Origin of the sequence: Streptomyces sp. NPDC001380, assembly GCF_042895785.1 — a bacterium.
Lineage (GTDB): Bacteria > Actinomycetota > Actinomycetes > Streptomycetales > Streptomycetaceae > Peterkaempfera.
In genome coordinates this window covers 110,928-224,726 of sequence record NZ_JBIAWP010000002.1, presented here as the reverse complement: position 1 = coordinate 224,726, position 113,799 = coordinate 110,928, and the positions used below count along the sequence as shown (strand labels likewise).

Annotated in this window: 99 protein-coding genes, 2 pseudogenes and 1 riboswitch (2 of these 102 running past the window's edge); of the genes and pseudogenes, 32 read left to right on the top strand and 69 right to left on the bottom strand. The window is 76.0% G+C overall.

Annotation, left to right across the window (positions count from 1 at the left end):
• The 16 genes from ACFY07_RS03770 to hisI form a co-directional block, all read right to left on the bottom strand.
• On the bottom strand, positions 1-1,174 hold the 5' portion of the coding sequence (locus ACFY07_RS03770; RefSeq protein ID WP_230648157.1) for a glutamate synthase subunit beta. It extends 287 nt beyond the left edge of the window; only the first 1,174 of its 1,461 coding nucleotides appear in the window; its start codon is at positions 1,172-1,174; the stop codon falls past the left edge of the window.
• Positions 1,167-5,825, bottom strand: coding sequence for a glutamate synthase large subunit (gltB, locus tag ACFY07_RS03765; RefSeq protein ID WP_390867209.1), 4,659 nt, complete (start codon positions 5,823-5,825; stop codon positions 1,167-1,169). Before gltB ends, ACFY07_RS03770 begins: the two co-directional genes overlap by 8 nt.
• A 419-nt stretch (positions 5,826-6,244) precedes the next feature.
• Positions 6,245-6,970: a VIT1/CCC1 transporter family protein gene (locus tag ACFY07_RS03760; RefSeq protein ID WP_390867411.1), complete on the bottom strand. Its 726-nt coding sequence runs from the start codon at positions 6,968-6,970 to the stop codon at positions 6,245-6,247.
• Positions 6,971-7,176: 206 nt separating this feature from the next.
• The gene (gene lgt / locus ACFY07_RS03755) at positions 7,177-8,232 is read right to left on the bottom strand and encodes a prolipoprotein diacylglyceryl transferase (RefSeq protein WP_390867208.1); all 1,056 of its coding nucleotides are present in this window, start codon (positions 8,230-8,232) and stop codon (positions 7,177-7,179) included.
• Between the two features lie 119 nt (positions 8,233-8,351).
• The gene (locus ACFY07_RS03750; RefSeq protein WP_390867207.1) at positions 8,352-9,296 is read right to left on the bottom strand and encodes a DsbA family protein; all 945 of its coding nucleotides are present in this window, start codon (positions 9,294-9,296) and stop codon (positions 8,352-8,354) included.
• Positions 9,297-9,368: 72 nt separating this feature from the next.
• Positions 9,369-9,914, bottom strand: a complete 546-nt coding sequence (locus ACFY07_RS03745; RefSeq protein WP_390867206.1) for a MauE/DoxX family redox-associated membrane protein — start codon at positions 9,912-9,914, stop codon at positions 9,369-9,371.
• Between the two features lie 281 nt (positions 9,915-10,195).
• Positions 10,196-11,161, bottom strand: coding sequence for a thioredoxin domain-containing protein (locus ACFY07_RS03740; RefSeq protein WP_390867205.1), 966 nt, complete (start codon positions 11,159-11,161; stop codon positions 10,196-10,198).
• A gap of 294 nt (positions 11,162-11,455) precedes the next feature.
• Positions 11,456-12,286, bottom strand: a complete 831-nt coding sequence (trpA, locus tag ACFY07_RS03735; RefSeq protein ID WP_390867204.1) for a tryptophan synthase subunit alpha — start codon at positions 12,284-12,286, stop codon at positions 11,456-11,458.
• Positions 12,287-12,288: 2 nt separating this feature from the next.
• Positions 12,289-13,575, bottom strand: a complete 1,287-nt coding sequence (gene trpB, locus ACFY07_RS03730; RefSeq protein ID WP_390867203.1) for a tryptophan synthase subunit beta — start codon at positions 13,573-13,575, stop codon at positions 12,289-12,291.
• Between the two features lie 143 nt (positions 13,576-13,718).
• Positions 13,719-13,886, bottom strand: a complete 168-nt coding sequence (gene trpM, locus ACFY07_RS03725) for a tryptophan biosynthesis modulator TrpM (protein ID WP_374228058.1) — start codon at positions 13,884-13,886, stop codon at positions 13,719-13,721.
• 10 nt (positions 13,887-13,896) lie between these two features.
• On the bottom strand, positions 13,897-14,706 hold the full coding sequence (gene trpC, locus ACFY07_RS03720) for an indole-3-glycerol phosphate synthase TrpC (RefSeq protein WP_230648164.1): 810 nt from the start codon (positions 14,704-14,706) through the stop codon (positions 13,897-13,899).
• Between the two features lie 185 nt (positions 14,707-14,891).
• On the bottom strand, positions 14,892-15,350 hold the full coding sequence (locus ACFY07_RS03715; RefSeq protein WP_230648165.1) for a DUF2752 domain-containing protein: 459 nt from the start codon (positions 15,348-15,350) through the stop codon (positions 14,892-14,894).
• A 299-nt stretch (positions 15,351-15,649) separates the two neighbouring features.
• Positions 15,650-15,859 (bottom strand): HGxxPAAW family protein, encoded by a 210-nt coding sequence (locus ACFY07_RS03710; RefSeq protein WP_230648166.1) that lies wholly within the window; start codon positions 15,857-15,859, stop codon positions 15,650-15,652.
• A 188-nt stretch (positions 15,860-16,047) separates the two neighbouring features.
• Entirely contained in the window at positions 16,048-16,686 is a 639-nt protein-coding gene (locus tag ACFY07_RS03705; RefSeq protein WP_390867202.1) for a TIGR02234 family membrane protein, read from the bottom strand.
• Positions 16,687-16,810: 124 nt separating this feature from the next.
• Positions 16,811-18,355, bottom strand: coding sequence for an anthranilate synthase component I (locus tag ACFY07_RS03700; RefSeq protein ID WP_390867201.1), 1,545 nt, complete (start codon positions 18,353-18,355; stop codon positions 16,811-16,813).
• Positions 18,356-18,448: 93 nt separating this feature from the next.
• Positions 18,449-18,895, bottom strand: a complete 447-nt coding sequence (hisI, locus tag ACFY07_RS03695) for a phosphoribosyl-AMP cyclohydrolase (RefSeq protein ID WP_390867200.1) — start codon at positions 18,893-18,895, stop codon at positions 18,449-18,451.
• Positions 18,896-19,067: 172 nt separating this feature from the next.
• Here hisI and ACFY07_RS03690 point away from each other — a divergent pair, with 172 nt between their 5' ends.
• Both ACFY07_RS03690 and ACFY07_RS03685 read left to right on the top strand, forming a co-directional pair.
• Entirely contained in the window at positions 19,068-19,676 is a 609-nt protein-coding gene (locus tag ACFY07_RS03690; RefSeq protein WP_390867199.1) for a hypothetical protein, read from the top strand.
• A 129-nt stretch (positions 19,677-19,805) separates the two neighbouring features.
• Positions 19,806-20,453: a TIGR03085 family metal-binding protein gene (locus tag ACFY07_RS03685; protein WP_390867198.1), complete on the top strand. Its 648-nt coding sequence runs from the start codon at positions 19,806-19,808 to the stop codon at positions 20,451-20,453.
• Between the two features lie 118 nt (positions 20,454-20,571).
• Here the strand turns inward: ACFY07_RS03685 and hisF are convergent, their stop codons facing one another.
• The 8 genes from hisF to hisD form a co-directional block, all read right to left on the bottom strand.
• A complete protein-coding gene (gene hisF, locus ACFY07_RS03680) occupies positions 20,572-21,342 on the bottom strand; it encodes an imidazole glycerol phosphate synthase subunit HisF (protein ID WP_390867197.1) in 771 nt (256 codons plus the stop codon).
• Entirely contained in the window at positions 21,342-21,776 is a 435-nt protein-coding gene (locus tag ACFY07_RS03675; RefSeq protein ID WP_230648172.1) for a RidA family protein, read from the bottom strand. The genes hisF and ACFY07_RS03675 overlap by 1 nt, the downstream gene beginning before the upstream one ends.
• A complete protein-coding gene (gene priA, locus ACFY07_RS03670) occupies positions 21,773-22,501 on the bottom strand; it encodes a bifunctional 1-(5-phosphoribosyl)-5-((5-phosphoribosylamino)methylideneamino)imidazole-4-carboxamide isomerase/phosphoribosylanthranilate isomerase PriA (RefSeq protein WP_230648173.1) in 729 nt (242 codons plus the stop codon). The genes ACFY07_RS03675 and priA overlap by 4 nt, the downstream gene beginning before the upstream one ends.
• Before the next feature lie 62 nt (positions 22,502-22,563).
• Entirely contained in the window at positions 22,564-23,199 is a 636-nt protein-coding gene (gene hisH / locus ACFY07_RS03665; protein WP_230648174.1) for an imidazole glycerol phosphate synthase subunit HisH, read from the bottom strand.
• 137 nt (positions 23,200-23,336) lie between these two features.
• Positions 23,337-23,486: a hypothetical protein gene (locus tag ACFY07_RS03660; RefSeq protein WP_230648175.1), complete on the bottom strand. Its 150-nt coding sequence runs from the start codon at positions 23,484-23,486 to the stop codon at positions 23,337-23,339.
• The gene (hisB, locus tag ACFY07_RS03655) at positions 23,483-24,076 is read right to left on the bottom strand and encodes an imidazoleglycerol-phosphate dehydratase HisB (protein WP_230648176.1); all 594 of its coding nucleotides are present in this window, start codon (positions 24,074-24,076) and stop codon (positions 23,483-23,485) included. The genes ACFY07_RS03660 and hisB overlap by 4 nt, the downstream gene beginning before the upstream one ends.
• The gene (locus ACFY07_RS03650; RefSeq protein ID WP_390867196.1) at positions 24,073-25,263 is read right to left on the bottom strand and encodes a histidinol-phosphate transaminase; all 1,191 of its coding nucleotides are present in this window, start codon (positions 25,261-25,263) and stop codon (positions 24,073-24,075) included. Before ACFY07_RS03650 ends, hisB begins: the two co-directional genes overlap by 4 nt.
• Positions 25,260-26,567, bottom strand: coding sequence for a histidinol dehydrogenase (hisD, locus tag ACFY07_RS03645; protein WP_230648178.1), 1,308 nt, complete (start codon positions 26,565-26,567; stop codon positions 25,260-25,262). Before hisD ends, ACFY07_RS03650 begins: the two co-directional genes overlap by 4 nt.
• A gap of 101 nt (positions 26,568-26,668) precedes the next feature.
• On the opposite strand from hisD, the gene ACFY07_RS03640 reads away from it, so the two are divergent.
• The 3 genes from ACFY07_RS03640 (at position 26,669) to ybaK (ending at position 29,829) form a co-directional block, all read left to right on the top strand.
• Positions 26,669-28,246, top strand: a complete 1,578-nt coding sequence (locus tag ACFY07_RS03640) for an oxidoreductase (protein ID WP_390867195.1) — start codon at positions 26,669-26,671, stop codon at positions 28,244-28,246.
• A gap of 246 nt (positions 28,247-28,492) precedes the next feature.
• Entirely contained in the window at positions 28,493-29,212 is a 720-nt protein-coding gene (locus tag ACFY07_RS03635) for an LON peptidase substrate-binding domain-containing protein (protein WP_390867194.1), read from the top strand.
• 116 nt (positions 29,213-29,328) lie between these two features.
• Complete coding sequence (gene ybaK, locus ACFY07_RS03630; protein WP_390867410.1) at positions 29,329-29,829, top strand: Cys-tRNA(Pro) deacylase; 501 nt, start codon at positions 29,329-29,331, stop codon at positions 29,827-29,829.
• 90 nt (positions 29,830-29,919) lie between these two features.
• Here ybaK and ACFY07_RS03625 read toward each other — a convergent pair whose 3' ends face one another.
• The 5 genes from ACFY07_RS03625 to dnaE all read right to left on the bottom strand — a co-directional run bounded on the left by ACFY07_RS03625 (position 29,920) and on the right by dnaE (position 37,944).
• A complete protein-coding gene (locus ACFY07_RS03625; protein ID WP_390867193.1) occupies positions 29,920-30,747 on the bottom strand; it encodes a hypothetical protein in 828 nt (275 codons plus the stop codon).
• A 94-nt stretch (positions 30,748-30,841) separates the two neighbouring features.
• Positions 30,842-31,663 carry an ABC transporter permease gene (locus ACFY07_RS03620; RefSeq protein WP_390867191.1) on the bottom strand — a complete coding sequence of 274 codons (822 nt, stop codon included), beginning with the start codon at positions 31,661-31,663 and terminating at the stop codon, positions 30,842-30,844.
• Positions 31,660-32,622, bottom strand: coding sequence for an ABC transporter ATP-binding protein (locus ACFY07_RS03615; protein WP_390867409.1), 963 nt, complete (start codon positions 32,620-32,622; stop codon positions 31,660-31,662). Before ACFY07_RS03615 ends, ACFY07_RS03620 begins: the two co-directional genes overlap by 4 nt.
• 186 nt (positions 32,623-32,808) lie before the next feature.
• Positions 32,809-34,026 carry an NYN domain-containing protein gene (locus ACFY07_RS03610; RefSeq protein ID WP_390867408.1) on the bottom strand — a complete coding sequence of 406 codons (1,218 nt, stop codon included), beginning with the start codon at positions 34,024-34,026 and terminating at the stop codon, positions 32,809-32,811.
• Between the two features lie 375 nt (positions 34,027-34,401).
• A complete protein-coding gene (gene dnaE, locus ACFY07_RS03605) occupies positions 34,402-37,944 on the bottom strand; it encodes a DNA polymerase III subunit alpha (RefSeq protein WP_308188827.1) in 3,543 nt (1,180 codons plus the stop codon).
• A 446-nt stretch (positions 37,945-38,390) separates the two neighbouring features.
• Here dnaE and ACFY07_RS03600 point away from each other — a divergent pair, with 446 nt between their 5' ends.
• Positions 38,391-39,749, top strand: coding sequence for a DUF2252 domain-containing protein (locus ACFY07_RS03600; RefSeq protein ID WP_390867190.1), 1,359 nt, complete (start codon positions 38,391-38,393; stop codon positions 39,747-39,749).
• 46 nt (positions 39,750-39,795) lie between these two features.
• Here the strand turns inward: ACFY07_RS03600 and ACFY07_RS03595 are convergent, their stop codons facing one another.
• On the bottom strand, positions 39,796-40,353 hold the full coding sequence (locus tag ACFY07_RS03595) for a hypothetical protein (RefSeq protein ID WP_390867189.1): 558 nt from the start codon (positions 40,351-40,353) through the stop codon (positions 39,796-39,798).
• Positions 40,354-40,516: 163 nt separating this feature from the next.
• On the opposite strand from ACFY07_RS03595, the gene ACFY07_RS03590 reads away from it, so the two are divergent.
• The 4 genes from ACFY07_RS03590 (at position 40,517) to ACFY07_RS03575 (ending at position 45,301) form a co-directional block, all read left to right on the top strand.
• A complete protein-coding gene (locus ACFY07_RS03590; RefSeq protein WP_390867188.1) occupies positions 40,517-42,217 on the top strand; it encodes an alkaline phosphatase D family protein in 1,701 nt (566 codons plus the stop codon).
• Positions 42,218-42,490: 273 nt separating this feature from the next.
• The gene (locus tag ACFY07_RS03585; RefSeq protein WP_390867187.1) at positions 42,491-42,955 is read left to right on the top strand and encodes a hypothetical protein; all 465 of its coding nucleotides are present in this window, start codon (positions 42,491-42,493) and stop codon (positions 42,953-42,955) included.
• A gap of 560 nt (positions 42,956-43,515) precedes the next feature.
• The gene (locus ACFY07_RS03580; RefSeq protein ID WP_390867186.1) at positions 43,516-44,142 is read left to right on the top strand and encodes a response regulator; all 627 of its coding nucleotides are present in this window, start codon (positions 43,516-43,518) and stop codon (positions 44,140-44,142) included.
• 220 nt (positions 44,143-44,362) lie between these two features.
• Entirely contained in the window at positions 44,363-45,301 is a 939-nt protein-coding gene (locus ACFY07_RS03575) for a GNAT family N-acetyltransferase (RefSeq protein WP_390867407.1), read from the top strand.
• 45 nt (positions 45,302-45,346) lie between these two features.
• Here the strand turns inward: ACFY07_RS03575 and ACFY07_RS03570 are convergent.
• Positions 45,347-45,690 (bottom strand): annotated as a pseudogene (locus ACFY07_RS03570) (IS5/IS1182 family transposase); the annotation flags it as partial.
• Between the two features lie 287 nt (positions 45,691-45,977).
• Here ACFY07_RS03570 and ACFY07_RS03565 point away from each other — a divergent pair.
• Positions 45,978-46,853: pseudogene (locus tag ACFY07_RS03565) on the top strand (sulfurtransferase).
• Positions 46,854-46,885: 32 nt separating this feature from the next.
• Here the strand turns inward: ACFY07_RS03565 and ACFY07_RS03560 are convergent.
• Positions 46,886-47,797, bottom strand: a complete 912-nt coding sequence (locus ACFY07_RS03560; protein ID WP_390867185.1) for a YceI family protein — start codon at positions 47,795-47,797, stop codon at positions 46,886-46,888.
• 350 nt (positions 47,798-48,147) lie between these two features.
• Positions 48,148-48,423: a hypothetical protein gene (locus tag ACFY07_RS03555; RefSeq protein WP_390867184.1), complete on the bottom strand. Its 276-nt coding sequence runs from the start codon at positions 48,421-48,423 to the stop codon at positions 48,148-48,150.
• 290 nt (positions 48,424-48,713) lie between these two features.
• On the opposite strand from ACFY07_RS03555, the gene ACFY07_RS03550 reads away from it, so the two are divergent.
• Positions 48,714-48,977, top strand: coding sequence for a ribosomal protein L7/L12 (locus ACFY07_RS03550; RefSeq protein WP_390867183.1), 264 nt, complete (start codon positions 48,714-48,716; stop codon positions 48,975-48,977).
• Between the two features lie 89 nt (positions 48,978-49,066).
• Here the strand turns inward: ACFY07_RS03550 and ACFY07_RS03545 are convergent, their stop codons facing one another.
• Together ACFY07_RS03545 and ACFY07_RS03540 are read right to left on the bottom strand one after the other, a co-directional pair.
• Complete coding sequence (locus tag ACFY07_RS03545; RefSeq protein ID WP_390867182.1) at positions 49,067-49,624, bottom strand: PH domain-containing protein; 558 nt, start codon at positions 49,622-49,624, stop codon at positions 49,067-49,069.
• 242 nt (positions 49,625-49,866) lie between these two features.
• Positions 49,867-50,484 (bottom strand): dienelactone hydrolase family protein, encoded by a 618-nt coding sequence (locus ACFY07_RS03540; RefSeq protein ID WP_390867181.1) that lies wholly within the window; start codon positions 50,482-50,484, stop codon positions 49,867-49,869.
• 157 nt (positions 50,485-50,641) lie between these two features.
• On the opposite strand from ACFY07_RS03540, the gene ACFY07_RS03535 reads away from it, so the two are divergent.
• Positions 50,642-51,889 carry a mechanosensitive ion channel family protein gene (locus ACFY07_RS03535; RefSeq protein WP_390867406.1) on the top strand — a complete coding sequence of 416 codons (1,248 nt, stop codon included), beginning with the start codon at positions 50,642-50,644 and terminating at the stop codon, positions 51,887-51,889.
• A 51-nt stretch (positions 51,890-51,940) separates the two neighbouring features.
• Here ACFY07_RS03535 and ACFY07_RS03530 read toward each other — a convergent pair whose 3' ends face one another.
• Together ACFY07_RS03530 and ACFY07_RS03525 are read right to left on the bottom strand one after the other, a co-directional pair.
• On the bottom strand, positions 51,941-52,807 hold the full coding sequence (locus ACFY07_RS03530; RefSeq protein ID WP_390867405.1) for an ABC transporter permease: 867 nt from the start codon (positions 52,805-52,807) through the stop codon (positions 51,941-51,943).
• Positions 52,808-52,896: 89 nt separating this feature from the next.
• Complete coding sequence (locus tag ACFY07_RS03525) at positions 52,897-55,749, bottom strand: alpha/beta fold hydrolase (protein WP_390867180.1); 2,853 nt, start codon at positions 55,747-55,749, stop codon at positions 52,897-52,899.
• Positions 55,750-55,975: 226 nt separating this feature from the next.
• Between ACFY07_RS03525 and ACFY07_RS03520 the strand changes: the two genes are divergently transcribed.
• On the top strand, positions 55,976-57,301 hold the full coding sequence (locus ACFY07_RS03520) for a mechanosensitive ion channel family protein (protein WP_390867179.1): 1,326 nt from the start codon (positions 55,976-55,978) through the stop codon (positions 57,299-57,301).
• A gap of 53 nt (positions 57,302-57,354) precedes the next feature.
• On the opposite strand, the gene ACFY07_RS03515 is transcribed toward ACFY07_RS03520, so the two are convergent.
• The 4 genes from ACFY07_RS03515 to ACFY07_RS03500 form a co-directional block, all read right to left on the bottom strand.
• A complete protein-coding gene (locus tag ACFY07_RS03515) occupies positions 57,355-57,792 on the bottom strand; it encodes a GNAT family N-acetyltransferase (protein ID WP_390867404.1) in 438 nt (145 codons plus the stop codon).
• Positions 57,793-57,894: 102 nt separating this feature from the next.
• On the bottom strand, positions 57,895-58,833 hold the full coding sequence (locus ACFY07_RS03510; protein ID WP_230648195.1) for an RluA family pseudouridine synthase: 939 nt from the start codon (positions 58,831-58,833) through the stop codon (positions 57,895-57,897).
• 98 nt (positions 58,834-58,931) lie between these two features.
• A complete protein-coding gene (gene lspA, locus ACFY07_RS03505; protein WP_390867403.1) occupies positions 58,932-59,678 on the bottom strand; it encodes a signal peptidase II in 747 nt (248 codons plus the stop codon).
• Between the two features lie 158 nt (positions 59,679-59,836).
• Complete coding sequence (locus ACFY07_RS03500; RefSeq protein WP_390867178.1) at positions 59,837-60,430, bottom strand: TraR/DksA family transcriptional regulator; 594 nt, start codon at positions 60,428-60,430, stop codon at positions 59,837-59,839.
• Positions 60,431-60,957: 527 nt separating this feature from the next.
• Here ACFY07_RS03500 and ileS point away from each other — a divergent pair.
• Positions 60,958-64,101: an isoleucine--tRNA ligase gene (gene ileS, locus ACFY07_RS03495; RefSeq protein WP_390867177.1), complete on the top strand. Its 3,144-nt coding sequence runs from the start codon at positions 60,958-60,960 to the stop codon at positions 64,099-64,101.
• A 289-nt stretch (positions 64,102-64,390) separates the two neighbouring features.
• On the opposite strand, the gene ACFY07_RS03490 is transcribed toward ileS, so the two are convergent.
• The 16 genes from ACFY07_RS03490 to rsmH form a co-directional block, all read right to left on the bottom strand.
• Entirely contained in the window at positions 64,391-65,590 is a 1,200-nt protein-coding gene (locus ACFY07_RS03490) for a DivIVA domain-containing protein (RefSeq protein ID WP_390867176.1), read from the bottom strand.
• A 42-nt stretch (positions 65,591-65,632) separates the two neighbouring features.
• A complete protein-coding gene (locus ACFY07_RS03485) occupies positions 65,633-65,929 on the bottom strand; it encodes a YggT family protein (protein ID WP_230648198.1) in 297 nt (98 codons plus the stop codon).
• A gap of 79 nt (positions 65,930-66,008) precedes the next feature.
• On the bottom strand, positions 66,009-66,605 hold the full coding sequence (locus ACFY07_RS03480; protein WP_390867175.1) for a cell division protein SepF: 597 nt from the start codon (positions 66,603-66,605) through the stop codon (positions 66,009-66,011).
• A 217-nt stretch (positions 66,606-66,822) separates the two neighbouring features.
• Positions 66,823-67,620 carry a YggS family pyridoxal phosphate-dependent enzyme gene (locus tag ACFY07_RS03475; RefSeq protein ID WP_390867174.1) on the bottom strand — a complete coding sequence of 266 codons (798 nt, stop codon included), beginning with the start codon at positions 67,618-67,620 and terminating at the stop codon, positions 66,823-66,825.
• Positions 67,617-68,357 (bottom strand): peptidoglycan editing factor PgeF, encoded by a 741-nt coding sequence (gene pgeF, locus ACFY07_RS03470; RefSeq protein ID WP_390867173.1) that lies wholly within the window; start codon positions 68,355-68,357, stop codon positions 67,617-67,619. Before pgeF ends, ACFY07_RS03475 begins: the two co-directional genes overlap by 4 nt.
• 55 nt (positions 68,358-68,412) lie before the next feature.
• A complete protein-coding gene (gene ftsZ, locus ACFY07_RS03465) occupies positions 68,413-69,612 on the bottom strand; it encodes a cell division protein FtsZ (protein WP_230648201.1) in 1,200 nt (399 codons plus the stop codon).
• A gap of 402 nt (positions 69,613-70,014) precedes the next feature.
• Positions 70,015-70,788 (bottom strand): cell division protein FtsQ/DivIB, encoded by a 774-nt coding sequence (locus ACFY07_RS03460; protein WP_390867172.1) that lies wholly within the window; start codon positions 70,786-70,788, stop codon positions 70,015-70,017.
• Complete coding sequence (gene murG / locus ACFY07_RS03455) at positions 70,781-71,890, bottom strand: undecaprenyldiphospho-muramoylpentapeptide beta-N-acetylglucosaminyltransferase (RefSeq protein WP_230648203.1); 1,110 nt, start codon at positions 71,888-71,890, stop codon at positions 70,781-70,783. Before murG ends, ACFY07_RS03460 begins: the two co-directional genes overlap by 8 nt.
• Positions 71,891-71,896: 6 nt before the next feature.
• Entirely contained in the window at positions 71,897-73,264 is a 1,368-nt protein-coding gene (gene ftsW / locus ACFY07_RS03450; protein WP_390867171.1) for a putative lipid II flippase FtsW, read from the bottom strand.
• A 107-nt stretch (positions 73,265-73,371) separates the two neighbouring features.
• Entirely contained in the window at positions 73,372-74,904 is a 1,533-nt protein-coding gene (murD, locus tag ACFY07_RS03445; RefSeq protein ID WP_390867170.1) for a UDP-N-acetylmuramoyl-L-alanine--D-glutamate ligase, read from the bottom strand.
• On the bottom strand, positions 74,901-75,962 hold the full coding sequence (mraY, locus tag ACFY07_RS03440; RefSeq protein ID WP_390867169.1) for a phospho-N-acetylmuramoyl-pentapeptide-transferase: 1,062 nt from the start codon (positions 75,960-75,962) through the stop codon (positions 74,901-74,903). Before mraY ends, murD begins: the two co-directional genes overlap by 4 nt.
• Positions 75,959-77,386, bottom strand: a complete 1,428-nt coding sequence (murF, locus tag ACFY07_RS03435) for a UDP-N-acetylmuramoyl-tripeptide--D-alanyl-D-alanine ligase (RefSeq protein ID WP_390867168.1) — start codon at positions 77,384-77,386, stop codon at positions 75,959-75,961. Before murF ends, mraY begins: the two co-directional genes overlap by 4 nt.
• Positions 77,387-77,392: 6 nt before the next feature.
• Complete coding sequence (locus ACFY07_RS03430) at positions 77,393-79,102, bottom strand: UDP-N-acetylmuramoyl-L-alanyl-D-glutamate--2,6-diaminopimelate ligase (protein WP_390867167.1); 1,710 nt, start codon at positions 79,100-79,102, stop codon at positions 77,393-77,395.
• A 20-nt stretch (positions 79,103-79,122) separates the two neighbouring features.
• The gene (locus tag ACFY07_RS03425; RefSeq protein WP_390867165.1) at positions 79,123-81,303 is read right to left on the bottom strand and encodes a penicillin-binding transpeptidase domain-containing protein; all 2,181 of its coding nucleotides are present in this window, start codon (positions 81,301-81,303) and stop codon (positions 79,123-79,125) included.
• On the bottom strand, positions 81,300-81,839 hold the full coding sequence (locus tag ACFY07_RS03420; protein WP_390867164.1) for a septum formation initiator family protein: 540 nt from the start codon (positions 81,837-81,839) through the stop codon (positions 81,300-81,302). The genes ACFY07_RS03425 and ACFY07_RS03420 overlap by 4 nt, the downstream gene beginning before the upstream one ends.
• 53 nt (positions 81,840-81,892) lie before the next feature.
• The gene (gene rsmH / locus ACFY07_RS03415) at positions 81,893-82,915 is read right to left on the bottom strand and encodes a 16S rRNA (cytosine(1402)-N(4))-methyltransferase RsmH (protein WP_390867163.1); all 1,023 of its coding nucleotides are present in this window, start codon (positions 82,913-82,915) and stop codon (positions 81,893-81,895) included.
• Between the two features lie 724 nt (positions 82,916-83,639).
• Here rsmH and ACFY07_RS03410 point away from each other — a divergent pair.
• The 4 genes from ACFY07_RS03410 to ACFY07_RS03395 all read left to right on the top strand — a co-directional run bounded on the left by ACFY07_RS03410 (position 83,640) and on the right by ACFY07_RS03395 (position 89,469).
• Positions 83,640-84,134, top strand: a complete 495-nt coding sequence (locus ACFY07_RS03410; protein ID WP_390867162.1) for a CAP domain-containing protein — start codon at positions 83,640-83,642, stop codon at positions 84,132-84,134.
• 433 nt (positions 84,135-84,567) lie between these two features.
• Positions 84,568-85,569, top strand: coding sequence for a MoxR family ATPase (locus ACFY07_RS03405; RefSeq protein WP_230648369.1), 1,002 nt, complete (start codon positions 84,568-84,570; stop codon positions 85,567-85,569).
• Position 85,570: 1 nt separating this feature from the next.
• On the top strand, positions 85,571-87,040 hold the full coding sequence (locus ACFY07_RS03400) for a DUF58 domain-containing protein (protein WP_390867161.1): 1,470 nt from the start codon (positions 85,571-85,573) through the stop codon (positions 87,038-87,040).
• On the top strand, positions 87,037-89,469 hold the full coding sequence (locus ACFY07_RS03395; RefSeq protein ID WP_390867160.1) for a transglutaminaseTgpA domain-containing protein: 2,433 nt from the start codon (positions 87,037-87,039) through the stop codon (positions 89,467-89,469). The genes ACFY07_RS03400 and ACFY07_RS03395 overlap by 4 nt, the downstream gene beginning before the upstream one ends.
• 466 nt (positions 89,470-89,935) lie before the next feature.
• Here ACFY07_RS03395 and ACFY07_RS03390 read toward each other — a convergent pair whose 3' ends face one another.
• The 4 genes from ACFY07_RS03390 to ACFY07_RS03375 all read right to left on the bottom strand — a co-directional run bounded on the left by ACFY07_RS03390 (position 89,936) and on the right by ACFY07_RS03375 (position 92,974).
• Complete coding sequence (locus ACFY07_RS03390) at positions 89,936-90,322, bottom strand: DUF3040 domain-containing protein (protein WP_230648212.1); 387 nt, start codon at positions 90,320-90,322, stop codon at positions 89,936-89,938.
• 594 nt (positions 90,323-90,916) lie between these two features.
• A complete protein-coding gene (locus tag ACFY07_RS03385; RefSeq protein WP_230648213.1) occupies positions 90,917-91,669 on the bottom strand; it encodes a methyltransferase domain-containing protein in 753 nt (250 codons plus the stop codon).
• A 231-nt stretch (positions 91,670-91,900) separates the two neighbouring features.
• Positions 91,901-92,413: an SAV_6107 family HEPN domain-containing protein gene (locus ACFY07_RS03380; protein WP_390867402.1), complete on the bottom strand. Its 513-nt coding sequence runs from the start codon at positions 92,411-92,413 to the stop codon at positions 91,901-91,903.
• A 213-nt stretch (positions 92,414-92,626) separates the two neighbouring features.
• A complete protein-coding gene (locus ACFY07_RS03375; protein ID WP_390867159.1) occupies positions 92,627-92,974 on the bottom strand; it encodes a DUF6504 family protein in 348 nt (115 codons plus the stop codon).
• 311 nt (positions 92,975-93,285) lie between these two features.
• Between ACFY07_RS03375 and ACFY07_RS03370 the strand changes: the two genes are divergently transcribed.
• From ACFY07_RS03370 to ACFY07_RS03350, 5 genes are all read left to right on the top strand, one after another.
• Positions 93,286-94,173 (top strand): ATP-binding cassette domain-containing protein, encoded by an 888-nt coding sequence (locus tag ACFY07_RS03370; RefSeq protein ID WP_390867158.1) that lies wholly within the window; start codon positions 93,286-93,288, stop codon positions 94,171-94,173.
• Entirely contained in the window at positions 94,160-96,430 is a 2,271-nt protein-coding gene (locus ACFY07_RS03365; RefSeq protein ID WP_390867157.1) for a YhgE/Pip family protein, read from the top strand. Before ACFY07_RS03370 ends, ACFY07_RS03365 begins: the two co-directional genes overlap by 14 nt.
• 47 nt (positions 96,431-96,477) lie before the next feature.
• Positions 96,478-97,068, top strand: coding sequence for a TetR/AcrR family transcriptional regulator (locus tag ACFY07_RS03360; RefSeq protein ID WP_390867156.1), 591 nt, complete (start codon positions 96,478-96,480; stop codon positions 97,066-97,068).
• A 480-nt stretch (positions 97,069-97,548) separates the two neighbouring features.
• The gene (locus tag ACFY07_RS03355; protein WP_390867155.1) at positions 97,549-98,175 is read left to right on the top strand and encodes a DUF4126 domain-containing protein; all 627 of its coding nucleotides are present in this window, start codon (positions 97,549-97,551) and stop codon (positions 98,173-98,175) included.
• Positions 98,176-98,186: 11 nt separating this feature from the next.
• Positions 98,187-99,680 carry a phytoene desaturase family protein gene (locus tag ACFY07_RS03350; RefSeq protein WP_390867154.1) on the top strand — a complete coding sequence of 498 codons (1,494 nt, stop codon included), beginning with the start codon at positions 98,187-98,189 and terminating at the stop codon, positions 99,678-99,680.
• A gap of 73 nt (positions 99,681-99,753) precedes the next feature.
• Here ACFY07_RS03350 and ACFY07_RS03345 read toward each other — a convergent pair whose 3' ends face one another.
• Both ACFY07_RS03345 and metF read right to left on the bottom strand, forming a co-directional pair.
• On the bottom strand, positions 99,754-100,677 hold the full coding sequence (locus tag ACFY07_RS03345; protein WP_390867153.1) for a hypothetical protein: 924 nt from the start codon (positions 100,675-100,677) through the stop codon (positions 99,754-99,756).
• A 160-nt stretch (positions 100,678-100,837) separates the two neighbouring features.
• Positions 100,838-101,758, bottom strand: coding sequence for a methylenetetrahydrofolate reductase [NAD(P)H] (metF, locus tag ACFY07_RS03340; RefSeq protein ID WP_230648221.1), 921 nt, complete (start codon positions 101,756-101,758; stop codon positions 100,838-100,840).
• A gap of 138 nt (positions 101,759-101,896) precedes the next feature.
• Here metF and ACFY07_RS03335 point away from each other — a divergent pair, with 138 nt between their 5' ends.
• Positions 101,897-103,024: a polyprenyl synthetase family protein gene (locus ACFY07_RS03335; protein WP_390867152.1), complete on the top strand. Its 1,128-nt coding sequence runs from the start codon at positions 101,897-101,899 to the stop codon at positions 103,022-103,024.
• Positions 103,025-103,276: 252 nt separating this feature from the next.
• Here the strand turns inward: ACFY07_RS03335 and thiE are convergent, their stop codons facing one another.
• From thiE to ACFY07_RS03320, 3 genes are all read right to left on the bottom strand, one after another.
• The gene (gene thiE / locus ACFY07_RS03330; RefSeq protein ID WP_230648223.1) at positions 103,277-103,942 is read right to left on the bottom strand and encodes a thiamine phosphate synthase; all 666 of its coding nucleotides are present in this window, start codon (positions 103,940-103,942) and stop codon (positions 103,277-103,279) included.
• Between the two features lie 4 nt (positions 103,943-103,946).
• Entirely contained in the window at positions 103,947-104,312 is a 366-nt protein-coding gene (locus tag ACFY07_RS03325) for an Rv2175c family DNA-binding protein (RefSeq protein ID WP_230648224.1), read from the bottom strand.
• A gap of 115 nt (positions 104,313-104,427) precedes the next feature.
• Positions 104,428-105,639 carry an NAD(P)/FAD-dependent oxidoreductase gene (locus ACFY07_RS03320; RefSeq protein ID WP_390867150.1) on the bottom strand — a complete coding sequence of 404 codons (1,212 nt, stop codon included), beginning with the start codon at positions 105,637-105,639 and terminating at the stop codon, positions 104,428-104,430.
• Positions 105,640-105,711: 72 nt separating this feature from the next.
• On the opposite strand from ACFY07_RS03320, the gene ACFY07_RS03315 reads away from it, so the two are divergent.
• From ACFY07_RS03315 to ACFY07_RS03290, 6 genes are all read left to right on the top strand, one after another.
• A complete protein-coding gene (locus tag ACFY07_RS03315) occupies positions 105,712-106,155 on the top strand; it encodes an SHOCT domain-containing protein (RefSeq protein WP_390867149.1) in 444 nt (147 codons plus the stop codon).
• Positions 106,156-106,219: 64 nt separating this feature from the next.
• A riboswitch (TPP riboswitch) is annotated at positions 106,220-106,313 on the top strand.
• Positions 106,314-106,320: 7 nt separating this feature from the next.
• Complete coding sequence (gene thiO, locus ACFY07_RS03310; protein WP_390867148.1) at positions 106,321-107,496, top strand: glycine oxidase ThiO; 1,176 nt, start codon at positions 106,321-106,323, stop codon at positions 107,494-107,496.
• Positions 107,493-107,723 carry a sulfur carrier protein ThiS gene (thiS, locus tag ACFY07_RS03305; protein WP_390867147.1) on the top strand — a complete coding sequence of 77 codons (231 nt, stop codon included), beginning with the start codon at positions 107,493-107,495 and terminating at the stop codon, positions 107,721-107,723. Before thiO ends, thiS begins: the two co-directional genes overlap by 4 nt.
• A 3-nt stretch (positions 107,724-107,726) precedes the next feature.
• Entirely contained in the window at positions 107,727-108,524 is a 798-nt protein-coding gene (locus tag ACFY07_RS03300) for a thiazole synthase (RefSeq protein WP_230648229.1), read from the top strand.
• A 137-nt stretch (positions 108,525-108,661) separates the two neighbouring features.
• Positions 108,662-110,692, top strand: coding sequence for a Stk1 family PASTA domain-containing Ser/Thr kinase (pknB, locus tag ACFY07_RS03295; protein ID WP_390867146.1), 2,031 nt, complete (start codon positions 108,662-108,664; stop codon positions 110,690-110,692).
• Between the two features lie 123 nt (positions 110,693-110,815).
• Positions 110,816-111,406 (top strand): GNAT family N-acetyltransferase, encoded by a 591-nt coding sequence (locus ACFY07_RS03290; protein WP_390867145.1) that lies wholly within the window; start codon positions 110,816-110,818, stop codon positions 111,404-111,406.
• Positions 111,407-111,451: 45 nt separating this feature from the next.
• Here the strand turns inward: ACFY07_RS03290 and ACFY07_RS03285 are convergent, their stop codons facing one another.
• Positions 111,452-112,093 (bottom strand): sulfite oxidase-like oxidoreductase, encoded by a 642-nt coding sequence (locus ACFY07_RS03285; RefSeq protein WP_390867144.1) that lies wholly within the window; start codon positions 112,091-112,093, stop codon positions 111,452-111,454.
• Between the two features lie 274 nt (positions 112,094-112,367).
• Between ACFY07_RS03285 and bfr the strand changes: the two genes are divergently transcribed.
• On the top strand, positions 112,368-112,847 hold the full coding sequence (bfr, locus tag ACFY07_RS03280; RefSeq protein WP_230648372.1) for a bacterioferritin: 480 nt from the start codon (positions 112,368-112,370) through the stop codon (positions 112,845-112,847).
• Positions 112,848-112,888: 41 nt separating this feature from the next.
• Here the strand turns inward: bfr and ACFY07_RS03275 are convergent, their stop codons facing one another.
• Both ACFY07_RS03275 and ACFY07_RS03270 read right to left on the bottom strand, forming a co-directional pair.
• The gene (locus ACFY07_RS03275) at positions 112,889-113,140 is read right to left on the bottom strand and encodes a bacterioferritin-associated ferredoxin (protein ID WP_230648233.1); all 252 of its coding nucleotides are present in this window, start codon (positions 113,138-113,140) and stop codon (positions 112,889-112,891) included.
• Positions 113,141-113,308: 168 nt separating this feature from the next.
• Positions 113,309-113,799 carry the final stretch of a class II 3-deoxy-7-phosphoheptulonate synthase gene (locus ACFY07_RS03270; RefSeq protein ID WP_390867143.1) on the bottom strand. The gene runs 844 nt beyond the window's last position, so the window shows 491 of its 1,335 coding nt (coding positions 845-1,335); its start codon lies beyond the right edge, outside the window; the stop codon is at positions 113,309-113,311.

The window sequence follows — 113,799 nt, the reverse complement described above, 5'->3', positions numbered from 1 at the left end:
GGGCGGGGATGCTGCGCTCGGTGCCCTCGACGGGCTGGAAGCGGCCGTCCCTGAACTCGACCTCGACGAGGTGGAGTTCCTGGACGTTCCCGTGCTCGTCCCCGGTGAAGCGGGTGGTGTTGACGGCGTAGACGCGCTCGCCGCCCTCCTCGTGGGCGGAGGTGACCTTGTAGGTCATGGGCATGGTGGGCCAGGGCTGGTGCTCGGGCCGCTGGTCGGCGGGCCGGGGCATGATCTCCAGCTGGGTGACGGAGGCGGCGCCCTGGCGGTGGGCGGTGCCGACGCAGTCGGCGCCGGTGTCGCCGCCGCCGATGACGACGACGTGCTTGCCCGCGGCGGTGATGGGGGGCTCGACGAAGTCGCCCTCCTGCACCTTGTTGGCGAGCGGCAGGTACTCCATGGCCTGGTGGATGCCGTTCAGCTCGCGGCCGGGGACGGGCAGGTCGCGGGCGGTGGTGGCGCCGGCGGCGACGACGACGGCGTCGAAGCGCTCGCGGAGCTGCTGGCCGGTGATGTCCTCGCCGACGTGGACGCCGGTGCGGAAGCGGGTGCCCTCGGCGCGCATCTGCTCGACGCGCCGGTTGACGTGCCGCTTCTCCATCTTGAACTCGGGGATGCCGTAGCGCAGCAGGCCGCCGACGCGGTCGGCGCGCTCGTAGACGACGACGGTGTGGCCGGCGCGGGTGAGCTGCTGGGCGGCGGCGAGGCCGGCCGGGCCGGAGCCGACGACGGCGACGGTCTTGCCGGAGAGGCGGTCGGGGATCTGCGGCGTGACGTCGCCGTTCTCCCAGGCCTTGTCGATGATGGTGACCTCGACGTTCTTGATGGTCACCGGGTTCTGGTTGATGCCGAGGACGCAGGCGGACTCGCAGGGTGCGGGGCAGAGCCGGCCGGTGAACTCGGGGAAGTTGTTGGTGGCGTGGAGGCGCTCGATGGCGCCGGCCCAGTCGTCGCGCCAGGCGAGGTCGTTCCACTCGGGGATGAGGTTCCCCAGCGGGCAGCCGTTGTGGCAGAACGGGATGCCGCAGTCCATGCAGCGGCCGGCCTGCTTGGTGATGATGGGGAGCAGGCTGCGCTCGACGTAGACCTCGTTCCAGTCCCGGATGCGGACGTCGACCGGCCTGCGCTCGGCGTGCTGCTGCGGGGTGGTGAGGAATCCCTTCGGGTCAGCCATGAGCCGCCTCCATCATCTTCGCAGTGGTCTCGGACTCGGAGAGTCCGTCGCGCTCGGCGGCTTCCTTGGCGGCGAGCACTGCCTTGTAGTCCCTGGGCATGATCTTGGAGAACCGGGAGACGCCGGAGCCCCAGTCGGCGAGGAGGGCGGCGGCGACGGTGGAGCCGGTCTCCTCGTAGTGCTGCTGGACGGTCTCGCGCAGCCAGGCGCGGTCGGCCTCGTCGGGGGCCTCGATGCCGACCATGCCGCCGTTGACGTGGGAGGGCCGCAGGTCCAGGACGTAGGCGACGCCGCCGGACATGCCGGCCGCGAAGTTGCGCCCGGTCTCGCCGAGGACGACGACGCGTCCGCCGGTCATGTACTCGCAGCCGTGGTCGCCGACGCCCTCGACGACGAGGGTGGCGCCGGAGTTGCGGACGGCGAAGCGCTCGCCGGCCTTGCCGCGCAGGTGGATGCGGCCGGCGGTGGCCCCGTAGCCGATGGTGTTGCCGGCGATGACGTGGTTCTGGGCGTCGGCGCCGATGGCGGCGGCGTCGCGGGAGGGGCGGACGACGAGGACGCCGCCGGAGAGGCCCTTGCCGACGTAGTCGTTGGCGTCGCCCTCCAGGCGCAGGGTGACGCCCCGGGGGACGAAGGCGCCGAAGGACTGGCCGGCGGAGCCGGTGAAGGTGACGTCGATGGTGCCCTCGGGCAGGCCCTCGCCGCGGTACCGCTTGGTCACCTCGTGGCCGAGCATGGTGCCGACCGTGCGGTTGACGTTGCGGATGGGGAGCTGGACCCGGACGGCCTCGCCGTGCTCCAGCGCCTCGGCGCACAGCGTGATGAGCTGGTTGTCGAGGGCCTTGTCGAGTCCGTGGTCCTGCTCGGTGGTGCGGTGCAGGGCTGCGCCCTCGGGGAGGGCGGGGACGTGGAGGAGGGGGGCGATGTCGAGTCCGGCGGCCTTCCAGTGGTCGACGGCGCGGGTGGCGTCGATGAGCTCGGCGCGGCCGACGGCCTCCTCGACGGTGCGGAAGCCGAGCTCGGCGAGGAGCTCGCGGACCTCCTCGGCGATGTACTCGAAGAAGGTCTCGACGAACTCGGGCCTGCCGGTGAAGCGCTCGCGCAGGACGGGGTTCTGGGTGGCGACGCCGACGGGGCAGGTGTCGAGGTGGCAGACGCGCATCATGATGCAGCCGGAGACGACGAGCGGCGCGGTGGCGAAGCCGAACTCCTCGGCGCCGAGGAGGGCGGCGATCACGACGTCGCGGCCGGTCTTGAGCTGGCCGTCGGTCTGGACGACGATGCGGTCGCGCAGGCCGTTGAGGAGCAGGGTCTGCTGGGTCTCGGCGAGGCCGAGCTCCCAGGGGCCGCCGGCGTGCTTGAGGCTGGTGAGGGGGGAGGCGCCGGTGCCGCCGTCGTGTCCGGAGACGAGGACGACGTCGGCGTGGGCCTTGGAGACGCCCGCCGCGACCGTGCCGACGCCGACCTCGGAGACGAGCTTCACGTGGATGCGCGCGGCCGGGTTGGCGTTCTTGAGGTCGTGGATGAGCTGGGCGAGGTCCTCGATGGAGTAGATGTCGTGGTGGGGCGGCGGGGAGATGAGGCCGACGCCGGGGGTGGAGTGCCGGGTCCTCGCGACCCAGGGGTAGACCTTGTGGCCGGGGAGCTGGCCGCCCTCGCCGGGCTTGGCGCCCTGGGCCATCTTGATCTGGATGTCGTCGGCGTTGACGAGGTACTCGCTGGTGACGCCGAAGCGGCCGGAGGCGACCTGCTTGATCGCGGAGCGGCGCGCGGGGTCGTGGAGGCGCTCGGGGTCCTCGCCGCCCTCGCCGGTGTTGGACTTGCCGCCGAGGCGGTTCATGGCGATCGCGAGGGTCTCGTGGGCCTCGGCGGAGATGGAGCCGTAGGACATGGCGCCGGTGGAGAACCGCTTGACGATCTCGGAGACGGGCTCGACCTCGTCGATCGGGACCGGCGGGCGCTCGCCGTCCTTGAGCCTGAACAGGCCGCGCAGGGTCATGAGCCGCTCGGACTGCTCGTTCACGCGCCCGGTGTACTGCTTGAAGATGTCGTAGCGGCGGGCGCGGGTGGAGTGCTGGAGCCGGAAGACGGTCTCGGGGTCGAAGAGGTGGGGCTCGCCCTCGCGGCGCCACTGGTACTCGCCGCCGATCTCCAGGGCGCGGTGCGCGGAGGAGAGGCCGGAGGCGGGGTAGGCCTTGGCGTGGCGGGCGGCGACCTCGCGGGCGACCTCCTCCAGGCCGATGCCGCCGAGCTTGGTGGTGGTGCCGGCGAAGTAGGCGTCGACCAGCTCCTGGGAGAGGCCGATGGCCTCGAAGACCTGGGCGCCGCGGTAGGAGGCGACGGTGGAGATGCCCATCTTGGACATGACCTTGAGGACGCCCTTGCCGAGGGCCTTGATGAGGTTGCCGATGGCGCGCTCGGGCTCGACGCCCTCGATGAAGACGCCGGAGCGGACCTGGTCCTCGACGGACTCCATGGCGAGGTAGGGGTTGACCGCCGCCGCGCCGTAGCCGATGAGGAGCGCGACGTGGTGGACCTCGCGGACGTCGCCGGCCTCGACCAGCAGGGACACCTGGGTGCGCTGCTTGGTGCGGATGAGGTGGTGGTGGACGGCGGAGGTGAGGAGCAGGGAGGGGATGGGGGCGTGCTCGGCGTCGGAGTGCCGGTCGGAGAGCACGATGATGCGGGCGCCGTCGGCGATGGCGGCGTCGGCCTCGGCGGCGATCCGCTCCAGGCGGTCGGCCAGGGCCGCCCCGCCGCCGGAGACGCGGTAGAGGCCGGAGAGGGTGACGGCCTTGAGGCCGGGCTGGTCGCCGTCGGCGTTGATGTGGACGAGCTTGGCGAGCTCGTCGTTGTCGATCACCGGGAAGGGCACGGCGACGGTGCGGCAGGACGCCGGCTCGGCCTTGAGGAGGTTCCCCTCGGGGCCGAGGTTGGAGGCGAGGGAGGTGACGAGCTCCTCGCGGATGGCGTCCAGCGGCGGGTTGGTGACCTGCGCGAAGAGCTGGGTGAAGTAGTCGAAGAGCAGCCGCGGCTTCTCGGACAGGGCGGCGATGGGCGTGTCGGTGCCCATGGAGCCGATGGGCTCGGCGCCGGTGCGGGCCATGGGGGCCAGCAGGACGCGCAGCTCCTCCTCGGTGTAGCCGAAGGTCTGCTGGCGGCGGGTGACCGAGGCGTGGGTGTGGACGATGTGCTCGCGCTCGGGGAGGCGGCCGAGCTGGATCTGCCCGGCGGCGAGCCACTCGGCGTAGGGGTGCTCGGCGGCGAGGGCGGACTTGATCTCGTCGTCCTCGACGATGCGGTGCTCGGCGGTGTCGAGCAGGAACATCCGGCCGGGCTGGAGGCGGCCCTTGCGCACGACGTTCTCCTGGGGGATGTCCAGGACGCCGACCTCGGAGGAGAGGACGACGAGGCCGTCCTCGGTGACCCAGTAGCGGGCCGGGCGCAGGCCGTTGCGGTCGAGGACGGCGCCGATCTGCGTGCCGTCGGTGAAGGTGACGCAGGCCGGGCCGTCCCAGGGCTCCATGAGGTTGGAGTGGTACTGGTAGAAGGCCCGGCGGGCCGGGTCCATCGTGGCGTGGTTCTCCCACGCCTCCGGGATCATCATCAGCACCGCGTGCGGCAGGGAGCGGCCGCCGAGGTGGAGGAGCTCCAGGACCTCGTCGAAGGAGGCGGAGTCGGAGTGGTCGGGGGTGCAGACCGGGAAGATCCGGTCGAGGTCCCCCGGGATGAGGTCCGTGGCGAGCTGGGACTCGCGGGCGCGCATCCAGTTGCGGTTGCCCTTGACCGTGTTGATCTCGCCGTTGTGGGCGACGAAGCGGTACGGGTGGGCGAGCGGCCAGCTCGGGAAGGTGTTGGTGGAGAACCGGGAGTGGACCAGGCCGAGGGCGGAGGCGTAGGAGCGGTCGGAGAGGTCCGGGAAGAACGGCTCCAGCTGCCCGGTGGTGAGCATGCCCTTGTAGACCAGGGTGCGGGCGGAGAGCGAGGGGAAGTAGACGCCGGCCTCGCGCTCGGCGCGCTTGCGGACGACGAAGGCGACCCGGTCGAGGGCGATGCCGGTGCGGCGGCCCCCGGTGTCGGCGGGGCTCGTGGCGCCGCCCGCGTCCGCGGGGCTCGTACCGCTGCTCGCGTCCGCGAGGCTCGTACCGCTGCTCGCGTCCGCGAGGAAGAGCTGCCGGAAGCGGGGCATGACCGAGCGGGCGGTGGCGCCGAGCAGGTCGGGGGTGACGGGCACATCGCGCCAGCCGAGGACGGTGAGGCCCTCCTCGGCGGCGATGGCCTCGATCCTCTCCACGGCGGCGGCGTCGGCGGCGTCCTCGTCGGGGAGGAAGGCGATGCCGACGGCGTAGGCGCCCGCGGGGGGCAGGGCGAAGGCGGTGTTGGCGCGGAGGAACGCGTCGGGCACCTGGGTGAGGATGCCGGCGCCGTCGCCCGAGTCGGGCTCGGATCCGGTGGCGCCGCGGTGCTCGAGGTTGCGGAGCACGGTGAGCGCCTGCTCGACGATGCGGTGGTCCGCGGTGCCGGTCAGCGTCGCCACGAAGCCCACGCCGCAGGCGTCGTGCTCGTTGCGCGGGTCGTACAGGCCCTGGGCAGCGGGGCGCGCGTCCTTCACGGCCGCGTAGGGCCCGGAGCGCATGGACGCAGACAGCATCGGCTCTCCCGTCGTCGTCTTTTGGCTGTTCGCTTGCGCCAGAGAGACGACGTTGGCCCTCTGCGATTTCGTGCAGGTTACATGATGCCGGGCGTACCGGGAAGTGGAATACCGCGTCCAGGATGTGGACGCACGCCCTGGTCAGGCGCTATTACCCGCCGGTAGGGGCATCCGGTGACGACGAAGGGTCACCCGCACGTCCCCGGAAGTGTGCCCCCTGCGATACAGGGTGAAACCGCAGCGAAACACCTGCGTTGCAGGCGGGCCGCGCGACGCTGCGCCGGGCCCCGCGAGGGGCAGCCCGCCTGGTCCTCCGATGGTAGGGGAGGCGGCACCGAAAACGTCGTGTGTGGAACGTCACTCCGCCCGCCGCATAATCATGCGGCGGGCGGAGGGAGCGGGAGGGGCCGGGCGCGGGGTCAGCCGATGCCGCTGCCGATCAGCCGTCCCAGCAGGTAGGTGAGGCCGGCCGCCGAGCCGCCCAGCAGCAGCTGGCGCAGCCCGCTGTACCACCAGGTCCGCGCGGTCACCCGGGAGACGACGGCGCCGCACAGGAAGAGCCCGAGCATCGCCACGGCCAGGGCGGGCAGCAGGGAGGTCGCGCCCAGCAGGTACGGCAGCACGGGCAGCAGCGCGCCCACCGCGAACGCGCCGAAGGAGGAGACCGCCGCCAGCAGCGGCGACGGCAGGTCGTGCGGGTCGACGCCCAGCTCCTCGCGGGCGTGGATCTCCAGCGCCTGGTCGGGGTCGGCGGACAGCTGGCGGGCCACCTCCGCGGCGAGCCGCGGCTCCACGCCCCGCGACACGTACAGCTGCGCCAGCTCGGCCAGCTCGTCGTGCGGGTTGCGGCGCAGCTCCCGGCGCTCCACCTCCAGCTCCGCCTCGACCAGCTCCCGCTGCGAGGCCACCGAGGTGTACTCTCCGGCGGCCATGGAGAAGGCGCCGGCCGCGAGGCCTGCCAGGCCCGCCAGGATCACGGTGGTGCGGGAGGCGTCACCGCCGACGACGCCGGTCATCAGAGCGACGTTGGAGACCAGGCCGTCCATCGCGCCGAAGACGGCGGGGCGCAGCCAGCCGCCGTTCACGTCGCGGTGGCTGTGGTGGTGGGCCTCGGCCGCCACCGCCTCCGCAGCCGGTCCGCCGATCGTCGATGCCACGTGTGTCTCCGTCCCGTCGCCGGGCCCCCGTCCGGGTCCCCGCCGCCCCCTCGCGGGGCTGTGCCACCCCCTCGCGGGGCTCTGCCGGAGTCGAACGTAATGCGCGGCAGATTTTCTTTCCAGCAAGGAGAGGCTGACCGTACCCGCTGGTCACAGCGGGTACGGTCAGCCTCGGACGGGGCCTGCGGGCGGCGTCAGGTGCGCTTGCCGGCCCCCGGGGCGCGGTCGCGGTCCGCGGCGGCGGCCTCCCCGCCGGCCTTCTCCTCGTCGATGCGGGCGGCCTCGGCCAGCGCGGCGTCGGCGGGGCCCCGGCGGGGGGCGGGGCCGTCCGCGGGGTCCTGGGCGGGCGCGGCGGCGGGCGTCCCGGGCTCGTCGTCCGCGGCCTCGGCGGCCTCGGGGCTCCCGGCGGCCTCAGGGCTCCCGGCGGCCGCGGGGTCCACGACGGTCTCCCGGCCGGGGCGCAGCCGGGCGGAGACCACCATGTACACGACGGCGCCGACGAAGACGACGATGGACGTCCAGTCGTTGAGCCGCAGGCCCAGGATGTGGTGGGCCTCGTCGACGCGCAGGTACTCGATCCAGAAGCGGCCGACGGTGTACGCGGCGACGTACAGGGCGAAGGCGCGGCCGTGGCCGAGGCGGAAGCGGCGGTCGGCCCAGATGACCAGCAGGGCGACGCCGACGCACCACAGCGACTCGTAGAGGAACGTCGGGTGGTAGGTGGCGAGCGCCTTGGTGGCGTCGGGGCGGTGGTCGTAGTCGATCCGCAGGCCCCACGGCAGGGTGGTGGGCCTGCCGAAGAGCTCCTGGTTGAACCAGTTGCCCCAGCGGCCGCAGGCCTGCGCGAGCGCGATGCCCGGGGCGAGGGCGTCCGCCCAGGCCGGCAGCGGGACGCCGGCGCGGCGGCAGCCGATCCAGGCGCCGACGGCGCCCAGGGCGATGGCGCCCCAGATGCCGAGGCCGCCGTTCCAGATCTTCAGCGCGTCGACCGGGTGCTTGCCGGGGGCGAAGTAGAGCTGGTGGTCGGTGACCACGTGGTACAGGCGGCCGCCGACCAGGCCGAAGGGCACCGCCCAGACCGCCACGTCGCCCACCGTGTGGGCGGCCCCGCCGCGGGCGACCCAGCGCCTGCTGCCGAGCCAGACGGCGACGAAGACACCGATGATGATGCAGAACGCGTACGCGCGCAGCGGGAGGGGTCCGAGGTGGATCACGCCCCGCGACGGGCTCGGGATGAATGCAAGGTCCATGGCAAGGAAGACGCTACCCTGCCCGGCGCGGCGCGTCCGTAACGGTTGGGGCGCGACCCGCGGCGGCCGGGGTGGAACCCGCGCCGCCGCCGGGGGCGGGAGGCGGCGCGGGGGCCGGGTCAGCGGGTGGACGCGGGGGCCGTGGACGCGGCGGCGCCGGGCGCGGGCGGGGCCGCGGCGGGGGCCGGGGACGCGGCGGGCCGGTGGTGTCGGCGGGCCTTCCTGCCGTGCGCCTTCGCGGCGGGGGACGCCGCCGGGGAGGCAGCCGGGGAGGCCGGGGTGCCGAGCCGCTTGCCCTTGTTGGCGGCGTCCACCCAGGCCTTCAGGTTGGCCGGGGTGATGTCCTGGCCGCCCTTGCGGGGGAAGACCGACTCGCCGTTGAGCAGCACGGTGGGGGTGGAGGTGAAGCCGGACTTGTCGAAGTCCTGCTGGACGGCCGAGACCCAGCCGCCGTAGGTGTTCCCGTTCACGCAGGCCCGGAAGGCGGGCGTGTCGAGGCCGGGCACCTTGCCGGCCAGGGAGATCAGGGCGCCGCGGTTGCTCCAGGGGTCCTCGGTCTCCGGCGGCTGGTTGGCGTACAGGACGTTGTGGTACGCCCGGAACCTCCCGGCGTCCTGGGCGCAGGCGAGGGCGTTCGCGCCGTTCTTGGAGCCGGTGCCGCTGTCGTGGCGGTCGATGAAGGACACGATGTGGTAGTTCACCACGATCTTCCCCTCGTCCTTGAGCCTGTCCACGGTGGGCCGGAAGGCCTTCTCGAAGAGCTGGCAGGCCGGGCAGCGGGGGTCCTCGTACACGGTGAGGGTCGCGGGGGCGTTGGCGGCGCCGTCGGGCAGGACGAGCTTCCGGTCGCCGGCGGCGCCGGAGGGGGCGGCCACCGGGGTCTCGGGCTGGCTGCGCCGGGACTGGACGGCGACGCCCACGCCGACGGCGACCGCGACCACGGCGACCACCGAGCCCAGCACCACCAGCTTCCGCTTCCGCCGGGCGCGGTCCTCCTGCGCCCGGCGTTCGGCGGCGAGCCTCTCGCGGGCGCTGCGCTTGCCGTCTCGGTTCTTCTCACTCATCTGCATGGGCTGCCTGCCGGTCGCGAAGGGGAGGGGTGGGGGAGGCCGGGCGGGGAGCGGGACCGGCCGGGGTCAGGAGTTCAGCCACGCGTCCGCGGAGAGGCGGCTGCGCGGTTTCCACACGAGCCAGGCGGCCACCAGGAGCAGGCCGGTGTCGCGGAGGGTCTCCTGGAGGTACCGGGTCTGCGAGGCGGCGACCTGGCCGCCGCCGCCGAAGCAGCCGCAGTCGATGGTCAGGCCGCGGGCCCAGACCGAGCCGATGCCGGCGATGAAGACCAGCAGCAGCGCGGCGGAGAGGACGGCCGCGGCCCGGACGCCGAGGCCGGCGAGGAGCAGCAGGGCCAGGGCCAGCTCCAGGAAGGGCAGGCCGTAGCCGACGGGCTTGACCAGGGCCTCCGGGAGCAGGCGGTAGGCGCGGACGGCCTGGGCGGCCTCGGCCGGGTCGGCCACCTTGGCCAGGCCCGCCCACGTCCACACGGCGGCCAGGGCGAGGCGCGCGGCGGTGGACGCCCACGCGGCACCGGGTCCGTCGAGGGCGCGCCGCAGCCGGCCCCCCGCCGGTGCCGGGCGCGTGGCGGCGGAGTCCCGGGCGAGCATGGCGTCCTGCGGTGCGGTCATCGGTGGTCCCCCTCGGAGAGAGCGCGGCCCGGGTCGTCGCGGGCGTGGTGCGGTCGGGTGCGGCTGCTGCGGCTGCGGCGTCCGCTGCGGCGGTGGGGCGGTCGGGCGGTCGGGCGGTGGAGCGGTCGGGCCTTGGGGCGGCCCGGCGGGAGGGTGCCCGTCGTGGAACCTGCCACGTGGGCGCCGGCTCCCCCGGGGCCGCAAATCCCGATGTGCGGGGCCGTGGCGCACCGGCCCGGGGGTGCGCCGCGGGGTGCGCCGCGGGTCGGCGGCGCACGGGGTCAGCGGCGCGCCTGCGCCAGCAGGAAGGCCCGCAGCGCGCCGGGGTCGCCGGCCAGGTCCGGCCGGGCCGCCAGGTCGACCGGCCGCCCGTTCACGACCATGCCGGGCGTGCCGTATCCGGCGCGGCGGCCGTGGCGCTCGTACGCCCGCTGCGCCGCGGCCGCCCAGGGGGCGTACCGCCGGGTGCGCACGGCCCGGTCGAAGGCGGGCCCGCGCAGGCCCGGCACCCGGGAGGCGAGGGCGAGGAGGCGGCCGACGGTGTAGCCGTCCTCCTGCTCGGGGGGCTGCTCCGCGTAGAGCAGGGCGTTGTAGAGCGGGAAGCCGCCGGCCGCCAGGGCGGCGCGGGCGGCGTTGGCCGCCCGGTGGGCGCCGTCGCCGGGGAGCCGCACGTCGAGGGAGGACTCCACGACACGGCGGACGAGGACGGTGCCGGAGGCGGCGAGCCGGGCCAGCACCGCGCCCTGGGCCTCCTCGAAGCGGCGGCAGTCGGGGCAGCGGTAGTCCTCGTACAGGGTGACGGTGACCGGGGCGCCGGCGCGGCCGACGTCGATCGCGGTCCCGTCGCGGTCCAGGCGGGCGGGCAGCGCCCGCAGGACGGCCGCCGCGGGCACGTCCGGCAGACCGGGCCGGACGGCGGGGCGGCCCTCGGCCGCGGCACCGGGCACGGCGCCCGCCAGGCCGGGGGCGGCGGGCCCGGGGGCGGTGAGCGGGGTGCCCGGAAGCGCCGGGGCGGTGAGCGGGGCGCCGGGCGGCCGGCCGGTGAGGGCGGCGCGCAGGGCGTCCTCGGCGCGGCTGGCGCGGACCTCGGAGACGGCGCGGGCCGGCAGCAGCGCCTCCGAGCGGCCCGTCGCCTCGGCGCCGCGGTCGGCCAGGGCCCGGCCGACGGCGGCCTCGCCTCCGACGGCGGCGACCAGGGCGGTGACCGCCACGACGGCTCGCAGGAGTCTGGGCTGGTACCGGGGCACGGACGATCCTCTCGCTGACGTCTCGCCGGCAGGCCCCCGCGGGGGTCGGGGCGGCGGCGCCCGGGGAGGGAGGGCGCCACCGAACCTGCCGCAGGGTCAACGAACGGTCACGCACCGTGGTTGCGCGGCCGCCTCCCGGTCCACCCGTACGGGGGACCGGCAGGCGGGCCCGGACGGCCCCGGCCGCCGGGAGCGCCGGAAACCCCCGGGACATCCCGGGACATCCCGGGACACGCGCACGGCCCGCCGCCCCGTGGGGCGGCGGGCCGTGCGGCGTGCGGCGTGCGTGCGGGCTCAGCGGCGGCGGACCCCGGCGGCCAGGTCGGCGGCGAGGGCGCGGACGGCGGCGAGGCCGGCCTCCTCGTCCTGCCCCGCGTCGAGCAGGCGCTGCACGAAGGCGGAGCCGACGATGACGCCGTCGGCGAAGGCCGCGACCTGCGCGGCCTGCTCGGCGGTGGAGACGCCGAGGCCGACGCAGACCGGCAGGTCGGTGGCGGCCTTGGTCCGCTTGACCAGGTCCTCGGCGAGGTGGCCGACCTGGTTGCGGGTGCCGGTGACGCCCATGACGGCGGCGGCGTAGACGAAGCCGCTGCCGGCGGCGGTGATCTGCGCGAGCCGGTCGTCGCGACTGCTGGGGGCGACGACGAAGACGGTGTCCAGGCCGTGCTCGGCGGCGGCGGCCCGCCACTCCCCCGACTCCTCGACCGGCAGGTCGGGCAGGATGCAGCCCGCTCCCCCGGCGGCGGCCAGGTCGGCGGCGAACCGGGCGGCGCCGTAGTGGTCCACCGGGTTCCAGTACGTCATGACCAGGACGGGGGCGTCCACGGCCGCGGCGACCTCGCGGACGGTGCGCAGCACGTCGGCGATGCGGACGCCGCCGCGCAGGGCGATGTCGTCGGCGGTCTGGATGGTGGGGCCGTCGAGGACCGGGTCGGAGTGCGGCAGGCCGATCTCGACGGCGTCGCAGCCGCCCTCGACCAGGGCGCGGGCGGCGCGGATGCCGCCCTCGACGGTGGGGAAGCCGGCGGGGAGGTAGCCGACGAGGGCGGCGCGGCCCTCGGCCCGGGCGGCGGCGAGGGCGGCGCTCAGGCGGGTGGGGGCGGCGGTGTTCGGGGTGGTGGTCACGGTCACTTCCCTGCCTTCTCGTCGGCCTCGGTGGCGACGGCGCGGTCGGACGGGGCGCCGGGCTCGCGGCCCGGGTCGTCGAGCAGGCCGAAGTACTCGGCGGCGGTGTGCATGTCCTTGTCGCCGCGGCCGGAGAGGTTGACCAGGATGACGGCGTCGGGGCCGAGCTCGCGGCCCAGCTCCAGGGCGCCGGCCAGGGCGTGGGCGGACTCGATGGCCGGGATGATGCCCTCGGTGCGGGAGAGCTGGAGCAGCGCCTGCATGGCCTGGTCGTCGGTGACCGGGCGGTACTCGGCGCGGCCGGTGTCCTTCAGCCAGGAGTGCTCCGGGCCGATGCCGGGGTAGTCCAGGCCGGCGGAGATCGAGTGGCTCTCGACCGTCTGGCCGTCCTCGTCCTGGAGCATGTAGCTGCGGGCGCCGTGGAGGACGCCGGGGCTGCCCTTGGTGAGGGTGGCGGCGTGGCGGGCGGTGTCGACGCCCTCGCCCGCGGCCTCGCAGCCGACCAGGCGGACCCCGGTGTCGGGGATGAACTCGTGGAAGATGCCCATGGCGTTGGAGCCGCCGCCGACGCAGGCGACGACGGCGTCGGGCAGGCGGCCGGTGCGCTCCAGGACCTGGGCGCGGGCCTCCTGGCCGATGACGCGGTGGAAGTCGCGGACCATCATCGGGAACGGGTGGGGTCCGGCGACGGTGCCGAAGAGGTAGTGGGTGGAGTCGACGTTGGCGACCCAGTCGCGGAACGCCTCGTTGATGGCGTCCTTGAGGGTGCGGCTGCCGGACTTCACGGCGACGACCTCGGCGCCCAGCATGCGCATGCGGGCGACGTTGAGGGCCTGGCGCTGCGTGTCGACCTCGCCCATGTAGACGGTGCAGTCGAGGCCGAAGAGGGCGCAGGCGGTGGCGGTGGCGACGCCGTGCTGGCCGGCGCCGGTCTCCGCGATGACGCGGGTCTTGCCCATGCGCCGGGTCAGCAGGGCCTGCCCGAGCACGTTGTTGATCTTGTGCGAGCCGGTGTGGTTGAGGTCCTCGCGCTTGAGCAGGATGCGGGCGCCGCCCGCGAGTTCGGAGAAGCGGCGGACGTCGGTGAGCGCGCTGGGCCGGCCGGTGTAGTCCCGGTTCAGGGCCTCCAGCTCGGCGGCGAACGCCGGGTCGGCCTTGGCCTTCTCGTACTCCTCGGCGACCTGCTCGACGGCGGCGACCAGCGCCTCCGGGATGAAGCGGCCGCCGAAGCGCCCGAAGTAGCCGCGGGCGTCCGGAACCTGCACTGCGGTGGAATGGTCCGTGGACATGACGGATCCCTCCGTGTCCTGTGGGTGGGCCGATGGCGGTGGCGGTACCGGCCGCGGTGCGGCGGTACCGGCGGCGTGCGGCCGGGGCGTCCGTGTGCCGGGCCCCTCCCCCTCCGGTCGGGGGTGCGCGGGGGCGCGGGCCCTCAGGCCCGGTGGTCCCGCTGCCGCGTCCGGCGGCGCCATCGGCGGCCCTGGACCTGGCCCGGCTCGCAGCCGATGACGTACCGCACGCGGCGGCCGCGGACGCGGCGCGCCGGGGCGCGGCAGCCGCGGGGGCGGCAGCCGGGTGCGTGGCGGGCGGAGAGGGACATGGCCTGCGGGTCAGCCCCGCCCGTGGCGCAGGGCCGGGTGGGCGCCGGCCGCGACGAGGTCGGCGACGGCGGCCTTGGGGTCGCCGCCGGTGACCAGGGACTCGCCGACGAGGACGGCGTCGGCGCCGTCGTTGGCGTAGGCGATGAGGTCGTGGGGGCCGCGCACGCCGGACTCGGCGACCTTGACGACGTGGTCCGGGATGCTCGGGGCCACGTTCGCGAAGGTGTTGCGGTCGACCTCCAGGGTCTTGAGGTTGCGGGCGTTGACCCCGATGATGCGGGCCCCGGCGTCGACGGCGCGCGCGACCTCCTCCTCGTCGTGGACCTCGACCAGCGGGCTGAGCCCGATCGACTCGGCGCGCTCGATCAGCGACACCAGGGCGGGCTGGTCGAGGGCGGCGACGATCAGCAGGGCGAGGTCGGCGCCGTGCGCCCGGGCCTCCCACAGCTGGTAGGAGCTGACGATGAAGTCCTTGCGCAGGACGGGGGTGTCCACGGCGGCGCGGACGGCGTCGAGGTCGGCGAGGGAGCCGCCGAAGCGGCGCTGCTCGGTGAGGACGCTGATCGCGGCGGCGCCGCCGGCCTCGTAGTCGCGGGCGAGCCCGGCGGGGTCGGCGATGGCGGCGAGGGCGCCCTTGGAGGGGCTGGAGCGCTTGACCTCGCAGATCACGCGGACGCCGTCGCCGCGGAGGGCGGCGACGCCGTCCTTGGCCTGCGGGGCGCGGGCGGCGCGGGCCTTGAGCTCGTCCAGGGAGACGCGGGCCTGGCGCTCGGCGAGGTCCTCGCGGACTCCGTCGATGATCTCGTCGAGCACGCTCACGGGGGGCGCCCCTTCTCTCGGACGTACGGGTGGTCGCGGCCTGCGGGACGGGCGCGGGGATCGGGGATCCGCCGGGTCCGGGGCGCGGCCGGTCCTTCGATGGTATCGGCAGAGCGGCGCACAGCCCGCATCAGGACCGCCGCGGTCTCGCCGGTCGGACGCGCCGGGGCGGCCGTGCGGGCAGGTCAGGGCGCCAGCGAGGCCCCCGTGGGCAGGTTGCGGACGACGGTGAACGCGGCTGCCGCGGCGATCAGCAGGACGGCGTGGCGGCGGGTGGGCGCGGGCGCGCGGACCGGCCGTCCGGTGGCGGCCGCGGCGGTCCAGCGCAGCCACAGGAGGGCGGCGGCGGACAGGGCGAGGACCGCGAGCAGGTTGTCGTGGAGGGCCTCGGTGAGGTGGCCGTGGGTGAGGGCGTGGACGCAGCGCAGGCCGCCGCAGCCGGGGCACCACCAGCCGGTGGCCTGCAGGAAGGGGCAGACGGGGTAGCGGCCGGGGGCGTTCGGGTCGACCGCGGCGACGTAGAGCGTGGGGAGGGCGACCGCGACGAGGGCCGCCAGCGGGGCGGCCAGGCGGCGGGCGGCGGAGGGGCGGCCGGTGCGGCGGGGGCCGGGCCGGCGGGGGGTGGGGGCTGCCGGGGCGTTCACGCCACGATTCTGCCCCTGCCCGCGCCCGGCGGCAGGGATGCGGGGCCCGGGGGGCCGGGAGTCGCCGGGACGGGGCGCGCGGGCGGGGGCCCGTCGCAGGCGCCGAGGGGGCGGGGGCCGCCGGGGGGCGGCCGTCCGGGACTGGTGCGGGCGGGCCCCGTACGGGCGGGAGCCGTGCGGCCCGGACCGCCGACGGGCCGCCGGGCCGCCGGGCCGCCGGGCCGGGCGGGCGGCGGCCCCGGGCCGGCGGCCCGGGGCCGCCCGCTGCGGCGGGCCCGGTGCTGCGGGACCCCGGCGCGTCAGTGGCCGGAGGTCGCGGGCCGCTTGCCGAGGCCGGCCATCTGCATCGCCTTGCCGATCACGGCCGAGGCCAGGGTCAGGGCGATGCCGACCCAGAAGAGCCACGGGGTGGCGGCCACGACGGCCATGCCCGCCACGATGAAGCCGATGAAGGCGATGATGACGCCGGTCCATGCGGCGGGGGTGTGGCCGTGGGCTGATGCCGACATTGCTGGTGCTCCTTGCTGCCGGTAGGGGCGGTGTCCGGCGCCCTGGAGCTGGTGCGGGGCGACGGACGGGTTCTCGCTGACATTCTCCCCGACCGCCGGGGGTGCGGCCGACCGGGGGTCGGCCGGGGCCCGGAGGGTGCCCCCGGGGCGGGCACGGGCCGTGCGGGGGCAGGGGCGGGGCCGCCGGTTCAGCGGGGGGCGGTGGGGTCCTCGCCGCGGTCCAGGGCGTTCCACAGGTCGGCGGGGGTGGCCTCGCGCCGGGGCGCGCGGGCCCGGCCGGCGGGTGCGTCGTACCGGCTGGACATCGAGGGCCAGTCCCGGCCGCGCAGCAGCGTCAGCAGCCCGGCGGCGCAGAGCAGGACGCCGCCGGCGACGGCGAGCCAGGGCCAGGCGGTGTGGGTGACCCGGGTGGCGGAGGCGGCGGCCAGGGCGGTGCTGCGCGCGGCCTCGGCGTCGACGGCGGCGGTGTCCGCGGCGCCGAGGGCCGCCGCGACGGCGGCGCCGGCCCCGGCGAGGGCGACCAGCGCGCCGACCGCGAGGCGCCCGGCGCGGCGGACGGCGAGGACGGCCACGGCGGAGGCCAGGCCGACCAGGGCCAGCGCGCCGGGCACCCCGGAGACCTGGCGGCCGGTGACGGACAGGTGCGCCCGGCCGAGGCCGGCGGCGCTGCCCTCGGCCCAGGTCCGGCCGACGGCCCAGAGCACCAGCACCGCGCCCGCGAGGGTGAGCAGCAGCATCAGCGCGAGGCTGCGGCGGCCGCCGCGGGCGGGGGCGGTGCCGGGGGTGCCGGGGGCGGCTGCGGCCTGGGGGTCGGGCGTGGCGTTCACCGGTCCAGTGTCGCCCCTCCCCCGGCGGGCCGGGCCACCGGGCCCCCGCGGGGCCGGCCGCCGGGGCCGGCACCGCAGGGGTTCGCAGGGGGTCCGACGGGTCCGGAGGGGCGGCCCGGGGGGTTCAGCGGGGCGGGCGGAGGGTGGCGGCGGTGGCGACGGCCCGCAGGACCGCCGCGGCCTTGTTGCGGCACTCGGCGTCCTCGCCCGCCGGGTCGGAGTCGGCGACCACGCCCGCCCCGGCCTGCACGTAGGCGGTGCCGTCGCGCAGCAGGGCGGTGCGGATGGCGATGGCGGTGTCGGAGTCGCCGGCGAAGTCCAGGTAGCCGACGCAGCCGCCGTACAGGCCGCGCCGGGTGGGCTCCAGCTCCTCGATGATCTGCATGGCGCGGGGCTTGGGGGCACCGGAGAGCGTGCCGGCGGGGAAGCAGGCGGTGAGCACGTCGAAGGCGGTGCGGCCGGGGGCGATGCGGCCGGTGACGGTGGAGACGATGTGCATGACGTGGCTGTACCGCTCGACCGACATGAAGTCGACGACCTCGACGCTGCCCGGTTCGCAGACCCGGCCGAGGTCGTTGCGGCCGAGGTCGACGAGCATGAGGTGCTCGGCGCGCTCCTTGGGGTCGGCGAGCAGCTCGGCGGCGAGGTCGGCGTCCTCCTGCGGGGTGGCGCCGCGGTGGCGGGTGCCGGCGATGGGGTGCAGCACGGCCTGGCCGTCGGCGACCTTGACCAGGGCCTCCGGGCTGGAGCCGACGACGTCGAAGCCGCCCTCGGCGGTGCCGTCGGGGCCGGGGAAGCGGAAGAGGTACATGTACGGGCTGGGGTTGGTGGTCCGCAGCACCCGGTAGACGTCGAGGGCGCTCGCCGGGCAGGGCGCCTCGAACCGCTGGGAGGGGACGACCTGGAAGGCGTCGCCGGCCCGGATGTGCTCCTTGACGGCCTCCACCGCACGGCGGAACGGCTTGCCGCCGAAGGGCGAGACGGCGTCGGCGGGGGCGGTGGGGGTGAGCACGGAGGCGTGGGTGTCGACCGGGCGGGCCAGGTCGGCGGTCATGGCGTCGAGGCGGGCGACGGCGTCGCGGTGGGCGGCGTCGACGCCCGAGGGCAGGCCGTCGTGGTTGACCGCGTTGGCGATGAGCAGCACCGTGCCGTCGGCGTGGTCGAGGACGGCCAGGTCGGTGGCGAGGAGCATGGTGAGCTCGGGGAGCCCCAGGTCGTCCGGCGTGCGGGAGGGGATCCGCTCCAGGCGGCGGACGACGTCGTACCCGAGGTAGCCGACCATGCCGCCGGTGAGCGGCGGCAGCTCGTCGGCGTCGTGGAGGTCGCGCGGGGTGTGGAGGGCGTCGACGGTGGCGCGCAGCACCTCCAGCGGGTCGCCGTCGAGGGGGATGCCGACGGGCGGGGTGCCGTGCCAGCGGGCGTTGCCGTCGGCGTCGGCGGTGAGGGCGGCGGCGCTGCGGACGCCGACGAAGGAGTAGCGGGACCACGAACGGCCGTTCTCGGCCGACTCCAGCAGGAAGGTGCCGGGGCGTTCGGCGGCGAGCTTGCGGTACAGCCCGACGGGGGTGTCGCCGTCGGCGAGCAGGCGCCGTGTGACGGGGACGACCCGGCGGTCGGCGGCGAGCTTGCGGAAGGCGTCGAGGTCGGGGGTGACGGTGCCGGTGGCCATGGGGGTGAACCTCTTCGTCGGCGGGTCGGGCCGGCGCCGGGGGCGGGCCCTGCGGGCCTGCCGGGGGCCGGTGCGGGGTGCTGGGGCCGGGGACTACCGGGCGTCCGGCGCGGCGAGCGGCAGGACGTCGGCGTCGAAGCAGGTGCGGTCGCCGGTGTGGCAGGCGGCGCCGACCTGGTCGACGCGGACGAGCAGGGTGTCGCCGTCGCAGTCCAGGGCGACGGACTTCACGTGCTGGACGTGGCCGGAGGTGCCGCCCTTGACCCAGTACTCGCGGCGGCTGCGGCTCCAGTAGGTGCAGCGGCCGGTGGTGAGGGTGCGGTGCAGGGCCTCGTCGTCCATCCAGCCGAGCATGAGGACCTCGCCGGTGTCGTACTGCTGGGCGACGGCCGGGACGAGCCCGTCGGGGGTGCGCCGCAGGCGGGCGGCGACGGCGGGGTCGAGCGCGGTGCTGCCGGGGGCCGCGGGGCGGGCGGCGGCGGCCGTGCCGGGGGTGCTGGTGCCGTGGGTGCTGGTGCCGGACGGGCTGGTGCTGGACATGCCGCCCATTGTGTCAGGCCCGGGCGCCGCGGCCGGGTCGCGACCGGAGTGCGGACGGCCCGGCGCCGCGCCGGACATGCCGGACATGCGGCACGGCCGCGGGTGACGGCGGGTCAGGCGGGCCCGCGGCGGCCCGTTCTGCGGGGCGCGCGGATGCGGCATCCTTCCCCCCATGAGCTTCACGCCGCCTCCGCCGCCCCCGATACCGCCCTCCCCGCCGGCCGGTCCGCCGGGAGGCCCGCGCACCCACCGGGGGGCCCGGATCGCGGCGGCCGCCGCGGGGGCGGTGCTGCTCGCGACGGGGGCGGGCACCGCGCTGCTGGCGACGGGCCGCGACCCGGGCCGGGCGGCCGCCGCGCCGTCCCCGTCCGCGAGCACCCGCCCGGCGCCGCCGAGCGCCTCCCCGACGCCGGGCGACACCCCGGACCTGCCGTACGTGGTGCTCAAACCCGGCACCTGCTTCGACCACCCCAACCTGACCAAGGGGCTGCGGACGGTGGTCGTGCGGCCGTGCGACGGGCCCCACGACGGGGAGGCCGTCGCCGACGTGACGCTGAAGGGCGACTTCACCCGGGACAGCCAGATCTCCAAGGCCGTGTACCGGCAGTGCACGGCGGCGGGCAAGCGCACCGCGAACCGGCAGGGCGAGGGGCGCCGCTTCTACAGCTACGTCCTCACCCCTTCGGCGGAGCTGTACCGGCGCGGCTACGACCAGGCGACGTGCACCCTCACCGGCAGCGACCGGCCCGGCGGCGCGAAGCTCACCGCCAAGCTGCGCTGACCGCCGGGGCCCCGGGCCGGGTCCGCGCGGCCCGGCCCGGGGGCGCCGCCGGGACCCGCCGGGACCCGCCGGGGGTCCGCCGCGGGTGCTCCGCTGACGGGGCGTCGGGGCGCGCGTAGGGTGGTGCGCATGTCGACGTACGCCCGTGGAGAGCGCCGGCGCCTGGCCGGCCTGCTGGAGGAGGCGGGGCCGCAGGCCCCGACGCTGTGCGAGGGGTGGACGGCCACCGACCTCGCCGCCCACCTGGTGGTGCGCGAGCGGCGGCCCGACGCCGCGCCCGGCATCGTCTTCCGCCCGCTCGCGGACTGGACCGCCAAGGTCCAGGCCGGGTACGCGGCGCGGCCCTGGCCGGAACTGGTGGAACTGGTGCGCTCCGGTCCGGGGCGGTTCTCGCCGTTCGCCCTGCCGGGCGTGGACGAGGCCGCGAACACGGTGGAGTTCTTCGTCCACGCCGAGGACGTGCGCCGGGCCGGGCCGGAGTGGAAGCCCGAACCGGTCGACCCGGGCCTGGCGGAGGCGCTGTGGAAGGGCCTGCGCGTGCCGGCCCGGATGGAGGCGGGCCGCCGCTCCCCCGTGGGCCTGGTGCTGCGCCGCCCCGACGGGCAGACCGTCGTGGCCCGCAAGGGCGCGCCCGTGGTGACCGTGGTCGGCGAGCCGGCGGAGCTGCTGCTCTTCGCCTTCGGCCGCGGCGCGCAGGCCCGGGTCACGGCCGAGGGCGACCCGGACGTGGTGGCGCTGCTCGGGAACGCGCTGCCGCTGCCGCACACCGAGGGGTGACGGCGGGCGGCGGGTGGCCGCCGCCGGGAGACGGCCGCGGCCCGGACGGGGAGTCCCCGTCCGGGCCGCACGGCGTCCGCCGCGGCGCGCCGCCGGGCGGCAGCCGCGGCGCGGGAGGTCAGCGCACGGGGTGGCCGGCGCCGCGCAGGGCGTCCTTGACCTCGCCGATCCGCAGGTCGCCGAAGTGGAGGACGCTGGCGGCGAGGACCGCGTCGGCGCCCGCGTCGACGGCCGGGGCGAAGTCGCCGAGGCCCCCGGCGCCGCCGGAGGCGATCACCGGGACGGTGACGGCCCTGCGGACGGCGCGCAGCATCTCCAGGTCGTAGCCGTCCTTGGTGCCGTCGGCGTCCATGGAGTTGAGCAGGATCTCCCCGGCGCCGAGGTCGGCGGCCTCGGCCGCCCACTCGACGGCGTCGATGCCGGTGCCGCGCCGCCCGCCGTGGGTGGTCACCTCGTACCCGGAGGGGGTCTCGGTGCCCTCGGGGCAGCGGCGGGCGTCGACGGAGAGCACCAGCACCTGGCGGCCGAAGCGGCGGGCGATCTCGCGGATGAGCTCGGGCCGGGCGATGGCGGCGGTGTTGACGCCGACCTTGTCGGCGCCGGCCCGCAGCAGCCGGTCCACGTCGTCGCAGGTGCGGACGCCGCCGCCGACGGTGAGCGGGATGAAGACCTGCTCGGCGGTGCGGCGCACCACGTCGTAGGTGGTCTCCCGGTCCCCGGAGGAGGCCGTGATGTCGAGGAAGACCAGCTCGTCGGCGCCCTCGGCGTCGTAGACCTTGGCCATCTCGACGGGGTCTCCGGCGTCCCGCAGGTTCTGGAAGTTGACGCCCTTGACCACGCGGCCGGCGTCGACGTCCAGGCAGGGGATCACACGGACGGCGAGAGTCATCAGGTTCCTTCCTCGGCTGCGGAGGCCAGACGGGCGGCGAGGCCCGTGCGGTGGGCGTCGACCTCCACCTCGACCATCATGCGGGAGTCCAGCAGGGCGTCGACGACGACCATGGTGGAGGCGGGCCGCACGGAGCCGAAGAGCTCCTTGTGGGCGCGGCCGACCTCCTCGGTGTCCCGGACGTGGGTGAGGTACATCCGGGTGCGGACCACGTCCTCGGCGCCCAGGCCGAACCCCTTCAGGGCCTCCAGGGCGACCCCGAAGGCGTCCCGGGCCTGGCCGTGGGGGTCGCCCTCGTGCTGGACCATGCCGTTGTACCAGGCGGTGCACCCGGAGACGAGGACGAAGTCCCCGGCCGCGACGGCCCGGGCGAACCCGATCTCGTCCTCGTAGGGGGAGAATCCGGCGAGGCGTCGAGCGGCGCGGTCCGTCATGAAACAGCCTCCAGGGCCTCTTCGAGGGTGAACTTCTGCTCGTAGAGGGCCTTGCCCACGATGGAGCCCTCGACACCCTCGGGGACGAGGCCGGCGATGGCGCGCAGGTCGTCGAGGGAGGAGACGCCGCCGGAGGCGACGACGGGGCGGTCGGTGGCGGCGCAGACGTCGCGCAGGAGCTGGAGGTTGGGGCCGGTGAGGGTGCCGTCCTTGTCGACGTCGGTGACGACGTAGCGGGCGCAGCCGTCGGCGTCGAGGCGGGCGAGGACCTCGTACAGGTCGCCGCCGTCGCGGGTCCAGCCGCGGCCGCGCAGGGTGGTGCCGACGACGTCGAGGCCGACCGCGATCCGGTCGCCGTGCTCGGCGATGGCCTTGCGGACCCAGTCGGGGGACTCCAGGGCGGCGGTGCCGAGGTTGACGCGGCGGCAGCCGGTGGCGAGGGCGGCGCGCAGCGACGCGTCGTCGCGGATGCCGCCGGACAGCTCGACCTTGACGTCGAGGCGGCCGACGACCTCGGCGAGCAGCTCCCGGTTGGAACCGGTGCCGAAGGCGGCGTCGAGGTCCACCAGGTGGATCCACTCGGCGCCGGCCTCCTGCCAGGCGAGGGCGGCGGTGAGCGGCTCGCCGAAGGAGGTCTCGGTGCCGGACTCCCCCTTGACGAGGCGGACGGCCTGGCCGTCCCGGACGTCGACGGCGGGGAGGAGTTCGAGGCGGTGGGCGGACATGCGGGTGCGGCTCCGGGATCGGTGGCGGGGGTGGACGGGGGCGGGGGCTGGACGGGAGGGGCCTACAGCGAGCCGACCCAGTTGGCCAGGAGGGCGGCGCCGGCGTCGCCGGACTTCTCCGGGTGGAACTGGGTGGCGCTGAGCGGGCCGTTCTCCACGGCGGCGACGAACGGCTCGCCGTGGGTGGCCCAGGTGACCCGGGGCGCCCTGATCCTCTCGTTGGTGACGGCCAGCTCCCAGCGGCGGACGGCGTAGGAGTGGACGAAGTAGAAGCGGGCGTCGGCGTCGAGGCCGGCGAAGAGGGTGGAGCCGGCGGGCGCGTCCACGGTGTTCCACCCCATGTGCGGGATGACGGGGGCGTGCAGCGGCTCGACGGTGCCGGGCCACTCGTCGCAGCCGGCGGTCTCCTCGCCGTGCTCGACGCCGCGGGCGAAGAGGATCTGCATGCCGACGCAGATGCCGAGCACCGGGCGGCCGCCCGCCAGGCGGCGGCCGATGACCTGCTCGCCGCGGACGGCGCGCAGGCCCTGCATGCAGGCGGCGAAGGCGCCGACGCCGGGCACGAGCAGGCCGTCGGCGTCGAGGGCGGTCTGGAAGTCGGAGGTGACGGTGACCTCCGCGCCGGTGCGCTCGACGGCGCGCTGGGCGGAGCGGAGGTTGCCGGAGCCGTAGTCGAGGACGACCACGTGCTTGCCCATGTCGAGTCCTTGGGGGTCGAGTCCTGGGGGGGCGGGCCCTGGGGGGGCGGGTCCTGGGGGGGCGGGCCCTGGGAGTGGGGGCCGGGTGCCGGGCCCCCGGGTGCGGGGGTCCCGGGCCCGGGGCCCCGGTGGTGCGGCTACAGGCGCATGAGGCCGGAGGCGAGGCAGAGCACCGCGCCGATGGCGAGCACCGCGATGACGCTCCTGGACTGCTTCTGCTTCCAGAACGAGTACACGCCGCCGAGCAGGAAGAGGCCGAGGGCGATCAGCAGGACGGCGGGGCTCACAGGGCGCCCTTCGTGGAGGGGATGGTTCCGGCGGCGCGCGGGTCGCGCTCGGAGGCGTAGCGCAGCGCGCGGGCCAGGGCCTTGAACTGGCACTCCACGATGTGGTGGGCGTTGCGCCCGTACGGGACGTGGACGTGCAGGGCGACCTGCGCCTGGGCGACGAAGGACTCCAGGATGTGCCGGGTCATGGTGGTGTCGTAGGCCCCGATCATGGGGGCCATGCCCTCCGGCTCGGTGTGCACCAGGTAGGGGCGGCCGGAGAGGTCGACGGTGACCTGGGCGAGGGCCTCGTCCAGCGGGACCGTGCAGTTCCCGAAGCGGGTGATGCCGCGCTTGTCGCCGAGGGCCTGCCGGAAGGCGGCGCCGAGGGCGAGGGCGGTGTCCTCGATGGTGTGGTGGGTGTCGATGTGCAGGTCGCCCTCGGTCTTGACGGTGAGGTCGAAGAGTCCGTGGCGCCCGAGCTGGTCGAGCATGTGGTCGTAGAAGCCGACGCCGGTGGAGACGTCGACGGTGCCGGTGCCGTCGAGGTCGATCTCGACCAGGACGGAGGTCTCCTTGGTGGTGCGCTCGACACGGCCGGTGCGGGTCATGCGGAGGGTTCAGAGCTCCTTGCTGCGGCGTCCGCCGCGGGGGCGGCCGCCTTGAGGACGGTTCGGACGGCGTCGAGGAAGGCGTCGTTCTCGGCGGGGGTGCCGGCGGTGACGCGCAGCCAGCCGGGGACGCCGTTGTCCCGGACGAGGACGCCCCGGTCGAGGAGGGCCTGCCAGACGGCGTGGGTGTCCTCGAAGCGGCCGAACTGGACGAAGTTGGCGTCCGAGTCGACGACCTCGGCGCCCTCGGCGCGCAGGGCCTCCACGAGCCGGTCGCGCTCGGCCTTGAGCCGGTCGACGTACCCGAGGAGGGTGTCGGTGTGCTCCAGGCAGGCGAGCGCGGTCGCCTGGGTGACGGCGGACAGGTGGTACGGGAGCCGCACCAGCTGGACGGCGTCGACCACGGCCGGGTCGGCGGCGAGGTAGCCGAGGCGCAGCCCGGCGGCGCCGAACGCCTTGGACATGGTGCGGGAGACCACCAGGTGCGGCCGGCCCTCGATGAGGGGCAGCAGCGAGGGCCGGTGGGAGAACTCCACGTACGCCTCGTCGACGACGACCATGGTGGGCTTCACCGCCTGGGCGGCGTCGTGGAGGGCGAGGACGGTCCCCGCGTCGACGGCGGTGCCGGTGGGGTTGTTGGGCGAGCAGACGAAGACCACGTCGGGGCGGTGCTCGGCGATCGCCGCCTCCGCCGCCTCCGTGTCGATGGTGAAGTCGTCGTTGCGGGGCCCGGGGATCCAGCCGGTGCCGGTGCCGCGGGAGATCAGCGCGTGCATCGAGTAGGAGGGCTCGAAGCCGAGGGCGGTGCGGCCGGGCCCGCCGAAGGCCTGCAGCAGCTGCTGGAGGACCTCGTTGGAACCGTTGGCCGCCCACACCTGCTCGCGGGTGACGGCGTGGCCGCCGGTGCGGGTGAGGTACGCGGCGAGGCGGGTGCGCAGCTCGACCGCGTCCCGGTCGGGGTAGCGGTTGAGGTTCCGCGCGGCCTCGGCGACGCGCTCGGCGATGCGGGCGACCAGCGGCTCGGGCAGCGGGTGGGGGTTCTCGTTGGTGTTCAGCCGCACCGGGACGTCGAGCTGGGGCGCCCCGTACGGGGACTGGCCGCGCAGCTCGTCGCGGACGGGCAGGTCGTCGATGCGGGTGACCGGCGCGGGGGCCGCAGCCGTGGGGGTCGCAGGCGTGGGGGTCACAGTCCGGGCGTCTCCCAGTCGAAGCGGGCGCGGATCGCGTCGCCGTGGCCGGGCAGGTCCTCGGCGGTGGCGAGGGTCACCACGTGGGCGGCGACGTCGGCGAGGGCCTCGCGGCTGTAGTCGACGACGTGGATGCCGCGCAGGAAGGTCTGCACGGACAGGCCCGAGGAGTGGCAGGCGCAGCCGCCGGTGGGCAGCACGTGGTTGGAGCCGGCGGCGTAGTCGCCCAGGGAGACCGGCGCGTACGGGCCGATGAAGATCGCCCCGGCGTTGCGGACCCGGGCGGCGACGGCGGCGGCGTCGCGGGTCTGGATCTCCAGGTGCTCGGCGGCGTAGGCGTCGACGACGCGCAGGCCCTGGTCGAGGTCGTCGACAAGGACGATGCCGGACTGGCGGCCGCCGAGCGCCTCGGTGATGCGCTCGCGGTGCCTGGTCGCGGCGACCTGCGGCTCCAGCTCCTTCGCGACCCGGTCGGCGAGCTCGACGGAGTCGGTGACCAGCACGGCGGCGGCCATCGGGTCGTGCTCGGCCTGGCTGATGAGGTCGGCGGCGAGGTGGCGGGGGTCGGCGGAGTCGTCGGCGAGGATGGCGATCTCGGTGGGGCCGGCCTCGGCGTCGATGCCGATGCGGCCCTTGAGGAGGCGCTTGGCCGCGGCGACGTAGATGTTGCCCGGGCCCGTGACGAGGTTCACGGGGCGGCACTCGTCGGTGCCGTACGCGAACATGGCGACCGCCTGGGCGCCGCCGACCGCGTACACCTCGTCGACGCCGAGGAGGGCGCAGGCGGCGAGGATGGTGGGGTGCGGCAGGCCGCCGAACTCCTTCTGCGGCGGGGAGGCCACCGCGATGCCCTCGACGCCGGCCTCCTGGGCGGGCACGGTGTTCATGACCACGGAGGACGGGTAGACGGCGAGGCCGCCGGGGACGTACAGGCCGACACGCTCGACCGGCACCCAGCGCTCGGTGACGGTGCCTCCGGGCACCACCTGCACGGTGTGGTCGGTGCGGCGCTGCTCGCGGTGGACGATGCGGGCCCTGCGGACGGACTCCTCCAGGGCGGCGCGCACCCTCGGGTCGAGCCCGGCCAGCGCCTCGTCGATCGCCGTCTGCGGCACGCGCACCTGCTCCAGGCGCACCCCGTCGAACCGCTCGGTGATCTCGATGAGCGCGGCCGTGCCGCGATGGCGCACGTCGTCGCAGATGGGCCGCACTCTCTCCAGCGCGGCCTCGACGTCGAACTCGGCGCGGGGCAGCAGGTCGCGCGGGTCGCCGGTGGCGCCGCGCAGGTCGATTCGAGAGATCACTCTGCCCAGTGTAAGGAGTGGCCGGAACCATCGGCCGCAGATTCCAGTCCGTGATACACCAAGTGGGACGTCGGGGGTGACACGGGAGGGGGGGTCCGGGCGTGGACGGGCCGCCGGAGGACTGGTCGGAGCCGGAGCGCCGCCTGTGGGCCGCGTACCGGCGCGGGGAGACGCTGGACCTGCGCAGCGGCGTGCCGGAGGAGGACCACCCGGTGACCTCCGGACCGTGGGGTCCGGAGCGCACGGTGCGGGCGGAGACGATGGCCCGGCTGCTGCTGGACGGTCCGCCGCCGGAGTCCGGGCGTGTCGCGAGCCTCAAGGTCACCGGTGCGTACGTCACCGGGGCGCTGGACCTGGCGGGCGGCGTGGTGGCGGCCTACGTGGAGCTGCGGGGCTGCCGGTTCGAGCGCAAGATCCTCATGTCGGAGTGCCGGGCGGGCACGGTGCGGATGATCGGCTGCCTGGTGCCGCGGATCGAGGCGTCGCGGCTGGTCACCGAGGGCGACCTGCACCTGCCGCGGTGCGTGCTGACCGGCGGGCTGCGGCTGACCGACGCCCGGATCGGCACCGACCTGCTGCTGAACCAGGCCACCGTCGGCGGCGACCGCAACGACCGGGCGATCGCCGCCGACGGCCTCACCGTGAGCCAGGACGTCGAGGCGGAGCTGATGCGCTGCACCGGCGAGATCAGCCTGCGCAGCGCCCGGATCGGGGGGCGGCTCTCGCTGCGGGGCAGCGCGCTGCGGGCCCGGCCGGGCCGGATCTGCCTGAACGCGGCGCGGATCAGCGTGGAGCACACGCTGTACCTGAGCCGCTGCTGGCTGAGCGGGTGGAGCACGTCGGGCTCCGACTACGGCTCGGGGTACGGCGAGCGGCCCGCCGACCAGGCGGCGAGCGTGCCGTTCACGGCGCGCGGCGGGGTGCGGCTGGACGACGGCCGGTTCGGCAACGCCTGCCTGGTCGACCGGGCGGAGTTCCGGCTCGGCGAGGGCGAGGAGCTGTCGCTGCGCCGCATCCAGACCCCGGAGCTGCGGTTCTGCCTCTCGCACACCCCCACCGGCCGGGTCTCGCTCTCCCGGGCCCGGGTGGGCACCCTGATCGACACGGTGGACAGCTGGCCGGGCGGCGGGCGGGTGGGGCTGACGGGCTTCGTGTACGAGTCGCTGCGGCCGGCTGCGGACTTCCCCCTGGCGAAACGTATCGCCTGGCTGGACGGCGCCCTGGGCGACTTCCGGCCCGAGCCGTACGAGCAGCTCGCGGCGGCGCTGCTGCGCGACGGCCTCGACGAGGACGCCCGCGTCGTCCAGCTCGCCAAGCACCGCCGGCGCCGATCCACCCTGCCGCTGCTCGGCCGGCTCTGGGGGCGGCTGCAGGACACCACCGTCGGCTACGGCTACCGGCCGGCGCGGGCGGCGCTGTGGATGGCGCTGATCTGGGCACTGGGCGCCGCGTACTTCGCGGGCCACCCGCCGCAGCCGCTGAAGGCCGACGAGGTGCCGCACTGGAACGCCGCCCTGTACGCGATGGACCTGCTGCTGCCGCTGATCGACCTGGGGCAGGACGGCGCGTGGAAGCCGTCCGGCGCCGACCAGTGGGCGGCCACCGCGCTCGTCCTGCTGGGCTGGGTGCTGGCCACCACGGTGGCGGCGGGCGCCACCCGGATGCTGCGGCGCGGCTGAGCCGCCGGCCCCCCGGCGGCCCCTCACGCGACCTGCCGCGATGACACCGCGTCGCCGCCCGCCCCCGACGGGTGGCGGGGCCCGGCCGGGGCTGCCAGGGTGGAGGGGCCGGGGGTCCGCGAACGCCCGTACCGGGGCGCTGCCCCGAGCGTGCCCCGGTACGGGCCACTCCGCGGGCGCCGCCGCGCGGCGCCCCGGCCGGGCAGGGGGCGCGCGGCGGCGCCCCGGCCACGTACGCTGTGCGCCGTGACCGAACGGCTGCCGCTCTTCCCGCTGGGCTCGGTGCTCTTCCCCGGCCTGGTGCTCCCCCTCCACGTCTTCGAGGAGCGCTACCGCCGCCTGGTCGCCGACCTGGAGGCGCAGCCGGAGGACGTGCCGCGGCGCTTCGGGGTGGTGGCGATCCGCGACGGGCAGGAGGTCGCCCCGGTGCGGGACACCGACGAGCCCGCGGGTGCGGCGGACGGCTTCGGGCCCGACCCGGTGCGGGCGCTGCACACGGTGGGCTGCGTCGCCGAGGTCGCCTCGGCGCAGGCCCGGCCCGACGGCCGGTTCGAGCTCATCGCCACCGGCACCACCCGCTTCCGGCTCCTGTCCGTCGACGCCTCCGGCCCCTACCTGGTCGGCAAGGTCGAGGAGCTGCCCGAGACCGAGGGCCCCGGGGCGGGCGCGCTGGCCGCCGGGGTGGTGCAGGCGTTCCGCCGGTACCAGAAGCGGCTGGCCGGAGCGCGCGAGAGCACCCTGGCCGCCGAGCAGGAGCTGCCCGACGACCCCCGGGTGCTCTCCTACCTGGTGGCGGCGGCCTCGGTGCTGGAGGTCGCCGACCGGCAGCGGCTGCTCGCCGCGGCCGACACCACGGAGCGGCTGGCCGTCGAGCTGGAGCTGCTGCGCCGCGAGACGGCGGTGCTCTCCCGGCTGCCGTCGCTGCCCGCCTGGGAGCTGACCCGGGCGGCGGTCAACCCCAACTGAGCGGCCGGCCCCGCCCGGCGCGGTCGACCCCAACTGAGCGGCCGGCCGCGCCGGACGGGCGGCCCCGAGCGAACGGCCGGCGGCAGACCGCCGGCCACCGAGGAGGAATGGCGCAGATGGGCGCGAGGAAGAAGGGCACGGGCGGACGGGGCACCCCGGCCACGGTGGCGCTGGAGGCCGCGGGAGTGCCCTTCACGGTGCACGCGTACGTCCACGACCCGGCGGCCGCCTCGTACGGCGGGGAGGCGGCGGAGGCGCTGGGCACGGCGCCGGAGCGGGTCCTCAAGACCCTCGTCGCCGAGGTCGACGGGGCACTGGCGGTGGGGGTGGTCCCGGTGGCCGGACAGCTGGACCTCAAGGCCCTGGCGGCCGCGCTGGGCGGCCGGCGCGCGGCGATGGCCGACCCGGCGGCGGCCGAGCGGGCCACCGGGTACGTCCGCGGCGGCATCTCCCCGCTGGGCCAGCGCCGCCGGCTGCCCACCGTGGTGGACGCCGGCGCGCTGGGGCACGCCACGGTCTACGTCTCGGCGGGCCGCCGGGGCCTGGAGGTCGAACTGGCGCCGCAGGACCTGGTCGCCCTCACCGGCGCGGTCACCGCGCCCATCGGCCGGGCCTGACCCCGGCCGGCCCGGCCCCGGCCGCCGACCGCGGCGCCGGGAACGGCGGGGTGGGCGGGGGCGCGGGGCGCGGGAACGACGACGGGCGGCTCAGTGCTCCGCGGCCGGGAGCGGCGGCTGCGGCGGCTGGGGGAACTGCGGGGACTGCGGGGACTGCGGGACGCCGTGCCAGTACGGTCCGGGCTCCGGCTCGCGGCGCCCGAAGGCCGCGGTCAGCCCCAGCAGCACCACCATGGCCGTCATCGGCCACACCAGCAGGGCGCCCTTGGCCCCGAGCTGCAGCGCCGCGTCGAAGACCCTGCCCTCCCCCACCTGGCGGGCGTGGGCGACCATGTCGCTCGTCGGCCCCAGGGCGATGCCGAGCCGCCAGGCCGCGACCGCGCCGAGCAGGCCGCCCAGCGCGAGGCCGACGGCGACGGCGACACCGCCGCCGCGGCGGCGGGTGAGCAGGAAGGCGGTGAGGGCGCAGAGCGCCCCCGCACCCAGTCCCAGCAGGGCGAAGACGCCGTCGGCGGCGGCCCGCTGCTCCCCCTCGGGGTCCTTGAGGTAGACGGCCCTGGTGTCGGCGTACAGCGGCACGCGGGGGGCGAGCCAGAGCCAGAGCAGCCCCACGGCCAGTCCGGCGAGGAGGCTGCCCGCGGCGGCCAGCGCGCCGACCCTGACCTCCGCACCGGGGTTGCGCGGCGGCTGCTCGGCCGGGGGAACGGAGGGGAGGCCGGGCTGCCCGTACCCGTACCCGTGGGCGGCCGCGGGCGGCTGCGGACCGGGGTGGGCGGCCCCGGACGGCGGGGTCCACTGCGCCGGGTCCCCCGGGGTCCGGGGCCCCTGCCCCGGGGCTCCGGCGGGCTGCGGGGCCGGCGGCTCCGTGCCGGGGGCGGTGGGGCGGCCGGGACCCGGAGGGGTGTTCGGTGCGGTCACCGGCCCATCGTCCCACGCCGGGCGGCGGCGCGGGTCCCCAGGTCGCCCCGCGGCCACGGCCGGGGGCCCGCCCGGCCGGCCGCGGGGGCGCGGCTCAGCGGCCGGAGACGGCCGCCCGGCGGTAGGCCCGGGTGGCGGCGGTGAGCGAGAGCAGGCCGACGGCCGCGCACACCGCGAGGTCGGCGCCGACGGCGGTCCAGTCCGGCGCGGCGTCGAAGGTGCGGGCGAAGGCCTCCACGCCGTACGTGGAGGGCAGCAGGTCGCGCAGCAGGCGGACCGCCTCCGGCATCCGGGAGGCCGGGAGCACGCCCAGCAGCAGCGCGGCGGACATGCCGAGCTGGCCCAGCAGGGTCGCGATCTCCTGGCGGGGGGCCAGCAGGCCGCAGACGGCGCCGAGGCCGGAGAGCGCGGCCCCGGCGAGCGGCACGACCGCGAGCAGGATCCACAGGTGGGCCCAGGGAAGGCCGAACAGGCCGGCGCCGACCGCCGCGGTGACGAGCGTGCCGGGCAGCGTGAAGGAGGCGTACGCGCCGGCCGCGCCGAGCACCACGGCCGCCGGCGGCACCGGCAGCGTGGCGTAGTGGTCGAGGCCGCCGGTGGCGCGCAGCCGCCCGAAGTACTGGGCGAGCAGGTTGAGCGCGACGAAGGCGACGACGAGGACGCTGGAGCCGGCGACGACGGCGCGGGCCGAGTCGTTGCCGCCGGAGTCGACGACGCCGCGCATCATGACGAGGATGCCCAGCGACTGGAAGGTCGCCACGAAGAGCAGCGGCATCCGGGCGACCCGCGCGCGGGAGAGCTGGGCGCGGTAGACGGCGGCCAGGGCGGGCAGCAGCCGGGCGGCGGGCGCCAGCGGCGCGGGGGCGGGCCGCGCGGGTGCGGCGGCGGGCGCGGTGGCCTCGGCGGACGCGGTCACCCGGCCTGCCCTCCTTCGCGGTCGGCCCCCTGTGCGGCGCCCAGGTCGAGGTAGGCGTCCTCCAGGGTGGGCGTGGCGAGGGTGAAGTCGTCGAGCGCGGCGAAGGCCGGCCCGGAGGTGACGGCGGCGACCAGCTCCCTGGCCTCCTCGGGGGTGGTGCGCAGGGTCCAGCGGCGGCCGGAGACCTGGGCGCGCCCGGCGGCGGCGGCCAGGACGGGCACGTCCGGCGGGGCGTCGGTGCGCCACACCAGCTCCAGCCGGACGCGGCCGTCGACCAGGGCCTTGAGCCGCCCGGGGGTGTCGCAGGCGAGGACGCGGCCGCCGTGCACGACGGCGACCCGGTCGAGGACGGTCTCGGCCTCGATGACGTTGTGGGTGACGAGCAGGACGGTGGTGCCGTGCTCGGCACGGCGGCGGTCCACGGCGGCCCAGACGGCGCGGCGGGCGACGGGGTCCATGCCGGTGGTGGGCTCGTCCAGGACCAGCAGGGGCCGCTCGCCGACGAGGGCGGCCCCGAAGCAGGCGAGGCGGCGCTGGCCTCCCGAGAGGCGGCCGACGGGGCGGTCGGCGAGCGGTTCGAGGCCGAGCTCGGCGAGGACGGCGTCGCGTTCGGCGCGGGCGCGCCGGGCGGGCAGGCCGCGCAGCCGCCCGGTGGTCTCGGCGGCGAGGGCGACGGTCAGCTCGTCGAGCGCGGTGGACTCCTGGCCGAGGTAGCCGAGGAGGCGCGGCGCCCGCTCCGGGTGGCGCACCAGGTCGTGGCCGAGGACGTCGATGCTGCCCTCGTCGGGCCGCAGCAGGCCGGTGAGCTGCCGCACCAGGGTGGACTTGCCCGCGCCGTTGGGTCCGAGCAGGCCGAAGACCTCGCCGCGGCGGACGTCGAGGGAGATCCCGTCGTTGGCCCGCACCTCGGCGGCCTTCGCGCCGCGCCCGGTGCGGTAGGCCTTCACCAGGCCGCGCACGGTGCAGCACGGCCCGGCGGCCGGGTCGGACGCCTGCGGTGCCTGCGGCGCCCGCGGCGCCTGCTGAGGAGTCTGCGTGCTCACCCGTCACCGGCCGGGGGGACATGCGTGGTGCCCGTACTCACGGGTCACGACTCTACGCCGGGATCGGGACGGACCGGGACATGGGGCCGGGGCACGGGGCCCTCAGTCGTCGACCGAGACCATCTCGCCGCCGGGCACGCGGGCGGCCAGCTCGCGCCAGAAGCCGGCCCGGATGGCGTAGCGGTCGTGCTCGTCGATCTGGTCGTCCTTGTGGGCGAGGAGGCCGAAACGGGCGGCGTAGCGCAGCAGCTCGCCGTCGACGCGGTGCGGGATCCGCGGGTAGTCGGACCACAGGACGGTAAGGCGTTCGAGGTCGCCGAGGCGGTCGGTCCAGCGGCGGGCGAAGACCTGGCCGACCTCGTGCGGGTCGCCGCCGACGGTGGTGATGTCCTCCTCGCGGTCGGCCCAGCGCTGCTCGGCGGTGGTGACCTGGGCGAGGGTGGGCAGGGCGTCGCCGGGCACGGAGGCCTCGCCGCCCCGCTCGACCCAGCCCCGGTCGGAGGACCAGCGCAGGACGGCGGCGTGGGGCTGCCGGTCGGCCGCGGCGGCGGCCTGCTGGCCGGCGGCGGTGCGGCCGGCCAGTCCGGCGAGGTCCTTGGGGGTGGGCACGGCCCGGTGGGCGGCGGCGGGCGCGGGGCGCTCGGCGGGGCGGGGCCGGGCGGCCTCGCCCTCGGCGGCGGCGGCCGGGGCGGCGGGCTGCCGGCCGGGCGGGGCGGAGAGGATCTCGGCGATCTCGGGGCTGGGCACCGGGGGCCGGCAGGCGGCGGCCGCCTCGCGGACGCGGACCCACCGGGTGATCCACTCGCGGTCGAGGACCCGGCGCTCGTCGGCCTCGGCGACGAGGTCCTCGGACTGGTTGAAGTCGCCGTCGGCGGCCTGGACGGCCCACAGGTGGACGGCGACGCCGTGCTCCTTGGCCGCGGTCATGCCGGGCAGCAGGTCGCCGTCGCCGGTGACGAGGACGACGTCGGCGCAGGCGCGGTTGCGGGCGAGCTCGGACAGCTCGGCGTGCATGGCGGCGTCGACGCCCTTCTGCACCCAGCGGCCCTCGGCCCTGGTCAGGGCGCCGAGGCGGACGGTGACGCGGGGCATGACCCGCAGGCGGCGGTGCTCGGGCATGGGGCGGCGGTCGGGGGCCGCGTCGAACCAGTAGATGCGGAGCAGCGGCAGGCCGGTCTCGGCCTCGGCGCGCTCGCGGAGCGAGCCGATGAGGTCGGTGTGGTCGACGGCGATGCGGGAGCGGGCGGGCTCCCCGGCGAGCAGGCTGGCGGCGGCGCCGAGCAGGTACCCGGCGTCCACGAGGACGACGCAGCGGTCCACTTCCACACCTCTTCCCGAGGGGCCCGGCCGCGTACGACGCGGAGGGCCGCCCACCGTTCAGATGTCCATACCCGGCGGCCGGGCGGCGAACCGCTGTGAAGGATCTTGATTCACCCGGTCACGCCCCGGCGGCGGCCGTTCGATGATCTTGTCACTGCGGGACGCCCGCACCCGCCGGGGTCGTGTGCGCGCCGTGTGGGGATTCTCTGAAGGTGCCCGCGCACCGGGTCCCGGCACCGCGCGGGCAGCACTCCGGCGGCGGGCGGCGCCGCCGCCGGCGTCCGGACACCCGGGCGCGGCACGTCGCACGCGGCGCGGGCGCCGCCGGGCCGGCCAGGTCGGACCGGTCAGGTCGGGCCGGCCGGGCCGGACCGGTCAGCCCGCCGAGCCCGCCAGGCAGGACGGGCCGAGGAGCTGCTTGAGGTCGCCGAAGAGCGCCGGGTCGGAGGTGACCCGGTGCCGGTCCAGGCGCAGCACGGTGGTCTTGCGGCGGCCCTCCAGCCGGAGCCGGACCTCGGTGTTGCCCTTGTGGTGCGCCAGGACCTCGCCGAGGCGGGAGACCAGCGGCGGGGTGATCTTCACCATGGGGATGGAGATCACCACGGGCGCGTCGGCGTGGGCGTCGGAGAGGTCCGGGACGATCAGCTCCATGCCCATGAGCCGGGGCACGTCCTCGCGCTTGTCGAGCTTGCCCCGGACGAAGACGACGGCGTCCTCGACCAGCTGGGTGGAGACGAGCTGGTAGCTGGCGGGGAAGAACATGCAGTCGATGGAGCCCGCCAGGTCCTCGACGGTGGCGATGGCCCAGGCGTTGCCCTGCTTGGTCATCTTCCGCTGGAGGCCGGAGATGATGCCGCCGATGGTGAGGATGGAGCCGTCGGGGCGCTCGGCGAGGTCGGCGATCGCACAGTCCGCCTTGTCGGCGAGGACGTGCTCGATGCCGTGCAGGGGGTGCGAGGAGACGTACAGGCCGAGCATCTCCCGCTCCTGGGTGAGCAGGAAGGACTTGTCCCACTCCTCCTCGGAGAAGACCACGTCGAGGCCGAAGCCGGGCCCGTCGTCCTCGACGGCGTCGCCGCCGAAGAGGTCGAACTGGCCCTCGGCCTCCTTGCGCTTGACCCCGACCACGTTGTCGATCATCGGCTCGAACTGGGCGGTCAGCCCCTTGCGGGTGTGGCCCAGGGAGTCGAAGGCGCCGGCCTTGATCAGCGACTCGACGGTGCGCTTGTTGCAGACGACCGACTCGACCTTGTCGAGGAAGTCGGGGAAGGAGGTGTACTTCCCCTTGGCCTTGCGGGTGCGGACGATCGAGTCGACCACGTTGGCGCCGACGTTGCGGACGGCGGTGAGGCCGAACCGGACGGTGTCGTCGCCGTGCGGGGTGAACTCGGCGTCGGACTCGTTGACGTCCGGCGGCAGCACCTGGATGCCCATCTTGCGGCACTCGTTGAGGTAGACCGCCGACTTGTCCTTGTCGTCCTTGACGGAGGTGAGGAGCGCCGACATGTACTCGGCCGGGTAGTTGGCCTTGAGGTAGGCGGTCCAGTACGAGACCAGGCCGTAGCCGGCGGTGTGGGCCTTGTTGAAGGCGTAGCCGGAGAAGGGGACCAGCACGTCCCAGACGGCCTGGATCGCGGCGTCGGAGTAGCCGCGCTCGCGGCAGCCCTTCTGGAAGGGGACGAACTCCGCCTCCAGGATCTCCTTCTTCTTCTTGCCCATGGCGCGGCGCAGCAGGTCGGCCTGGCCGAGCGAGTAGCCGGCGAGGATCTGGGCGGCCTTCTGCACCTGCTCCTGGTAGACGATCAGGCCGTAGGTGGGCGCCAGCACCTCCTTGAGCGGCTCCTCCAGCTCGGGGTGGATCGGGGTGATCTCCTGCTGGCCGTTCTTGCGGAGCGCGTAGTTGGTGTGCGAGTTGACGCCCATCGGGCCCGGCCGGTACAGCGCGAGGACGGCGGAGATGTCCTCGAAGTTGTCGGGCTTCATCAGGCGCAGCAGCGAGCGCATGGGGCCGCCGTCGAGCTGGAAGACGCCGAGGGTGTCGCCGCGGGCCAGCAGCTCGTAGGCGGGCTTGTCGTCGAGCGGCAGCTCCAGCAGCTCGATCTTCCGGCCCTTGTTCTTCTCGATCGCCTTGACGGCGTCGTCCATGATCGTGAGGTTGCGCAGGCCCAGGAAGTCCATCTTCAGCAGTCCGAGCCCCTCGCAGGTGGGGTAGTCGAACTGCGTGATGACGGCGCCGTCGGTGTGCCGGGTCCAGACCGGGATGTGGTCGGTCAGCGGCTCGGCGGACATGATGACGCCGGCCGCGTGGACGCCGGGCTGTCGGATCAGGCCCTCGATGCCGCGGGCGGTGTCGATGACCTTGCGGACGTCGGGGTCGTTCTCGTACAGGCCGCGGATCTCGCCCGCCTCGCCGTAGCGGGGGTGCGAGCTGTCGGTGATGCCGGAGAGCGGGATGCCCTTGCCCATGACGTCCGGCGGCATGGCCTTGGTGATGCGGTCGCCCATGGCGTACGGGTAGCCGAGGACCCGGGAGGAGTCCTTGATGGCGGCCTTCGCCTTGATGGTGCCGTACGTGACGATCTGGGCGACCTTGTCGGAGCCCCACTTCTCGGTGACGTAGCGGATCACGTCGCCGCGCCGGCGCTCGTCGAAGTCGATGTCGACGTCGGGCATGGAGATGCGCTCGGGGTTGAGGAACCGCTCGAAGATCAGGCCGTGCGGGATGGGGTCGAGGTCGGTGATGCCCATCGCGTACGCGACCAGCGAGCCGGCGGCGGAGCCTCGGCCGGGGCCGACCGCGATGCCCTGGCCCTTGGCCCACAGGATGAAATCGGAGACCACGAGGAAGTACGCGGGGAAGCCCATCTGGCAGATGGTCTCCATCTCGTACTCGGCGAGCTTGCGGTGCTCCTCGTCGTAGCCGTTCGGGAAGCGGCGGTCCATGCCCTTCCACACCTCGGCGCGGAAGAACGCCTCCTCGGAGTCGAAGCCCTCCGGGATGGGGAAGCGCGGCATGAGGTTCTTGAACTCGAACATGCCGGCGGTGTCGACCCGCTCGGCCACCAGCAGCTGGCTGTTGCGGCAGCCCTCCTGCCAGGCGTCGGAGGAGTCCACGGCGTACATCTCGGCGGCGGACTTGATGTAGTAGCCGGTGCCGTCGAACTTGAAGCGGTCCGGGTCGGAGAGGTTCTTGCCGGTCTGCACGCAGAGCAGCAGGTCGTGCGCGGCGGCGTCCTCCTCCCGGGTGTAGTGGGAGTCGTTGGTGACGACCGGCGGGATGCCGAGCTTGCGCCCGATCTCGACCAGGCCGTCGCGGACCCGCTTCTCGATGTCGAGGCCGTGGTCCATCAGCTCCAGGAAGTAGTTCTCCTTGCCGAAGATCTCCTGGTACTCGGCCGCCGACTTCAGCGCCTCGTCGTACTGGCCCAGGCGCAGCCGGGTCTGCAGCTCGCCCGAGGGGCAGCCGGTGGAGGCCATCAGCCCGGCGGCGTGCTCGGCGAGGATCTCCTTGTCCATCCGGGGCCACTTCACCAGCCAGCCCTCGGCGTAGGAGCGCGAGGTCAGCTTGAAGAGGTTGTGCAGGCCCTCCTTGTTGCGGGCCCAGATGGTCTTGTGGAGGTAGGCGCCGGACGCGGAGACGTCGTCGCGCTTCTGGTGCGGCTGGCCCCACAGGATGCGCTTGGGGTTGGTGCGCTTCTCGGGCGCGACGTACGCCTCGATGCCGATGACCGGGGTGATGCCGGCGGCGGTGGCCTGCTTGTGGAACTCCGCGGCGCCGTACATGTTGCCGTGGTCGGTCATCGCGACATGGGTCATGCCCTGCCGCTCGACCTCCTTGAAGAGCTCCTTCAGGCGGGCGGCGCCGTCCAGCATCGAGTACTCGGTGTGGACGTGCAGGTGCGCGAAGGAGTCGCTCACGGCGGGGGCCTCCGGGGGCTCGCAGGCGGTCGGGCGGGCGGTGGACGCGCGGGGTGACGGCCGGGCACGCAGCGTGTGCGGCGGGGCCGGAAACACGTGAGGCCCGGACCGTCACGGCCCGGACCACGTCTCACACGTTCACGGGAGCCGAGTCTATCCCCGCCCGCCTCCCCCGTCTCCCCGGATGCCGTCCGGACACCGCCGGTCCGGGCGGCGGGGGCCCCGGACCTGGGACGCCGCCCCGGGGGCGGGCACAATGTCCGGGCGCGCCGCCGCGAGGCGCCGCGAGCCGGTCCCCGGCGCCGCGCCGGGAACCGGCGGCCCGGACGGATCGGGCCGCAGTACGGACGCCCGTCCCGCACGGACGTCCGCCCCGGTCGGACGCCCGCGCCGTGCGGACGCCCGCCCCCCGTGCCCGTCGCACCCCTTGTGGAGGTACCCCCGCCATGGCCGAAGCCCTCAACGCCGCCGACCGCGAGCCGGACCGTGCCGAGGCGATCCTGGAGGTGTTCGGCACGGCCTTCGGCGAGCTGCTGGAGAAGGACCCGGCGGCGTTCCGCGTGAAGTTCCGCAAGATGGCCGCCTCCGCCTTCGCCTTCTACCGCGGCACCGCCGCCCTCTTCTACGCCGACCTCGACCCCGCCGACGGCGTGCCCTCGCCGTTCGCCGGGGCCGGCGCCGCCTTCCTCGACGAGCGGACCGGCCGGGTGTGGATCCACGGCGACCTGCACGCCGAGAACTTCGGCACCTACCTCAACGCCGACGGCCGCCTGGTCTTCAACGTCAACGACTTCGACGAGGCCTACGTCGGCCCGTTCACCTGGGACGTGCAGCGCCTCGCCGCCAGCCTCGCCCTGATCGGGTACGCCAAGGCGCTGGCCGACGACACCATCTCCGACCTGGTCCGGGCGTACGCCCGCGCCTACCGCGCCCAGATCGCGCTGCTGGCGGGCGGCGGCCAGAAGCCGGGCGACACCGCCTTCACCCTGGACACCGCCGAGGGCCCGATCCTGGAGGTGCTGCACCGGGCGCGGCTGCAGACCCGGGTCGCGCTGCTGGACGAGCTCACCGTGATCGACGGCTACGACCGCCGCTTCCGCTCCGGCGGCGGCGCGATCGAGCTCGACGACGCGGTCCGCGCCGAGGTCATGGCCGCCTTCGAGGAGTACGTGGCCACGCTGCCCCCGGCCTCCCGCACCCGGCCCGACTCGCTGCGCGTCAAGGACGTGGTGGGCCGCCGCGGCGTCGGCATCGGCAGCGCCGGGCTCCCCTCGTTCAACCTGCTGCTGGAGGGCCACACCGACGCCCTGGAGAACGACGTCGTGATCTACATGAAGCAGGGCCAGACCCCGGCCGTCTCCCGGCACGTCACCGACGCCGCCGTCCGGGAGTACTTCCGCCACGAGGGCCACCGCACGGTGATCTCCCAGCGGGCCCTGCAGGCCCACGCCGACCCGTGGCTGGGCCACACCGAGATCGGCGGGCTGGGCCAGCTGGTCGCCGAGGTCTCCCCCTACGCGACCGACCTGGACTGGAGCGACCTGGCCGAGCCGGAGGACATCCGCGCCGTGGTCGAGTACCTGGGCCGGGCCACCGCCACCATGCACGCGGCCGCCGACGAGTCCAGCGGGCAGACCCTGGTGCCGTTCTCGACGGAGCACGCCATCGACGCGGCGGTCTCCCGCGACGAGGAGGGCTTCGTGGAGGGGCTGGTCGACTTCGCGCACGCGTACGGGGCACGGGCGCGCACCGACCACCAGATCTTCGTCGACCTGTTCCGCAACGGGCGCATCCCGGGGCTGTGAGCCCGGCCGCGCGGGGCGGCGCGGGCCACGGGGCCCGGGGCGGGACTCACCGCCCCGGGCCGCGCGGCCCGACCGTCCCGGGCCGCCGGGAGGCGTCCCCCTCCCCGTGCCCCTCCCCCTGCGGCACCTCGCCCAGGAAGATCGGGACCCGGTGCAGCGGCGGGGGCTCCCCCGGCAGCCCGGCCCGGGCCCGGGCCGCCCGGAGCGTCATCAGCAGCCTGCGGGCCCGCAGCAGCAGGCAGCCGGCCAGCAGCAGCCCCACCAGGAGCGCGGAGGCGGGGGCGGCCAGGAAGTCGCGGGAGCCGCAGGCCAGCATCACGTCGAACCAGGCGTCGCAGACCAGCAGCACCGCGGTGGCGACGGCCAGCGGGATCACCACCTGGCGGCGGCGCCAGGCGGACCAGGCCGTCCCGGCGAGCGCGGCCAGCAGGCCTGCGTCGAAGCCGACCCAGGCGTAGCGCCACTGCCGGGCGACGTAGTGCACCGGCAGGGACATCGCGAGGTGGGCGATCCACGGGATCAGCGCGAGGCAGGCCACGACCAGGACCCGCAGGGCGCGGCGGTGCCTGCGCGCGGCCCCCGGCGGGAGCGGGGCGGCGTCCATGGAGCCATGGTCCGTCCGGGCCCCGGCGGCCGCCGCCGGTGGGGCCCGGGCGCGGGGCCCGGGGCGAGCCCGGGGCGAGCCCGGGGCGAGCCCGGGGCGAACACCTGACGAACAGTCGGGCGGCGGGTTCCCCGGGCCCGTACCGGCCAGTAGCGTGCCCGGCGTGACCGAGTCCCTTCACGCGGCTCACGCCGCCGACGCCACCGCGTCCCCCCGCCGCACCCCGGCCCGCCGCGCCGTCATCAAGGCCGCCGCCGCCGTCACGGGTGCCGTCGCCCTGCCGGCCGCCACCGCGGCCCGGGCCGCCGCCTCCCCGGCCGCCACCGCCACCGCCACCGCCCCGGCCTTCGTGCACGGCGTCTGCTCCGGCGACCCGCTGCCCGACGGCGTGGTCCTGTGGACCCGGGTGACCCCGACCCCCGACGCGCTGCCCGGCTCCGGCGCCGGCCCCGACCTGCCCGTGGAGTGGACCGTCGCCGCCGACCGCGGCTTCGCCTCCGTCGTCGCCTCCGGCACGGTGACGGCCTCCGCTGCCGCCGACCACACCGTCAAGGTCGACGTGCGCGGCCTGGCCGCCGACACCCCGTACTGGTACCGCTTCACCGCGGGCGGCGCCTCCTCCCCCGCCGGCCGCACCCGCACCGCCCCCGCCGCCGACGCCGCCGTCGACCGGCTGCGCCTCGGCGTCGCCTCCTGCGCCAACTGGGAGGCCGGGTACTTCTCCGCCTACCGGCACCTGGCCGCCCGCGGCGACCTCGACGTCTTCCTCTTCCTCGGCGACTACGTCTACGAGTACCGCAGCGGCGACTTCTGCGCCCGGGGCACCGTCGTCCGCCCCCACCAGCCGCTGAACGAGACCGTCACCCTCGCCGACTACCGCACCCGGCACGGCGCCTGCAAGACCGACCCCGACCTCCAGGCGCTCCAGGCGCAGGTGCCGCTGATCGCGATCTGGGACGACCACGAGTTCGCCGACAACGCCTCCTCCACCGGCGCCGTCAACCACCAGCCCGACACCGAGGGCGACTGGGGCGCCCGGGTCGCCGCCGCCAAGCAGGCCTACTTCGAGTGGATGCCGGTCCGGCCGTCCATCGCGGGCACCACCTACCGGAAGCTGCGCTACGGGCGGCTCGCCGACCTGTCGCTGCTGGACCTGCGCTCCTTCCGCACCGCCCAGGCCGCCGCGGGCAGCGGCGGCGTGGACTCCCCCGACCGCACCATCACCGGCCGCGCCCAGCTCGACTGGCTCAAGGCCGGGCTCGCCGCCTCCGACACGGCCTGGCGGCTGGTCGGCAACTCGGTGATGATCTCGCCGGTCGCCTTCCTCTCGATGCCCGCCTACCTGCTGCGGCCGCTGGCGAAGCTGCTGGGCCTGCCCGAGGAGGGCCTGGCCGTCAACACCGACCAGTGGGACGGCTACACCCACGACCGCCGCGAACTGCTCGGCCACCTCTCCTCCCGCAGCATCCGCAACACCGTCTTCCTCACCGGCGACATCCACTCCGCCTGGGCGGCGGACGTCCCCGCCGAGGCCGCCACCTACCCGGCGTCCGGATCGGTCGCCACCGAGTTCGTCGTCACCTCGGTCACCTCCGACAACGTCGACGACTTCCTCAAGGTCCCGGCGCAGACCGTCTCCCTGGCCGGCGTCGCCGCCATCGAGGCCGCCAACCGGCACGTCAAGTGGGTCGACCTGGACTCCCACGGCTACGGCGTCCTCGACGTCACGGCGGAGCGGGTGCAGATGGACTACTACGTCCTCTCCGACCGCACCCGGCCCGACGCCACGTCGCGGTGGGTCCGCTCCTACCGGACCCGCTCCGGCAGCCAGCAGGTCGAGCGGGTCTGGTCGCCCGTCGGCTGATCCCGCGCCAGGCGGCCCGCTCCGGAGGACCTGCGCGGGGCGGCGTCGTCCGGGCACCACCGCCGCCTCCCGGCCGTTGATCGAACAGAGTGGCGGTCGGGAGGCGGAGGCAGGGCGGGCATGGCATCCAAGGGGACGGGGACCCAGGGGAAGGGAACCGGGGGGAAGGGAACCGGGGGGAAGGGAGCCGGGGGGAAGGGAGCCGGGGGCGCGTCCGGCGCGGGGAGGCGGCGGGCCGGACTGCTCGCGGCCGCCTCACTGTTCGGCGCCGTCGTGCTCCTCCTCGGCGCCCTCGGCCTGCTCGGCGGCCTCCAGGGCGTCGCCGCCCAGGTCCGGGCCGAGCACTGGAGGCCCGAGCAGCCCACCGGCCCCGACCACGTCACCGCCCGCATGCGCGCCGTCCGCGACGCCGTGGAGAAGGAGTTCCGCCTCCCCGGCGGGTCCGGCTGCTACCGCGAGGACGGCGGCATAGCCGGCGGCGGCGAGCACCCCCTCGGCCGCGCCTGCGACTTCATGCTCGGCCCCGCCGGGGTGCGCGCCACCGGCAACCGCGCCGAGCTCGGCGACCGCATCGTCCGCTGGGTGCGCGAGCACGCCGACGACTACGGCATCTGGTACGTGATCTACCGCCAGCACATCTGGTCCAGCCGCCACCCCGAGCGCGGCTGGCTCCCCATGGAGGACCGCGGCGGCGTCACCGGGAACCACTACGACCACGTCCACATCTCGGTGTACTGACCGGCGGCCCCGCCGAGCCGCGCGCCGACCGGGGACCAGCCGTCCGACCAGCACCGACGCCGCCACCCGTGGTCGACGCCTGCCCGCACCGGTCGACCTCCCACGGCTCACAGACGGTCCCGCAACTGCTCTTCCGTCAGCGCCACCGGTCCAGAAGAGAGAAGCAGCGGACCGGAGCTGACCCGGGGAGTCCTTGACCTGCAGCTACCGGCTCATTTGACCGCATCTGCCGAGGGCTCTCCGCGCCGCCCCACCTGACATGGCACGGGCGTAGCACGCGCCCCGATGCGAACTGCCCGGCGGCCCTCATCACGGGAGTTCGGTCACCGTGGTCGGCAACATGCCTGTACACGACCTCATGGACGGCCCCCCTCCCCTTGGGGCCATTCCGGCGCGTTGCCGTCCAGCTGCACAGATGTCACAGCCCTGCACGTCACGCACCACTCACACCGCTCCGCCAGACATGACTTGGATACACGACACGGGGTCGGCGGTGACCCTTTACCGGAAGATCGCGGATCGACCCCTCACAGGGCAAGGCAACGCGGCATGATACCAAGATGGACATTGCAAACTTGATCTTGGACTACATCAAGGTACTGGTCTGGCCTGCTGCCGCCCTGGTCTTCCTGCTGATGTATCGGGACGACCTCAGCAACGTGATCCGCCGCGTCAAGAGTGTCCCCACACCGGCGGGCACCATCGAATTCGTGGAGGAGGCGCGAGTCTTGCTGGACCAAGCCGAGGCAAAGGCCAGAGTGGCTGTTTCACCCAGCACGAGGCGCGGGGCACTGAGGCGACTGGAGCACGCCACTGACGTCCTTCAGGGAGGCAAGCTGCTTTGGGTCGATGATCACCCCGCACATAACAGGTCGCTGATCAAACTCTTTCGCGCAGCGGGCATGGAGGTAGACACCGCTGTCTCGACCGGCGAGGCTCTCACGCTCCTTCGCCGCCACGCATACGATCTCATCTTGAGCGATATCGGCCGAGATGACGACCAGCAAGCCGGAACCACCATGCTGCGGGATTTGGAGCGACTTGACATTGACACGCCGGTGGTACTTTACACGTTCGACTTCGATTACGATCGCGGATTTCCGAGCCGCGCGTTCGCGGCCACCGACGTTCCCGACGAAGTTGTTCATTACGTAATTGACTTGATGGAACGAGCCAAGCTCAGCTGAGCCACTTTGGACAGGTAAAGGATTGGACCCTCAAGGGGCAATTCAACCACCCCTTGCCAAGAGAATATCGGTCTCCACTGCCGCAATTCAAGATCCACTTGGGGACCGCTTTGGAGCGGGATGCACGGGCGGAAATGACAGAAACCGGGATGACATCATGATTCGGTGATGCCTAGGCTCGGCCCATGATCGTTGACCTCGCGCGCCTCACCGCCGTCCGATCGCCCCGACGGACGCCGCCGCCCTGGCCGAGCTGGTCAACGCAATCGAGGCAGCCGATACTTTCGGTGAGTACTACTCCGAGGAAGATGCTGCCGACCAGGTCAAAGCCCCTCTGCTCGACCTCGACCGCGGCACGGTCGGCTTCTTCGACGGCGACACCATGGTCGGCTACTCCTCAGCCGCGCATAGGCCACTAGCCAAAGAGGTGCACCGGGTGATCATCAGCGGAGGCGTGCACCCGGACCACCAACGACGGGGACTCGGCACAGAGCTGCTGTCTGCCGGGATCGCGAGCGCGAAGGCGCTGCACGCGATCCATCACCCCGGCTTGCCACGCGCCGTCGACGTCCAGAACAACGCGCGCAACGACAGCGCGCTTGCCTGCTACCGGGGCGCAGGCATGACGCCTGTGCGTTGGTACTCGCACTTGCGGCATCCGCTCGGAGCCGCCGTCGTCGACGTGCCGACGCCCGACGGCCTCGTCCTCAAGGGCTGCTACGCCGACAACGACAGCGAGTTCCTCGCCGTCAGGAACGAGGCCTTACTCGACCGCTGCGCCGGGGTTCCGGCGCCGGAGGAGCACTGGCGCCCGTTGCTTGGCTGGCCGGCTTTCCGCCCTGGCCTCAGTTTCCTGCTGCGCGACGCGGACAGCGGAACCGCTGCCAGCACGCTACTGACCTTTTCCTGGGATGCGGACACCGAGGCGACCGGCGCCCGTGACGCGCACGTCATAGCCCTGGCGACCCGCCGCTCATACCGCAAGCGAGGCGTCGCCGGCGCACTCATCCACCACGCACTGCGCTCCGCACGGAACAACGGCTTCGACCAGGCGAGCATCGAAATGGACGCCGACAACCCGACCGGCGGGAACAGTCTGTACGAGCGGGCCGGATTCACCGTCGCCCGCACCGAAGTCCGCTACACCCTCTACGCGTGAACGCAGTTCGGTCGATCCGAGAGAAGGTGCGCTCCGCCGCTCCTGCGAGGTTCGCAAGCGCCGGAGGCAGACGAGACCGCAGGCGAGGTCGAGCAGACCGTGGGGGAGATCAGCGCGTCGCTCGCAGCGGATGCGGAGGCGATTGAACCGGTGCAGCCAGACGAAGACGCGCTCGATGACCCAGCGGACCTTGCCCGGTCCGGAGCCGTGGGCAGCACCCCGGCGGACCGACCACTGATTCGAGCCCGCGTTTCCACAGCAGGCGGCAATACTTGTCAAAGTCGTAGCTCCGGCCGGCTGACAGGCGCCTGGGTGCCCGGCGGGGCCGTCCTTCGCAGACCCCGAATCCGTGGGACCGCGTCCAGGAGCGGTAGGAGTCGGGTGACGTCGACCTGTCCTCTTAGCGGTCGCCGCATTCGGACCGCTGTGGCTGGCCGCCGTGTCTGACGGGCTGCTGGACGCCCTGTTGCTGCGCGGCGAGCGTGTCAGCGCCTGGGAGCGGCCCACCACGGCGGCCGCTTGCGCGGGCGGGGGCGATGTTCGTCAAGGCCTGGGGCCGCCGACGGTGAGCAGCAGCCCGCGGTGACCGATGGGCGGGCTCGCTGTGGAACGATCGGCAGGCGTCCGGGGCGTTCGCCCGTCGGGCGGTCGGGGTCGGACGGAGGAGGACGGCGGCATGGGGGGACACGACGGCGTGGCGGCGTGGGCGGAAGGCCGCGGCGGCGGGGAGCCGTTCGGTCCGCTGGTGGCCGCCGGCCGGCTCGCCGGCCTGCTGGGCGCGCCCGGCGTGGTCGTGCTGGACGCCTCGGTGGGGGCGCACCGCGGCTCCCTCCGGCGGATCCCGGGAGCGCGGCCCTTCGACATCGACGGGGCGCTGTCCGACCCCTCCGGCCCCCTGCCCCACACGATGCCCGGGGCGGCGCGGCTCACCGAGGAGGTGCGCGCGCTCGGGGTGGACGACGGCAGCACGGTGGCCGTCTACGACGCGGCGGGCGTCTACTCCAGCGCCCGCGCCTGGTGAATGCTCCGGGCGATGGGCCTCGAGCGGGTCGCGGTCCTCGACGGCGGCCTGCCCGCCTGGGAGGCCGCGGGGCTGCCCGTGGAGGAGGGCCCGCCCGCGCCCGCCGGGCGGCGAGGGGACTTCACCGCCCGCCCCCGCCCCGGGCGGTTCGTGGACGCCGACGGAGTGGCGGCCGCCCTGGCCGACCCCGCCGCGGCGGTCCTCGACGCGCGCTCCCGCGAGCGCTTCCGGGGCGAGGCCCCCGAGCCCCGCCCGGGGCTGCGCGGCGGCCACATGCCCGGGGCGGTCGGCCTGCCGTTCGGCGAGATCCAGCGGGACGGTCTGATGCTCCCGGAGGCGGAGCTGCGGGCCGTCCTCGCGGCCCGGACCGGGGGCCGGGAGAGGCTGGTGGTGAGCTGCGGCTCGGGGGTCACGGCCTGCGTCCTGGCGCTGGCGGCCGTGCTCGCCGGGTACCCGGAGCCGGCGGTGTACGACGGCTCCTGGAGCGAGTGGGGCCTGCCCTCGGACCGCCCGGTGGTGACGGGCGGGTAGTCCGGCGGCCGACAACCGAGCGGCCGGGGCCGTCACTCGGGCGGGGTCGGGGTGTCCTCGCAGCGGAACATGGCCTGGACGTCCAGCTCCAGCTTGATGCGGGGGCCGACGACGGCGATGCCGCGGGCCAGCATGGAGCGCCAGTTGAGGGTGAAGTCCTCGCGGTGCAGCTCGGTGGTGGCGAGTGCGGCGCAGCGCAGCTCCTCGCCGTAGCCGCCGTTGACCATGCCGAGGTAGGTGGTGTCCAGCTGGACGGACCGGCTGGTGCCGTGCATGGTGAGCGCGCCGTGGACGGTCCACTTGGCGCCGTGCCGGTGGACGAGGCGGTCGCTGGCGAAGTGCAGGTACGGGTACCGCTTGACGTCGAGGAAGTCGGCAGACCGCAGGTGGGTGTCGCGGGTGCGGTTGCCGGTGGTGAGGGAGCCGGCCTCGATGGTGATCTCGATGGACGAGTCCTCCATCCGCTCGCCGATGCGGATGCCGCCCTCGAAGTCGGTGAACCGGCCGTGCACGTGGGCCATCCCGACGTGCTGGGCGATGAAGCGGATCGCGGTGTGCGGGGGGTCGAAGTCCCAGGCGCCGGGGACGGGCAGCTCCTTGAGCGGGGACGGCATGAGCTGGAACGGCCCGACGTGGCTGCGCTGCCCGGCCGTGACGGTCACGGCGGAGCGGACCGGCTCCAGGCTGTCGGCGGTCACCGCCAGCTGGTACTCCCCCGGCGGCAGCGCGGCCGCGAACCAGCCGAAGGGGTCGCTGGTGGCCGTCACCAGCGGGAGGCGGTGGACCGGGTCGAAGACGGTGATGTCGGCGCCGCGCAGTGCGGTGCCGATCGGGTCGTGCACCTCGCAGCTGACGACGCCCGCCCCGCGGGGCGGGGCCGGGAGCAGCGGCGCGTCGGCGGTGCCGGTGCGCGCGTGCCTGCGCCGCAGCAGTCGCAGGGGCATGGCTCTCCTCCTTGCCGGAGCGGTCCGAGGGGCGTCCCCGTCGCCTTCCGGCGGTTCTCGGGCGGTCGGCGGGATTCCGCCGATAAAGATCGTCAGTAGGCAGACTAACCCGGCCCGGAGCCGCCTCCGCGCCACGCAGGTGACCTGGGGGTGAGAGAAACTTCACCGTGTCAGAAATATGTGTGGGCGACGTGTCCGGATGTCAAGGAAAAGCATTTTCTGAAGTCCTGTCACGGATTCCCGCGCCCCGGAGGCCGCTCCCCGGACGCGACGGCAGCGCATCCCGCGCCGGTCGAGGACAGGCGCGAGCGGCCGTCCGGCCCGGCTGCGGGCGGCCCGCGCGGGAGACCTCAGCCCAGGGGGGCCAGGAGGCGGCGCGCCTGGCGCTCCAGGGTGCCCGCCGGGTTCCGTGCGTGACCCGGGGCGTCCGGCAGGAGCATGAGCAGCCGGATCAGGGCGAAGAGCCTGCGGAGGCCCTCCAGGCGGTGCGCCTCGGCCAGGGCGAGGGCGAAGCGGCCGAGGAAGGCCGGCACGTCGAGGCTGCCGTCCACCCACGTGGACACGTGCTCGGCGATCTCGGCGAGCTCGAAGGCGCGGTCGCTGCGGCCGGAGATCTCGAAGTCCACGAGGCGGACGCGGTCTCCGTCCCCGAGGAAGTTCGCCAGGGTTCCCGTCCACGAGGCCGAGGACCCCTCCCGCCGGGCGTCCCGTCCGCCGGGACGCGGCGGGGCGGCCGCCCCAGGGAGTCGCGTGCGGCCGCCCCGGCCCGCGGGGCGCGGACCGGTGCGGGCGGCGTCCCGCCGTCCCGGCCGCTCCCGGCCCCGCCCCCTGGCTCCCCAGTCCCGTCGCCCGCAGAGGGGTCGAGAGCCGTCCGGGGCGGGCCCTACCCTGCACGGGGGTCCACGGAGGAGGGGCGATGACGGTGCACTTCACCCTCGTGTGCGACGACCCGCCGCACGGCGTCGTGCTCACGCACCCGGGCCCGCACCCCGTCGAGGTGGTGAAGGCCCTGCACCGGCGGACGGAGCTGAGCCTGTGGCACAGCAAGGTCCTCATCGGCGACCTGCCCGCCACCGTGCTCGCCGACGTGCCGGAGGGGGAGGCGGTGACCCTGGCGGCGGCACTGCGCGAGGCGGGTGCCCGGGTCGACGCGGTGCGGATGCCGCCGCTTCGGCCCTGAGCTCCTGCGGGAGGCAGTCGGATCGGCGGCGGATCGTGGCATGTGCCGCGGCGGACCGCGGAACACGCCGAGGGGCACACGGACTGCCCTCAGGCGTCGGTGCGGGCGCGCTCGACGGCGGCGGACCGGAGCGCGCGGAGCGCGTCCGCGGCCTCCAGGACGGGCCCGGCACCCCGGCGGGCGTGCGAGAGGGGCGCGGGGAGCACCACCGCGGTGCCGTCCGCGGTGGTGATCCGCAGGTTCCAGTACCCTCCGTGGCGGTGGACGGCGGATGCGGCGTCGACCGAGGCGACGTCCGCCCACCGCCACGACCGGCGCCGTCTCATCGGGCGCCCGTACGAGATCCCTTCCGCGTCGGCGGTCGTGTGCACGAGGGCGCCTCCGGCGAGGTAGGCGGCCGGGAGCAGGAACGTGACGGCGGCCAGGGCCTCACCGAGGCGGTAGGCCGCGCTGTAGAGCCACGGGTCCTGTGTGAGCGCGTCCACCAGGGAGGGCGTCGCCGCCAGGGCCAGCAGACCGCCGGCCAGCAGGGAGAGCGCCCGGCTGCGGGCGTCCGCGCGGTAGCGGAGCCTGACGGGTGCGGCCGGTCGGGCGGCGGCCGATCGGGCGGCGGCCGATCGGGTGGCGGTGGGGGCGCCGGGTTCCACAGTCTGCTCCTGATGCCGAGGGGCGGGATGCAGATCATGGCACGGCCGGCCCGCGCCCTCGTGTCCGCCGGAGCGCGGTCCCGAGGAAGGGGCGGGTCGCCGCACCCTGCCGATGGCCGGACGGGGGCGGTCCGGCCGCCCGGCCGGGCGGTGCGGGGCGGTCCGCACCGCGGCCGGGCAGCCGGGCGGCCGGGCGGCCGGGCGGCCGGGCGGCCGGGCGGCCGGGCAGCCGGGCCGTCGGCTCAGGCGTCGGCGTCGATGTCCGCCAGGAAGTCCAGGGCGGCGGCCCAGGCCTGCGCGGCGGCCTCGGCGTCGTGGTCGGGCAGGTCCGGGTCGGTGAAGAGGTGGCCGGCGCCGCGGTAGCGGTGGACCTCGACGTCGGCCCCGGCGCGGCGCATCCGCAGGTACCAGGCGTTGAGCCAGTCCTCGGTCTCGAACGGGTCGGGCTCGGCGACGTGGAGCTGGACGGGGACGGAGGTGGCGGCGTCGTCGAGGATGTCGGAGGTGCCGTGGAAGAGCAGCAGGCCGCGGGCGGTCTCGTCGGCGAGGGCGAGGTTCTGCGCGAGGGCGCCGCCGAGGGAGAAGCCGGCGTAGACGAGGCCCGGGGCGTCGGGGCCCGCCCCGTTGCCGGAGGAGGTGGTGCCGATCAGGGGGACGGCGGCGGCCACGGCGCGGCGCAGCAGCTCCTCGGTGCCGATCTCGTCCTTGATCGCCATGCCCTCCTCGACGGTGTCCACGACCCGGCCGTCGTAGAGGTCGGGGACGTGCACCTCGTGGCCGGCGGCGCGCAGCCGGTCGGCCGCCGTGCGGACCGCGGGCCGCAGGCCGTAGGCGGAGTGGAGGAGGAGGATGCGAGCCACGGGAGGTGCCCTTCCTGGCGTGTCGTCCGGTTCTGTCCCCCATCATGGCCGGTGAGGGAGGGTCCGCGGTAATCGGCCGCCCGACGGTCCGTCAAGATGTCCGAAGATCATTCGAGTAGGCCCATACGAGCGGAAGTCGACAACCATGTGGAGCGTGATGCGCCCCCTGGCCCTGCTGTGCTGCGCGGTCGCCGTGCCCGTCCTGGTGGGGTGGGGGGTGGACCGGCTGCTGAGACGGGCGATGGGCTCCCGGCCCGGCTCGCGGACCCTGCCGCTGCTGCGCCGCTGCCGGATGCCCCTGCAGGCCCTGGTGGCGGCGGCGTGGCTGTACGCGGCGCTGCCGGCCGCGAGACTGCCGTCCGAGGTGTACCCGGCGGCGCGGCACACCCTGCTGGTGCTGGTGATGGCCGCCTCGGGGTGGCTGGGGGTGCGGGTGACTGGTGCCCTGGTGACCACGGCGGTCGGCCGGTACGAGAACGCGGTGGACGACCACTCCCGGGTGCGGCGGATGCGCACGCAGGTCGGGCTGATCCGCCGGGTGGTCCAGGCCGCGATCGTGCTGGTCGCGATCGCGTCCGCGCTGATGACCTTCCCGGCGGCCCGCGCGGTGGGCACCAGCCTGCTGGCGTCGGCCGGCGTGATCGGCGTGGTCGCGGGCATCGCCGCGCAGTCCACCCTGGGCAACCTCTTCGCGGGACTGCAGATCGCCTTCGGCGACATGGTGCGGATCGGCGACGTCGTGGTGGTGAACGGCCAGCAGGGCCAGATCGAGGAGATCACCCTCACCTACCTGGTCCTGACCACCTGGGACCAGCGCCGGATCGTCATGCCGGTCTCGTACTTCACCGGGCGGCCGTTCGAGAACTGGTCGCGCAAGGACCCGCGGATGACCGGCACGGTGATCCTCCACCTGGACCACGCGGCGCCGATCGGCGAGCTGCGGGCCGAGCTGAAGCGCTACCTGGACGGCAACGCGCTCTGGGACCGGCAGGGCTGGAGCCTGCTGGTCACCGACACCACGCCGTCCACGGTGGTGGTGCGGGCCCTGGTGACCGCGCGGGACGCGGACGACGTGTGGACGCTGCGCTGCGCCGTCCGCGAGCACCTGCTGGAGTACGTGCGGGAGCGCCACCCGCAGGCGCTGCCCAGGGTGGCCACGACCGTGGTCGCGGCGGGCGGGCCCGAGGGCCGCGGCACGGAGGACCAGGCCGCGCAGGAGCGCGGCACGGAGGAGCACGGGGTCGGGGCGGCCTGGGCGGAGGGTCCCTGGACCCGGCCGGAGGGGACCCCCCACGAGAGGGTCCGGGACGCGGAGGGGCCGCGGGCCGCCCGGGGCGCCCGGGTGCCGGTGCCGGCGCAGCGGCGGTCCCCCGGAGGCGTCAGCCTGGCCAAGGAGCCCCGCTGACCCGGCGGCCCGCCGCCGCCGTTCCCGCGGCGGCGGCGGGCCGCCGGGCGGTCAGGACACCACGTCCTTGCCGCGGAAGCCGCGGAAGGCCAGCGCCAGCAGCACCACCGCGTAGGAGGCGGAGACGGCCGTGCCCTTGACCATGCCGCCCCACTCCAGCTGGGGCTGGAGGGCGTCCGCCCAGGCGTACTGCCAGTGGGCGGGCAGCAGGTCGCGCCAGTCGCCGAGGGCGGTGACGGCGTCCAGCACGCTGCCGACGATGGTGAGGAAGACCGCCCCGCCGACGGCGCCGAGCGGCGCGTCGGTGGCGGTGGAGAGCCAGAAGGCGAGCCCGGCGGTGGCGAGCTGCGAGAGCAGGACGTACCCGACGGCGATCGCGAGGCGCGGCAGCGCCGACCCGGCCTCCAGGCTGGTGCCGGTGGGCAGCCTCAGGTCGCCCCAGCCGTAGGCGGCGGTGCCGACGGCGAGGGCCACCGCGGGCAGCAGCACCACCGCCGCCGCGCTGAAGGCGAGGGCGACGGAGAGCTTGGCGGCCAGCAGCCGGGTGCGCGGCACGGGGGCCGCGAGCAGGTAGCGCAGCGAGGACCAGCCGGCCTCCGCCGCCACCGTGTCGCCGCAGAACAGCGCCACCGGGATGACCAGCAGGAAGCCGGTGGAGACGAAGAGGGCGGTGGCGGCGAAGTTCGCGCCGGAGGCGGTGGCGGTGTCGATGAGGGTGGTGCGGCCGCGGTTCGGGTCGGGGCCGCCGCCGATGGCGAAGGCCGCGAGCAGCACCAGCGGCAGGCCGGCCAGGACGGCGGCCATGACGAGGGTGCGGCGGCGGCGCAGCTGGCGCACGGCCTCCACCCGGAAGGACAGGGTGCGGCGCGGCCGGTAGCCGGGGGCGTGCCCGGCGTCGGGCGGCCCGGGGGCGGCCAGCGGCGGGACGTGCGGGGTCCCGGGCTGCTGCCGGGCCGGCGACGGCGGACCGGTCTGCGGCGGCGGGGCCGCGGACGGCTGCGGGGCGCTCACGCGGGTCCTCCGATCAGGGAGAGGAAGGCGTCCTCCAGGCGGCGGTGCGGTCCGACACGCTCGACGGGCACGCCGAGCCGGACGAGTTCGGCGACCAGCGCGGGCACGGTCAGGCCGTCGAGGCGCACGAGCAGCCCGGCGTCGACCGCCTCGGCGGAGGCGACGCCGTCGAGGGCGGCGGCCTTCTCCGCAGCGGCGGTGCGGCCGCCCGCGTCCAGGGCCTCCGGGCCCTGCGCCGGGGTGGCGACGAGCAGCAGGTCGCCCGCGCCGACGATGTCCGCGACGGGCCCGGCGGTGACCAGGCGGCCGCGGTCCATGACGACGAGGTGGGTGCAGCTCTGCTCGACCTCGGAGAGCAGGTGGCTGGAGACGATGACGGTGCGCCCGGTGGCGGCGTACCGCACCATGACCTCGCGCATCTCGCGGATCTGCGGCGGGTCGAGGCCGTTGGTGGGCTCGTCGAGGATGAGCAGCTCGGGCAGGCCCAGCATGGCCTGGGCGAGGGCGAGGCGCTGCCGCATGCCCTGGGAGTAGGTGCGCACCGCCCGGTCCAGCGCCTCGCCGAGGCCGGCGATCTCCAGCGCCTCCTCCAGGTGGGAGTCCCCGTCGGGGCGGCCGGTGGCCTGCCAGTACAGGCGCAGGTTGGCGCGGCCGGTGAGGTGCGGCAGGAAGCCGGCGCCCTCGACGAACGCGCCGACGCGGGAGAGGACGGGGGCGCCGCTGCGCACGGCGTGGCCGAAGACGCGGATCTCGCCGCTGTCGGGGCGGATGAGGCCCATGAGCATGCGCAGGGTGGTGGTCTTGCCCGCGCCGTTGGGGCCCAGGAGTCCGACGACCTGGCCCTGTTCGACGCGGAAGGAGAGGTCGCGGACGGCGTACCGGTCGGCGGCGCCCGCGTAGCGCTTGGACAGGCCGGTGATCTGCAGCGGGACGGCGGCGAGGTCCGGGTCCGGCCGCGGGGTGCGGCGCAGCCGCCCGGGGCCGGTGAGCAGCAGCAGGGCGGCGAGGGCGACCGCTCCGGCGGGCATGGCCCACACCCAGGCGGGCAGCGGGGCGGCGGCGGTGCGCAGGCCCTGGTCGGTGGGGACGGCGAGTCCGGGGCCGGCCGTCGCGACGCGGTAGGCGGCGGGTTCGGCGGGCGAGGCGTAGGCGAGGTCGGTGCTGGCGAGCACGACCGCCATGCGGTGCCCGGCGGTGAACTCGTGGTCGATCGCCGGCAGCCTCACCTGCACGGTGCGGCCCTGCGGGGCGTCGGCGCCGGTGACCCGGAAGGGGGCGACCAGCTGCTGGGGCAGGGTGCGGCCGCCGTCGGGGGCGACGTCGTAGAGCTTGGCGAAGAGCACGGCGTCGGGCCGGTCGGCGCGGACCCGCACGGAGAGGCGCGGCGCGCCGGTGACCCGGACGGAGGAGGCGAGCGGCGCGGAGCTGAAGACGGCGGACTGGCCCGGGAGGTCGAGGGAGAGGCCGGGCCCGACGGCGGACAGCCGGGAGAGGGCGGCCAGGCCGGGCACGGTGGAGACGGCGGGCGGCGAGCCGCCCGGGGGGTTGGCGGCGGTCTGCTCGCCGCCGGCCAGCGGCACGGTGCGGACGGTGGTGCCGTCGAGGCCGGGGTAGCGGTCGGCGGTCGCGCCGCGCAGCACGGACTGGACGCCGGTGGAGTCGAGGCCGCCGGTGCGGGTGACGCGGAAGGCGGGGCCGGCGGGGGCGAAGCCGCCCCTGAGGTGGTGGTCGAACCAGGCGGTGACGCGCCGCTGGACGCGGGCGGTCTCCTGGTCCCCGCCGTCGTGGCCGCCCGCGTACCAGTCGACGGCGACGGGCGCGCCGTTCGCGGCGACGGCGCGGGCGATGGCGTCGCCCTGGTCGAGGGGGAAGAGCGAGTCGTGCAGGCCCTGGACGACGAGGGTGGGGACGCGGATGCGACCGGCGACCGAGGAGGGGCTGGAGCGCTCCAGGAGCCTCACCGCGGCGGCGTCGGGCCGTCCGGCGACCGCGACCCGGCGGTACATGGCGCACAGCTCGGCGGTGAAGCGGCCGCAGCCGGGGTCCGCGGCCGCGGCGGCCGGGCCGGGCCGGGCGCCGGGGGCGGCGTCGGGCCCGGCAGGGCCGCCCTGCGCGCCCTGGCCGCCCTGGCCGCCCTGTGCGGACGGCCCGGCGGGGTCGGTGGACCCGGTGGAGAAGAAGATCCCGGTCCAGAGCTTCTTGAGGACGCCGTCGGCCGGACCGCTGCCGGCCGCGTTCTGCGGGAAGAGCGCGCCGGCCAGGTCCCACCAGGTGATCTGGGGCGCGATCGCGTCGATGCGGCGGTCGTACCCGGCGGCGAGCAGCGCGACCGCGCCGCCGTAGGAGGCGCCGGTGACGCCGACCCGGGGGTCGCCCGGGGCGTCGAGCCGGACCTCCGGCCGGGTGGCCAGCCAGTCGACCAGGCCGCGGACGTCCTGCACCTCGGCGTCGGGCGCGTCCAGGCCGATCCGGCCCCCGGAGCGGCCGAAGCCGCGGGCGGACCAGGTCAGCACCGCGTACCCGGCGCGGGCGAGCTGCTCCGCCTGCGCCCGCACGCCGTCCTTGGAGCCGCCGAAGCCGTGCGCGAGCAGCACCGCGGGGCGGCGCCCCGCGGGGCCCGCGGTGAGGAAGGAGGTGTCGATGCGGACCTTCCGGGCGCTCCCGGGGACCTCCGGAAGCTCCAGGAAGCGCTGCTCGACGCGGACCGGCGGCCCGCCGCCGGAGGCGGCGGCGGTCCACACGCCGACGGTCCCGGCCGCGAGGGCCAGGGCGAGCACGGCGGCCGCGAGCCGCCGGGAGCGGCGCGGCCGCCCCGTCCACCACCGCCGCAGGCGGCCGCCGAGGTCCATGACCGGTGATCCTAACCGGCCCCGGTGACGGCGCCCGGTGCGGCCCCCGGCGCAGGGCCCGGCGGGGACCCGGGCCCGGCGGGGACCCGGGCCCGGTGTGGGCCGCGCCACGCCACCGACCGCGTGTTCGGCCCGCCCGCCCGGCAAGGGGTAACCGGATCGCGGTGCGCCGAGGAGCCGGGGGGCAGGCGGGCCGAGGAGAGCCGAGGAGAGGAGAGGGCCGACCGTGGATCCGTGGAGCGTGCTGAGGCCGGGACTGGTGCTGGTGGGCACGGTGCTGGTGACGCTGGCGCTGGGGAAGGCCGCCGAGCTGCTGGTGGGGAGGATGGCGGCAGGCCGCCCGGACAACCCGCTCTGGGCACTGCTGCGGCGGTGCCGGGCGCCGTTCCTGCTCACCGTCGGCTCGATGGTGCTGCTCGCCGGCGAACGGGCCGCGGAGCTCCCGGACGGGGTGCGGGGGCCGCTGCGGCACCTGCTGGCGCTGTTCCTGATCGGGGTGGCGGCGTGGCTGGTCTCCCGGGTCGCGGCGCTGCTGATCAACACCTCCTTCAACCGCTACGCGGCCGTCCGGCGGGACCCGGCGCGGGTGCGGCGGGTGCGCACCCAGGCGGGCATGCTCCGCCGGGTCACCACGGTCATGGTGGTGCTGATCGCGCTGGCCTGCATGCTGACGACCTTCCCGGGCGTGCGGGCGGTGGGCACGAGCCTGCTGGCCTCGGCGGGCCTGATCGGCGTGGTCGCCGGCGTCGCGGCGCAGTCCACGCTGGCGAACCTCTTCGCCGGGCTCCAGGTGGCCTTCGGCGACATGGTGCGGATCGGCGACGTCGTGGTGGTCGAGGGCGAGTGGGGGGCGGTGGAGGAGATCACCCTCACCTACCTGGTCCTGGCCACCTGGGACCAGCGGCGGATCGTCATACCGGTGTCGTACTTCGCGGGGAGGCCGTTCGAGAACTGGTCGCGCAACGACCCCCGGATGACCGGCACGGTGATCCTCCACCTGGACCACGCCACACCGGTGGCGGAGCTGCGCGAGGAGTTCGACCGGCTGATGAAGGAGTCGCCGCTCTGGGACGGCGTGGGCTCGGCGCTCCAGGTGACCGACACCACGCCGAGCGGCATCGTGGTGCGGGCGCTGATGACCGCGCGCGACGCCGACGACGCCTTCACGCTCCGCTGCGAGGTGCGGGAGCGGCTGGTCGACTGGCTGCGCCGCACCCACCCGGAGGCGCTGCCGAGGATCGCCACCTCCCCCGCCCCGGGCCCGGCCGGCCTGCCCCGGCAGCGGCCCGGCGGCCCGGCCGGGGACGGGCACGCCTGGCCCCGGGCCGGGGAGCGGCCCGGGGACGGCGGCCGGGAGCCGGAGCACCCGCGGCAGGAGCCGGAGCACCGGCGGCGGGAGCGGGTGCTCGCCGAGGCCGGCCACGACGGGGAGCCGCCCCGCCACACCGGCTCGCCGGCCGGCTCCCCCGACGGCGTCTCCCTGGCGAAGGGCGGCGACGGGGGAACCGGGGGCGTCGGGGGCGGGGGCGGGGGCGGCGACCCGCGCGGCTGAGATCGGCACGGCGCCCGGCCCCGCGGGGCCGGGCGCCGTGCGCGCGGGACCGGTCAGGCCGCCCCGGGGCCGTCCAGCGGGCGGCTCATGGTGCGGTGCGGGATGCCCGCGTCCAGGTACTCGGGGCCGCGGGCGGTGTAGCCGAGCCGCTCGTAGAAGCCGATCGCGGAGACCTGGGCGTGCAGCTCCACCTCCCGCGCGCCGAGCTCCCGGGCGGCCTGCTCGACCTCGCGGACCAGGGCGGCACCGAGCCCGGTGCCCCGGGCGGCGGGCAGGACCGCGAGGCGGCCGAGCAGGACGGCCCCGTCCCGGCCGGCCTGCTCGCGGGCGGGCGCGCCGTGGACGACGCGGCCGGTGCCCAGGGGCTCGCCGCCGGGCCCGGTGGCGAGCAGGTGGAGGCAGAACGGGTCGAGGTCGTCCCACTCGTCCTCCTCGGCGATGCCCTGCTCGACGACGAAGACCTCGCGGCGCACGCGGTGCACGAGCTCCATGTCGGCGGGGCCGTCGGCGGTGCGGACGCGGACGCCGTCGGGGCGGACGCACTCGGAGGGCCGGGCGGCGGGGGCGCCGGCGGTGCGGAGGGGTGCGTCCACTCAGCTCTCCGCGGAGATGACGTCGAGGGCCCTGGCCAGGTCCTCGGGGTACTCGCTGGCGAACTCGGCCCACTGGCCGTCCGAGGGGTGCTCGAAGCCGAGGTGGACCGCGTGCAGCCACTGCCGGGTGAGGCCGAGCCGCTTGGCGAGGACGGGGTCGGCGCCGTACGTGAGGTCGCCGGCGCAGGGGTGGCGGAGCGCGGCCATGTGCACCCGGATCTGGTGGGTGCGCCCGGTCTCCAGCTTGATGTCGAGCAGGGAGGCCGCGCGGAAGGCCTCGATGAGGTCGTAGTGGGTGACCGACGGCTTGCCGGAGGCGACGACGGCCCACTTCCAGTCGGCGGTGGGGTGCCGGTCGATGGGGGCGTCGACGGTGCCGCGCATCGGGTCCGGGTGGCCCTGGACCAGGGCGTTGTACCGCTTGTCGACGGTGCGCTCGCGGAACTGCTGCTTGAGCAGGCTGTAGGCGAGCTCGGACTTGGCGACGACCATCAGGCCGGAGGTGCCCACGTCCAGGCGGTGCACGATGCCCTGGCGCTCGGCCGCCCCGGAGGTGGAGATGCGGTAGCCGGCGGCGGCGAGGCCGCCGATGACGGTGGGGCCGGTCCAGCCGGGGCTGGGGTGGGCGGCGACGCCGACCGGCTTGTCGACGACGACGATGTGGTCGTCGTCGTGGACGATCCGCATGCCCTCGACGGGCTCGGCGACGACCTGCACGGGGGCCGGCGGGGCCGGGATCTCAACCTCCAGCCAGGCACCGGCGGTGACCCGGTCGGACTTGCCCGCCGTCGCCCCGTCGACCCGGACCTTGCCGTCGGAGGCGAGCTCGGCGGCCTTGGTGCGGGAGAAGCCGAACATGCGGGAGAGGGCGGCGTCGAGACGCTCGCCCTCCAGGCCGTCGGGTACGGGCAGGGTGCGGATCTGCGCTGCGGTGCTCACCTGAACGAGTATGCCGGACCGCGGGGGCCCGGTTGCCCGCCCCGGGAGTCGGGACCGGACGGCGGGACGGGGGGCCCGGACCGGCAGGGCGGGCCCGCTCAGCCCTGGCGGCCCTCCTCCGCGGCGCCGGCCGGCTCCTCCGCGGCATCCCGGTCGCCCCGGTCGTCCCGGTCGCGGTGGACGGTGCCGTCGGGGTTGGAGCCGCGGAAGGAGAGCAGGACCACCAGCACGCCGCCGCAGACGATGGCCGAGTCGGCCAGGTTGAAGACGGCGAAGTGCTGCAGCGAGACGAAGTCGACGACGTGCCCGCGGAAGACGGCCGGACCGCGGAAGAGGCGGTCGGTGAGGTTGCCGAGGGCGCCGCCGAGCAGCAGGCCGAGCGCGACCGCCCAGGGCAGGCTGTGCAGCTTGCGGGCGATGCGCCAGATGACGACGATCACCGAGGCGGCGATGAGGGTGAAGACGATGGTCAGCGCCTGGCCCATGCCGAAGGCCGCACCGGGGTTGCGGATGACCTGGAAGGTGAGCACGTCGCCGATGACCCTGATGGGGGCGTGGCCCTCCAGGCCGGAGACGACGAGCAGCTTGCTGCCGAGGTCGACCAGGTAGGCGACGAGGGCGACGGCGAGGAGCACGGCGACCCGGCGGCGGCGGTGCGCCGCGCGGCCGTCCCGGTCCTCGGCGGTCCCGTCCTCCGCGGCGGCGCCGGGCCCCGGCCCGGCGGGGGCGGTGCCGTCCTGGCCTGCGCCGTCCTGCCCTGTGCCGTCCCGGCCTGCGCCGTGCCGGGTCGGACCGCCCTGGGCCGCGCCGTCCTGGGTCTGGTGGGAACCTGGCGTACTGATGATCCGCTCCGCTGCCGGGTGGGCCCCTCCCGACCGAAGGCGGGCAAGGAGGGAAGGTGGGGACCGGCCCCGGGGCCGGGGCGGCGCTGTCGAGGTCGAGGGTACGGCACCGGGCCGCCGCGGGGCGGCCCGGTCCGCACCGGCCGGGCGGGCGGGCGGGGCTAGCGGCGCTCCTGCTTCGCCTTGCACTGGACGCAGAGCGTCGCGCGGGGGAACGCCTGCAGCCTGGCCTTGCCGACGGCCTGTCCGCAGGACTCGCAGAGGCCGAAGGCGTTGGCGTGCAGCCGGGCGAGGGCGCGCTCGGTCTGGGCGAGCATGTCGCGGGCGTTGTTGGCGAGGGCCAGCTCGTGCTCGCGGGAGATGTTCTTGGTCCCCGCGTCCACCTGGTCGTCGCCGGCGCCGTCGCCGGAGTCGCGCATCATGCCGGAGATGGCGGCCTCGGAGGTGTCGATCTCCTCGCGCAGCCGGGCGGCCTCGACGGTCAGCTCGTCGCGCAGCTCGTCGACCTCGGCGGCCGTCCAGTGGTCCTCGCCGGGGCGGACGGGGAGCTGCGCCGGGTCGAGCGGCCCGGGGTCGGGCGCGGCGACGGCGGCGGCGCCGGCCGCGGCCGGCGCGTGGGTGCGGGTGGTCGCCGCGGGCCGTGCGGCGGCGGTGCCGGTCTTGCGGCGGGTGGTCACAGTCCCCTCCCCCGGGTCCGCCACGGCCCTGCGGGCCCGCCGGACGGCGGTGGTCCCGTTCTCAGCCTTGTCAGCCATGGCTACGACCCCTTCACGAATGACGGTGGCCCGGAGGTTCCCGGACCGCTCAGTGCCGGAACGATAATTCGATGCGATTCGTGCCACAACCGGACATTCCGGCAACATCAGATGTCCACCCGGGGAGTCCCTCCCCAGGTCTGACGGGTTTGTGCCCAGAACGTCACCCACTAACCGCATTCCGTGGCCGTTACCGGCCGGTCCGGGGAAAGCGGTGGCACCGGCCTATACACTGCTGCTGCGAGGCGTCGATGGGACGAGTACCTCCGCACGCAGCCAGCAGCGAACCGGGGACGGTGGGAGCCCGGGGGCGTGCGCGGCGGGAAGATCACCCCGGAGCCGCCGGAAGAACGGCCCAGGCCCCAGGCCGCGGCCCGGTAGAACCGGCAGCAAGCACAAACGAGTGGGTCGGGGAACGCGCAGGCGGCACCCGGCCAAGGAGGGTGGTACCGCGGGCCGGCGCACGCCGTCTCGTCCCTCCGTCGGAAGCCGTCACGACACGCGTCCGCCGGAGGAAGGCCCCCGCGATGACCACTGCCGAAGAGCCCCGCTACCGGGCCGTACCCGCGCAGGTCGACCTGCCCGCCCTGGAGCACGAGGTGCTCGCCTTCTGGCGGGACGAGAAGATCTTCCAGCGCAGCCTGGAGCAGTCCGAGGGCCGCCCCGAGTGGGTCTTCTACGAGGGCCCGCCGACCGCCAACGGCATGCCCGGCGCCCACCACATCGAGGCCCGCGTCTTCAAGGACGTCTTCCCCCGCTACCGCACCATGAAGGGCTACCACGTCGGCCGCAAGGCCGGCTGGGACTGCCACGGCCTGCCCGTGGAGCTCGCGGTGGAGAAGGAGCTGGGCTTCACCGGCAAGCAGGACATCGAGGCGTACGGCATCGCCGCGTTCAACGAGAAGTGCCGCGCCTCGGTGACCCGCCACACCGACGCCTTCGCCGAGCTCACCGAGCGCATGGGCTACTGGGTCGACATGGACCAGGCCTACCGCACCATGGACCCCGACTACATCGAGTCCGTGTGGTGGTCGCTCAAGCAGATCTTCGACAAGGGCCTGCTGGTGCAGGACCACCGCGTCGCCCCCTGGTGCCCGCGCTGCGGCACCGGCCTGTCCGACCACGAGCTGGCCCAGGGCTACGAGACGGTCGTCGACCCCTCGGTGTACGTCCGCTTCCCGCTCACCTCCGGCCCGCTGGCCGGCGAGGCCTCGCTGCTGGTCTGGACGACCACCCCCTGGACGCTGGTGTCCAACACCGCCGTCGCCGCCCACCCCGAGGTGACCTACGTGGTGGCCACCGACGGCAGCGAGCGGCTGGTCGTCGCGGAGCCGCTGCTGGCCAAGGTGCTCGGCGAGGGCTGGACCGCCACCGGGCAGGCCTTCACCGGCCGCGAGATGGAGCGCTGGACCTACCGGCGCCCCTTCGACCTGGTGGAGATCGAGGACGCCCACTACGTCGTCAACGACACCTACGTCACCACCGACGACGGCAGCGGCCTGGTCCACCAGTCCCCCGCCTTCGGCGAGGACGACCTCCGGGTCTGCCGCGCCTACGGCCTGCCGGTGGTCAACCCGGTCCGCCCCGACGGCACGTTCGAGGAGCAGGTCCCGCTGGTCGGCGGCGTCTTCTTCAAGAAGGCCGACGAGGCCCTGGTGGCCGACCTCCAGGCCCGCGGCCTGCTCTTCCGCCACCTGCCGTACGAGCACAGCTACCCGCACTGCTGGCGCTGCCACACCGCGCTGCTCTACTACGCGCAGCCGTCCTGGTACATCCGCACCACCGCCGTCAAGGACGCCCTGCTCCGCGAGAACGAGAACACCAACTGGTTCCCGGAGAACATCAAGCACGGCCGCTTCGGCGACTGGCTGAACAACAACGTCGACTGGGCGCTGAGCCGCAAGCGCTACTGGGGCACCCCGCTGCCGGTGTGGACCTGCGAGGAGGGCCACCTCACCTGCGTCGGCTCCCGCGCCGAACTGGGGGAGCTCGCCGGCCGCGACCTGTCGGAGCTGGACCCGCACCGCCCGTACATCGACGACGTCACCTTCGGCTGCCCCGACTGCGGCGCGACCGCGACCCGGGTGCCCGAGGTCATCGACGCCTGGTACGACTCGGGCTCCATGCCGTTCGCGCAGTGGGGCTACCCGTACCGCAACAAGGAGCTGTTCGAGAAGCGCTACCCGGCGCAGTTCATCTCCGAGGCCATCGACCAGACCCGCGGCTGGTTCTACTCGCTGATGGCCGTCGGCACCCTGGTCTTCGACCGCTCCTCGTACGAGAACGTGGTCTGCCTCGGCCACATCCTCGCCGAGGACGGCCGCAAGATGTCCAAGCACCTGGGCAACATCCTGCAGCCCATCCCGCTGATGGACCAGCACGGCGCCGACGCCGTGCGGTGGTTCATGGCGGCCGGCGGCTCGCCGTGGGCCGCCCGGCGGGTCGGCCACGGCACCATCCAGGAGGTCGTCCGCAAGACGCTCCTCACCTACTGGAACACCGTCGCCTTCCAGGCCCTGTACGCCCGCACCGCCGACTGGGCGCCCTCCGCCGCCGACCCGGCGCCCGCGGACCGGCCGCTGCTCGACCGCTGGCTGCTCTCCGAGCTCAACATCCTGGTGCGCGAGGTGGACGCGGCCCTCGACGGCTTCGACACCCAGCGGGCCGGGCGGCTGCTCTCCGCGTTCGTCGACGACCTGTCCAACTGGTACGTGCGCCGCTCCCGCCGCCGCTTCTGGCAGGGCGAGCCCGCCGCGCTCGCCACCCTGCACGAGGTGGTGGAGACCGTGACGCGGCTCATGGCGCCGCTGGTCCCGTTCATCACCGAGCGGGTCTGGCAGGACCTGGTGGCGCCCGTCACCCCGGACGCCCCCGCCTCGGTGCACCTGTCCACCTGGCCGGAGGCCGACGAGGCGCTGGTCGACGCCGACCTCTCCCGCCGCATGGCGCTGGTCCGGCGGCTGGTGGAGCTCGGCCGGGCCACCCGGGCCGACTCCGGCGTGAAGACCCGTCAGCCGCTCTCCCGGGCCCTGGTCGCCGCCCAGGGCTGGGAGGACCTGCCGGCCGAGCTGCGCGCCCAGATCGCCGAGGAGCTGAACGTCTCCGAACTGGCCTCGCTCAGCGAGGTCGGCGGCTCCCTGGTGGACACCACCGCCAAGGCCAACTTCCGGGCGCTGGGCAGGCGGTTCGGCAAGGGCGTGCAGGCCGTGGCCAAGGCCGTCGCCGCCGCCGACGCGGCCGCGCTCTCCACCGCACTGCGCACGGACGGCACCGCGACGGTCGAGGTCGACGGCGAGGCGGTCGTGCTCACCCCGGACGAGGTCGTCGTCACCGAGACCCCGCGCGAGGGCTGGGCAGTGGCCAACGAGTCAGGCGCGACCGTCGCCCTGGACCTGCACATCACGCCCGAGCTGCGCCGCACCGGCGTCGCCCGCGACGTGGTGCGCCAGGTCCAGGAGGCCCGCAAGGCCAGCGGCCTGGAGGTCGCCGACCGCATCGTGCTGCGGTGGACCGCCACCGACGCCGAGACCGCGGCCGCGCTCGCCGAGCACGCCGCCCTGGTCGCCGACGAGGTCCTGGCCGTGGACTTCGCCGAGGGCGTCGCTGACTGGGAGTCCGAGCCGTTCACGGACGAGGCGCTGGGCCTGTCCTTCCGCCTCCGCAGGGCCTGAACCGCACGGCCCCGCCGTGCGGCCCGGCCGCACGGCGGGGCCGGACAGCCTGACCGCACGTGAAGGAGCCGCCGCCCCCGGTCCGGGGGCGGCGGCTCCTTCGTGTCCGGCTCCTCGGCGTCCCGGGCCGGCCCCGGGCGTGTCCGGCGCCCGCGGACCCCGGACACGAGGACCCGGACACGAGGACCCGGACACGAGGACCCGGACACGAGGACCCGGACACGAGGGCGCCCCCGCTGCGGTGCAGCGGGGGCGCCCTCGTGTGGCTCAGATCACGGCTGACCGGACCTCAGTTGTCGTTCTCCTCGTCGATGAGGAAGCCGCGCATCGGGGTCGGGGCCTGCTGCAGCGGCTGCGGGGGCTGCGGGCGCACCGCGGCCATCGGCTGGGTCATGCCCGCCGGGGCCATCGGGGAGCCGTTGCCGCCGCCGAAGCTCGGCTGGCCGCCGTTGCCGCCGCCGAACGACGGCTGGCCGCCGAAGCTCGGCTGGCCGCCGTTGCCGCCGCCGAAGGACTGCTGGCCGCCGAAGGTCTGGCCGCCCATGCCCGACGGGGCGCCGGCCGGGGCCATCGACGCCGCCGGGGGCAGCGAGGCGGTGGCCGGGGTCCGCGGCGGGGCGAGCGAGTCGTCGGCCTGCGACTCCAGCTGGCGCAGCTGCGTCTCCAGGTACGACTTCAGGCGGGTGCGGTACTCGCGCTCGAAGGCGCGCAGGTCCTCGACCTTGCGCTCCAGCGTGGCGCGGGCGGACTCCAGGGAGCCCATGGCGACGCGGTGCTTCTCCTGCGCGTCACGCTCCAGCGCGTCGGCCTTGGACCGGGCGTCGCGCTCCAGGCCCTCGGCGCGGCTGCGGGCCTCGCCGACGATCTTGTTGGCCTCGGAGCGGGCCTCGGCGATCGCCTGGTCGGCGGTCTGCTGGGCCAGGGCGAGCACGCGGGCGGCGCTGTCGCCGCCGGGGCCCTGCTGCTGGGGCATGTGGGGCTGCGGGCCGCCGGGACCCATGGGGCCGCCCATCGGGCCGCCCATGGGGCCGCCCATCGGACCGCCGTGGCCCATCGGGCCGCCCATGGGGCCGCCCATCTGCTGCGGCATCGGCTGGCCGCCGGGGCCGGCCGGGAGCTGCGGGGGGCCGCCCATCTGCTGCTGGTGCTGCTGCTGGCCGCCCGGGGGCAGGCCGAGCTGCTGGGGGCCGCCCATCTGCTGCGGCATCTGCTGCTGGCCCGGAACGGGGGGACCCGATATGGCAGCGGGGACGGGGGCGCCAGGACGCTGCTGCTGGTCCTGCTCCTTGCGCATGTTCTGCTGGTTCTGCGCGGCGGCACGGGTCGCCGCGGCCAGCTTGGCGCGCAGGTCCTCGTTCTCGCGGAGCAGACGGGTCAGCTCTGCTTCGACCTCGTCGAGGAAGGCATCGACCTCGTCCTCGTCATAGCCTTCGCGGAGGCGGACGGTCGTGAACTGCTTGTTACGAACGTCCTCGGGGGTCAACGGCATCTCTTCACCTCAACGTGATCGTCGGCACACCGGTGTCCTGTCTCATGACAGCCACATGAACTGCGCAACGAGCGACCTCAGGACATACACAATGATCATCAATACGAAGAAGGACAGGTCGAGCGCCACGCCCCCGAGACGCAGCGGCGGAATGAACCGCCGCAGAAGCTTGAGCGGCGGATCCGTGACAGTGTACGTGGCCTCCAGGACCACAACCATGGCCTTGCCCGGGTGCCAGGACCGGGCGAACTGGAAGACCCAGTCCATCACCAGCCGGAAGAGCAGGATGACGAGGAAAGCGGTCAGTGCGTAGAAGAGCACTGCCGACACGATGCCCATCGCGCCTTCCCCTCCCTCTTCCTGTTCGTTCCGGACGTCACTTGCTGTCAGCGGATCCGCACGTGGTGTCGCGGCCGGGTCAGCTCTGGTTGAAGAACCCACCCTCGGCGATGCGCGCCTTGTCCTCCGCCGTGACATCGACGTTAGCAGGAGACAGGAGGAACACCTTCTGCGTCACCCGCTCGATGCTGCCGTGGAGGCCGAAGACGAGCCCAGCCGCGAAGTCTACGAGGCGCTTGGCGTCGGTGTCGTCCATCTCCGTGAGATTCATGATCACGGGGGTCCCGTCGCGGAAGTGCTCCCCGATGGTGCGGGCCTCGTTGTACGTTCGGGGGTGGAGCGTGGTGATGCGGTAGGGCTCTCGCTCGTTGACGACCTTGGGCATGATCACCGGGGCGCTCTTCTCCACGTGGCGGCGTTCGGGTGTGATGGACGACACCGGGGCCATCCGCACCGGCTCCTGGCGGACCGGCACCGGCCGCTCCGGCGCGGGGGCGGCGTGCGGCACCGGCTGTGCGGGCGCGGCGGCCTGCCGGGGCACCTCCTCGGCGCGCCCGGCGCGGAGCGGCTCGGGGTCAGCGTCGTAGTCGTCGTCGGGGTCGTACCCCTGGCCGTCGTAGGTCTCGTCCTCCACGAGGCCGAGGTAGACCGCCATCTTGCGCATAGCGCCGGCCATACTCCTGTCCTCCGCTCTGTGGTGGATCGGCCCGTCACCGGCCGGACCCCGCCGTCGGCGGGGCGCCCACGGTCGGGACCGCGGTCCGCCCGGGCCCGACCATGGGTCAGATCCCGTGCGCGGCCGCGGACATGCGATCCACAGGTCGCGGCCGAGAGGTGGCTGCGACCACTTTTGTCCTATTTTGTCCTGTGGTCTGATCTACTCATCGGTGACGTTACCGGAGGGGTGGCCGCGCACCGAGCACCGCCGTTCCGACGCGCACATGTGTCGCACCGGCCGCAACGGCCTCCTCGAGGTCGCCACTCATGCCCGCGGAGACCATCGTGGCACCGGGATGCACCGCCCGTACGGCGGTTGCGATTTCCGCCAGCCGCCCGAAGGCGGCCGCCGGATCGCCCGCGTAACGGCCCGCCAGGGGTGCGACGGTCATCACACCCCCCAGCCGCAGCCCGGGCGCGTCGGCGATCATGTCCGCGAGCGCCGCGACCTCCTCGGGGGCCACGCCCGCGCGCCCTCCGCCCGCCCCCGCCTCGCGGTCGAGCGCCACCTGCACCAGGCAGCCGAGGTCGGGCCGCTCCGCGCGCACGACCGCGGCGGAGAGGGCGTCGACCAGCCGCGGCCGGTCGACGGAGTGCACCCAGTCCGCGTACCGGACGACGGAGCGGGCCTTGTTGGTCTGCAGCTGTCCGACGAAGTGCCAGGTGAGCGGCAGGTCCGCGCAGGCCTCGGCCTTGGGGGCGGCGTCCTGGTCGCGGTTCTCGGCGACGTCGGACACCCCGAGCGCGCTCAGGAGCCGGGTGTCCTCGGCCGGATAGGTCTTGGTCACCACGACGAGGGAGACCTCGTCGCGGGCGCGGCCGGCGGCGGCGCACGCGGCGGCGATCCGCCGCTCGACGGCGGCGAGGTTCGCGGCGAGCTGCCGGTGGCGCTCCCGCGGGGCGGGGGCCGGTTCCTCGGGGGGCGGGGGGAGTGGCGGCCCGCCGGGGTGCGGGCCGTCGAGGTGGTCGTTCATGTCGATCGGGGGTCCAGCCAGACGTAGCCCGCGAGGCGCCCGGTGCGCTGCTCGCGGCGGTAGGAGAAGTGGTCCGCCGACTCCAGGGTGCAGACCGGGGAGCGGCGCAGGTCGGTGACGCCGGCCTCGGCGAGCTGGGCGGCGACCCCGCCCGGCACGTCCAGGGCCGGGGTGCCCCAGGAGGTGGCGGCGCGCGCGGCCGGGACCACGGCGGCGACCTCGGCGCGCAGCGCCTCGGGCACCTCGTAGCAGTGGCCGCAGACGGCGGGCCCGGCCACGGCGGTGATCCGCCCGGGTCGGGCGCCGAGCCGCACCATCGCGGCGACGGCGGCGGGGACGACCCCCGCGGCGAGGCCGGGGCGCCCGGCGTGGACGGCGGCGGCCACCCCGGCGACGGGGTCGGCCAGCAGCACCGGGGTGCAGTCGGCCGTGAGCACGGCGAGGGCGAGGCCGGGCCGGGCGGTCACCAGGGCGTCCACCCGGGGGGCCTCCCCGTCGGCCTGACGGCCGGTCGCCTCGGCGACGTCGCGGCCGTGGACCTGGTTCATCCAGACCACGTCGGCCGGGTCGAGGCCGAGGGCCCCGGCGGCGAGCGCCCGGTTGCGGCGCACGTCGGCGGGGTCGTCGCCGACGGCCCCGCCGAGGTTGAGCTCACCGTACGGAGCGGAGCTCACCCCGCCCCACCGGTCGGTGAAGGCGAAGTGAGCCCTGTCGCGGTCGATCCGCTCCCCGATCACGCGCTGCTCCCCAGTCGTGCGGCGGGCGGTGCGGCTATCGGTGCTGCCGGAGCGGTCACTTGAGGAAGTCCGGGACGTCCAGCTCCTCGGCCGGCGTCTCCACGTAGGGCCGCTGCACCGGGGGCATCTGCGGCGGGACCGGCGGCGCCACGGGGGCGGGCTCGGTGCGGGCGGCCGGCATCTCGTCGGCGGCCGGGGCCACCGAGCCGAGGCCGCCGTACGAGGGGCGCGAGGGCGCGGCCGGGCGGTCGCGGTCGCGGTCCGCCGGACCGGCCTTGACCACCGGCTCGCGGACGATGGCCGGGGGCTGCCCGCCGTCGAACCCGGCCGCGATCACCGTCACCCGGACCTCGTCGCCGAGCGCGTCGTCGATGACGGCGCCGAAGATGATGTTGGCCTCCGGATGGGCGGCCTCGCTGACCAGCTGGGCCGCCTCGTTGATCTCGAAGAGGCCGAGGTCGGAGCCGCCGGAGATGGAGAGCAGCACGCCGCGGGCACCGTCGATGGACGCCTCCAGCAGCGGGGAGGAGATCGCCATCTCGGCCGCGGCCTTGGCGCGGTCCTCGCCGCGGGCGGAGCCGATGCCCATGAGGGCCGAACCGGCGTCCGACATGACGGACTTGACGTCGGCGAAGTCGAGGTTGATCAGACCCGGGGTGGTGATGAGGTCGGTGATGCCCTGGACGCCGGAGAGCAGCACCTGGTCGGCGGAGCGGAACGCGTCCAGCACGCTGACCTGGCGGTCCGAGATGGACAGCAGCCGGTCGTTGGGGATGACGATGAGGGTGTCGACCTCCTCGCGCAGCTGCGCGATGCCGTCCTCCGCCTGGTTGGCGCGGCGGCGGCCCTCGAACGTGAAGGGGCGGGTGACCACGCCGATGGTCAGGGCGCCCAGCGAGCGGGCGATGTTGGCGACGACGGGCGCGCCGCCGGTGCCGGTGCCGCCGCCCTCGCCGGCGGTGACGAAAACCATGTCGGCCCCCTTGAGGACCTCCTCGATCTCCTCGCGGTGGTCCTCGGCGGCCTTGCGGCCGACGTCGGGGTTGGCGCCGGCGCCGAGGCCCCTGGTGAGTTCGCGGCCCACGTCGAGCTTGACGTCGGCGTCGCTCATCAGGAGGGCCTGTGCATCGGTGTTGATCGCGATGAACTCGACGCCCTTGAGCCCGACCTCGATCATCCGGTTGATGGCGTTCACGCCACCGCCGCCGATACCGACGACCTTGATGACTGCGAGGTAGTTCTGCGGTGCTGCCACGTCGAAGGCCTCTCGCCTCGGTGTACCGGGTCGGACGGCTGCGTGGTGACCGCCGTTCGACGAATGCCGATGGGTGGGGTGCCCGTTTCCGGGGCATGCGCCCCGGAATGCCGACCGCCGACCCGAACCCTAAACTTGAGGTTTAGGGTTAATGCCGTGTCCGTGTCCTTCTCAACGTCCTGGTGACACAGGACCCTAGGTCGATGCGCGGCCGTGTTCAACGAACACGCCGAGCCTCCCGCTTTTCTTTTGAGCCTATGTGATCATCCTGCGGCCCTCACAGCCGGGGTGGACCACCAAGGGTCGGGGCCGCGCGGCCGTCCCGTCAATATCCGGGAGCCGTCCGGCACACCGGCGGGGGCACCGGCCGGCACGGCGGCCGGGGAACCGCCCGAACCGGCGTCAGCCCGCCGTCGCCGGCGCCTCGGGGGCGCTGACGTCGTAGGTCCGGGCCCGGTGCCCGAGCAGCGCGGTGAGCACCTTCGCCTTGCGCGGCCCGCGCTCGCTGCTGCCCCAGCGGACCGTGCGCCCGCCGTCCAGCCGCAGCTCGATGTCGTCGTACGAGTGCACCTCGACCGCGGCGGCCTTCCCCGCCACCGCCGACGGCAGGTCCCCGGCGACCCGGACCGCGGCCGCGACCAGTTCCCGCTGCGGGATGACGGCGTCCGCGTCCCGGGCGGCCTGGTCGAGGACGAGCCGCACCACCGGCACCCCGGGCGGGGCGGCGGGCCCGGTCGCGAAGCGGACGCCCGCGGCGTCGACCTCGGTGAAGCGGCCGTCCGCCTCCGCCACGGCCGCCACCGGGCGGCGTTCGACGACCTTGATCCGCAGGGTGTGCGGCCAGCCCCGCCACACCTCCACCCGGTCCACCCGCCGCAGCCGGCCGGTGATCCGGCGGCGCACCGCGTCGGTGTCCACCCGGGCCAGCGGCCCGCCGGGGTCCACCCCGGCCGCGGCCGCGACCTGGTCCGGGGTCAGCTTCGCGGTGCCGGTGACGGCGACAGCGCGGACGTCGAGGACCGGGGAGAAGAAGACCAGCCAGACGCAGCCGCCCGCGGCCAGCGCGCCCAGGGCGCCGACCACGGCCGTGCCGCGCCGGGAGAGGCGGAGCCGGGGCGGCGGCCCCTCGGCCGCCGCCCGCTCCGTCCCCTCCGGGGGTGCGGTCTCCTCAGCCACGGTGCGTGCCGTGCCCCCGGGCCGCGCTGATGGCCTCGTACACCATGCCGACCAGCAGGTCGTCGGCGTCCCGGCGGCCGAACTCGGACGCGGCGCGGCTCATGTCCCACAGGCGCTGCGGGTCGGTGAGCACCGGCAGGACGTTGCCGAGGACCCACTCCGGGGTCAGCTCCGCGTCGTCGACCAGCAGGCCGCCGCCGGCCTTCACCACCGGCTGGGCGTTGAGCCGCTGCTCGCCGTTGCCGATCGGCAGCGGGACGAACGCGGCGGGCAGGCCCACCGCGGCGAGCTCGGCGACCGTCATGGCGCCGGCCCGGCAGAGCATCATGTCGGCCGCGGCGTAGGCGAGGTCCATGCGGTCCAGGTAGGGCACCACCCGGTACGGGGGCATCCCGGGCACGTCGGCGACCTGCGGCACCTCGTTCTTGGGGCCGACCGCGTGCAGGATCTGGACCCCGTACTGCTGGAGGCGGGGGGCGATGGCCTGCACGGTCTCGTTGAGGCGGCGGGCGCCCTGGGAGCCGCCGGTGACCAGCAGGGTGGGCAGCCGCTGGTCGAGGCCGAAGTAGTGGCGGGCCTCGGGGCGGGCCGCGTTGCGGTCCAGGGTGGCGATGGTGCGGCGCAGCGGGATGCCGACGTAGCGGGCGCCGCGCAGCTTGCTGTCGGGCGTGGAGACCGCGACGAAGTCGGTGTAGCGGGAGCCGACCTTGTTCGCCAGGCCGGGCCGGGCGTTGGCCTCGTGGACGACGATCGGCACGCCGGCCCGCTTGGCGGCGAGGTACGCGGGCATGGCCACGTAGCCGCCGAAGCCGACGACGGCGTCGGCCTTGGAGCGCTCGATGATGTCCTGGGTGGCCTTGACGGTGGCGCGCAGCCGGCCCGGGACGGTGATCAGCTCCGGGGTGGGCCTGCGCGGCAGCGGGACCGCCGGGATCAGTTCCAGGTGGTAGCCGCGCTCGGGGACCAGTCTGGTCTCCAGGCCCCGCTCCGTGCCCAGCGCCGTGATGCCGACCGTGGGGTCGTGCCGGCGGAGTGCGTCGGCGAGGGCGAGCGCGGGCTCGATGTGACCGGCGGTCCCCCCGCCGGCGAGTACGACATGCACCGAAATTCACCGCTCCCTGCGCGGCTGCTTCGCGGGCCGCGCTGTGGTTCGTCGTGGCAGCACCCGGGCCAGGACCGACCTGGACCGGGAGGTGGAGCCCCGCGCGGCCAGCGCCGCCCTGGCCCCCGGCTCGCTGCGCGCGAAGCACAGCAGCATGCCGACGGCGAACAGGGTCGGCAGCAGTGCGGACCCCCCGTAGGAGAACAGCGGGAGCGGGACGCCCGCAATGGGCAGCAGTCCCAGCACCGCACCGATGTTGATCACGGCCTGGGCCGTGATCCAGGTGGTGGCGCCTCCCGCGGCGTACCTGACGAAGGGGTCCTTCGTGCGTCCGGCCACGCGGATACCCGCATACCCTAGTGCCGCGAAGAGGGCGAGCACCGACAGCGTCCCTGCCAGGCCGAGCTCCTCCCCCGTGACGGCGAAGATGAAGTCGGTGTGCGAGGCGGGCAGCTGGCCCCACTTCTCGACGCCGGCGCCCAGCCCCGAGCCGAAGAGGCCGCCGGAGGCCAGCGCGTACAGGCCGTGGACCGCCTGCCAGCAGGGCTCGTCGGGGCCGGTGTGGGTGACGCCCACGCAGTTGATCCGGGCGAGCCGGTGCGGGGCGAGGACGATGAGTGCGGCGGACATCACCACGGCGACCCCGGCCGAGCCCGCGAAGAGCCGCAGCGGGGCCCCGGCCATCCACAGGAGGCCGAAAAGGACCGCGACCAGGATCATGGCGGTGCCCATGTCGCCGCCGGCCATGATGAGCATCAGCAGGAAGACCGCGCCGGGCACCAGCGGCACCAGCAGGTGCTTCCACTGGTCCAGCATCCGGTTGCGCTGCTTGCGGGCCAGCAGGTCGGCGCCCCACAGGACGAGGGCGAGCTTGCCGAACTCCGAGGGCTGGATCTGGAAGAGGCCGACGTTGATCCAGTTGCGGTTGCCGCCCACCTCCACGCCGATGCCGGGGATGGTGACGAGGACCATCAGCAGGACGGAGAGCAGCAGCAGCGGGTAGGCCAGCGCCCGGTGCGCCGCGACCGGCAGGCGGGCGGCGACCAGCATCAGGCCGCAGCCGAGGACGACGGCCAGCAGCTGCTTGCCGAAGTAGAAGAGCACCGGCAGGCCCTGGCGCAGGGCGGTGATCTGGGAGGCGGAGAAGACCATCACCAGGCCCAGCACCAGGATCAGCAGGCTGGAGCCGAGGAGCAGGTAGTAGGCGGTCAGGGGCCGGTCCAGGGTGCGGCGCAGCCGGGCGGAGGCCCCGCGCAGGGCCGCCGCCCGGCCGGCGGCGCGGAAGGTGGTGCTGGTGGCCGAGATCACCGGCAGGCGGCCGGAGGGGCGCTCGGCGGGCCGGGCGGCGGTGCGCCCGCGTACCTGTCCTGGCACCGCTCGCCCCTTCCCGGTCGTTCCCCTCGGCCCTGCTGCCGGGCCGTCCCGCCGCGGGACCGCCCCGCCGCCGGGCCGGGCGGCGCGCGGCCGCCCGGCCCCGGGCCTCAGCGGCCCCGGAGACCCCGCACCGCGGCGGCGAAGAGGTCGCCGCGCTCGCCGTAGTTCGTGAACATGTCCATCGAGGCGCAGGCCGGGGCCAGCAGCACGGTGTCGCCGGGCCGGGCGAGGTCCGCGGCGGCGCGGACGACGGTGTCCATGGCCTGCGCGCCAGTCTGGCCCTCGGCCGCCTCGATCACCGGCACATCCGGGGCGTGTCGCGCCAGCGCCTCCCGGATCACCGCGCGGTCGGCGCCGATGAGCACGACGGCCCGCAGCCGGGACGCCGCACCGGCCGCCAGTCCGTCGAAGGCGGCGCCCTTGGCGAGGCCGCCGGCGATCCAGACGACCGGGTCGTAGGCGGCCAGCGAGGCGGCGGCGGCGTGGGTGTTGGTGGCCTTGGAGTCGTCGACCCAGGTGACGCCGTCCACCACGGCCACCTGCGCGATGCGGTGGGCGTCGGGCCGGAAGGCCCGCAGGCCGTCGCGGACGGCGCGCGGCTCCACGCCGTAGGCGCGGGCCAGGGCGGCGGCGGCCAGGGCGTCGGCGACGTTGTGCGGGGCGGGCGGCTGGACGTCCTCGACGGAGGCCAGTTCGGCGGCGGTGCGCTGCCGGTCCGCGACGAAGGCCCGGTCGACCAGGAGGCCGTCCACGACGCCGAGCTCGGACGGGCCGGGGGCGCCGAGGGTGAAGCCGACGGCGCGGCAGCCCTCCTCGACGTCGGCGGCGCGCACCAGCTCCTCGGTGGCGGGGTCGGCCGTGTTGTACACGCAGGCGACCCGGTTGCCCTCGTAGATGCGGCCCTTGTCGGCGGCGTACGCCTCCATGGAGCCGTGCCAGTCGAGGTGGTCCGGCGCCAGGTTGAGGACGACCGCCGAGTGCGGGCGCAGTGAGGGCGCCCAGTGCAGCTGGTAGCTGGAGAGCTCGACGGCGAGCACGTCGTAGGGCTCCGCCCCCTCCGCGCCGTCCGTGCCGTCCCCGTCCGCGCCGCCGAAGCCGGTGAGGACGGCGTCGAGGACGGAGACGCCGACGTTGCCGACGGCGGCGGTGCGCCTCCCGGCCGCGGTGAGGATGCTGGCGAGCATCTGCACGGTCGTCGTCTTGCCGTTGGTCCCGGTGACGGCCAGCCAGGGTGCGGGCTCGCCGGTGGCGGGGTGCGGGCGGCGCAGGCGCCAGGCCAGCTCGACGTCGCCCCAGACGGGCACGCCGGCGGCGTCCGCGGCGGCGAAGAGCGCGCTGGAGGGCGGCCAGCCGGGCGAGGTGACGACCAGCCGGGTGCCCTCGGGCAGGGTGGCGCCGTCGCCGAGGCGGACGGCGACGCCGTCCGCCTCCAGGCCGGCGGCGCGCTCGCGCAGCGCCGGGGAGTCGCCGCCGTCGACGACGGTGACGTCGGCGCCGAGCCCGTGCAGGACGCGGGCGGCGCTGATGCCGGAGACGCCGAGGCCGGCGACGGCGACGGGCAGGCCCTTGAAGTCGGGGGTGTCCGGGGTGCCCGGGGTGTCGGGGGTGTCCGCGCCGTGCGCGGCGGCGCTGTCCGTCATCCGGTCACCCAGCCCGCGTAGAAGAGTCCGAGGCCGACGGCGACGCAGAGGCCCTGGATGATCCAGAAGCGGACCACGATGAGGACCTCGCTCCACCCCTTGAGCTCGAAGTGGTGCTGGAGCGGCGCCATGCGGAAGACGCGCCTGCCGGTCATCCGGAAGGAGCTGACCTGGATGATCACCGAGAGGGTGATCAGCACGAAGAGGCCGCCGAGCAGGGCGAGCAGCATCTCGGTGCGGGAGCAGATGGCGAGGCCGGCCAGGGCGCCGCCGAGCGCCAGGGAGCCGGTGTCGCCCATGAAGATCTTGGCGGGCGAGGTGTTCCACCACAGGAAGCCGAAGCAGGAGCCCATCAGCGCCGAGGCCACCACCGCGAGGTCGAGCGGGTCGCGGACGTCGTAGCAGTTGGCGGTGGCGGTGAGGGCGAAGGCGCAGTTCTGGCCGTGCTGCCAGACGCCGATGAAGACGTACGCGCCGAAGACCATCACCGAGGCGCCGGTGGCGAGGCCGTCGAGGCCGTCGGTGAGGTTCACGCCGTTCGACATCGCAGCGATCATGAAATACGCCCAGACGACGAACAGCACGGGCCCTATCGACCAGCCGAAGTCCTGCACGAACGACAGCTTGGTGGAGGCCGGGGTCAGGCCGCGGCTGTCCTGGAACTGCAGCGCCAGGATCGCGAAGGCGAGGCCCACCGCCGACTGGCCGACCAGCTTGGCCTTGGCCCGCAGGCCGAGCGACCGCTGCTTGATGACCTTGATGTAGTCGTCGAGGAAGCCGACGAGGCCCAGACCGGCCGTCAGGAAGAGCACCAGCAGCCCGGAGGCGGTGGGCTTCTCCATGGTGATGGCCTTGGTGGCCGCGTACGCGATCAGCGTCGCCAGGATGAAGGCGATGCCGCCCATCGTGGGGGTGCCGCGCTTGCTGTGGTGGGCGGCGGGGCCGTCGTCGCGGATCATCTGGCCGTAGCCGTGCCGGGCGAGCAGCCGGATCAGCAGCGGGGTCCCGATGAGCGTGAGGACCAGGCCGATGACGCCGGCGAAGAGGATCTGCCTCACCGGGCCGCTCCGTCCGCCGCGGCGCCGCCGTCCGCGAGCAGGGCCTCCGCGACCCGCTCCAGACCTGCCGCGCGCGATGCCTTCACCAGCACCACGTCCCCCGGCCGTACCTGATCGCGCAGCAGATCGATCGCCGCCTCAGCGTCGGACACCAGCACCGACTCCTCACCCCACGAACCCTCGTTCTTGGCACCCATGTCGAGCCATGCGGCCTCGCGGCCGCCGACCGCCACCACCTTGGTGACGTTCAGCCGGACCGCCAGGCGCCCGATGGCGTCGTGCTCCGCGAGGGAGTCCTCGCCGAGCTCCCGCATCTCGCCGAGCACCGCCCAGGTGCGCCGGCGCCCGGGCCCGGTGCCGGCCATCGACACGAGCGCCCGCAGTGCGGCCCGCACCGAGTCCGGGTTCGCGTTGTAGGCGTCGTTGACGACGGTGACACCGTCGGCCCGCTCGACGACCTCCATGCGCCAGCGGGAGAGCGCACCCGCCTCGCCCAGGGCGGCGGCGGTGTCGTCGACGGACATTCCGAACTCCCCCGCCACCGCTGCGGCGGCAAGGGCGTTCGAGACGTGGTGCTCACCGTACAGGCGCAGGGTCACGGGGGCGGAACCGGCCGGGGTGATGAGGGTGAAGGAGGGGCGGCCGGAGGCGTCCAGGCGGACGTCCTCGGCCCTGACCTGCGCCTCCGCGGACTCGCCGAAGAGGACGACGCGGGCCCGGGTGCGGGAGGCCATGGCCCGTACCAGCGGGTCGTCGGCGTTGAGCACCGCGGCGCCGTCGGCGGGCAGGGCCTCCACCAGCTCGCCCTTGGCCTCGGCGATGGCGGCCTTGCCGCCGAACTCGCCGATGTGGGCGGTGCCGACGTTGAGGACGACGCCGATCCGGGGCGGGGTCAGGCCGGTGAGGTAGGCGATGTGGCCCTTGCCGCGGGCGCCCATCTCCAGCACCAGGTGGCGGGTGGAGGCGTCGGCGCGCAGCGCGGTGAGGGGCAGGCCGATCTCGTTGTTGAAGCTGCCGGTGGGGCAGATCGTCGGGCCGACGCGCTCCAGGAGCTGGCCGATCAGGTCCTTGGTGCTGGTCTTGCCGGCCGAGCCGGTCAGGCCCACCACCGCGGTGGTCTCCCGCAGCCGGTCGACGACGGCGCGGGCGAGGCGGCCGAGCGCGTCGACGACGTCGTCGACGACGACGGCGGGGACGCCCACCGGCCGGGCGGCGAGCACGGCGGCGGCGCCGTCGGCGGCGGCCCCGGCGGCGAAGTCGTGCCCGTCCGCGTGCTCGCCGCGGACGGCGGCGAACAGCCCTCCCGGCTGCACCTGGCGGGAGTCCACGACCACCGGTCCGGTGATCCGGGCCTGCGGGTCGGGGGCGTCGTGCAGCGTCCCCCCGACGGCCGTGGCGACCTCGGCGAGGGTCAGTGCGATCACTGGGGGTTACTCCTTGGAGTCTGCCGCGCCGGCGCCCGCGGGGCGGGGCTCCTGTGCCGCGGCCTCCGGGTGGCTGCGGACGATGGCGTCGCGCAGCACCTCCCGGTCGTCGAAGGGTCGGATCTCGCCGCGGACGTACTGGCCGAGCTCGTGGCCCTTGCCCGCGACGAGGACGGAGTCGCCCGCATGGGCGCGGGCGACGGCGGCGGCGACCGCGTCGGCCCGGGAGGGCACGACCAGGACGTCGCCGCGCTCCGCCTCGGGGACCTCCAGCGCGCCGCCGAGCATGGCGGCGAGGATGGCGAGGGGGTCCTCGGTGCGGGGGTTGTCGCTGGTGAGGACGGCGGTGTCGGCGAGCCGGGCGGCGATGGCGCCCATGGGGCCGCGCTTGTGCGGGTCCCGGTCGCCGCCGCAGCCGACGACGAGGTGCACGCGGCCCTTGGTGACCTCGCGCAGCGACTCCAGGACGGACCTCAGGGCGTCCGGCTTGTGGGCGTAGTCGACGACGGCGACGAACGGCTGGCCGGCGTCGACCCGCTCCATGCGGCCGGGCACGCCGGGCACGGCGGCGACGCCCGCCACCGCCTGCTCCAGCGGCAGCCCGGCGCTCGCCAGGGCCGCGATCGCGGCGAGGGCGTTGGCGACGTTGAACGGGCCGGGCAGCGGCACCGAGGCGTCGGCGGCGGCGCCGTCCGGGCCGACCACGCGGAACGTGGAGTCGGCCGGGCCCAGGTGGACGGCCTCGGCCCGCCAGTCGGCGTCCGGGTCGCCCTCGGCGGAGAAGGTGGTGACCGGGATGCCCGCCTCGGCGGCGAGGCGGCGGCCGTAGGGGTCGTCGAGGTTGACCACGCCCCGGCGGGCGCGGCGCTCGGTGAAGAGCTGCGCCTTGGCCCGGAAGTAGTCCTCCATGTCGGGGTGGAAGTCGAGGTGCTCCGGCGTCAGGTTGAGGAAGACCGCGACGTCGTAGACCACGCCGTCGACCCGGCCGAAGACCAGGGCGTGGCTGGAGACCTCCATGGCGACCGCGTCGGCGCCCTGCTCGCGCATCAGCGCGAGGACGGCGTGCAGGTCGGTGGCCTCGGGGGTGGTGCGCTCGCTCGGGATGCGGCGGTCGCCGACCCGCATCTCCACGGTGCCGATGACGCCCGGGGCGCGCCCGGCGCCGCGCAGGCCGCCCTCGACCAGGTACGAGGTGGTGGTCTTGCCGCTGGTACCGGTGACGCCGACCATGAGCAGGTCCTCGGCGGGCCGCCCGTACACGGCGGCGGCGAGGGCGCCCATGCGGGCCCGCGGCTCGTCGACGACGAGGACCGGCAGGCCGCAGGCGGCCGCCTGCTCCGCCCCGGCCGGGTCGGTGAGCACCGCGACGGCCCCGGCGGCGGCCGCCCGGTCGGCGAAGGCCGCGCCGTGGTGGTTGGCGCCGCCGAAGGCGACGTACACGTCGCCGGGGCGCACCGCCCGGGAGTCGTGGGTGATGCCGGTGACCTCGGCCTCCGCGGCGGCCCCGGCCACGGCGGCGGACGGGACCGGGCCCAGCAGGGCGGCGGCCTCGGCGAGCGGGGTCGGCCGCACCGCGTCGGGGCGGGGCGGGCCGGGGTGCTTCGGGGGCTGATCAGGTTTCGGCACGGCAGGCAGGGTATCCGGAGCGGCGGCGCCCGGGCCACGCGAGAGGCCGGGGGCGGACCCCGCGGGCTCCTGGGGTGTGATCGAGGTCACGTCGGCTCTCCTGTCGCTGCTCACGGGGAGGGCTTCCACTCGACGGGGAGCCCGGGGGCTGCGGCACCGCTGGGCGGCACCTGGAGGGACTTCAGGGCGAACTCCATCACCTGCTTGAACACCGGCCCGCACAGCTGGCCGCCGAAGTGGCCGTTGACCGGGTCCTGGATGGTGCAGGAGACGGTGAGCCGGGGCCGGTCGGCGGGGGCGAAGCCGATGAAGGAGGCGGTGTAGCCGGAGTAGCGGCCCGTCCTCGGGTCGACGCGGTTGGCGGTGCCGGTCTTGCCGGCGACCCGGTAGCCGGGGATCTGCGCCCTGGCGCCGGTGCCCTGCTCGTCGGAGACGACCGACTCCAGCATCCGGGCGAGGGTCCCCGCGGTCTGCGGGCTGACCACGCGGGTCCGCCCGGGGGCGGGGGCGGGGGTGAAGCGGCCGTCGGGGCCGGTGGTGCCGCGCACGAGGCTCGGGTCGACCCGCACGCCGCCGTTGGCGATGGTGGAGTAGACCGAGGTCGCCTGGAGGGCGTTGAGCGAGAGGCCCTGCCCGAAGGGGATGGTGTACTGCTGCGAGCCCTGCCAGTCGGCCGCGGCGGCGAGGATGCCGCGGGTCTCGCCGGGGAAGCCGAGGCCGGTGGGGCGGCCGATGCCGAACTTCCGCAGGTAGCCCTCCAGGACCCGGTTGGACTCCTTCTGGGTCTTCCCGAGGTGCTCGGCGGCCTCGATGGTGCCGATGTTGGAGGACTTGGCCAGCACCCCGTTGAGGGTGAGGTACCAGGTGCCGTGGTCGACGTCGTCGTGGAAGATCCGGTCGGCGCGGTGCAGGGTGCCGGGGACGGTGACGTGGGTGTCCCAGGCGGCGGTGCCGGTGTCGAGGACCGCGGCCATCGTCATCAGCTTGGCGGTGCTGCCGGGCTCGTAGGCGTCCTGGAGGGCGGGGTTGCCGAGGGCGCCGGGGGCGGCGTGGGCGAGGTCGCCGGCGTTGAAGCCCGGGGCGGTGGCCATGGCCAGCACCTGCCCGGACCGCACGTCCTGCACGATGACGTAGCCCTTCTCCGCGCCCGCCGCCCGCACCTGGTCGGTGATGGCGCGCTGGGCGGCCCACTGGATGTCGCGGTCCAGGGTGAGCCGCAGGGTGGAGCCGGGGACGGCGGCGCGCTCGTGGAAGCCCGCGGTGGGCACCAGCTGCCCGCCGGACTGGGCGTACGTGATGCGGCCGTCGCGGCCCGCCAGCTCGGCCTGGTACTGCTGCTCCAGGCCGCCCGCGCCGAGGCCCTCGCCGTTGACGAAGCCCACGACGTTGGAGGCCAGGCCGCCGTCGGGGTAGACGCGGCGGCTGGTCCCGCGGTGGAAGACCCCGGCCAGCACGTCGGCGCAGCCCGCGTCCACGGAGGTGCGGCCGCCCTGGTCCGCGGGCCTGCCGACCTGCGCGGCCTGCGCCTGGCAGGCGGGTGTGGCGGCCTGCTTGGCGAAGGCCGCCTTGAGCGCGCTGATCTGGGTCCAGGCCTGCGGCGGCTGGCGGCCGGCGAGCAGCGCGTACCGCTTGCCGGGGGCGCTGAGGGCGGCGGCGAGCCTCGCCCGGTCGGTGCCGAGGATCGGGGCGAGCAGGGCGGCGGCCTGCTGCGGCGCGTCGGGGACCTTCGTCTGCGCGGGGGTGAACATCGTCGGGTCGGCGGTGATGTCGTCGGCGTCGACGGTCGCGGCGAGGACGGCGCCCGAGGCGTCCGTTATGGCACCGCGGTCGGCGGGGAGCACGTCGTCGACGTACCGGTTGACGGCGGCCTCCCCGGCGAGGGCGGAGGCGTCCACCAGCTGGAGCTGGACGAGGCGGCCGACGAAGAGGGCGAGGACGGCGGCCAGGACGGCGGTGACCACCCGCAGCCGGCGGCGGGGGTCGCCCAGGCGGATGGCCTTCCCGGCGGACCCGCGGGCCGCCGGGGGGCGTCCGGGCAGGGCGGGGCGGCCCGGACGCCCCTCGCGGTCCTGGGGCCTCTCACGGTCCTGCCCGCGGTCCTGCGGCCTCTCGCGGTCCTGCCCGCGGTCCTGCCCGCGGTCGGGCCGGCCGGTACGGGGGCGGGGCGGGCGCGGCGCGGCGGCCCCGGCCGCCGGGCGGCCGCCCGCGGGCCGGGGGGCGGGGGCGGGCCGGGGGGCGGGGGCGGGCCGGGCCGCCGCGGGGCGGCGGGGCCGGCGGGGTTCGTCGGTCACCGGGCGGCACCCCCCGCGGCGGCCGGCGCGGCCTGGATGGCGCCGTCGGCGCCGGCGGGCGCGGGCGCGGCGGCCTGGGGGCTGGGGCTGGGGACGCTCCACAGGGCGCCGGAGGAGCGGGTGACCGGCGGGGTGCCGACGGCCTTGCCGGGCTTCCCCAGCACCGTGCCGTCGTCCCGGAGGAAGGCGGGGCTGCCGCCGGGGACCATGCCGAGCCCGCGGGCGCGCCGCTCCAGCGCGTCCGGGGCGGACAGCTGCGCGATCTGCTGCTCCAGGCTCTGCTGCTCGTCGGTGAGCCGGGTGGTCTCGCTCTGCAGGCGCGACAGCTCGAAGGAGCCCTGGTTGAGCGCGGTGTTGAGGGTCAGCAGGCCGATCAGGCCCGCCGCCAGCAGCACCACCACCAGGACGGCGAAGGGCGTGCGGCCGCGGGCCGGCCGGCGGGGGGCGGAGAGCCGGCGGACGGTCGGACGCGGCCCGGCCCCGGGGCGTCCCGGCTGCCGCCGCGCCCCCGCCGTCCCCGCTGCGGGCACCCTCAACTCCCTGCTCCTTCCCTCCCCCGGCGGACGCCCCGGGCGCCGCCGCAGGGCCGCTAGCCCCGGTCCGCCTTCCGCTCCCTGATCCTCTCCGCCGCGCGCAGCCTGGCCGGGGCGGCGCGCCGGTTCTCCTCGATCTCCGCCTCGGTCGGCAGTTCGGCGCCGCGGGTGAGCAGCCTCAGCCAGGGCTGGTACTCCTCCGGGACGACCGGCAGGCCGGGCGGCGCGGTGCTGGTGGCCCCGGCGGCGAGGTACTGCTTGACGAGGCGGTCCTCCAGGGAGTGGTACGAGAGGACGGCGATGCGGCCGCCGACCGCGAGCGCGTCCAGCGCGCCGGGGATCGCCCGGTCGAGCACCGCCAGCTCGCCGTTGACCTCGATGCGCAGCGCCTGGAAGGTGCGCTTGGCCGGGTTGCCGCCGGTGCGGCGGGTGGCGGCGGGGATGGCGTTCCGCACCAGGTCCACGAGGCGGGCGCTGGTGGTGAACGGCTCCTTCTCCCGCTCGCGGACGATCACCGAGGCGATCTTCTTGGCGAACCGCTCCTCGCCGTACACCTTGAGGATGCGGGCCAGCTCGCCGTGGCTGTAGGTGTTGAGCACCTCGGCGGCGCTCAGGCCCCGGGACTGGTCCATCCGCATGTCCAGCGGGGCGTCCTGGGCGTACGCGAAGCCGCGGTCGGCCTCGTCGAGCTGCATGGAGGAGACGCCGAGGTCGAAGAGGACGCCCTGGACGCGGGGGATGCCGAGGCGCTCCAGCACGGCCGGGATCTCGTCGTACACGGCGTGCACCAGGGACGCCCGGTCCCCGTACGGGGCGAGGCGCCGCCCGGCGAGCTCCAGCGCGGCCGGGTCGCGGTCCACCGCGACCAGCCGGGCCTCGGGGAAGGTCCGCAGCAGCGCCTCGCTGTGGCCGCCGAGGCCCAGGGTGGCGTCCACGACGACGGCGCCGGGCTCGGCGAGGGCGGGGGCGAGGACGTCCAGGCACCGCCCGAGCATCACCGGGACGTGCCGGGGGCCCTGCTCCTGCCCGGTCGCCCGGCCTCCCGCGGCGGCGGTGCGTGCGGGGTCGTCGGTGCTCATGGCGGGGAGGGGCCCTTCTCGTGGTGCCGTCGCCCCGGGGCGGGGCGCCGTGCCGTCCCATGGTGGACGACGGCCCGCCGGCCCGGTCGCGCGGGGTCGGGGGCGGCCGGGAGGGGGCCGCGCGCGGCGGGGCCCGCGCGGGGTGCGGACGCGGCGTCTGGTCCCCGCCCGCTCACTGGGGGAAGTGACCCTCCTGGCGCCGGGGAAGGGGAGCCAGGGGGTGCGGAGCGGGAGGAGGCCGGGCGCAGCGTCCGGCGGGTGGGGGCGGGGGCCGGCGGGCGTCGTCCCGCGGTGGACTGACGGCGTGTGACGACCCGTGGCGCTCCGCCGTCACTCTACTCCACCGCCTGCCGGGGTCAATCGTCCGCGACGGCGCACCACCCGTGCGGCGCACCGCGAAAGGCCAGGTCGGCGGGGAGCGGGGCGGCGGCGGCCGGGGCGCACCGCACCCGGTCCCGCGCCGGGCGGCCACCCGGGCGGGTGAAGGTCCGGCGGACGGGCGCGGACGGGCGCGGACGGGCGCGGTGCCGGCCCGGGGCGGGGCGGGCGGCACCGGGGGCGGCCCGCGGGCGGCTGGGCCGAACCGGCGAGCCGCCTCCGTCCGGTCGGCCGCAAAGCGTCCCCTCCCCGGGTGACACGGGGCGCCGCGACGGGACAGGGCCCCCGGAACCGGTGATCGGGTGCCGGTGAGCCCCGCAGCCCCCTGCCCCGAGTGAGGTCGTCCGTGCGGAACCAGCGCAGCACCGCCCCCCGTCCGAGAGCGGCCGTCGCCGCGGCCGCCTGCCTGCTGGCGGTCGGCGCCCCCGCCGCGGCCCGCGCCGAGGGCCTGCACGTCTTCTCCGGGCAGACGGCGCACCGGGTGCTGGACCTGGTCAACGAGGAGCGGTGGCGCGCCGGGTGCGGGTCGCTGGTCCTGGAGGAGCGCCTGAACGCCTCCGCGCGGGAGCACAGCCGGGACATGGCCGTCCGCCACCTCATGTCGCACCAGGGATCCGACGGCTCCGGCCCGGTGGACCGCATCCGGCGCAGCGGCTACCGCCCCTCGGCCTGGGGCGAGAACGTCGCCCGCGGCTACGGCAGCGCCGAGGAGGTGGTGCGGGCGTGGATGTCCAGCCCCGAGCACCGCTGGAACATCCTCGACTGCGAGTACCGGGAGATGGGCCTCGGGGTGGCGGATCCGGGCGACTACTGGACGCAGGACTTCGGCACCCCGCGGTAGCACCCCGCGGTAGCGCCCCGCGCGACGGCCCCGTCCGGCGGCGCCCCCTCCCCGCCTCCCCCGTCCGGTTCCGCCCTCCCGCCCCGGCCCGCCCCACCCCGGTCCGGTCCGCAGCGCCCTCCCGATCCCGGGCAAAGCGGGCGTGTCGCCCGGCCGGGTGACTTGTGACACCGATGCAGGGAAGAATGCGTGGGGCAGGCCGGGTCCCCGCACCACCTGGGGCGGCCTGCCCGCGTGCCCGGAGCCGGGCGGCCGGTCCCCCTGGAACCGATCAGCCGGGGTGCGCGTAATCCGGGGTGGAGGGGCCGGTCCCTGGACCAGGAACGGCCGACAGGACGGGTCCGAGGAGCAGCGGGTGACGACCTTCAACGAGCGTGCCGGTCTCGACGGTCAGGGACCGGCCGGCGCCGCCTACCCCCGGGCGGGTGCGCCGGTGCCGGAGTTCCGGCGCGGGCCCGCGGCGCTGGACGAGCTCCGGGCCGTCGTGGAGCGGGTGCGGTCGTCCGTGGAGAGCGTCATCGAGGGCAAGCCGGAGGCGGTGCGGATCGCGCTGACGGTGATGCTGGCCGAGGGCCACCTGCTGATCGAGGACGTGCCCGGCGTCGGCAAGACGATGCTGGCCAAGGCGCTGGCCCGGTCGGTGGACTGCACCGTGCGGCGCATCCAGTTCACCCCGGACCTGCTGCCCTCCGACGTCACCGGCACCAACGTCTTCGACCAGAACCGCCGCGACTTCGAGTTCCGCCCCGGCGCGATCTTCGCCCAGATCGTCGTCGGCGACGAGATCAACCGCGCCTCGCCCAAGACCCAGTCGGCGCTGCTGGAGTCCATGGAGGAGCGCCAGGTCACCATCGACGGCACCAGCTACGAGCTGCCGTCGCCGTTCATGGTGATCGCCACCCAGAACCCGGTCGAGATGGAGGGCACCTACCCGCTGCCCGAGGCCCAGCGGGACCGCTTCATGGCCCGCATCTCCATCGGCTACCCCGGCCCCGAGGCCGAGCTGGCGATGCTGGACACCCACGGCGGCGCCTCGCCGCTGGACGACCTGCAGCCGGTGGCGCACGCCCACGACGTGCTGAAGCTCGTCGAGGCGGTCCGGGGGGTGCACGTCGCCGACACGGTCCGCCGGTACGCCGTCGAGCTGGTCGGCGCCACCCGCACCTCGCCCGAGCTGCGGCTCGGCGCCTCCCCCCGCGCCACACTGCACCTGCTGCGGGCCGCCCGCGCGGCCGCCGCACTGGAGGGCCGCGACTACGTGCTGCCGGACGACGTGCAGGCGCTGGCGGTGCCGGTGCTCGCCCACCGCCTGCTGCCCACGGCCGAGACCCAGCTGAGCCGCCGCTCCACCGAGCAGGTCGTCCGGGACATGGTGCAGCGGCTGCCGATCCCGCGTCCGTTCGGGGACCAGGGCGCGCCGCTGCGGAGGGGCTGAGGTGGCCCCCCAGGGCCAGGGGGAGGCGTCGGGACTGCGCACCGGGCTGCGGGGGCTGACCACCCGGGGCCGCTCCTTCCTGGCGGCCGGCCTGACCGCGGTCCTCTGCTCCTACCTGCTGGGGCAGGGCGCCCTGCTGCGGGTCGGCATCCTGCTCGCCGCCCTGCCGCTCGCCTCCGCGGTGCTGCTGCTGCGCACGCGCTACCGGGTCGCCAGCGGCCGCCGCCTCACCCCGCACCGGGTGCCCGCCGGACAGGAGGCACGGGTGCACCTGCGGGTCGACAACGTCTCGCGCGTGCCCACCGGGCTGCTCATGCTGGAGGACCGGGTGCCGTACGTCCTCGGTCCGCGCCCGCGCTTCGTCCTGGACCGGGTGGAGCCGCGCGGCCACCGCGAGGTGTCCTACCGGGTCCGCTCCGACCTGCGCGGCCGCTACCCGCTCGGGCCGCTGCAGCTGCGGCTGTCCGACCCGTTCGGCATGTGCGAGCTGGCCCGGGCCTTCACCGCGGCCGACACCCTCACCGTGGTGCCGCAGGTCGAGCCGCTGCCCCCGGTCCGGCTGGCCGGCGAGTGGACCGGCCACGGCGACAGCCGGTCGCGGGCGGTGGCGCTGGCCGGCGAGGACGACGTGGTGCCGCGCGGCTACCGGCACGGCGACGACCTGCGGCGGGTGCACTGGAAGTCCACCGCGCGCTACGGGGAGCTGATGGTGCGCCGCGAGGAGCAGCCGCTGCGCTCCCGCGCCACCGTCCTGCTGGACACCCGCGGCGTCGGCCACCGCGGCAGCGGTCCCGCCTCCTCCCTGGAGTGGGCCGTCGCCACCGCCGCCTCGGTCGCGGTGCACCTGCTGGAGCGGGGGTACGCGGTGCGGCTGCTCACCGACACGGGGCTGTCGGTACCCGGCACCGCCGGGGAGGGCGGGGCGGCCTCCGAGACGTCGGGGCTGATCCTGGACACCCTGGCCGTGCTGCAGGCGTCGGACGGCGGGGGGCTCTCCCGCGCCGAGGACGTGCTGCGGCTCGGCGGCGAGGGCCTGGTGGTCGCCGTCCTGGGGACGCTCGACGAGGAGCAGGTGGCGCGGCTCGGCAGACTGCGGCGCCGCGCCGGCGCGGCGGTCGCCTTCCTCCTGGACACCGCCACCTGGGCCGCCGTGCGCCCCGCGGCGCACGGCGCGGACGCCGTCGGCGCCGGCACCGGGGAGCGGCTGCTGCGGGAGGCCGGCTGGACGGTGCTGCGCGCCGCCGCCGGGGACACCGCCGCCGCGCTGTGGCGGCAGGCCGACCGCGCCGCCCGGCCGGGGCCGCGGGAGGCGTCGGGGGTGCAGGGCCCGCCCGGGGGCGCGCCGCAGGGGACCGGCACCGGGGCACGGGCCGACGGGACCCGGGCCGACGGAGCCTGGGCCGACGCGGCACGGACCGCCGCAGCGCGGGCCGAGGGAGCACGGACCGACGGAGAGGGGGGTCCGCAGTGACGGGCCGCACCCGGCTGACGCTGTGCTCGGCGGCGGCCGTCATGCTGGTGTCCTTCTGCCTGGAACCGCTGGTGAAGCCCGCGGGGTGGATCCTGCACGCCGCGTTCCTGACCGCGGCCGCAACGGGCGTCGGCGCCCTCGGGCGGCGGCTGCGGCTGCCCCGCCTGCTGATCCCGGCCGCGCAGGTGGCCGCGGTGGGGTGCCTGCTGGCCCTGGGCTTCGCCCGCGACGCCGCCGTGTACGGGCTGGTGCCCGGCCCGGCCTCGGTGAGCCGGCTGGTCCAGGTGCTGCAGGGCGGCGTGAACGACGTCGGCAACTACGGCACGCCCGCGCCGGCCACCCCCGGCCTGCGGCTGATCCTGGTCGGCTCGGTGGCCCTGGTCGCGGTCGCGGTCGACACGCTGGCGGTGACCTACCGGCGGGCCGCGCTGGCGGGCCTGCCGCTGCTGGCCCTGTACTCGGTGGGCACCGGCCTGGACGACCGGGGGCCCGCGTGGCTCTGGTTCCTGCTCGCGGCGGGCGGCTACCTGGCGGTGCTGTTCGCGGAGGGCCAGGACCGGATGTCCCGCTGGGGCCGGGTCTTCCACGGCGCGGGCAGCGGCTCCGGCGGTCCGCTCACCGGCGGCGGCCGGCGGGCCGGGGTGGCGGCGCTGGCGGTCGCCCTCGCGGTGCCGTTCTTCCTCCCGGACCTGGACGGGGGCCTGATCGCGAGCCGCCTGGGCCACGGGGGCGGCAGGGGCGGGGGGACCATCACCGCGATCAACCCGGTGGTGTCCCTCCAGTCCGACCTGAACCAGCCGGACAACATCGAGCAGCTGAGCTACACCACCACCTCGAAGAACGCCGGCAGCATGTACATCCGGGTGGCGGTGTCGGACGACTTCGACGGGGTCGAGTGGCGGCCCTCCCCGCAGCGGGTCGAGGACGTCCCCTCGCCGCTGCCCGACCCCCCGGGGCTCTCCGGCGCGGTGGAGCGCACCGAGGTCACCACCCGGATCGCCGTCGGCAGCCACCTCAGGCAGGAGTGGCTGCCCATGCCGTACCCCGCCTCCCGGGTGGACGTGCCGGGCAGGTGGCGGTTCGAGCCCAACAGCCGCACGGTGGTCGGCGACAACGGGCAGAAGACGCTCGGCCTGTCGTACACGGTGACCAGCCTCGACCTGGACCCCACGCCGGAGCAGCTGCGCGCCGCGGCGGCGCCGCCCGCGGACATCGCCGAGCGCGACCTCGCGCTGCCCGCCGACCTGCCCGACGTGGTCCGCACCACCGCCCGGCAGGTGACGCAGGACGCCGACACCCCGTACGACAGGGCGGTGGCGCTGCAGGACTGGTTCTCCCAGTCCGGCGGCTTCTCGTACAACACCGAGGTGCGGGCCGGCACCGGCATCGACGCCATCACCTCCTTCCTCCGCCGGAAGGAGGGCTTTTGCGTGCACTTCTCCGCCACCATGGCGGCGATGGCGCGCACCCTGGGCATCCCCGCGCGGGTGGCCGTCGGCTTCACCTCCGGCAGCCCCCGGTCCGACGGCAGCTGGACGGTGGGCAGCAAGGACGCCCACGCCTGGCCCGAGCTGTACTTCGAGGGGGCGGGCTGGATCCGCTTCGAGCCCACGCCCAGCCGCGGCACCATGCCCGACTACACCCGGCAGCAGACGCCCGCCGCGCCGGGCGCCGACGACCGGGAGCCGCGGACCAGGCCGACGGCCCGGCCCTCGGCCGGTCCCAGCACCACCCCCGGCTGCACCGTCCAGGAGCGCCGGGCGGGCGAGTGCGGCAAGCCGGTCACGGCCGTGCCCAAGGCGGCGCCGCAGCGGTCGGCGTGGCCGACGGCGGCCGTGCTGGCGGGTGCCGCGGTCGGACTCCTGCTGCTGGCGCTGCTGCTCGTCCCCATGCTGTGGCGGACCAGGCTGCGGCGGATCCGGCTGCGGCCGGTGGACGGCGGCGGGGGGAGCAGGGGCGGGCCGGAGGGCGGGTCCGGACCGCCGGAGCTGACGGAGGCCCAGGTGATCGCCGCCTGGCAGGAGCTGGTGGACTCGGCCTGGGACCTGGGCATCGCACCGGACGGTGCGGAGACCCCGCGCCGCACCCTGGAACGGATCGCGGCGGCGGCGCCGCTGGAGGACGGGCCGCGGGAGGCCGCCGGGCGGGTGGCGCTGGCCACCGAGCGGGCGCTGTACGCGCGCTCCGCGCAGGCGCCGGCCGGGCTGGGCGACGACGTGCGGGCGGCCAGCGAGGGGCTCCGGGCCGCCGCGGGCAGGTGGACCAGGGTGCGGGCGGTGGTGCTGCCGCCGTCCTCGGTGCGGATGGTGTGGCGGGTCGCCGGGCGCTACGCCGCCGTGCGGGACGCGGTCCGGGACGCCTGGTGGTCGGCGCGGCGGCGGGCCGCGGACGCGGTCGGCGGGCTGCTGCGGCGGGGCGGGCGCGGCTGAGCGGGCGCGGCTGAGCGGGCGCGGCGGGGTGGACGCGGCGGGGTGGACGCGGCGGGGTGGACGCGGCGGGGTGGACGGGCACCGTTGAACGGGCGCGGCTGAGCAGGCGCGGGTGGACAGCCGCCGCGGCCCCGGCCGGGCGGCGGGCGGGCTGCCGGCGCCGGACGGACGGGGCGCGGCCGGGGACGGACGGGTGCCCGGGCCACCCCTCCGGGCGGCGGCCGGGCCGTCCGCCCGGGGGCCGTGCCCCGCTCCGGCGGGGCGGGGCGGGCCGGGGTGCGGACCGGTGGTGGTGCAGGCCACCAGGGGCAGGGCGCCGTCACCGGCGGGGACCAGGGTGGGGACGGGGACGGGGACGAGCACGGCCGGGCCGCCGAGGATCCGGCGCGCACGAGGGCGGCGGGCGGACAGTGCCCCTGTCCGCCCGCCGCCCGCCCCGTGCCGCCGCGCCCCGGAGGCGCGGCCCTCAGGGGCCCTGCTGCTCGTCCCGGCGCCGCTGCCAGCGCTGTTCGATGCGGTCCATCATCCCGGCCCTGCGGCGCGGGGCAGGTGCGGAGCGGGGACCCCGGTCGCCGAGTCCGCGCGGTGCGCGCCTCCACCCGGTGACGGCGAGGACGGCACACCCCAGCATGACCAGGAAGCCGACCACACTGACCGGCACGATCTTGGCGACCATGCCCCCCATCAGGAGGCCGACCCCGACCACGAACCCGGCGGCGGCCAGGTAGACGCGCCGGCGGGTGTAGGTGCGCAGTCCGGTTCCCTCAAGCGCTGTCGCGAACTTGGGATCTTCGGCGTACAGCGCTCGCTCCATCTGCTCGAGCAGTCGCTGCTCGTGCTCCGAGAGCGGCACGGAGTCCTCCTACTCGTCGGTCGCGGGGGCGACCGTCGCCACCCCGGCGGGGGTGGCGAGTCCCTTCAGGATAGGCAGGGAGGCGACTCCCCGGAACCCAGCCCGATGCAGACGGACACAGCGCGGTTCCGGACGGTTGCGACTCCGCCATGCCATCCGGGCCCTGATGTGGTCCATATGCCCCATGCGCCTGGCTGCCATGCTTCGTTGCTTTACCCAGATCATACGGTTCGGCGCCCTGTCGTGGTGGGGTCACCCGAAGGTGCGTTGGACCACTCCCGGGCGGCGACCCGCCGTCCCTCCAACGGCGGAAGGGGGCGGGGAGTGCCCGCCGGTCCGTCCGGCGGGTCCGGCGGCCGCCCCGCGCAGCCGCGCCGGAGGGCGGACGGACACGGGCGGACGCGGTCCGGCGGACGGCCGGAGCGGGGGCGGCCAGGCCGGTGGCGCGGGGCGGAAGACGCGGGGCGTCCCGGGCGGTGGCGCGGGGCGGAAGACGCGGGGCGTCCCGGGCGGTGGCGCGGGGCGGAAGACGCGGGGCGTCCCGGGCGGTGGCGCGGGGCCGCCCGGCGGGCGCGAGGGTCGGGCGGAGGGGGGTCAGGCGAGCTCGGCGAGGAGGTGGAGCTGGGTGGCGACCGCGTGGAAGGCGGGCTGCCGGGCGGCGGCCTCCTCCAGCCTGAGCAGCGACTCCAGGGCGCCGGGCTCGCTGTCCACCAGCACGCCGGGGACCAGGTCCGCGAAGACCCGGATGCCGTGCACCGCGAGCACGTGCAGCCCCGCGCCGCCGGCCAGGCCCCGGAGCTCGTCGGCGGTGAAGCGGCGCGGCACGGGGTCGCCGGCGCCCCAGCGGCCCGTCTCGTCCTCCAGCGCGTGGCGCGCCTCCGCGAAGTGGCCCGCCAGGGCGCGGGCGAGGACGGCCCCGTCCCGGTTGGCGGCGAGCAGACTGGCCAGGCCGCCCTTGCGCAGGACCGCCGCGAGGCCGGACAGCGCGTCGGCCGGGTCGTCCACGACCTCCAGGACGCCGTGGCAGAGCACCGCGTCGACGCTGCCGGGCTCGACCAGGTCGGCCAGGGTCTGGGTGTCGCCCTGCACGGCGCGGACCAGGTCGGTGACGCCCGCCTCGGCGGCGCGGCGCTCCAGGGCGAACAGGGCGTCGGGGCTCGGGTCGACCACGGTGACGCGGTGGCCGAGGCGGGCGACGGGCACGGCGAAGTTGCCGGTGCCGCCGCCGGTGTCCAGGACGTCGAGCACCGGCCGGTCCTGCTCCGCGGCCCGGCGGTCGAGGGCCTCGCTGAGCACCTCCCAGACCACGGCGGTGCGCAGGGAGCTGCGGGGACGCGTCGGGTACACGGAGGGACTCCTCGGGCACGGCGGGACGGGACCGGACGGGACCACCTTAGAGCGTGGACCCGGGGCGCGGCGCACCGGCGCGGCCCGACGGCCGGGACCCCGGCGGGCGGCAGGTCGGCAGCCCGCCCGGCGCCGGGACGTCCCGTCAGGAGCCGTGCGGCCAGGGGGGTCGGGTCAGGGGGGTCGGGTCAGGGGGGATCGAGTCAGGGGGTCGGGCTCGGGGGCGCCCGTTCAGCCGGTCCGGGGCATCGGCGGCGCCGGGTCGTCCCCCGCCCCGCCGCGGGCGTCCGGGTCGCCCGCGTCACCGGGGGCACCCGCGTCGCCGAGCGGGAGGGTCGGGTCGAGGTCCGGCCGCAGGGAGAGCAGCCGCTCGACGATCCGCAGGAAGAGCGCGGTGTTGCGGACCAGGTCGTCGGCGTCGCGCAGGGTGGCGGCCCCCTGGATGCCCGCCTCGGCGGCGGCGCGGCGGCGCGCGCCCGCGGCGAAGTACACCGCCCACTCCGCGAGTTCGGGGGCGACCTCGGGGAGGACGTCCCAGGCGCTGCGGATGGCCTTGCGCCTCCGGGGGCTCTTCTCCGGACGGCCCCGCACGGCCAGGACGGCGGCGGAGGTCCGCAGCGCCGCGAGGTGGGCGGCGGCGTAGCGCTCCAGCGGGTCCTCCAGGGAGCGGGCCCCGTCGAGCGTGCGGTGGGCGTGCGCGAGCAGGTCGAGGGCGGCGGGCGGCGCGGCGGCGCGGCGCAGCACGGGGTGGACGTCGGAGGGCGGGCGGTAGGGGGAGCCGCGGTGGCCGGCCGGCCCGCCGCCGGGCCCGCCCCACGGGTGCCCGGCCGGTCCGCCGAGCGGGCCCGGCCCCGCGGCCTGGGCCTGCTGGACGGGCAGGGTGCCCTGGACGGGTCCGCCGCCCAGGCGGATGACACGGGCGTCGCCGCCGGTGGTCGCCATCTGCTCCAACCCCCTTCAGTCGGCGGTCCGGGTGAGGGTCCATCGGCCGGCGGGGTCGAGGCTGAGGTCGTAGACCCCGGCGGCGAAGGCCCGGCCGGGGCTCGCCTCGACCCGCCACACCTCGCGCCCGGCCCGCTCGGCGCGGATGCGGCCCGCCGCCGCGGGCGGGGGCGCCTCGGCCACCGGCCGGGAGCGGCCGGTGGCGGGCGCGGCGGACCGCCGGGCGCCCTCCGGCCGGGGCGCGCCCTCCCGCCAGTGGCCGAGCACCTCGCGGACCGCGTAGACCCGGTCGCGCCAGAGGAAGTGGGTGGGTCTGTCGCCGGTGCCCCGGACCTCGACGGGGTCCGGGTGACGCCTGGTCATGGTGCCTCCTGGCTGTTCCTCGTGCCGACGGTCCGGGCCGCGGGTGCGCCGCCCGGGAACGCCCCGCACCCCCGGTCGAAAACCCGTTCGAACGCCTTCAAGGTAACCCCGTGGTCGGACACCACGTCAACGCCACCCCCTCCGCCCGCCGTGCGGGCCCGAACGGCCCGCACGTCCCATGGTGGACGCCGCCACTGACAATCCGGCCGGAGCGCGAGGGGTGCGGGAGCTCACACCGGGGGCGCACACGGGCCGGACGGACCCGGGCTAGTATTTGAACTGACCAGTCAGTGCAAAAGGGGGAACGACAGATGACCGACCCCGGATCGGGCGCGGCCGTCACGGCGCGGGCCCTGTCCCTGCGCGGTCCGCGCGGCTGGGTGTACCGGGACGTGGACCTCGCCGCCGGGCCCGGCACCCTGGCCGCCGTCGAGGGGCCCGCCGGCTCCGGCCGCACCTCGCTCCTGCTCACCCTGGCCGGGCGCATGCGCCCCACCGGCGGCGAGGCCGCCGTGGACGGGCTGGAGCTGCCCCGGCAGGCGGCGCGGGTGCGGCGGATCGCGGCCCTCGGGCACATGCCCGGCGTCAACCAGCCGGACCCGGCGCTCACCGTGGGCGAGCACCTGCGCGAGCGGCGGCTGCTGCACGCGCCGGTCCTCTCCCTGCTGGGCCGCGGCCGCGACCGGCAGGTGTCCGACGCCCTGGCCCGGGCGGGACTGGCCGTGGACGGGCTGCCGCACGGTGCGCGCACCCCCGTCCGCGACCTCGACGCCCTGCAGCTGCTGCGGCTGACCGTCGGCCTCGCCCTGGCCGGCCGGCCCCGGCTGCTGTGCGTGGACGACACCGACGACCGGCTGCACGCCGGGGACCGCGAGGCCGTCTGGCGGCTGCTCCGCTCCGTCGCCGCGGACGGGGTCACCGTCCTGGCCGCCACCGCCGACGCCGTCGCGGCCGGCGGCCTGGCCGGCCTGGTGGTGCGCCTGCCGGGCGGCCCCGCCGACGACGCCCCGGACGCTCCGCAGGACCGTCCGGGCGACGACGGCCGTCCGGGGGACGACGGCCGTCCGGCGGGCGGCGGGGACCGCGGGGGCCACGGCGGTCGCAGCGGCGACGGCACCGGCAGCACCGGCAGCACCGGCGGCGAGGACCGCCGGGACGACGACGAGAACGAGGGGGAAGCCGCGGATGCGCGCGTTTAGCCTGGCCCGCCTGGAGCTGCGGAGGTTCGCCCGCGGGCGCCTCCCCCGGGCCGCGATGGCGGCCCTGCTGCTGCTCCCCCTGCTCTACGGCGCCCTGTACCTCTGGTCGTTCTGGGACCCGTACGGACGCCTGGACCGGCTGCCCGTCGCCCTGGTCGTCCAGGACCGGCCCGCCACCGTCCACGGCACCCGGATCGACGCGGGCCGGCAACTGGCCGGGGAGCTGGAGCGGCGCCGCGTCTTCGACTGGCGGGAGACCACCCCGCAGGAGGCCGCGGCGGGCCTCGCCTCCGGGACGTACTACCTGTCCCTGACGGTCCCGCAGGACTTCAGCCGGAACATCGGCTCCAGCGACAGCGACCACCCCGAGCGCGGCGCCCTGCAGGTGCGCACGGACGACGCGAACAACTACATCGTCGGCCAGATCTCCCGCTCCGTCTTCACCGAGGTCCGCGCCGCGGCCTCCGCGAAGGCGTCCGCAGGCTTCTACGACCGGATCTTCGTCGCCTTCTCCGACCTGCACGACCGGACGGCGCAGGCGGCCGGGGGCGCCGACCGGGTCCGCTCCGGCGCCGACCGGGCCCACCGGGGGGCGGGCGAACTGGCCGACGGCGCCGACCGGGCCGAGAGCGGCGCCGGGGCGCTCGCCTCCGGCGCGGACCGGGCGCAGCAGGGAGCGGGCGCGCTCGCCGACGGCCTCGCCCGGGCACGGAAGGGCAGCAGCGCCCTCGCCGACGGACTGTCCGGCCTCGACCGCGGCGCGGCGCAGCTCGCCGCGGGCAGCCGCGAGGCCGCCGCCGGCACCCAGCGCCTCGCCGACGCGGTCGACCCGCTCGCCGCGGACGTCTCGCCGCTGCTCCACGGCCACCCGGAGGAGATCGCCGCCTCGGCCCGGCTGGTCGCCGACGCCGCGCACGCGATCTCCGCCGACCTGGGGCGGCTGCCCGCCGCCTCCGCCGCGGCGCTCGCCGACGCACGGTCGGCCGCCGCCCGGATGAACGCCGTGTACGCCGCGCAGTGCCCCGGCGGCTCCCCCGCCGCGTCCCCGGGCCCCTCCGGTGCGGCGGCCGACTGCGCCGCCCTGGGGCGGGCCGACCGGGCCGCCCGCCAGGTGGTGGACGCCGCCGAGCGGGTCGACGCGGCCGTGCGGCGGGCGGGCCCGCGGCTCGACGGCCTGGCGGCGGACGCAGCCCGGGTCGAGCGGCTCGCCCGGCAGCTCTCCCGGCCCGGCCTCGCCCGCGACGTCGACCGGGCGGTCGCCGACGTCCACCGCCTGAACGCGGGCGTGCACCGGCTCGCCGCCGGATCCGCCGAGCTCAGCGACGGCACAGGCCGGGCCCTCGGCGGCGCCCGCGCCCTGGACTCCGGCCTCGGCCGGCTCGCCGACGGCGCCCGGTCGCTCAGCGGCGGCCTGTACCGGCTCTCCGACGGCGCCCGGAGCCTCGACTCCGGGCTGGGGGCCCTCGCCGACGGCGCCGACCGGCTCGACTCCGGGCTCGGGCGGCTCACGGACGGCGCCGGCACCCTGGCGGACGGCCTCCACGACGGCGCCGCGAAAATCCCCGACCACGACCGGGCGCAGCGGGACGCCCGCGCCGCGGCGATGAGCGACCCGGTGCAGCTGGCGAGGAACGAGCTGCACCGGGCGCCCAACTACGGCACCGGCTTCGCGCCCTACTTCATCCCGCTCGCCCTCTGGGTCGGCGCCATGGTCGCGTACATGCTGCTGCGGCCGCTCAGCCCCCGGGCGCTCGCCGCCAACGCGCCCTCCTGGCGGGTGGCGGCGGCCGGCTGGCTGCCCGCCGCCGGGATCGGCGTGCTCCAGGCCGGGGCGCTGCTGGCGGTGCTGCACTGGGGCGTCGGCCTGCAGATGGAGCGGGGCGCCGGGGTGGCCGCCTACCTGGTCCTCACCGTGCTCTGCTTCACCGCGCTGATGCAGTGGCTGAACGCCCGCTTCGGCCCGGCGGGGCGGCTGCTCGCCCTGGCCCTGCTGATGCTCCAGCTCACCTCGGCCGGCGGCACCTACCCGGTGGAGACCAGCCCCGGGTTCTTCGGCGCCGTGCACCCCTTCCTGCCCATGACATATGTGGTGCAGGGGCTGCGACGGCTGATCAGCGGCGGCGGCCTGGCACCGGTGTGGACGGGCTGCGCGGTGCTGGCCGCCTTCTGGGCCGCGGCGCTCGTCCTCACCGCGCTCACCGCCCGCCGCCGCCAGGTGTGGTCGGTGTCCCGCCTCCACCCGGAGCTGGCGCTGTGACGGCGGCCGTGGCGGCCGCGCGGCCCGCCGGCGGCGAGAATGGCGCCATGAGCACCAGCAGCACGCGGCGCGACGCGACCCGGCAGAAGCTGTACGAGGCGGCGGTGACCCTGATCGCCGAGCAGGGCTTCTCGGGGACGACCGTGGAGGAGATCGCGGACCGCGCCGGGGTCGCCAAGGGCACCGTCTACTACAACTTCGGCAGCAAGACCGAGCTGTTCGAGGGGCTGCTGCGGCACGGCGTGGGGCTGCTGACCGACGCGCTGCGGCGGGCGGCGGCGGACCGGCCGCCGCTGGAGGGCCTGGAGGCGATGGTGCGGGCCGGGCTGGAGTTCATCGCCGCCTACCCGTCCTTCGCGCAGCTCTTCGTCGCGGAGACGTGGCGGACCAACCGCGCCTGGCACGACACGCTGCGGCTGCTGCGGGACGAGGCGGTGTCGGTGGTGTCCGGGGTGCTGGACGAGGCCGTGCGGCAGGGCGCGCTGGCGGCGGACCTGGACACCCGGCTGACCGCCTCCGCGCTCTTCGGGATGGTGCTGGTGGTGGCGCTCGACTGGCTGGCCTTCCAGCCGGAGCGCAGCGTGGACGACGTGCACGCGGCCCTGGTGCGGCTGCTGCGGGGCCGCATCCGCGGCTGAGGGCGGCCGGGGGCGGCCCGGGGCGCGTTCGCGGGGCCGCGGGGCGGGCCGTCCCGGCGTCCCCCGGGCCGGCCTCCCCGCGCCGCCCCCCGGGTCCCGCTCCGCCGCCCCGTGTCGGCGGTGCGGGACCCGCGGCCGGCTCCCCCGCGACGGCCGTGCCCGGCCGGTCCCGGGGGGAGCACGGGCCCCGTGTCCCCCGTGGCCCGTGCTCCCCGCCGGCCCCCGTACCCGCCGGGCACCGTCCGTCGCGCCCGGGCCGGCGGCGCCTCGCGGCCCGCCGTCCCGGTCCCCACACTCTGCCGTCCGCGCAGGTCGGACGGCATCCGCACAGGTACTCAGAACCGCGGGCGAGTACCTCTGAGTACGCGTACTCAGGTTCCCCGGACGCCGGGCCGGGCGGAACCGGCCGCCGCGGTGCGGACGTCCCCTCCCCTACCCTGTGGAGGGGCCCCGGGACCGCCGGGAACGAGGGAGGCGGACGTGTCGATCGTCCCGATGATCTTCACCAGCGGCTGGGCGAGCGGCATCAACGCCTACGCGGTGGTGCTGCTGCTCGGCCTCTTCGGCCGGTTCGGCGGCGCGGACTCGGTGCCGCCCGCCCTGGAGCGCACGGACGTGCTGGTCGCGGCCGGCGTGCTCTTCCTGTTCGAGGCGGTGGCCGACAAGATCCCGTACGTGGACTCCGCGTGGGACGCCGTCCACACGGTGGTCCGCCCGGTGGCGGGCGCCACCGTCGGCGCCCTGATGGCCGGTCACGCCGACGGCTCGCTGGGCGAGGTCGCGGCCGGCGCGGTGGGCGGCACCACCGCCCTGCTCAGCCACCTCACCAAGGCGTCGCTGCGGATGGCGGTGAACACCTCGCCCGAGCCCGCCAGCAACATCGTCGTCAGCACCGCGGAGGACCTCTCCGTCGCCGGGATCGTGACCCTCGCGGTCTTCCACCCCGTGGCGGCCGCCTCGATCGCGGGCGCGCTGCTGCTGGCCGGGCTGCTGCTGGTCTGGTTCGCCGTCTCCCGCATCCGCCGCTTCCTGGAGCGGCGCCGCGAGCGCAGGGCGCTGCGGGCCGCCGCCGCGGGCGCGGCGCAGCCGGCCGCGGGGCGCCGTTAGGATCCTCCTCCATGGCGAGGATCGTGGTCATCGGTGCGGGTATGGGAGGTCTGGCGGCTGCGGCGCGGCTGGCCACGGTGGGCCACCGGGTGCTGGTCTGCGAGGCGTCCGGCACCTACGGCGGCATGGTCGGCCGGTACGCGCGGGACGGCTTCGCCTTCGACACCGGCCCGGCGCTGCTCGCCCTGCCCGCCGTCTACCGCGACCTGGCGCTGAAGACCGGCCGGGAGCGGCTGGAGGACCTGGTGGACCTCGCCCCGGTCGACCCGGAGAGCCGCCACCTGCTGCCCGACGGCACCGAGGTGCTGCTGCCCAACGCCTCCCGCGCCGGGGTGGTGCGGGCGCTGGACGGCGCGTTCGGCGCCGGGGCGGGCGAGCGGTGGGGCGCGGTCATGGACCGCGGCCGGCAGGTCTGGGAGGCCACCCGCCGCCCCCTGCTGGAGGAGCCGCTCGCCGACGACCCCCGCCCGCTGCACGCCGACCCCTACCCCGCCGTGCGGCGCGGCCTGGCCCGGCTGCGCCGCGGCCCGTGGACGCTCGCCGACGTGGCCCGCCACGAGCTCGGCGGGCAGCCGGGGCCCGCCGCGCTGCTGGGCGAGTACGCGCTGCGCCACGGCCTGGACCCGCGCCGGGCGCCCGCGAGCACCACCGTGGTGCCCTACATGGAGCAGACCTTCGGCGTGTGGCGGGTCGGCGGCGGCCTGCGGGCCCTGGCCGACGCGGTGCACGCGCGCTGCGAGCAGCGGCGGGTGGAGTTCCTGTACCACGCGCCGGTCTCCGAGGTGGTGGTGGAGGACGGCCGGGCGGCGGGCGTGGAGCTCTCCGACGGCAGCCGCATCGACGCCGACCTGGTGGTCTCCGCGATCGACGTGCGGGCGCTGTACGGGCAGCACCTGGTGCCGTGGGAGCGGCAGGACGCGTGGCCGCCGGTGCCGGCCCCCGCGCCGGGCCGCCTCACGGTGCTGCTGGCGCTGCGCGGCGCCCGCCCGGAGGGGACCGTCCACCGCACGGTCGTGCACGCCGCCGACCCCGCCGACGAGCTCGACGCCCTCTTCTCCGCCTCGCCGCGGCCCTGCGACCGGCCCACCGTGCAGGTGTTGCGGCCCGGCGACCGGGCGCAGGTGCCGGACGGCGCCCACGAGGCCGCCGTGCTGACGGTGACGGTGCCCCGGCACGGGCCGGTGGACTGGACGGCCCCGGGCCTGGCCGACGCGTACGCCGACCGGGTGCTCGCCCACGTGGACGCGGCCGGGCTCGGCCTGACCGGACGGGTGCTGTGGCGGGTCGTGCGCACCCCCGCGGACACCGAGCGGGAGACCGGCGCCCCGGGCGGCTCGGTGCCCGCGCCGTCGCTGGCGGGGGCGGGCGGCGCCTTCCTGGCGCCGGCGAACCGCTCCCCGCTGCCGGGCCTGCTCCTGGCGGGCGGCTCGGCCCACCCCGGCGGCGGGCTGCCGCGGGCGGGGATGTCGGCGGCGGTGACGGCCGCGCTGGCCGGCACGCCCTGAGGGCGGCGGGGCCCGGGCGCGGGGTGTGCCCGGCGCACCCGGCGCAGGGCTAGGCGCAGGGCTAGGCGGAGGACTAGGCGGAGGGCTGCCAGGTGCCGGTCTGCGGCTCGTAGTGGTACTGCTGGTGCTGCTGCGGGTCGCCGCCCTGCTGCGGCACGGTGTACCCGGCGTAGGCCTGCTGCGACCAGTCCGCCTGGGCGTACTGGCCCTGCTGGGCGTAGCCCTGGGCGTACTGGGCCTGCTGGTCGTAGCCGCCCTGGGCGGCCGCCGCGTACGGGTCCTGCTGCGGGTGGCCCGCGTAGGAGGCGTCGTACCAGCCCTGCTGGGCGTAGCCCTGGGCGTACTGGGTCTGCTGGCCGTAGCCGCCCTGGGCGGCCGCCGCGTACGGGTCCTGCTGCGGGTGGTCCGCGTAGGAGGCGTCGTACCAGCCCTGGCCGTCCGCCCCCGCCGCCGCGCCCGGGTCCGCGCCGACGCCCGCGCCCGCGCCCGTGTAGACGCCGTAGCCGTCGGAGTCGTCGTCGTGCAGCGGCTGCATCTCGTAGACCTGCTGCCCGGCGGGCGCCTGCGGCCCGCCGTGGTCCCCGCCGTCGTGGTCCCCGCCGTCGTGGTCGAACCCGGCGGACCCGAACTCGACGGGGCCGACCTCGCCGACCGGCTCCTCCCAGGGCTCCCCGGCCGGCCCGGGGGCGGCGGAGAGGAACGGCAGGCGCCCCAGCGGGCCGGGCAGCGAGCCGTCCGGGCGGTGCAGGGACCAGCCCGCCTCGTAGCCGCGCTTGACGGAGAGCGTGACGAAGGTCTGCCCCACCGCGAAGGCCGCCGCGCCCAGGCCGATCACCGCGACGGAGGCCATCCGCATCCCGCCGACCACGCCGAGGAACCCGGCCAGGGCGGCCGCCCGCCAAGCCAGGGGGGCCTTGTACTGGAGCAGCAGCTCGCCGACCAGCCAGAGCGCCACGACCGCGAACGCGGCGTACAGCAGCAGGTACCCGACGCCCATCGAAACCTCCACTCCGCGGTCCGGCACCGCACCGGCCGGCCCCTCCGCGCCGCGCGCGGGTCGAGCGAGCGTACCGCGCCCGCGCGGCGGTGGGGCCGCACCGTGCCGGGTGCGCGCACGGGCTCCGGACGGGCCGGGCCGCCGGGCCGCGCGGCCCGCGTCAGCGGACCCGCTCGTGGAGCCCGAGGCTCTGGTAGATCTCCAGCGTGGCGGTGGAGTGGTTGAGCGTGATGAAGTGCAGGCCGGGCGCGTCCTCGGCCAGCAGGCGCTCCGCCATCCCGGTGGCGTACTCCACGCCGATGGCGCGCACCGCCGCCGGGTCGTCGGCGACGGCCAGGATCCGCTCGGCCAACGCGGGCGGGAAGTCGGCGTTGCTGAGCTTGGCGAAGAAGTCGATCTGCCGGACGTTGGTGACCGGCATGATCTCCGGGATGATCGGCACGTCGCAGCCCGCGGCGGCGACCCGGTCGCGCAGCCGCAGGTAGTCCTCCACGTGGAAGAACATCTGCGTGATCGCGTAGTCGGCCCCCGCCCGGACCTTGGCGACGAAGTGCCGGACGTCCTCCTCCCAGGTGGCCGACCGGGGGTGCATCTCGGGGAAGGCGGCGACGCCGACGCAGAAGTCGCCCGCGTCCTTGATGAGCTCCACCAGCTCGCTGGCGTAGGAGACGCCCTGCGGGTGGCGGACCCACTCGCCCATCGGGTCGCCGGGCGGGTCGCCGCGCACGGCCAGCACGTTCCGCACGCCCTCGTCGGCGTAGTGGCCGATGATGTTGCGCAGCTCGGCGACCGAGTGGCCGACGGCGGTGAGGTGCGCGACGGGCGTGAGGGTGGTCTCGCCGGCGATCCGGCCGACCATGTCGACGGTGCGGTCGCGGGACTTGCCGCCCGCGCCGTACGTCATGCACACGAAGTTGGGGGCCAGCGCCTCCAGGCGGCGGATGGCGTCCCACAGCCGGCGCTCGCCCTGCTCGGAGCGCGGCGGCATGAACTCGAAGGAGAACGAGCGGTGCCCCTCCGCCAGCAGCTCGCGGACGGTCACCGCGCGGTCCGTTCTGGTCGAGGGGATGCCGAGTGCCATAAGGGCAGGTTATCCGCGATACGGACGGCCGGGGCACCTCGCGTCCACCTCGTGAGACGCGGCACCGGCCGGGTGATCGCGCAATGCGCGCAGGCGTCCGGTTAGGCTGGCAGCCCCGTCTTCCACCGGAGCCGCATCGTGACCCTGCCCGCCGACGCAGCCGCACTCCTCGACGAGAACGCCGGCAACCCCGTGGACCGGGAGGGGCTGCGCATGCGCGTCAACGACGCACTGGCGGACTTCCTGGACCGCCAGGAGGCGGTGCTCTCCTCCATCTCGCCGCGGCTCTCCGACGCCTCGACGGCGCTGCGCGACTTCCTGCTGGACGGCGGCAAGCGGCTGCGCCCGGCCTTCTGCTACTGGGGCTGGCGCGGCGCGGGCGGCGCGACGGGGTCGGACGGGATCGTCGCGGCCGCCGCCGCGCTGGAGCTGCTGCAGGCGAGCGCACTGGTCCACGACGACCTGATGGACCGCAGCGACACCCGCCGCGGGCTGCCCTCGGTGCACCGGCGGTTCGAGGCGCTGCACCGCACGAGCGGCTGGCGGGGCGACCGGGGCCAGTTCGGCACGGCCGCCGCCGTGCTGCTGGGCGACATGCTGCTCTGCTGGTGTGACGAATTGTTTCTGCGCTGCGGGCTGGAGCCGTCGGCGGTCCTGGCGGCCAAGCCCGTCTTCGACGTCATGCGCACCGAGGTGATGGCGGGCCAGTACCTGGACGTCCTGGAGCCGGTCGCGGGCGGGTCGATGGGCGAGGGCGCCGCCGAGCGGGCCCTGGCGGTGGTCCGGTACAAGTCGGCGAAGTACTCGGTGGAGCGGCCGCTGCAGGTGGGGGCGCTGCTGGCCGGCGCCGGACCGGAGCTGGTGGAGGCGTACTCGGCGTTCGGCCTGCCGCTGGGCGAGGCCTTCCAGCTGCGCGACGACCAGCTGGGCGTCTTCGGCGACCCGGCGGTCACCGGCAAGCCGGCCGGCGACGACCTGCGGGAGGGCAAGCGCACCCTGCTGGTGGCGCTGGCCGTGGAGTCCTCCCCGGCCGCCGACGGCCGCATCCTGGACGACCGGCTGGGCGCCCCCGACCTGGACGGGGACGAGGTGGAGCGGCTGCGCGGGATCATCGCCCGCAGCGGCGCCGCCGAGCAGGTGGAGCGGCGGATCGACGCGCTGCTGGGCCAGGCGCTGGAGGCGCTGGAGGCGGCGCCGCTCGCCGACGGGCCGGCCCGCGACGCGCTGCGCTCGCTGGCGACGGCGGCGACCGTGCGGCGGTACTGAGCAGGACAGGGCGGGACAGGGCGGGGACGGACGGACTCCGGGTCCCGGCGGTCCACCGGGAACGCGGCCGGGGCGGGCGGCCGGTGCCGCCCGCCCCGGTCGTCCGGTACGGGTCCCACGGGTCTGCGGCCCGCCGGACGGCGCGGTCGTGCGCCGCACCGCCGAACGGGCCCTGCCGGACGGTCCGGTCACGAGGCCGGGCCGGACGGCCCTTCCGGACGCCCGGTCAGGTGCCCCTGCCGGACGGCCCGGTCAGGCGGTGCGGAGCCTGCGGGCCAGGTCCGCGGCGGCGGCCCCCGGGTCGTCGGCCGCGGTGATCGCCCGGACCACCACGACGCGCTCCGCCCCGGCCTCCAGCACCCGGTCGAGGTTGCCGGCGTCGATGCCGCCGATCGCGAACCACGGCCGGGCCTGGTGCAGCCCCGCCGCGTACTCCACCAGGCCGAGGCCGGGCGCGGGCCGGCCGGGCTTGGTCGGGGTCGGCCACACCGGTCCGGTGCAGAAGTAGTCCACCCCCGGCTCGGCGGCGGCCGCGTCCACCTCCGCCTCGGTGTGGCAGGACCGGCCGACGAGGATGCCGTCGCCGAGGATCGCCCGCGCGTGCCGTACCGGCAGGTCGCCCTGCCCGAGGTGGAGCACGTCGGGGCGGGCGGCGTGGGCGACGTCGGCGCGGTCGTTCACGGCCAGCAGGCGGCCGTGGCGGCGGCAGGCGTCGGCGAGGACCTCCAGCACCTCCAGCTCCTCGGCGGCCTCCAGGGCCTTGTCGCGCAGCTGGACGACGTCCACGCCGCCGGCAAGCACGGCGTCCAGGAACTGCGGCAGGTCGCCCTGCTCCCGCCGGGCGTCGGTGCACAGGTACAGGCGGGCGTCGGCGAGACGGGCCCGCGCCGCGGCGGCGCGGGCCTGCGGTTCGGCCACCGGCTCAGACCGCCATCGCCTGGGCGCGGCGCTTGACCTCGGTGCCGCGGTTCTCGCGCAGCGCCTGGACGGGCGTGCCCGGGAGGGTCGGGTCCTCGGTGAAGAGCCACTCCAGGGCCTCGGCGTCGCTGAACCCGGAGTCCCGCAGGACGGTCAGGGTGCCCAGCAGCCCCTTGACGGGCTTGTCGTCGCCGATGAAGTCGGCGGGGACCTGAAGGGCGTTGTTCTCGCCGCGGCGCACCGCGATGAGGTCGCCCTCCTTCACCATCTGGCGGACGCGGGTGACCTCCACGCCCCACCGCTCGGAGATGTCGGGAAGGTACAGCCAGGCCGGGACAAGGGCCTCAATCTTGGGATCGATCTCGCTCACCCGTCCAGACTGCCATCCGCAGGGCCCGGATGGGTAACTCCGGGCCCCGGCGGTGTCGCGCCGCGCCGCCCCGGCGCGCGGGGGCCGGGGCGGCGCGGGACCGCGGCGGCGGGGCTCAGCGGACGGCGGACTTCAGCGGCACGGCCGGGTCGGCGGCCGCCGCCGGGTCCAGCGGCGTGCCGCGCTCCAGGAGGCGCCGCCCCTGGGCGAGGTCGCGCGGCCGGTCCACGGCCAGCAGGGCGACCGGCACGTCGCCGCGCAGCCACAGCACGGTCCAGGCGGGGTCGTCCGGCGAACCGCGCCACAGCACGCGGTCACCCGACGGGTGGTGCCCGGCGTACTGGACCGTACGGCCGAACTGCTCGGACCAGAAGTACGGCACCGGGTCGTACGGCGGCACGTCGAGGCCGAGCAGGTCGGCGGCGGCGGTGCGGGCGGCCTGCACGGCGTTGTCCCAGTGCTGCACCGTCAGCCGGGCGCCGTAGCGGGCGGAGGGGAAGGAGGCGCAGTCGCCGACGGCGTGCACGCCGGGGAGGGTGGTGCGCAGCCGGTCGTCGGTGAGGACCGCGCCGTCGTCGCCGAGGGCCGCCCCGGAGTCGCCCAGCCAGCCGGTGGCGGGCCGGGCGCCCACGCCGACGACCACGGCGTCGGCGTCCAGGCGGGTGCCGTCGGCCAGGTGGACGGCGCCGGGCTCGACGTCCGCGACGGGCGCGCCGGTCCGCAGGTCGACACCGGCGGCGTCGTACCAGGCGCGGGTGAGACGGCCGACCTCCGCGGGAAGGGCGCCGGCCAGCGGTTCGGCGGCGGCCTCCACGACGGTGGCCTCGCAGCCGAGCGCCCGGGCGGCGGTGGCGGTCTCGGCGCCGATCCAGCCGGCGCCGACGACCACGACCCGGGTGCCGGGGCGCAGGGCGGCGCGCAGCGCGAGCGCGTCGTCGACGGTCCGCAGCAGGTGGACCCCGGGCACGCCGAGCGCGCCGGGCAGCGGGGCGGCGGAGGCGCCGGTGGCGGCCACCAGCCGGTCGTAGGGGACGGGTCCGGCGTCGGTGAGGACGGTGCGGTCGGCGCCCTCCAGGCGCAGGGCGCGGTGGCCGGTGAGCAGCTCGACGTCGAGGGCGGCCCAGTCGAGGTCGAGGGTGGTGGAGTCGGCCTTGCCCAGCAGCACGTCCTTGGAGAGCGGCGGCCGGTCGTACGGGGCGTGCGGCTCGTCGCCGAGCAGGGTGACCCTGCCCGTCCAGCCGTGCCCGCGCAGGGCGGCGGCGGTCTGGGCGCCGGCGACGCCCGCGCCGACGATCACGATCCTGTCCTTGCCGGTCGGTTCAGCCATCCGGTCAATCTAACGGCTCAACGCCGCGGCCCCCGGGGTGCAGGGGCCGGACGGCGGGGTTCCACTCGCACCATGGACGACACGTACCCGCAGGGCGGTCTGCTCCTCACCGCGAGCAGCACGGACTACCCGCTGCTCAACCTCTTCCTGACGATGCTCTGGATCTTCGTCTGGGTGCTCTGGTTCTTCCTGCTGTTCCGGGTGATCACGGACCTGTTCCGCGACCGGTCGCTCAGCGGCTGGGCCAAGGCGGCGTGGCTGATCTTCGTGATCGTGCTGCCGTACCTCGGCGTGCTGGTGTACCTCATCGCGCGCGGGCGCAGCATGGGCGAGCGCGAGGCGGAGCGGATGCAGGAGCAGAAGCAGGCCATGGACGCCTACATCCGCGAGACCGCCGGGGGCGGCGGGGGCGGGGGCGGCAGCGTGGACCAGCTCCACAAGCTGTCCGAGCTCAAGAGCCGCGGCGACCTGACCCAGGAGGAGTACGAGCGGGCCAAGGCGAAGCTGCTGCCCTGAGCCCCGCACCCCGCCCGGGCCGCCCCTCCGGGAGCGCCCCGGGCGGGGATAAGCTGGACCGCGTACACACGGGAGCCCGGCGCACCGGGCTGAGAGGGAGGCTGGTGCGGCCTCCGACCGTCGGAACCTGATCCGGGTCATGCCGGCGAAGGGAGAGTCGCGGCCGTGGCGCGCACACCCACCGACGTGCTGGTCGTCGGCGGCGGGATCATCGGACTGGCCGTCGCCTGGCGGACGGCGCAGCGCGGCCTGTCCACGGCGCTGCTCGACCCCGACCCGGGCCGCGGCGCGGCGCAGGTGGCAGCCGGGATGCTGGCCCCGGTCACCGAGCTGCAGTACGGCGAGGAGCCGCTGCTGCGCCTGGGCACGGCGTCCAACGCCCGGTACGCGGCGTTCGCCGCCGAGCTGGAGGACGCCTCCGGCCTGCCCACCGGCTACCGCGCCTGCGGCACCCTGGCCGTGGCGCTCGACGCCGACGACCGCGCCGAACTGCGCGAGCTGCACGCCTTCCACCGGCGGCTGGGCCTGGAGTCGGACTGGCTGACCGGGCGGGAGGCCCGCCGCCTGGAGCCGATGCTGGCGCCGTCGGTGAGCGGGGGGCTGCTCGCCGCCGACGACCACCAGGTGGACGGCCGCCGGGTCGGCGCCGCCCTGGTGGAGGCCTGCCGGCGCGCCGGCGTGGAGCTGGTGCGGGGCTCCGCGCAGCGGCTCCTCGTGGCGGGGGACCGGGCCGTCGGGGCCGCCGTCGACGACGGCGGGGAGCTGCACGCCGGACAGGTCGTGCTGGCCGCCGGGAGCCGCAGCCACCTGCTGCCGGGCCTGCCCGAGGGCGTGCTGCCGGCGGTGCGGCCGGTCAAGGGCCAGGTGCTGCGGCTGCGGGTGCCGCCCGTGTACGCGCCGTTCCTCTCCCGCAACGTCCGCGCCGTGGTCCGCGGCCACCACGTCTACCTGGTGCCGCGCGCCGACGGCGAGCTGGTGGTCGGCGCCACCACCGAGGAGATGGGGTACGACACCACGGTCACCGCGGGCGGCGTGTACGAGCTGCTGCGCGACGCGCACGCGCTCGTCCCCGGCATCACCGAGCTGCCGCTGGTGGAGACCGGCGCCGGGCTGCGCCCGGGCTCGCCGGACAACGCCCCGCTGCTCGGCCCGACCGCCCTGGACGGGCTGGTCGCCGCCACCGGCCACCACCGCAACGGGGTGCTGCTCACCCCGGTCACCGGCGACCTCGTCGCCGCGTACCTGGCGACCGGCCGGGTGCCGGACCTCGCCGCACCCTTCCTGCCCACCCGCTTCGCCCGCACCACCCGCACCACCGCCGCCCAGGAGGCCCAGCGATGACCGCACCCGACCGGACCGCCCCGGAGATACCCCTGTCGGTGAACGGCGAGCCGCGCCGCTTCCCGGACGGCGCCACCCTCGCCGACGTCGTGGCGACGCTGAGCGCCGCGCCCTCCGGCGTCGCCGCCGCCGTGAACGAGGCCGTCGTGCCGCGCGGCGCCTGGGGCGGCACGCCGCTGGCCGCCGGCGACCGGGTCGAGATCCTCACCGCCGTGCAGGGGGGCTGAGCCGTGGCCGACGACCCGCTCGTCATCGCCGGGACGCCCTTCTCCTCGCGCCTGATCATGGGCACGGGCGGCGCCCCCAGCCTGGAGGTGCTGGAGCAGGCGCTGCGCGTCTCCGGCACCGAGCTGACCACGGTGGCCCTGCGCCGCGTGGACCCGACCGTCAAGGGCTCGGTCCTGGAGGTGCTGGCCCGCAACTCCATCCGGGTGCTGCCCAACACCGCGGGCTGCTTCACCGCGGGCGAGGCGGTGCTGACCGCCCGGCTGGCGCGGGAGGCGCTCGGCACCGACTGGGTGAAGCTCGAGGTGGTCGCCGACGAGCACACCCTGCTGCCGGACCCGGTGGAGCTGCTGGACGCCGCCGAGACCCTCGTCGACGACGGCTTCACCGTGCTGCCGTACACGAACGACGACCCCGTGCTGGCGCGGCGGCTGGAGGACGTGGGCTGCGCGGCGGTCATGCCGCTGGGCTCGCCGATCGGCTCCGGCCTCGGCATCCGCAACCCGCACAACTTCCAGCTGATCGTGGAGAACGCCGGGGTGCCGGTGATCCTGGACGCGGGCGCGGGCACCGCCTCCGACGCGGCCCTCGCGATGGAGCTGGGCTGCGACGCGGTGATGCTGGCCTCGGCGGTCACCCGGGCCCAGGACCCGGCGCTGATGGCCGACGCCATGCGCCGGGCGGTGGAGGCGGGCCGGCTGGCCCGGCGGGCGGGACGCATCCCGCGCCGGTTCCACGCGGAGGCGTCCTCGCCGGTCGCGGGCCGCGCCGTCCTGGAGCACCGGGAGACGCCCGCGTTCTGACCCGCCCGCGCCCCCCGCGCCGGGTCCGCCGGCCGGGGCGCGGAGGGGGCGCGCCGCGCCGCCCGGGGTCACCCGCAGGGCTTGCGCGCTGCGCCCTCCGGGGCACCTGCGGCGGCCCCCGCCCGTACACTCCCCTCGTGGACACGACGCTGCACGACCCGCTCATCGGAGCGCTGCTCGACGGCCGCTACCGGGTCGAGCAGCGCCTCGCGGTGGGCGGCATGGCCACGGTCTACCGGGGCACCGACACCCGTCTGGACCGGGTGGTGGCGCTGAAGGTGATGCATCCGGCGCTCGCCGCCGACGCCGCGTTCACCAGCCGCTTCATCCGCGAGGCCAAGGCCGTCGCCCGGCTCTCGCACCCCAACGTCGTCAACGTCTTCGACCAGGGCGCCGACGGCTCCTGCGTCTTCCTGGCCATGGAGTACGTGCCCGGCTGCACCCTGCGCGACGTGCTGCGGGACCGGGGGGCGCTGTCCGTGCGCGCCGCGCTGGACATCCTGGAGCCGGTCCTGGCCGCGCTGGGCGCCGCCCACCGCGCCGGGCTGGTGCACCGGGACGTCAAGCCGGAGAACGTGCTGATCACCGACGCCGGCCTGGTGAAGGTCGCCGACTTCGGGCTCGTCCGTACCGTCGCGACCGTCGCGGCGGACACCGGCGGGCCCGCCGGCGCCACCCCGGCGGGCACCGTGATCGGCAGCGTCTCGTACCTCTCCCCCGAGCAGATCCGGCAGCAGCCCGCCGACCCGCGCTCGGACGTGTACGCCTGCGGCATCGTCCTCTACGAGATGCTGACGGGCCGCAAGCCGCACTCCGGCGACTCCCCGGCCCAGATCGTCTACCGGCACCTCGGCGAGGACGTCCCGCCGCCGTCCCTCGCCGTGCCCGGCCTGCCGCGCGAGCTGGACGCCGTCGTGGCCGCCGCCACCGCCCGCGACCCGGGGCGCCGCCCGTACGACGCCGTCGAGCTGCTGGCCGTGCTGCAGCGGCTGCGCCGCGACCTGGACCCGGCGCTGCTGGACGCCGAGCCGCCGGCCTCCACCCGCCCGACGCCGCAGTACCCCGCCAACGAGGCCACCGCGATGCTCCCGGCGCTGCCGCCGGACGGGGGACCGCCGTTCGGCGGACCGCTCCCCGGCGGCCGGGCCCCGGGCGGGCCGGTGCCCGGCTCCTCCGCGGCGCCCGAGCACACCAGCGTGCTGGAGCTGCCGTCGGACCTGGTGATGCCGCAGAGCCGGGCGTACGACGAGACGGCGGAGTTCGCCGGGCTCCCCGCCCCCGCGCGCCGCTCCCGGCGCGGACCGGTGACCGTGGCCGTCCTGACCGCGCTGGTGGTGGTCGTGGGCCTGGCGACCTGGCTGCTCTCCGGCGCCCTGTACGCGACCACGCCGAGCGTGCTGGGGATGGACCGGCCGGCGGCCGCCGCGCGGCTGCAGTCGGCGGGGCTGAGCGCCTCCTTCACCGAGGCGTTCTCCGAGACCGTGCCGCGGGGCCAGGTGGTCGAGAGCGACCCCGGCCCGGGCGCGCGCGCCCGCAAGGACCACCCGGTCACCGTCGTGCTCTCCCGGGGGCCCGAGCGGATCGCCGTGCCGACCGTGGCCGGCAGGGCGGTGGACGAGGCCCGCCGGCGGCTCACCGACGCGGGCCTGTCCCCGGGCACCGTCAGCGAGGACTTCAGCGACTCCATCCCGCAGGGGTCGGTGATCCGCACCGACCCGGCGGCCGGCCGGGAGCTGGCCCGGGAGACCCCCGTGTCGCTGGTGGTGAGCAAGGGCCCGGCGCCGCTGCCGGTGCCGCAGGTGGTGGGCGTGCCCGTCGACGACGCGCAGGCGCAGCTGACCGACGAGGGCTTCACCGTGCGGATCAGCCCCGACCAGGTGTTCTCCGACACGGTGGAGGCGGGGTCGGTCGCCTCCCAGGACCCGGACGACCGGGCGGGCCCCGGCGCCACGGTGACGCTGACGGTCTCCAAGGGCCCGCAGGTCTTCCCGGTGCCGGACGTGCGGGGGCGCTCCGAGGCGGACGCCACCGCGACCCTGCGGGCGGCCGGGTTCCAGGTGCGGGCGCTGCGGCTCAACCCGTTCGGCACGCCCGTGGTGCGCAACCAGAACCCGGGCGGCGGGGACCAGCAGCCGAAGGGCGCCACGATCACCATCGTGCTGCTCTGAACCGTGCCGCCCCGGACCGTGCCGCCCCGGACGGCGCCGCCCTGCACCGGGCCTCCCCGGCCCGCACCGCCCCCGCCGGTCCGCCCGGCGGAGCGGCGCGGCCGGTGTGATGGGATGGCCGGCATGCGCGCCGAGCCCGTCGTCACCGCCGTCACCACCTGGTACCTGGAGCAGACCTCCCCGGAGGCGCTGCGGCCCGCCGCCGGGCCGGACGCCGCCGAGGGCCTGTCCGTGGTGCGCGCCGAGCGGACCTACCCGGCCTTCAACCGCTTCCTGTACACCGCCGTGGGCGGCGACTGGTCGTGGACCGACCGGCTGCCCTGGACCCACCGCCAGTGGGATGAGTACCTGGGCCGCGACGGCACGGAGACCTGGGTGGCCTGGGTGCGCGGCACCCCGGCGGGCTACGTCGAGCTGTCGCCGAGCGGCCCCGGCGAGGTGGAGATCGCCTACTTCGGCCTGGTCGCGGCCTTCCACGGGCGCGGCATCGGGAGCCGCCTGCTCGCCGAGGGCCTCGCCCGCGCGTGGGACCTCGCCGACCGGTGGCCGGCGCTGGGGCCCACCCGGCGGGTGTGGGTGCACACCTGCAGCCTGGACGGCCCGGCCGCGCTGCGGACGTACCGGTCCCGGGGCATGGAGGTGTACGACGTGCGGACGGCGGACGAGGAGGTCCGCCCGGCCCCCGGCCCCTGGCCGGGCGCGCGCGGGGAGTGACGGGCCGGGGGTGACGGGCCGGCGGGCGGCCGGCCGGGCCGGGGGTCAGGTCTCCGGGCCGTCCCCGGGCTGCTCCTGGTAGGAGTAGCGCTGCTCCCGCCAGGGGTCGCCGAGGTTGTGGTAGCCGCGCTCCTCCCAGAAGCCGCGGCGGTCGGTCCGCATGTACTCCACCGCGCGCACCCACTTGGGGCCCTTCCACGCGTACAGGTGCGGCACGACCAGGCGCACCGGGAAGCCGTGCTCCACGGTGAGCGGCTCGCCGCCGCGGTGGGTGGCGAAGAGGGACCGCTCGTCGGCGAAGTCGGCGAGCCGCAGGTTGGAGCTGTAGCCGTACTCGGCCCACACCATCACATGGGTGACGTCGGGGGCGGGCGGCGCCAGCTCCAGCACGGTCCGGGTGGCGACGCCGCCCCACTCGTTGCCGAACATGGTGAAGCGGGTGACGCAGTGCAGGTCGCCGACCACGGTGGTGCGGGGCAGGGCGGAGAACTCCTCGTGGTCCCAGGTGTGCTTCGCGCCCGAGGCGGTGGCGCCGAAGACCTGGAACTCCCAGGTCAGGGGCTTGAAGCGGGGCACGGGGCCGTAGTGCAGGACCGGCCAGCCGCGCTGCGGCCGCTGCCCCGGCGGCAGACGCGGGTCGGCCTCGCCGGGCCGGGCGCCCTGCTGCTGGTGTTCGGACTGGCCCATGCCCCCATGGTCGCAGAGCGGCGCCCCGGCGCCTCCCCCGACCCCGCCCGCCGGGGGACACACCCTCCCGCACCCGGGCGAACCCGCTGGCACCGCCGGCCCCGCGGGGGGACGATGCCCTCGGGTGCCGGCGCCCCCGCGGACCGTCCACGCCCCCGGCGCACGGCCCGGCAGCCCCCACCCCGACAGCCCGACCCCGACAGCACAACCCCGACAGCCCCGACCCGACAGTCCCGACCCGACAGTCCCGACCCTCACAGACGTGGAGCGGCCCATGCAGGGCGACCCCGAGGTCCTCGAGTTCCTCAACGAGCAGCTGACCGCCGAGCTCACCGCGATCAACCAGTACTTCCTGCACGCGAAGATGCAGGAGAGTGCCGGCTGGACGAAGCTCGCCGCGTACACCCGGCACGAGTCGTTCGACGAGATGCGGCACGCCGAGGTCCTCACCGACCGGATCCTGCTCCTCGACGGGCTGCCCAACTACCAGCGGCTCTTCCACGTCCGGGTGGGCCAGACGGTGCGGGAGATGTTCGAGGCGGACCGGCAGGTCGAGGTGGAGGCCATCGACCGGCTGCGGCGCGGGATCGTGGTGATGCGGGCGAAGGACGACGTCACCTCGGCGAACGTCTTCGAGGCGATCCTCGCCGACGAGGAGGAGCACATCGACTACCTGGACACGCAGCTGGAGCTGCTGGAGCGGCTCGGCGAGGCGCTGTACCTGGCCCAGCAGATCGAGCAGCCCGCGACCTGAGGAGCCCGCCGGGCGGCGCCGGCGGCCCGGGGCCCGGACGGTCAGGCCGCCTCGGCGGTCCCGTCGCCGGGGCCGCCGGGCGCGGCGGCGAGGCCGAGGCGGGCGGCGAGGCGGGGGGTGGGGCAGGGCCGGGCGCCGTGCTGCCCGAGGAGGGCCTGGATGCGGCGGACGCAGGAGCCGCAGTCGGTGCCGGCCCGGCAGCCCCTGGCGACCTGGCGGGGGGTGGCCGCGCCCCGGTCGATCTCCTCGCGGACCCGCTGCTCGGTGACCGCGTGGCAGCTGCAGACGTACATGGGCGCGGTCTCTCCTCACGGCTGATCAGCCAAGGCTCGCCTTACTCCGGTAAGCCTCACCTTACCTGGCCGCCCCGGGCAGCGGAAAGCCCTCCCGGCACCGGATGTCCGGTACGCCGGGAGGGCTTCGTCACACACGGGGGGACCCGGGGCCCGGAGGCCGGCGGATCACTGGCCGCGGTACATCTCCGCGACCAGGAAGGCCAGGTCCAGGGACTGGCTGCGGTTGAGCCGCGGGTCGCAGGCCGTCTCGTAGCGCTGGTGCAGGTCGTCGACGAAGACCTCGTCGCCGCCGCCCACGCACTCCGTGACGTCGTCGCCGGTCAGCTCCACGTGGATGCCGCCCGGGTGGGTGCCGAGCGCCCGGTGCACCTCGAAGAAGCCCTTGACCTCGTCGAGCACGTCGTCGAAGCGCCGGGTCTTGTGGCCGGTCTCCGCCTCGAAGGTGTTGCCGTGCATCGGGTCGCAGATCCAGACGACCTGCGCCCCGGAGGCGGTGACCTTCTCCACCAGCTCGGGCAGCCGGTCGCGGACCTTCCCCGCGCCCATGCGGGTGATGAAGGTGAGCCGGCCGGGCTCCCGCTCCGGGTCGAGGCGGTCGATGAGGGTGAGGGCCTCCTCCGGAGTGGTGGTCGGGCCGAGCTTCACCCCGACCGGGT

What these genes read in the sequence shown, in the direction of transcription:
- gltB (WP_390867209.1), bottom strand. Translation starts at nt 5,825, where the DNA reads ATGCTGTCTGCGTCCATGCGCTCCGGGCCCTACGCGGCCGTGAAGGAC.
- lgt (WP_390867208.1), bottom strand. Translation starts at nt 8,232, where the DNA reads ATGGACCTTGCATTCATCCCGAGCCCGTCGCGGGGCGTGATCCACCTC.
- ACFY07_RS03750 (WP_390867207.1), bottom strand. Translation starts at nt 9,296, where the DNA reads ATGAGTGAGAAGAACCGAGACGGCAAGCGCAGCGCCCGCGAGAGGCTC.
- ACFY07_RS03745 (WP_390867206.1), bottom strand. Translation starts at nt 9,914, where the DNA reads ATGACCGCACCGCAGGACGCCATGCTCGCCCGGGACTCCGCCGCCACG.
- trpB (WP_390867203.1), bottom strand. Translation starts at nt 13,575, where the DNA reads ATGTCCACGGACCATTCCACCGCAGTGCAGGTTCCGGACGCCCGCGGC.
- trpM (WP_374228058.1), bottom strand. Translation starts at nt 13,886, where the DNA reads ATGTCCCTCTCCGCCCGCCACGCACCCGGCTGCCGCCCCCGCGGCTGC.
- ACFY07_RS03710 (WP_230648166.1), bottom strand. Translation starts at nt 15,859, where the DNA reads ATGTCGGCATCAGCCCACGGCCACACCCCCGCCGCATGGACCGGCGTC.
- ACFY07_RS03700 (WP_390867201.1), bottom strand. Translation starts at nt 18,355, where the DNA reads ATGGCCACCGGCACCGTCACCCCCGACCTCGACGCCTTCCGCAAGCTC.
- hisI (WP_390867200.1), bottom strand. Translation starts at nt 18,895, where the DNA reads ATGTCCAGCACCAGCCCGTCCGGCACCAGCACCCACGGCACCAGCACC.
- ACFY07_RS03690 (WP_390867199.1), top strand. Translation starts at nt 19,068, where the DNA reads ATGAGCTTCACGCCGCCTCCGCCGCCCCCGATACCGCCCTCCCCGCCG.
- ACFY07_RS03685 (WP_390867198.1), top strand. Translation starts at nt 19,806, where the DNA reads ATGTCGACGTACGCCCGTGGAGAGCGCCGGCGCCTGGCCGGCCTGCTG.
- hisF (WP_390867197.1), bottom strand. Translation starts at nt 21,342, where the DNA reads ATGACTCTCGCCGTCCGTGTGATCCCCTGCCTGGACGTCGACGCCGGC.
- ACFY07_RS03675 (WP_230648172.1), bottom strand. Translation starts at nt 21,776, where the DNA reads ATGACGGACCGCGCCGCTCGACGCCTCGCCGGATTCTCCCCCTACGAG.
- priA (WP_230648173.1), bottom strand. Translation starts at nt 22,501, where the DNA reads ATGTCCGCCCACCGCCTCGAACTCCTCCCCGCCGTCGACGTCCGGGAC.
- hisH (WP_230648174.1), bottom strand. Translation starts at nt 23,199, where the DNA reads ATGGGCAAGCACGTGGTCGTCCTCGACTACGGCTCCGGCAACCTCCGC.
- hisB (WP_230648176.1), bottom strand. Translation starts at nt 24,076, where the DNA reads ATGACCCGCACCGGCCGTGTCGAGCGCACCACCAAGGAGACCTCCGTC.
- ybaK (WP_390867410.1), top strand. Translation starts at nt 29,329, where the DNA reads ATGGGCGCGAGGAAGAAGGGCACGGGCGGACGGGGCACCCCGGCCACG.
- ACFY07_RS03600 (WP_390867190.1), top strand. Translation starts at nt 38,391, where the DNA reads ATGGCCGAAGCCCTCAACGCCGCCGACCGCGAGCCGGACCGTGCCGAG.
- ACFY07_RS03595 (WP_390867189.1), bottom strand. Translation starts at nt 40,353, where the DNA reads ATGGACGCCGCCCCGCTCCCGCCGGGGGCCGCGCGCAGGCACCGCCGC.
- ACFY07_RS03580 (WP_390867186.1), top strand. Translation starts at nt 43,516, where the DNA reads ATGGACATTGCAAACTTGATCTTGGACTACATCAAGGTACTGGTCTGG.
- ACFY07_RS03560 (WP_390867185.1), bottom strand. Translation starts at nt 47,797, where the DNA reads ATGCCCCTGCGACTGCTGCGGCGCAGGCACGCGCGCACCGGCACCGCC.
- ACFY07_RS03550 (WP_390867183.1), top strand. Translation starts at nt 48,714, where the DNA reads ATGACGGTGCACTTCACCCTCGTGTGCGACGACCCGCCGCACGGCGTC.
- ACFY07_RS03535 (WP_390867406.1), top strand. Translation starts at nt 50,642, where the DNA reads ATGCGCCCCCTGGCCCTGCTGTGCTGCGCGGTCGCCGTGCCCGTCCTG.
- ACFY07_RS03525 (WP_390867180.1), bottom strand. Translation starts at nt 55,749, where the DNA reads ATGGACCTCGGCGGCCGCCTGCGGCGGTGGTGGACGGGGCGGCCGCGC.
- ACFY07_RS03515 (WP_390867404.1), bottom strand. Translation starts at nt 57,792, where the DNA reads ATGGAGCTCGTGCACCGCGTGCGCCGCGAGGTCTTCGTCGTCGAGCAG.
- ACFY07_RS03500 (WP_390867178.1), bottom strand. Translation starts at nt 60,430, where the DNA reads ATGGCTGACAAGGCTGAGAACGGGACCACCGCCGTCCGGCGGGCCCGC.
- ileS (WP_390867177.1), top strand. Translation starts at nt 60,958, where the DNA reads ATGACCACTGCCGAAGAGCCCCGCTACCGGGCCGTACCCGCGCAGGTC.
- ACFY07_RS03490 (WP_390867176.1), bottom strand. Translation starts at nt 65,590, where the DNA reads ATGCCGTTGACCCCCGAGGACGTTCGTAACAAGCAGTTCACGACCGTC.
- ACFY07_RS03485 (WP_230648198.1), bottom strand. Translation starts at nt 65,929, where the DNA reads ATGGGCATCGTGTCGGCAGTGCTCTTCTACGCACTGACCGCTTTCCTC.
- ACFY07_RS03480 (WP_390867175.1), bottom strand. Translation starts at nt 66,605, where the DNA reads ATGGCCGGCGCTATGCGCAAGATGGCGGTCTACCTCGGCCTCGTGGAG.
- ACFY07_RS03475 (WP_390867174.1), bottom strand. Translation starts at nt 67,620, where the DNA reads ATGAACGACCACCTCGACGGCCCGCACCCCGGCGGGCCGCCACTCCCC.
- murD (WP_390867170.1), bottom strand. Translation starts at nt 74,904, where the DNA reads ATGACGGACAGCGCCGCCGCGCACGGCGCGGACACCCCCGACACCCCG.
- rsmH (WP_390867163.1), bottom strand. Translation starts at nt 82,915, where the DNA reads ATGAGCACCGACGACCCCGCACGCACCGCCGCCGCGGGAGGCCGGGCG.
- ACFY07_RS03375 (WP_390867159.1), bottom strand. Translation starts at nt 92,974, where the DNA reads ATGACCAGGCGTCACCCGGACCCCGTCGAGGTCCGGGGCACCGGCGAC.
- ACFY07_RS03370 (WP_390867158.1), top strand. Translation starts at nt 93,286, where the DNA reads ATGACCGACCCCGGATCGGGCGCGGCCGTCACGGCGCGGGCCCTGTCC.
- ACFY07_RS03365 (WP_390867157.1), top strand. Translation starts at nt 94,160, where the DNA reads ATGCGCGCGTTTAGCCTGGCCCGCCTGGAGCTGCGGAGGTTCGCCCGC.
- ACFY07_RS03360 (WP_390867156.1), top strand. Translation starts at nt 96,478, where the DNA reads ATGAGCACCAGCAGCACGCGGCGCGACGCGACCCGGCAGAAGCTGTAC.
- ACFY07_RS03350 (WP_390867154.1), top strand. Translation starts at nt 98,187, where the DNA reads ATGGCGAGGATCGTGGTCATCGGTGCGGGTATGGGAGGTCTGGCGGCT.
- ACFY07_RS03345 (WP_390867153.1), bottom strand. Translation starts at nt 100,677, where the DNA reads ATGGGCGTCGGGTACCTGCTGCTGTACGCCGCGTTCGCGGTCGTGGCG.
- metF (WP_230648221.1), bottom strand. Translation starts at nt 101,758, where the DNA reads ATGGCACTCGGCATCCCCTCGACCAGAACGGACCGCGCGGTGACCGTC.
- ACFY07_RS03320 (WP_390867150.1), bottom strand. Translation starts at nt 105,639, where the DNA reads ATGGCTGAACCGACCGGCAAGGACAGGATCGTGATCGTCGGCGCGGGC.
- ACFY07_RS03315 (WP_390867149.1), top strand. Translation starts at nt 105,712, where the DNA reads ATGGACGACACGTACCCGCAGGGCGGTCTGCTCCTCACCGCGAGCAGC.
- thiS (WP_390867147.1), top strand. Translation starts at nt 107,493, where the DNA reads ATGACCGCACCCGACCGGACCGCCCCGGAGATACCCCTGTCGGTGAAC.
- ACFY07_RS03290 (WP_390867145.1), top strand. Translation starts at nt 110,816, where the DNA reads ATGCGCGCCGAGCCCGTCGTCACCGCCGTCACCACCTGGTACCTGGAG.
- ACFY07_RS03285 (WP_390867144.1), bottom strand. Translation starts at nt 112,093, where the DNA reads ATGGGCCAGTCCGAACACCAGCAGCAGGGCGCCCGGCCCGGCGAGGCC.
- bfr (WP_230648372.1), top strand. Translation starts at nt 112,368, where the DNA reads ATGCAGGGCGACCCCGAGGTCCTCGAGTTCCTCAACGAGCAGCTGACC.
- ACFY07_RS03275 (WP_230648233.1), bottom strand. Translation starts at nt 113,140, where the DNA reads ATGTACGTCTGCAGCTGCCACGCGGTCACCGAGCAGCGGGTCCGCGAG.